This is a genomic window from Pseudomonas yamanorum (genome assembly GCF_013386765.1).
Classification (GTDB): Bacteria; Pseudomonadota; Gammaproteobacteria; order Pseudomonadales; family Pseudomonadaceae; genus Aquipseudomonas; species Aquipseudomonas yamanorum_A.
On record NZ_JACARE010000003.1, the window covers coordinates 188855 to 304197 of the forward strand.

Sequence of the window (115343 nt, forward strand, 5' to 3'; positions counted from 1 at the left end):
AAGCTCCCTCGCCACAGCAAGCACCCTCCCCACAGTCGGCAGCGGGCTTCTTCAGACCTTGAACTTGCCCACCCACACCTGCAAATCCGCGCCCAGGCGCGCCAGTTCGACACTGGCCGCCGCCGTCTCCTGGCTCGCGGCCGAGGTCTGTTCCGACACATCCTTGACCTTCAGCACACTGCGGTTGATCTCCTCTGCCACTGCGGTCTGCTCTTCGGCAGCGGCGGCAATCTGTGGGTTCATCTCCTGGATAACCGACACGGTCCGGGTGATACCGGCCAAGGCGTCGCCTGCGCGACGGGTCAGTTGCACGCTGTTGTCGGTGAGGCTGCGGCTGCTGTCCATGATGTCCGCAACCTGCTGCGTACCTCGGTGCAGGCCGCTGATCAGTTCCTCGATTTCCTCGGCCGATTGCTGGGTACGTTGCGCCAGGCTGCGCACTTCATCGGCGACCACGGCAAACCCTCGGCCGGCCTCGCCGGCGCGGGCCGCTTCGATCGCTGCGTTGAGGGCCAGGAGATTGGTCTGCTCCGAGACTGACTTGATCACCTCCAGTACGCTGCCGATCTTCCGGCTCTCCTGTTGCAACCCTTGCATGGCCTGGCTTGAACGGAGCATCTCCTGAGCCAGCTGCTCAATCTGGGTAATGGCCTCGGCGACCACCTGATCACCCTGGCCCGCCTGTTGGTCTGCCTCGGCAGCGGCCAGTGAAGCTTGCTCGGCATGGCGCGCGACTTCCTGGGAGGTGGCGAGCATTTCGTTCATCGCAGTGGCCACCTGTTCCGTTTCCTGTTTCTGCCCATCGACCCCGGCGCGGGTCTGTTCGGTGACGGCAGACAGTTGTTCGGCGGCACTGGCGATCTGTTGGGCGCTGTCGCCGATGCCGCTGATCAAGCCCCGCAGGTTGAGGGTCATTTGCCCGATGCTGCGCTGCAACTGCCCCAGTTCATCCTGACGTGAGGTCTGGATGTCGTGGCTCAGGTCACCTTCGGCAATCCGGTTGGCCACGTGGAGGGCCTGGCGCAGCGGCGCGACGATCTGGCGGGCGATCAGCCAGGCGGCCACGATGCCGAGCAACAGCGCCAGCGCGCTGACGTTGAGCAGCAGGGTACGGGCGAGGCCGGCCTCCGTGTCACGTTTGGTGGTTTGGTCCTGGCTCAACAGGTCGCTTTGCTTGAGTAACTGATCCACCCATTGCTCAAGCTGGTTCTGGGTGGTTTCGGTGGTCACTTGGGCCTCCTTGAGGCGTGTCAGGTGAGTCCGAAAGCCGAGCAGTGCGGTTCTAAGGGCGCTGGCATCAACCGGTAGCGCGCTTACAGCCGCTTGAGCGCCATCCAGCGCCAGCAGCGCATCATTCAGGCCGTTGGCATAGGCGTCCAGTGACGCGGCGGCCCAAGCGGGGCTTTCGGCGCGGTCCTCGGCTTGCTCCATGGCCCGGCGCAATTGTTCTACGGCGTCGAGGGACTTTTCGTCGTCCTGATTGGGCAGGTTGCTGGACAGTTCAGAGAGGGTGTCACTGCTCTGGACTGAGCTGCGCTTGAGCTGTTCGCGGGCGTTCTCGCGTTGTTTGGTCAGCCCCTCCAGGCCGCTGAGGGCCGTTTTGAAGCTGGTGACAAAGCGTCGGCTTTCCTGCAACTGCTGCTGATTGATCAGGTCGGTAAATCGTGGGGAAAGATCCACCAGAAACTGGTCGATCTTGTCCATGTGCTGCTCGATCTTGGACAGGCTGGCGGGGTCGTTGAGCGTGCGATAGACAATGCGATCAGCACGCAGCTCTTCACCGACAACGGCTAATTGCGAGAGGGTCGTGAGCTTTTGTGAGCGATTGAGTGAGGCGTTCAAGGCTTGCCAGCCCGTTGCCGCGATGATGAGGCTGAGGCTAAGCACCAGGCCAAAGCCCAGGGCAAGTTTGACGCTGATGCTGATGTTTCCAAGCAGGCGGGTCAGTGGACGAAGCATGTGGACCTCCAACGAATAAAAGGAGCGTTTCGAGCGTCCGGCTGAAGAGGTCAGGAGGAGTTGAAACGCTACTTTTATTCGGCGCCAGGTGTGTAATCCACGACCTGAAAAGCGCGTAGGAAATTTCACAAGTTGTCGTGGCGGCGGCCCTGATGGCCGCCGCGCGCGGGTCAGACCTTGAAGCGGCCTACCAGGGTTTGCAGGTAAATCCCCAGCCGTGCCAGTTCAGCGCTGGAAGCGGCGGTTTCTTCGCTGGCTGCCGAGGTCTGCTCGGAAACATCCCGCACGTTAAGCACGCTGCGGTTGATCTCTTCAGCCACGGCGCTTTGTTGCTCGGCGGCGGTGGCGATCTGCTGGTTCATCGCCTGGATGGTCGAAACGGTGCGGGTGATGTTCTCCAGGGCGTTGCCGGCCCGGCGGGTCAGCTCGACGCTGCTGTCGGTGAGGTTGCGGCTGTTGTCCATGATGGTCGCCACTTGCTGGGTGCCACTTTGCAGGCCGACGATCAGCTCTTCGATTTCCTCGGTGGACTTCTGCGTGCGCTGGGCCAGGCTGCGCACTTCATCGGCGACCACCGCAAAACCGCGCCCGGCTTCACCGGCACGGGCGGCTTCAATCGCCGCGTTGAGGGCCAGCAGGTTGGTTTGCTGGGCCACGGACTTGATCACGTCCAGCACGCTGCCAATCTTGTCGCTCTCGCGCTTGAGATGGCCCATGGCTTCGGTGGAGTTGCCCACCTCGCTGGCCAGGCGCTCGATCTGGGCGATCGCCTCACCCACCACCTTGTCGCCTTCGCGGGCCTGCTGGTCGGCGGCTACGGCGGCCTCGGAGGCTTCTTCGGCGTTACGGGCAACTTCTTGCACGGTGGCGGCCATTTCATTCATGGCGGTGGCCACCTGGTCGGTCTCGACCTTCTGGCTGTTGACCCCGGCGCTGGTCTGCTCGGTGACGGCCGACAGTTGTTCGGCGGCGCTGGCGATCTGGGTGACGCCGTCGCTGATACCGCCGATCAGTTCCCGCAGGCCTACGGTCATGCTTTGCATGGACCGCTGCAGTTGGCCCAGCTCATCGCGGCGTTCGGAGATCAAATTGTGGCTGAGGTCACCGGCCGCTACCCGCTCGGCGACTTTGAGGGTCTGGCTCAGCGGGATAACAATCTGCCGGGTGATGGCCCAGGCGGCGAGTATGCCGAAGGCCAGTGCCAGGGCGGTGGCCAGTAGCAGCAGGTTCTTGGCGTGGGCGGTGTCGGTGTCACGCACCACGGTTTGCGAGAGGGTGAGTTTATTGCTGCGGTCGAGCAGGATATCGCCTTGCTCGGCCATGATTTTCGTCGCGGCAGCGGAAGCCACCTGGGAATCGCGGTACTGGCTGACGGCAGAGCGGTAGGCCTGCAGTGATACGCTGGCCTCCTGCAGGTTGGCCTGGTATTGCTCCGGCAACTGGCCGTTGAGGTCGGTGATTTTTTTCAGGGCGTTGTCGATGGCGTCCAGGGCTGGCTGTTCGGCTTCGACCTTGCCGCTGTAGGTGTAGCCACGCACCTGGAAGCGCGCCTGCTGGATCAGTTTGCTCAGGTCGACCACGCTGTTGAACAGGGTGACGCTGTCGCCTTGCAGCAGGGATTTTTCCACTTCGTTGGTTTTTGCCACGGCGTTGTCGGCGGTATCGCCCAGCTTGCTGCGGGCGCCTTCACGCTTGAGGCCGGCCTGGACCATGGTGCCAAAGGCTTTTTTGTATTGGCCCAGGGCGTCCTGTTGTTGCTCCACGAGGAGCTTGTCGTCGGGTTGCTCGATCAGCTCTGCGGCGGTTTTCAGGCCCGTGTCCAGTTGTGTGATCAAGTCGTTGACCGCGCCGGTGCCTTGTTCGCCACGGCGCATTTCGAAGTCCAGGCGCGCCAGGCGCAGGTCCTTGGTCAGCCCGTTGAGGCTGGAAATATAGCCCAGCTTGTCGCCGCGGCTGATCACGCCACTCAGGCCGGTCCAGCCGGTAAAGGTGATCAGCAGGGTCAGGATCAATACCAGGCCGAAGCCTATGCCCAGCTTACGGTTGACGCTTACATTCCCCAGTTTCTCGGCTAACCAACGATACATGCTGCGAACTCCCCTGGAACAAGGCTTGGACTTATTCAGAGGCTATCGGCAGGGACATTGGATTCTGTAGGCGGGATGGCGTTTGTGGTGAGGGAGCTTGTTGTGGTGAGGGGGCTTTAGTGGCGAGGGAGCTTGCTGTGGCGAGGGAGCTTGCTCCCGCTGGGCTGCGTAGCGGCCCCAAAATCCTGGGAGCGCTGCGCACTCCAGCGGGAGCAAGCTCCCTCGCCACAGCAAGCTCCCCCACCACAGCAAGCTCCCTCGCCACATTGGGATTTAGAAGAGTCTTGAGAGCAGCGCGGTAACAGCGGTTTCGACCCTCAGGATGCGAGCCCCCAGTTGCACTGGCTGCAACCCGGCCTTGGCCAGCAGATCCACTTCATAGGGAATCCAGCCGCCTTCCGGGCCGATCGCCAGCGTGACCGGCTCAGCCAGACCGCGAGGGCAGGGTGGATAGTCACCTGGGTGGCCGATCAGGCCGAGGGTGCCTTGCGCCAGGGCAGGCAGGCGGTCTTCGACGAACGGTTTGAAGCGCTTTTCGATCACGATCTCGGGCAGCACGGTGTCCCGGGATTGTTCCAGGCCAAGGATCAGTTGTTCGCGAATCGCTTCCGGCTCCAGGAAGGGCGTCTGCCAGAAGCTCTTTTCCACGCGGTAGCTGTTCACCAGCACCACCCGAGGCACACCCATGGAGGCCACGGTTTGCAGCACCCGGCGCAGCATCTTCGGGCGGGGCAGGGCCAGTAGCAGGGTCAGGGGCAGTTTGGCCGGCGGCGGCTGGTCGAAGGTCACTGCCAGTTCGGCTTCCTGAGACTCCAGGCGCAGCAACTGAGCATTGCCCATCAGCCCGCCAATGCGCCCGACCCGCAGGCTGTCGCCTACCGCGGCACGGTGGACTTCCTGCATATGCACCAGGCGCCGATCACGCAGCACCACCCGGTCGGCCGCGATAAAGTCGGCCTCCTCAAGCAGCAGCAGGTTCACGGCTGGGTCGCTGGCGGCTGGTCGTCGTCGGCGGGTTGGTCATCCGGGTGATCGCCGCGCTTGCTCACCAGGCTGCCAAACAGGATGCCAATCTCGAACAGCATCCACATCGGCACGGCCAGCAACGTCTGGGAAAAGATGTCTGGCGGCGTCAGGATCATGCCGACCACGAAGCAGCCGATGATCACGTACGGGCGGATCTTCTTCAGGTATTTGACGTCGACCACGCCGATCCACACCAGCAGCACCACGGCCACCGGGATTTCGAACGCTACGCCAAAGGCGAAGAACAGCGTCATCACGAAGTCGAGGTAGCTGGTGATGTCGGTCATCATCTCCACACCGGCCGGGGTGGCGGCGGCGAAGAACTTGAAGATCAGCGGGAACACCAGGAAGTACGCGAAGGCCATCCCGGTGTAGAACAGCAGGATGCTCGACACCAGCAGTGGCACGGCGATGCGTTTTTCATGCTTGTACAGGCCCGGCGCAATAAAGCCCCAGATCTGATGCAGGATCACCGGGATCGCCAGGAACAGCGAGACCATCATCGTCAGCTTCAACGGCGTGAGGAACGGCGACGACACGTCGGTGGCGATCATCGTCGCGCCGGCCGGCAAGTAATTGCGCAGCGGCGTGGAGACGAAAGTGTAGATCTGCTGGGTGAAGGCAAACAGTCCGGCAAAGATGATGAAGATCGCCGCGACACAGCGCAGCAGGCGGGTGCGCAACTCGGTGAGGTGCGAGACCAGTGGCATGTGCTGGTCGGTTTCCGGTTTATCAGCGCTCATGGGGCTCGCGGCGGCAATGTAGGGTCGTGGGGCGCGGGCGACACGGCAGGCGTCGGCGCGGGTTCGGTCGGGGTCACGGGCGCTGCGGGCGCAGGCTCGGCGGCGTGCACGGGGTCAGCGACCGGTGCAGGCGCGGGCGCGGCAGCCGGTGCAATCGAGTGCTCGGCCACAGGTTCAACCGGCTTGGGCGTTTCCTGTACCGGCGAGAGAATCTTCCGTGCCTCTTGCTCCAACGACAGAATGTGTTCGTTGTGCAGTTGCCGGCGAATCTCGTCGGCGCCGATTTCCCGTTCAACTTCCTGTTTGATGGCGTTGAAACTGCGTTTCAGGCGCCCGATCCACAGGCCGGCCGTGCGCGCGGCACCGGGCAGGCGTTCCGGCCCCAGTACCAGCAGGGCCACGAGGCCGACGAGCAGCAGTTCAGAGAAGCTGATACCAAACATTATTCAGTACTCACGAGTCTTTTTGGTTCTGCTCTTTGACGTGCTCGGCCTGTACGTCGAAGGTGCGACGTTCAGTGATCGGCTGAGTGGCCTGCGGGTGCACAGGCTGCGCCGGTGGCACCGGGTTGACGACCGGGTCGGCAGGCTTTTCGTCGTCGTTCATGGCCTTGCGAAAGCCCTTGATCGATTCACCGACGTCGGTGCCGAGGTTTTTCAGTTTCTTGGTGCCGAACACCAGCACAACGACCACAAGAATGACGATCCAGTGTTTCCAGTCAAAAATGCCCATGCTGCAATTCCTCTGTAAAAGTTGGTCAGGCGGACGGGCGCGAGGCCTTTTCGGCATGCCCGGACAAGCCGAAGCGACGGTCCAGTTCATCAAGCACTGCCTGTGGATGCTGCCCCAGTTGGGCGAGCATGACCAGACTGTGGAACCACAAGTCGGCAGTTTCGTAGATCACGTCGCTGCAGTCGCCGCTGATTTGCGCGTCCTTGGCAGCAATAATTGTCTCGACGGATTCTTCGCCGAGTTTTTCCAGAATCTTGTTCAGACCCTTGTGGTACAGGCTGGCGACATAAGAGCTGTCAGCGTCCGCGCCTTTGCGGTCTTCCAGCACCTGGGCCACACGGTTGAGGGTATCGCTCATGGTCAGTGTCCTGCCGAATAGATAGCGTGCGGATCTTTGAGTACGGGCTCGACGGTCTTCCACTCGCCGTTTTCAAACACGCGGTAGAAGCAGCTGTGACGGCCGGTGTGACAGGCGATGTCGCCAATCTGTTCGACCTTGAGGATCACCACATCGGCGTCGCAGTCGATGCGCATCTCATGCAGGGTTTGCACGTGCCCGGACTCTTCGCCCTTGCGCCACAGTTTGCCACGGGAACGTGACCAGTAAATGGCGCGGTTCTCGGCGGCGGTCAGGCTCAGGGCCTCGCGGTTCATCCAGGCCATCATCAGTACGCGCCCGGTCTTGTAGTCCTGGGCAATGGCCGGCACCAGGCCGTCACTGTCCCACTTGATCTCGTCCAGCCAGTCTTTCATTTTCGGCTCCGGCAATTTGCGACAGTGTATAACCGGATTGGCTATCGACGCACGATCAGATACACGCCCACGGCGACCATAATGCCAGCCGGCCAATGGCCCAGTTCATTCAGCGGACCGCCGGCGGCCAGTATCGTACCGCCCACCAGGTGCGCGGCGCCCAGCAGGCGCAGGAACCAGTCGTCCTTGCGCTTGTGCCACGGCGGCGCCGGGTCCTTGGCGTGGGGCTGGGACATGCGCTCCAGCAGGTCGCGGGTCATGTTGGCCAGGTGCGGCAGTTGCTCGACCTGGCTTTGCAGGTTGCCCAGCAGGGTTTTCGGGCTGACACGGTCACGCATCCAGCGCTCGAGGAATGGCTGGGCGGTGTTCCACAGGTCGAGGTCCGGGTAGAGCTGGCGGCCCAGGCCTTCGATGTTCAGCAGGGTCTTTTGCAACAGCACCAACTGCGGCTGCACTTCCATATTGAAGCGCCGCGCGGTCTGGAACAGGCGCATCAGCACCTGGCCGAAGGAAATATCTTTTAACGGTTTTTCAAAGATCGGCTCGCACACGGTGCGGATCGCCGCTTCGAATTCGTTGAGTTTGGTTTCTGCCGGCACCCAGCCCGAATCGATGTGCAACTGCGCCACGCGGCGGTAGTCACGCTTGAAGAAAGCGAACAGGTTGCGCGCCAGGTAATCCTGGTCTTCCGGGGTCAGGCTGCCGACGATGCCGCAGTCGATCGCAATGTACTGCGGGCTCCACGGGTTTACGGTGCTGACGAAGATGTTGCCGGGGTGCATGTCGGCGTGGAAGAAGCTGTCGCGGAACACCTGGGTGAAGAAGATTTCCACGCCGCGCTCGGCGAGCATCTTCATGTCGGTGCGCTGGTCGGCCAGGGTCGCGAGGTCGGTGACCTGCACGCCATAGATGCGCTCCATCACCAGTACTTTCGGGCGGCACCAGTCCCAGTAGACTTGCGGCACATACAGCAACGGCGAGCCTTCGAAGTTGCGCTTGAGCTGGCTGGCGTTGGCCGCTTCACGCAACAGGTCGAGTTCGTCGTAGATGGTTTTTTCGTAGTCCAGCACCACGTCCACCGGGTGCAGCAGGCGTGCATCGGCCGAGAAACGCTCGGCAGCGCGGGCGAGGATGAACAGCCACGCCAGGTCCTGGCCGATGATCGGCTTGAGGCCCGGACGGATGACCTTCACCACCACTTCTTCGCCGCTTTTGAGCTGCGCGGCATGCACCTGGGCCACCGAGGCCGAGGCCAGCGGGGCGATGTCGAAGCGGCTGAACACTTCGCTGATTTTCTTGCCGAGCTGCTCTTCGATCAGCGTGACCGCCAGTTGCGAGTCGAACGGCGGGACGCGGTCCTGCAACAGCATCAGCTCGTCGGCGATGTCTTCGGGCAACAGGTCGCGGCGGGTGGAGAGGATCTGCCCGAACTTGATGAAGATCGGTCCCAGGTCCTGCAACGCCAGGCGCAGGCGGGCGCCACGGCTCAGGTCGAGGGTTTTGCGCGGGAACCAGCGCCACGGCAGCACATAGCGCACCGCCAGCAGAAACCACGGCAGCGGCAAGGCGAACAGCAGGTCATCGAGGCGGTAGCGGATTACGACGCGCTGGATACGAAACAAACGGCGGACGGCGAGCAGCTTCATGCGTTATCGCTTGAATCAAGGGAGCGGCTCAGGCGCTCGAAGCGCGCCTCAAGTCGTTCCAGGTCGAGTTTGGCCTGGTCGAGTTCGCGAAAGCGCGCTTCGGCTTCCCGTTGTCCGACCAAGGTGCGCGATTCTTCGCTCAGGTATTCGGCGAGGTTCTGGTTCAGGCTGGCGAAACCTTGCTGGTACCAGCGGGTGCGGCTGCGCAGGTGACCGCTGATCAGTTGCGTGGCCACCGGGCCGAGCCAGCGTGACAGCTCGTATTCCCAGTCCAGTTCCAGGTCTTGCAGCACGGCGGCCAGGTCCATCAGCACCGCGCTGTCGCCTGTGAGCGTAACGTCGGGGCCGTGGAGGATCGCCGTCTTGTCCCGGCTCATGGCCAGGCGCAGCAGGCTTGAGCCGGACGCACGCAGGGTGCAGTCGGCATCGGCGGCCCAGTGGGACGCCAGCAACAGGCCTTCATCGCTGGGCAGGATAAACAGCTGCAAGGCGGGGCTGGTGCAATCGACGGCGATGATCTTGCCGTTCAGGTGCGCCAGCCGCGCCAGGGCGGTGCTGTCCAGGCGCAAGACACGGTTGAGGCCGTGTTCAACGCTGGCGAGAAGGCCCGCGAACAACATCAGGGCTTGATGCCGCGGTGCAGGGCGACGATACCCGAGGTCATGTTGTGGTAGGTCACGCGGTCGAAACCGGCCTCTACCATCATCGACTTCAGGGTTTCCTGGTTGGGGTGCATGCGGATCGATTCGGCCAGGTAACGGTAGCTTTCGGCGTCATTGGTGATCAGCTTGCCCATCAACGGCATGAAGGCGAACGAGTAGGTGTCGTAGACCTTGGACATCAACGCGTTGGTCGGCTTGGAGAACTCCAGCACCAGCAGGCGACCGCCGGGCTTGAGTACGCGCAACATGGAGCGCAGCGCGTCTTCCTTGTGGGTCACGTTACGCAGGCCGAAGGCGATGGTCACGCAGTCGAAATGGTTGTCCGGGAACGGCAGCTTTTCAGCGTCGGCCTGGACGAACTCGATATTGCCCGCCACGCCTTTATCCAGCAGGCGATCACGACCGACCTTGAGCATCGAGCCGTTGATGTCGGCCAATACCACCTGGCCGGTGGGGCCCACCAGCTTGGAGAACTTGGCGGCCAGGTCGCCCGTACCGCCGGCGATATCCAGCACGCGGTTGCCGGTGCGTACGCCCGACAACTCGATGGTGAAGCGCTTCCACAGGCGGTGCATGCCGCCGGACAGCACGTCGTTCATCAAGTCGTACTTGGCGGCTACCGAGTGGAACACCTCGGCGACTTTTTCCGCTTTCTGGCTTTCCGGGACGTTCTTGAAGCCGAAGTGAGTGGTGGGTTCGGCATCGCTGCCTTTGCGCTGATCAGTCATATCGCTGTCACCAAAAGAGAATGGGGGCATTCTAATCCCCAAGGCATGCTTTGTCTTGGCAAGGCTGAAGGTAAGATAGGTGGCCACCGAGACCTTTTGCCGCATGGCGGGTCGACAAGTCTCTATAACGAGGAGTCATTCAAATGGCCCGTATACAGGTTGAACGTGCCCACACACTGGGCAAAGACGCTGCCCGAGAAAAAGCCGACAAGTTGGCGAGCAAACTCAAGGAGCAATATGGCCTGGAGTCTTCGTGGGCCGGCGACACACTGAACCTCAAGCGCTCGGGAGTTAAAGGTACCGTTAAAGTGGCTGAAGATTCCCTGCGCATCGAAGTGGAACTGGGCCTGTTGATGTCGGCCATGAGTGGCACCATCAAGTCCGAAATCGAGAAGGCACTGGATAAAGCCCTGGCCTGATTTTCGACCTTCTTAGGGTGCCGATTCTAATTTTTCTGCCTACTTTGTGCCCAAGCCCTCAACTTCTGTGGGCAGTTCCTCCCCCCTTTATGCGTGAGGTGCACCATGGCCAAAGTTATTTTGAAGAAAAAAATTGCTACCGGAACTAACACCCTGAGCGAGGTTAAAACCTATGCCCGCAAGATCTGGCTGGCCGGTTTGGGGGCTTACGCCAAGGTCGGCAGCGAGGGCGCCGAGTACTTCAAGGAACTCGTTAAGACTGGTCAACATGTTGAAAGTAAAGGCAAAAAAGTTGTGATTGAACAACTTGATGCTGCCAACAGTCAGATTGATCAAGTCAAGAGCGAAGTCTTCGGCGTCAAAGGTCGAGTCGAAGTGCAACTGGATAAAGTTGAAAGAGCTTTTGATAGTCGTGTTGGAAGTGCCTTGAATCGGATCGGCATTCCGTCTAAACATGACGTGGAGACACTCTCTGCTAAGCTCGATGAGCTGACGGCATTGCTCGAACGTGTCGCGCGTAAACACTAAGGAGACAACGGGATGGCTGTTAAAAAGACTACTGATAAAGAAGGCAGCTCGTGGATCGGGGAAGTTGAAAAATACTCCCGCAAGATCTGGCTGGCTGGTTTAGGCGTGTACTCGAAGGTGAGCAGTGACGGCGGCAAATACTTCGAGACTTTGGTTAAAGACGGCGAGAAGGCCGAGAAGTTGACCAAGAGCACAGTGGGTAAACAAGTCGATGCGGCAAAGGCTTCCGCCGGTTCTGCCAAATCACGTATCAGCGACAAGTGGGGCGAACTGGAAGGGGCTTTTGACAAGCGCCTGAACAGTGCCATTTCGCGACTGGGCGTGCCTAGCCGTACTGAAGTGAAAGCGCTGCACAGCAAGGTCGATACCTTGACCAAGCAAATCGAAAAACTCACCGGCCTTAAAGCTGCGCCAGTTGCGGCTAAAACGGCAGCGGCTAAACCGGCTGCCAAGCCTGCGGCTAAAACTGCAGCGGCCAAACCTGCTGCAAAAACCGCCGCCAAACCTCTGGTCAAGGCCGCCGCCAAACCGGCAGCCAAGCCAGCGGCCAAGGCGCCTGCCAAAGCTGCTGCAAAACCGGCAGCCAAGCCTGCGGCTAAAACCGCGGCGGCTAAACCGGCCGCCAAGCCTGCCGCTAAACCAGTGGCCGCTAAAGCAGCTGCAAAACCTGCGGCTAAACCCGCAGCCAAGCCGGCAGCAAAAGCAGCAGCCAAGCCAGCGGCTAAAACCGCTGCCGCCAAACCTGCTGCAGCGAAGCCTGCTGCCAAGCCAGCCGCTGCGAAACCTGCAGCCAAGCCGGTTGCTGCAAAGCCAGCTGCCAAGCCTGCTGCGGCAAAACCTGCAGCGGCCAAGCCAGCTGCAAAACCGGCCGCGGCCAAGAAGCCTGCCGTAGCCAAAAAACCAGCAGCGCCAAAGCCAGCGGTAGTGGCCAAGCCTGCAACTCCAGCGCCGGCGACCAACTCGGTCACTCCACCGACGCCTGCTGCTACCTCGACTGCAACGCCGGCAACCCCGGCGCCTACCAGTCAGTCCTGATTTTACGGGACACAAAAAAGCCCGGCCTGCGAAGGTCGGGCTTTTTTGTTTGTGATCCACTGTGGGAGCTGGCCTGCCTGCGATAGCGCAGGCTCAGTGAATACATTTGTAGCTGAGCCACCGCCATCGCAGGCAAGCCAGCTCCCACATTGATTGGGGTGTTTGTTAGTCCGAGTCGTCCAGGTAACGCAGCGCCAAACGCTCCGTCGCCAGCCTCGCCGGCATCAGCAAATGCGGGGCCACCAGCATCATGATCTGGTACACCACCACCCGTACCTCGCCCTCCCGGTCGATAATCCGCTGGTAGTCCAGGGAAAACAGCAGGGTCATGGTGATCTGCTCCACCAATTGCCCCAGCGCCTGGGTGTCACTGACCAATTGCCCGTCGGTCTTGAGCCGGGCCAGCAATGAGGCCAGCGTGCGCTTGAGCGCCGTCAGCAGGTTGCGAATACCCTTGGCCAGTTTCGGCAAGCGTCCCGCCAGGTTCGACAAGTCCTGGAACAGAAACCGATAGTGCGCCATGCGCTCCACGATCAGGTGCAAAAACAGCCAGTAATCCTCGGCCGCCAGCTGCGCGTCCTCGGGTGGGTCGAGCAACGGCGCCAACTCGGCCTGGAAGCGCTCGAACAGCCCGAGCACCAGCGGCTCCTTGCCATGGAAGTGGTAATAGAGATTGCCGGGGCTGATTCCCATTTCATTGGCCACCTCCATGGTCGACACGTTCGGCTCGCCCTTGTGGTTGAACAACTGCAAGGCACATTCAAGGATACGGTCGCGGGTCTTCATCCAGTCTTCTTAAAATCGTCGTTGGGCTCAGCGGACTCGCACATAGGTGCCTGGGGCCGCTTCCATCGGTGGGTAATTCTGGTTGCCCAGGGCGGTCAGGGTTTCGCGCTGCACGCCGGAGCGCTGCTGGATCCATGCCAGCCAGTTGGGCCACCAACTGCCTTCGACGTGATCGGCGTCGTAGTACCAGGCGCGGGGGTCGCTGCTCAGCTTGAGGTTCTCGACGTAGTTGGCCTTGGGGTTGCCCGGCGGGTTGAGGATGCTCTGGATATGCCCGCTGTTGGACAGGATGAAGCGCTTGTCGCCGCCCAACAGCTGGGTGGAGCGGTACACCGCATCCCACGGTGTGATGTGGTCGTTGATCCCGCCCACGCTGAAGCTGTCCACCGTGACCTTCTGCAAGTCGACGGGTGTGCCGCAGACTTCCAGGCCACCGGGATGGCTCAGCGGGTTGTGCTTGAAGAAGTCCAGCAGGTCGCCATGCAGCGCGGCGGGCAGGCGGGTGTTGTCGTTGTTCCAGTACAGGATGTCGAACGCCGGCGGCTCCTTGCCCAGCAGATAGTTGTTGATCCAGTAATTCCAGATCAGGTCATTGGGGCGCATCCAGGCGAACACCTTGGCCATGTCCCGGCCGTCGAGCACGCCTTGTTGGTAAGAGCGGCGCTTGGCGGCTTCCAGGGTCTGCTCGTCGGCGAACAGGGTGGCCGGGCTGTCTATCTGGCTGTCCAGCAGGCTCACCAGGTAGCTGGCGCTGGAAATGCGGCGTAACTGGCGCTTGGCCTGCAGATGGCCTTGCAGTGCGGCGATGGTCAAGCCTCCGGCACAGGCGCCCATCAGGTTGACCTCGCGAGCGCCGGTGATTGCCCGGCACACGTTCAGCGCTTCTTCCAGGGCGGCGACGTAGGTGGACAGGCCCCATTCCCGGTGGCGTACGTCCGGGTTGCGCCAGCTGACCATAAACACCTGCAGGCCGTTTTTCAGGGCGAACTGGACGAAGCTGTTGTTCGGGCTCAGGTCGAAAATGTAGTACTTGTTGATTTGCGGCGGCACCACCAGCAGCGGCTTGGCGTACTGTTTTTCGCTCATGGGCTTGTACTGGATCAGCTCCAGCAGCTCATTGCGAAACACCACCGAGCCGGGGGTGGTGGCGACGGTTTTGCCGACTTCGAAGGCCTGTTTGGTGACCTGGCGCGGCAGGCCGTTATTGTGCAGCAGGTCGTCGAACAGGTTGCTGACGCCACGCACCACACTGTTGCCGCCAGAGTTGAGCAGCTCCTTGATTGCCAGCGGATTGAGCAACGTGTTGGACGGCGACACTGCATCGTTGAGCAGGGCAAAGGCAAAGTGCGCCCTCGCCCGGTCGTCGGCGCTGAGGTTGCTGTCGTCGATCCAGTGACGGGTTTGTTTTTGCCAGCTCAAGTAGGCTTGCAGGCTGCGCCGGTAAAACGGGTTGAGCTGCCAGGTGGGGTCGGCGAAGCGGCTGTCCGCCGGGTTCGGCTCGTGCACCGTTTCCCCCAGCAACACGCGGCCCAATTGCCCGCCCAGCTTCAGGGCGTGACGGGCGGTGTGCACCGGGTTGCGCAGGCCGTGTGCGGCGACGCTGCGCAGGGTCGACAGCAGATCCCGGCCGCGCAGGCCGGTGATCGCACTTTCAATATTGATGAACGCGGCGGGTGTGGGCACCGGGTTCGATACGGGTCTTTCTCGCATGCGCCAACACTCCTTCGTCAAGCCATCAACAAGCACGCCAATTCAGAACCATAGTCGGTTCTGGCCAAGTTGCGCGGTGCGGTCGTCCTGACCGCCACCGTCTAAAGCGCGGGTTGCGGGTGAATCACCGCCCGCAGGCGTTCCTCCTGGAGAAACTTCATGATGATCGGCGCCACCGCCTCGGCCCGGGTAATCAGGAACAGATGACCGTCGTCGATGATGTGCAGTTGGGCGTTGGGAATGCGCCAGGCCAGCATGCGCATGTTGATCAGCGGGATCAGCGGGTCGTCATCGCCGGCCAGTACCAGGGTCGGCTGCTTGATCTTGTGCAGCCAGTGGATGCTGGTCCAGCCAAGCCCGGCGAACAGTTGCCAGTAGTAACCGAGCTTGCCCGCCGAACGCACTTTGCTGGCGTGTTCGGCGGCCAGTTTCGAATCCCGACGGAATGAGCCGCCGTAGATCATCGGCGCAATGCGCACCACGTGGGATGGCTGGATATAACGCCGGGGGCTGGCCATCAGCCACAAGACTTTGGGTTTGCCCGGCACCATGAAGGCACCGGCGGCGGTGGCGGCGAGGATCAGTTTCTTGCAGCGTTCCGGGTAGTCATAGGCAAACTGCTGCGCCAGTGCCCCGCCCCAGGAAACCCCCACGGCGTTGACCTGGCCATAGTCCAGGTAATCGAGCATGCGTGCGGTGAGTTTGGCCAGGCCAGGGAAGCGGTAAGGCCGGCTGGGGGTCGACGAGCCGCCGACTCCCGGCACATCAAAGGCAATCACTTCCAGGTCCGGGTCCAGGGCCTGGACGAACGGAAACACCAGCTCAAGGTTGGCGCCGATGCCGTTGAAAATCAGCAGCGGCGTCAAGTGAGGCTTGCCCGGGCGTACCGCCGTGCGGATGGCTTGGCCATCCAGGTCGATGGTACGGAAGATGAACGGTTGCGGCATGCTCGTACCCTGTGAAATGGCGCTATTTCCCTGCCGGAAAACGGTCAGTGTGGGAGCTGGCTTGCCTGCAATGCAGGCGCCGCGGTGTATCTGGCACACCGAGTTGATGCCATCGCAGGCAAGCCAGCTCCCACAGTTGATCCCGTTCCAGCCTACCTTTCGTGTACGTAAGTGCCCGGCGCCGCTTCAGCCGCTGCGTACGCTTTATTGCCCAGTGCTGTCGGCGCTTTCTTCAGCTTGCCCGACCGCTCCGCCTGCCACGCCTGCCAGTGCAGCCACCACGAATCGGTGTGCTTGGTGGCGTTCTCCTGCCAGTCGAGGGCCTTGCCCGGCATTGTGTCGCTGGTCTGGTAGCGCGACTTGGGGTTGCCCGGCGGGTTCAAAATGCTCTGGATATGCCCGCTGCTGGACAGCACAAACTCCACTTTGCCACCAAACAGCTGCGCCGATTTGTAGCAGGACTGCCACGGTGTGATGTGGTCGTTGGTGCCGGCCAGGGAATAGATATCGGCGGTGACCTGTTTCAGGTCGATCGGCGTGCCGCATACCTCCAGGGCATTGGCGCGCACCAGCGGGTTGTTCTTGAACAGTTCGATCAGGTCGCCATGGAATGCGGCCGGCAAGCGGGTGGTGTCGTTGTTCCAGAACAGGATGTCGAACACCGGCGGCTCGTTGCCCAGCAGGTAATTGTTGACCCAGTAATTCCAGATCAGGTCATTGGGGCGCATCCAGGCAAATACCTTGGCCATGTCGCGGCCTTCCAGCACGCCGGCCTGGTAGGAATGGCGCTTGGCCGCTTCCAGGGTCTGCTCGTCGACGAACAGCGCTACCTGGGTGTCCAGGGTGGTGTCCAGTACGCTCACCAGCAGAGTCAGGGCGTTGACCTTCTTCTCCCCCAGCGCCGCGTAGTGGCCCAGCAGTGCGGTGCAGGTAATACCGCCGGAGCAGGCGCCGAGCATGTTGATGTCTTTGCTGCCGGTGATTGCGCTCACCACATCGACCGCTTCTTTCAGCGCCTCGATGTAAGTCGACAGGCCCCATTCACGCTGGGCCTTGGTGGGATTGCGCCAGCTGACGATAAACGTCTGCTGGTGATTGCGCAGGCAGAAGCGCGCCAGGCTCTTGTCCGGGCACAGGTCGAACACATAGAACTTGTTGATCTGCGGCGGCACCACCAGCAGCGGGCGCTCATGCACCTGTTCGGTGATCGGCTTGTACTGGATCAGCTCCAGCACATCGTTGCGAAACACCACCGAGCCTTCGGTGGTGCCCAGGCTCTTGCCCACTTCAAAGGCGCCCATATTGACCTGGCTCGGCATGCCGCCGTTATGCACCATGTCTTTGGCGAGATGCGACAGGCCATCCAGCAGGCTCTTGCCGCCGGTTTCGAAGAAGCGTTTGACTGCCGCCGGGTTGGCCGCGCTGTTGGTGGGCGCCATGGCTTCGGTCATCAGGTTGATGACGAAGTGGCCGCGGCTGATGTCGTGTTCCGACAGGTTGCTGTCACCGATCCAGTCGTGCAGCTCCTTGCGCCACGCCAGATAAGTTTGCAGGTACCGTTTATAGAGCGGGTTCTGGGTCCACGCCGGGTCGTTGAAACGGCGGTCGTCGGCCTCGGGTGTCAGCTGTGATTTGCCGAACACCACGTTCTTCAATTCGACGCCAAAATGCGCGACGTGCTTGACGCTGTGCAACGGTTGTTTGATGGCCTGGGTCAGCACCATCCGAGCGGATGCCAGTAAATCCTTTTTCCGTAACGCGATGATCGGGTTCAGCCCCAGGGTGTTTTCCGAGGCCTGGCGTTTCAAGTCATCGTTGTTCTTGTTACTCATCTACGACGCTCCATTGTCCGACAGACGAGTACCGGGTACCGCTGTGTACCACTACTTGCCACACAGCACAGCCTGGTACTACTGCTCGGGTGACCGTTAATACCGCATCGTCAAATGCAGGGAACTTGCCAGTTCCATTGGTTACCCGAGTTTAATTTTTTTCGCAAGCGGGCCAATCGTTGGCCACGACAGAGGGGCATTCAAGCAGATGGAATTAGAAAATGCCCACTAATGAGCAAAAGGCCTGAGCTAGAGCATCAGCCGCACGACCGACTGGCTCGGGTCGCGGGTTTTTCCGGCGGCTTTCAGCTCGGCAAGATAATCCGCCCACAGCGCGTCCTGACGCACGGCAAGTTGATAGAGGTAGTCCCAGGTGAACAATCCGCTGTCATGACCGTCATCGAAGGTCAATTTCAGTGCGTATTGGCCGGCGGGTTCGATCTTGGTCAAGCCGACATTGAGCTTGCCGAATTGCAGGATCGGTTTGCCGTGGCCCTGGACTTCGGCGGAGGGGGAGTGCACCCGCAGGAATTCGGCGGGCAACTGATAGACCTCTTCGGGGCCGTAGGTGAGGCCCAGGGTCTTGGAGGCTTTGTGCAGGTTGATGGCGGTAGGCAGTTTGGTCATGACGGGATCCGAGCAGATCATGTAGGAGCCCGGCTTGCCGGCGATGGCGACCTTGAAATCGCCATCGCCGGCAAGCCGGGCTCCTACAGGGGGTTCACATGACCTACAGGATATAACGAGACAGATCTTCGTTCTGCGCCAATTCGCCCAGGTGGCTGTTGACGTAGTCGGCGTCGATCTTGATCGCCACACCATTCTGCGCGCCCGCCATGTCGCCGGCACTGAAGGACACTTCCTCCAGCAGGCGCTCAAGCAGGGTGTGCAGGCGGCGGGCGCCGATGTTCTCGGTCTTCTCGTTGACCTGCCAGGCAATCTCCGCCAGACGCTTGATACCATCCGGCAGGAACTCAATCCCCAGGCCTTCGGTTTTCAACAGCTCGCGGTATTGCTCGGTCAGCGACGCATGCGGCTCGCTGAGGATGCGTTCGAAATCGCCCGGCGTCAGCGCTTTCAGCTCCACCCGAATCGGCAGACGGCCTTGCAGTTCCGGCACCAGGTCGCTTGGCTTGCTCAGGTGGAACGCACCGGAAGCGATAAACAGGATGTGGTCAGTCTTGACCATGCCCAGCTTGGTGTTGACGGTGCAGCCTTCGATCAGCGGCAGCAGGTCGCGCTGCACACCTTCGCGAGACACGTCCACGCCGCCGGAATTGCCGCGTTTGGCGACCTTGTCGATCTCGTCGATAAACACGATGCCGTGCTGCTCGACCGCTTCCAGGGCCTTGGCCTTGAGTTCTTCCTCATTGACCAGGCGCCCGGCCTCTTCGTCGCGCACCAGTTTCAGCGCGTCCTTGACCTTGAGCTTGCGGCTTTTCTTCTTGCCCTTGCCCATGTTGGCGAACAGGTTCTGCAACTGGCTGGTCATTTCTTCCATGCCAGGCGGTGCGGAGATGTCGACGCCGGACACTTCGGCGACTTCGATCTCAATTTCCTTGTCGTCCAGCTGGCCTTCACGCAGGCGCTTGCGGAACAGCTGACGGGTATTGGAATCCGAGCTCGGCGCGGCGTCTTCGTTGAAGCCCATGCGTGCCGGTGGCAGCAGGGCGTCGAGGATGCGTTCTTCAGCGGCATCTTCGGCGCGATGGCTGACCTTGGTCATTTCCTGTTCGCGCAGCAGTTTCAGCGCCGCGTCGGCCAGGTCACGAATGATCGACTCGACGTCACGGCCTACGTAGCCCACTTCGGTGAACTTGGTGGCTTCGACCTTGATGAACGGCGCGTTGGCCAGCTTGGCCAGGCGTCGGGCGATCTCGGTTTTACCGACACCGGTCGGGCCGATCATCAGGATGTTCTTGGGGGTTACTTCAACGCGCAATTCTTCGGGCAGTTGCATCCGGCGCCAGCGGTTACGCAGGGCGATGGCAACGGCGCGCTTGGCATCGTCCTGGCCGATGATATGGCGATTGAGTTCATGGACGATTTCGCGGGGAGTCATGGACATAGTAATTGGCGGTCCTCAAGCGGGAATAAGCCTGGGGCTTATTCGGCGAGGTCCTGCTCCTCAATGGTGAAGTTGTGGTTGGTGAAGACACAGATGTCGCCGGCGATACCCAGGGCAGTCTCGACGATTTCCTTGGCCGACAGGTCGGTTTTCTTCAGCAGTGCGCTGGCTGCGGCCTGGGCATAGCCGCCGCCGGAACCCATGGCGATCAAGCCTTCTTCGGGTTCAACCACGTCGCCGTTGCCGGTGATGATCAGGGAGGCGTCTTTGTTGGCGACGGCCAGCATGGCTTCCAGGCGGCTGAGGGAGCGGTCGGTACGCCATTCTTTGGCGAGCTCGACGGCGGCACGGACCAAGTGGCCCTGGTGCTTCTCAAGTTGGCCTTCAAAGCGCTCGAACAGGGTAAAGGCGTCAGCGGTGGCGCCAGCGAAACCGGCGAGTACCTGGCCGTGGTACAGGCGACGGACTTTTTTCGCGTTGCCTTTCATCACGGTATTGCCAAGTGAAACCTGGCCGTCGCCGCCCATGACGACTTTGCCGTGGCGGCGAACTGAAACGATGGTGGTCAAGGGGAGAGTCTCCACGCTGCGGGGCGAAAATGCCCTGATGGAACTCATATGGGGGTGGCGGGGGGGATTTCAACTGTAGGACGGGAGGGCGGACGAGTGGTGCGAGTCCTGTAGGAGCTGGCTTGCGAGCGATGGCGGCCTCAAGAATCACACACAATTCAGAGGCCTCATCGCCGGCAAGCCGGCTCCTGCAGGGTTTCGGCGAGGCGCAATCAGCGGCTTTGGCGTTGTTGTAACAACAGGTTGCTAAACCCTGCGCCCGCCAGTTGCTTCTGCGCCACGGTCAGCTGTTCACGGTTGCTGAACGGCCCTACCAGCACGCGATACCAGGTCGCATCCTTAACCGTCCCGGACTCCACCGTCACCGCCTGCCCCAGCAGAATAATCTGCGCCCGCACGCGGTCCGCATCCGCCTGTTTCGGGAACGAGCCCGCCTGCAGGAAGAACTTGGTCACCGGCGCTGCCTTGGTGGTGGCAACCGGCGGCGGTGGCGGCGGGGTAATCCCGGCCAGTGCAGCCTGGGCCCGTGCGGTGTCGATTTTCGCCGCTTCCGCCGGGGTAACCGGTGTGGTCGGCACAGGCTGCGGCGTCGGCAAGGTTTTCTCCGGCACGGCGTCCGGCGGCACGATCACTTCCGATTCCGGCAGCAGCGTGTAGAAGTCGTACTTCGGCTTCACGGGCGCAGTCGGGCTAGGTGGCGTTTTGTTCGCCTCGGCCATTTTCGTAGCCTTCTGCTGCTCTTGCTTGACCCGTTTGACGTCATCGCCCTTGCCCGGGTCCAGTTTCATCAGGAACACCACAAAGGCGCCGACCGTCAGGCCGATCGCCAGCCACATCCAGCCCGGGATAGGTTTCTTCGCCGGTGCCTGGTAGCGGCTGGCGCCGCGCTTGGGTGCAGGTTTTTTCTTGGCAGCCAACTTACATACGCTCCAGAGTTTCCAGGCCCAACAGCTCCAGGCCTTGCTTGAGGGTCCGTCCTGCCAGTGCGGCGAGGCGCAGGCGGCTCTGCTTTTGGGCTTCGTCGTCTGCGGTCAGGATCGGGCAGTTCTCGTAGAAGCTGGAGAACAAACCGGCGACTTCGTACAAATAGGTGCAGAGGATATGCGGCGTGCCTTTTTCACCGACGCTGTTCAGCACTTCGCCGAATTGCGCCAGCTTGGCGGCCAGTTCCTGCTCGTGCGGTGCTTCAAGGTTGATCTGGCCTTCGACTTCGCTGAAGTCCTTGCCCAGCTTGCGGAACACGCCGGCGACCCGGGTGTAGGCATACAGCAGGTACGGGGCGGTGTTGCCTTCGAAGTTGAGCATCAGCTCGAAGTTGAAGCTGTAGTCGCTGGTGCGGTGCTTGGACAGGTCGGCGTATTTCACCGCGCCAATCCCCACCACGCGGGCGATGTTGCGCAGGTCAGCTTCGGCCAGCTCCGGGTTCTTTTCCTTAACCAGGTTGTAGGCGCGGTCCTGGGCTTCGTTCAGCAGGTCGATCAGCTTCACGGTGCCGCCGTCACGGGTCTTGAACGGGCGGCCATCGGCGCCGTTCATGGTGCCGAAGCCCATGTGCTCCATCTGCATCGGGTGGGTCACGAAACCGGCGCGGCGCGCCACTTCGAACACTTGCTGGAAGTGCAGGGCCTGGCGCTGGTCAACGAAGTACAGGGCGCGGTCGGCTTTCAGCACGCCGCTGCGGTAGCGCACGGCGGCCAGGTCGGTGGTGGCGTAGAGATAGCCGCCATCGGCCTTGACGATGATCACCGGCAGCGGGTCGCCGTCGGCGGTCTTGAATTCTTCGAGGAACACGCACTGGGCGCCGTTGCTCTCAACCAGCAGGCCCTTGGTCTTGAGGTCGTTGACCACGTTGATCAGGTCGTCGTTGTAGGCGCTTTCGCCCATCACGTCGGCCATCGTCAGTTTGACGTTGAGCAGCTCGTAGATTTCCTGGCAGTGGGACAGCGAGATCTCGCGGAAGCGGCCCCACAACTCCAGGCATTCGGCATCGCCGGCTTGCAGCTTGACCACCAGGCCACGGGCGCGGTCGGCGAATTCTTCGGATTCGTCGAAACGCTTCTTGGCGGCGCGGTAGAAGTTCTCCAGGTCCGACAGCTCATTGCTGGTAATCGGGTTTTCCTGCAGATAGGCCATCAACATGCCGAACTGGGTGCCCCAGTCGCCCACGTGGTTCTGGCGGATCACGTCGTCGCCGAGGAACTCCAGGACCCGCGCCACGCCGTCGCCGATGATGGTGGAGCGCAGGTGGCCCACGTGCATCTCTTTGGCCAGGTTCGGTGCCGACAGGTCGATTGCCACGCGCTGTGCCGGGCCGGCCTTGCGCACGCCGATTTTGGCGTCGGCCAGGGCCGCGTCCAGGCGCGAAGCCAGGGCCTGGGTGTTCTGGAAGAAGTTGATAAAGCCGGGGCCGGCGATTTCCGCCTTGGTGACCTGCGGGTCGGCCGGCAGCGCGGCGATGATTTTTTCCGCCAGGTCGCGCGGCTTCAGGCCGGCGGGCTTGGCCAGCATCATCGCGATGTTGCTGGCGAAGTCGCCGTGGGTCTTGTCGCGGGTATTTTCCACCTGGATCGCCGGCGTCAGGCCTTCAGGCAACACACCTTCGTTGACGAGTTGGGTGAGGGCTTGTTGGATCAGCTGGCGAATGGTGTCTTTCATCGTGTTCTCTTTCGACCGCAAGCGGTGGCGCGCGATGCGCAGGTGGAAAAACTGGGCATTATCCGTGGCGAGGGCGGGCTTGCCAACCTTCGCTGGACCTTGACGGACGATTAACCTGTGGCGAGGGAGCTTGCTGTGGCGAGGGAGCTTGCTCCCGCTGGAGTGCGTAGCGCTCCCGGCTTTTTTGGGGCTGCTACGCAGCCCAGCGGGAGCAAGCTCCCTCGCCACAGGGGTTTAGTACAAATCTACCGGGTCTACGTCCAGCGACCATCTCACCTGGCGACCGCTGGGCATTTGCTCCAGGGCAAGTAACCAGCTGCTTAATAAACGATGCAGCGGGGCGCGGGCGCTGGCTTGCAAGAGTAGCTGGGCGCGGTAACGCCCGGCGCGGCGCTCCATTGGTGCGGGTACCGGGCCGAGCAATTCGATGCCGGTCAGACCCAGTTCCCCCAGCAAACGTTCAGCCTCGCTGCACGCTTCATCCAGGAAACCTTCGGCCTGGCCCGGCTTGTGCGCCTCGGCCCGCAGCAGCGCCAGGTGCGCAAACGGCGGCAAACCGGCGGAGCGGCGTTCGCTCAGGGCTTGTTCGGCGAAGGCAAAGTAGCCTTGTTCTGTCAGTTGAATCAGCAACGGATGGTCGGCCAGGTGCGTCTGGATGATCACCTTGCCCGGCTCTTCGGCCCGCCCGGCACGGCCTGCGACCTGCACGATCAGCTGCGCCATGCGCTCGCTGGCGCGGAAATCCCCGGAGAACAACCCGCCGTCGGCATCCAGGATCGACACCAGGGTCACCCGTGGGAAGTGATGCCCTTTGGCAAGCATCTGCGTGCCCACCAGAATGCACGGCTGGCCTTTTTGGATGGTGGCAAACAGCTGATTCATCGCGTCCTTGCGCGAGGTACTGTCACGGTCGACCCGCAGCACCGGGTAATCCGGAAACAGAATGCCCAGCCGCTCTTCGGCGCGCTCGGTGCCGGCGCCCACTGGCCGCAAGTCGACTTTGCCGCACTGCGGGCAGTGACGCGGCACCCGTTCCACATGCCCACAGTGATGGCAGCGCAGCTCGCCGGAGCGCTGGTGCACGGTCATTCGGGCATCGCAGCGCTTGCACTCGGACATCCAGCCACAGTCATGGCACAGCAGCGTCGGCGCAAAACCCCGGCGGTTGAGGAACACCAGCACTTGCTGGCCTGCGGCGAGGGTCTGGCCGATGGCTTGTTGCATCGGACCGGAAATGCCGCTGTCCAGTGGACGACTTTTCACATCCAGGCGCAGGAAGCGTGGCTGCTTGGCACCGCCGGCACGCTCATTGAGGCGCAACAGGCCGTAGCGCCCGGTGTAGGCGTTGTGCAGGCTTTCCAGGGACGGCGTGGCCGAACCCAGCACAATCGGGATGTTTTCCTGGCGGGCGCGCACCAGCGCGAGGTCGCGGGCGTGGTAACGCAGGCCTTCCTGCTGTTTATAGGAGCCGTCGTGTTCTTCGTCGATGATGATCAGCCCGGGATTTTTCATCGGGGTGAACAGCGCCGAGCGCGTTCCAATAATAATGTCGGCCTCGCCATCCCGGGCGGCGAGCCAGGATTCCAGGCGCTCGCGGTCGTTGACCGCCGAGTGCACCAGGGCGATGCGCGCGTTGAAACGCTGTTCGAAACGCGCCAGGGTTTGCGGGCCGAGGTTGATCTCGGGGATCAGCACCAGTGCCTGTTTGCCGGCTTCGAGGGTTTCGCGGATCAACTGCAAATAGACTTCGGTCTTGCCGCTGCCGGTGACGCCCGCCAGCAGGAACGCGTGGAAGCTGTCGAAACCAGCGCGAATCGCCTCGTAGGCGGCGCGTTGTTCGGGGTTGAGCGGCAGTTCCGGTTGGGCCAGCCAGTGTTCGTGGCGCTCGCCGGGTGCGTGCTTGCGGATTTCTACCTGCACCAAGCCTTTGGCCAGCAGCAAGTCCAGGCTGTCCTTGCTCAGCATCAGCTTGCTTAGCAGTTGATGGGCGACGCCGTGGGGGTGCTGGGCGAGTGTGGCCAGAGCTTCACGCTGGCGCGGGGCGCGGGCGATGCGCGGGTCGTCCATGCGCGCGCCCGGCACCATCGACCAGAAACGCTCCTGGCGCGCCTCGGCCAGTTCGCCCTGGCGCAACAGCACCGGCAGCGCCCAGCTCAACGTATCGCCGAGGCTGTGCTGGTAATACTGCGAAGTCCACAGGCACAGCTTGAACAGCGCGGGCGGCAGCGGTGGCGTGCTGTCGAGGATCGCTACCGCGGGCTTGAGCTTCTCGGCGGGCACTTCGCTGTGGTCGGCGACTTCCACCAGGATGCCGATCATCTCCCGCCGGCCGAACGGCACCCGTACGCGCATGCCCGGCTGCAACTGCGACCGCAATACGCCGGCAGGTGCCCGGTAATCGAACAGGCGGCGCAGGGGCGAGGGCAGGGCGAGGCGCAAAATGGCGTCGGGCACGCGGGGGTTCTCATATGACGGGCGGCGAAGAAGGGCGCGAGCCTAGCAGACCAGCGGTGGATGTGGGAGCCGGGCTTGCCCGCGATAGTATCGACACGGTGCACCTGAGAGATCGCAGCGCCTGCATCGCGGGCAAGCCCGGCTCTCACAGGGCCTTGGTATGCCGCGCTTTTCTGATGAAAGGGGCCGTAGTGCTTCTTGCGCGTTTAAAAAGGTCTGGTAGAATCCGCGGCCTAATTACGTGCGGTATTCAACAATAGTGTTGATTGGCGGCACGCTAGCCTGAGGAATACACCATGAAAGCCGATATCCATCCAAACTATGTTGCCATCGACGTTACCTGCAGCTGCGGTAACAAGTTCGAAACCCGTTCGACTTTCGGCAAAGCTCTGCCAATCGACGTGTGCAACGAGTGCCACCCGTTCTACACCGGCAAGCAGAAGACTCTGGATGTTGGCGGCCGTGTTGATCGCTTCAAGACCCGCTTCGGTGCTTTCGGCGCTAAAGCTGCTCCTAAAGCCGAGTAAGGCTGGTCCGCTTGGATGGCCTGTATGGCTTGTCCTCGCTGATGAAAAAGGCGTCCCTTGCGGGCGCCTTTTTTGTGTCTGCGATTTGGCTGGCGCCCGCCCAGGCCGACGTGTTCTGCCCTGCGCTGTCGTCTCTTGCCACGTTCGAGGTGCAGCGGGTGGTGGATGGCGACACCGTGCGCCTGAAGGACGGCCGCAGCGTGCGCATGATCGGCGTCAATGCCCCGGAAACCGGCAAGCAGGGCCGCACTGACGAACCCTTCGCCGTGGCCGCCCGCGAGCGCCTGCAAAGCCTGGTGGATGCGAGCGGTGGGCGAGTGGGCGTGGTGCCGGGCCGGGAGAGCAAGGACCGTTACGGGCGCACCCTGGCGCATCTCTACGGCGCCAACGGCGCGAATCTGGAGGCGCAGTTGCTGGCCGAAGGCCTCGGCTTCCAGGTGGCGGTCGCACCGAATGTGGAGTTGGTTGCCTGTCAGCAGGCCGCCGAACGCAGCGCGCGTCAGGCCCGGCTGGGCTTGTGGCGCCAGTCACCGGTGGTAGAAGCGGCGAAAATCCAGCGCTCGGGCTTTGCCGTAATCGGCGGCCGGGTCAGCAAAATCGAGCGCAATCGGGGTGGAATCTGGATTGAGTTGCAGGATTCACTGGTATTACGCATTGCACCCAATCTGGTGGACCGGTTCGACAGTTCGCTGTTAAAGGGTTTGCAGGGCCAGTCCATCGAAGCCCGCGGCTGGGTGCTGGACCGCTCGCGACGCGGCGGCCTGAAAAATGGCCAGGCACGCTGGCTGTTGCCACTGACCGATCCCGGCATGCTTCAACCGGCACCATAAGAAAAAAATTGTAGACATTTTTTCGTACGATTGTGAACAGTTAAGCCCTTGTATCCCGTGGCTCTTGGCCAAAAGTCGTAGGGCAGGGCCCTTGACACCTGTGACTGCCCAGTCTTGTAGGGGCTTTGCGACACGAGTATCCTCGGCGGTCCGTCGACCAACAGTAAAAGCGGAATGCCGATATGTCTGATTTGAAAACTGCCGCTCTCGAATATCATGCCCATCCTCGTCCAGGAAAGCTGAGTGTAGAGCTCACCAAAGCCACTGCCACCGCCCGCGACCTGTCGCTGGCCTACAGCCCTGGCGTTGCCGAGCCCGTACGTGAAATCGCCCGCGATCCTGAACTGGCTTACAAGTACACCGGCAAAGGCAACCTGGTTGCAGTGATCTCTGATGGCACCGCGATCCTGGGCCTGGGTAACCTCGGCCCATTGGCTTCCAAGCCAGTCATGGAAGGTAAAGGCGTGCTGTTCAAGCGCTTCGCCGGCATTGACGTATTCGACATCGAAGTCGATTCCGAAAGCCCACAGGCTTTCATCGACATCGTAAAGCGCATCTCCATCACCTTCGGTGGCATCAACCTGGAAGACATCAAGGCACCTGAGTGCTTCGAGATCGAAAAGGCCCTGATCGAACAGTGCGACATCCCGGTTTTCCACGATGACCAGCACGGCACCGCAATCGTTACTGCGGCCGGCATGATCAACGCCCTGGAAATCGCTGGCAAAACCCTCGGCGAAGCCAAGATCGTTTGCCTGGGCGCCGGCGCTGCGGCCATCTCCTGCATGAAGTTGCTGGTGAGCATGGGTGCCAAGCTGGAAAACATCTACATGGTCGACAGCAAGGGCGTTGTGCAGTCCGAGCGTACCGACCTGAACCAGTACAAGGCGATGTTCGCGCATCCGTCCTCCAAGCGTACCCTGGCTGACGCCCTCGACGGTGCAGACGTGTTCGTTGGCCTGTCCGGCCCGAACCTGCTGAGCGCCGAAGGCCTCAAGTCCATGGCGGCCAACCCGATCGTGTTCGCATGCTCCAACCCGGACCCGGAGATCTCCCCGGAACTGGCCCACGCCACCCGTAACGACGTGATCATGGCCACCGGCCGTTCGGACTACCCGAACCAGGTCAACAACGTACTGGGCTTCCCGTTCATCTTCCGTGGTGCCCTGGACGTTCGCGCCAAGCGCATCAACGAAGAAATGAAAGTGGCTGCCGCCAACGCCCTGCGCGAACTGGCCAAGCTGCCGGTGCCTCAGGAAGTGTGCGACGCCTACGGCGGCATCAAGCTGGAATTCGGTCGTGAGTACATCATCCCGAAACCAATGGACAAGCGCCTGATCACCCTGATCTCCGATGCCGTGGCCAAAGCCGCCATCGAGACCGGTGTGGCCACCCTGCCGTATCCGAAGCACTACCCGCTGCAAAGCGTGGATGATGTGTTCAACGGCTAAGCCGTTGTAGCGCACCAACAAAAAGCCCCGGCTCTTGCGAGCCGGGGCTTTTTTGTGGCTGGTTAAAACATTGTTCCGAGTGTTGCATCGTCCCTGTGGGAGCCGGGCTTGCCCGCGATGGGGGCAGGACAGTCAATACACCTGTCATTGACCCGCCGCTATCGCGAGCAAGCCCGCTCCCACAGGGGATTTGCGTTAGAACAAGTCGATCGGTGCCGCCTCATCCGCTGGCAGCGGGCTGCCCGGTGCAACACCGTTGCCCAGCTCGTTGACCGATGGCGGCGTGTCTTCGCTCTTGAACAGTTCGAAGTACGCATTCGGCGTGCTCGGCGCTGCCGCACGACCGCTGACCGGGTCGATCCGCAGGCTGAGGATGCCTTCCGGCTCAGGCTGGGTATGCAGCGGCATATCCTTGAGCGCGGCACCCATGTAGCTCATCCAGATCGGCAGCGCGACGGTGCCGCCGAACTCCCGGCGCCCAAGGCTTTCCGGCTGGTCGTAACCGGTCCATACGGTGGTCACGTAGTCGGCGTTGTAGCCCGAGAACCACGCATCCTTGGATTCGTTGGTGGTACCGGTTTTACCGGCGATGTCAGCGCGGCCCAGGGCCAGCGCGCGGCGGCCGGTACCCTTCTTGATCACGTCTTCCAGGATGCTGTTGAGGATGTAGGTGGTACGGCCATCCACCACTCGCTCGGCCACGGCCGGTGCTTGTGGCGCGGCAGGTGCGCCGGCTGCCGGGGCTTCGCCTGGTGTCGGCTCGATGGTAATGCCGCCGTTGGTCGGTGCTGCCTGACCGTCAGTGGCTGCAACGCCATTGACCACATCGCCCGGTACCCGCGGCGGGTTGGCGGTGAACAGGGTTTCGCCGCTGCGGCTTTCGATCTTGTCGATCAGGTACGGCGTGATCTTGTAGCCGCCGTTGGCAAAGGTGCTCCAGCCGGTGGCGATTTCCATCGGCGTCAGCGTGGCGGTACCCAGGGCCAGGGACAGGTTGGGCGGCAGGTCCGATTTATTGAAGCCGAAGCGGGTTATGTAGTCGATGGTCTTGCCTACGCCCATCGCCTGCAGCAGGCGGATCGACACCAGGTTGCGCGACTTGTACAGCGCCTCACGCACGCGGATCGGGCCGAGGAAGGTGTTGGTGTCGTTCTTCGGACGCCAGACCTTGTCCAGGTACTCGTCGACAAACACGATCGGTGCATCGTTGACCAGGCTGGCGGCGGTGTAGCCGTTATCCAGGGCGGCGCTGTAGATGAACGGCTTGAAGCTTGAGCCCGGCTGGCGCTTGGCCTGGGTGGCGCGGTTGTAGTTGCTCTGCTCGAAGGCGAAGCCGCCGACCAAGGCGCGGATCGCGCCGTTCTGCGGGTCAAGCGACACCAGTGCGCCTTGGGCCACGGGCACCTGGCTGAATTTCAGGCTGTCGTCTTTCTGGCGTTGTACGCGGATCAGGTCACCGACCTGCGCCACGTCCGACGGCTGCTTGGGCATCGGGCCCATGCTGTTGGTGTTCAGGAATGGGCGAGCCCATTTCATGCTGTCCCACGACACATGTTCTTCGCCGGTGCGGGTCAGCACCTGCACGCCATCTTTCTTCACCTGGGTGACGATGGCGGGCTCAAGGCCGCTGATCGGGCGCTGTTTGCCCAGCTCGACGGTCCAGGCGCTGAGAGTCTTGCCCGGCAGGCGCGATTCAGGGCCGCGGTAGCCGTGGCGCTGGTCATAGGCGACGAGGCCGTCGTGCACCGACTTGTTGGCGATTTCCTGCAGGTTGCTCGGAATAGTCGTAGTTACGCGGAAACCTTCGGTGTACGCCTCACTGCCATAACGGCCGACCATCTCGGCCCGGGCCATTTCGGCGATGTACGGGGCATTCACTTCCGGCGTCGGCACGTGATAGCTGGCGTTCAACGGCTCGGCCACGGCACTTTCGTACGCCGCCTGGTCGATCTTGCCCAGCTTGTACATGCGGCCCAGGATCCAGTCGCGACGCTCTTTACTGCGCGCCGGGTTGGCCAGCGGGTTGAAGCGCGAAGGGGCTTTCGGCAGGCCGGCAATCATCGCCATCTGCGCCAGGCTGGCGTCACGAATCGACTTGCCATAGTAGACCTGGGAGGCCGCCTCGATGCCGTAGGCACGGTTGCCGAGGTAGATCTTGTTGACGTACAGCTCAAGGATTTCGTCCTTGGTCAGCTGACGTTCGATCTGCAGCGCCAGGAGGATTTCCGTGGCCTTGCGGGAAAAGCTGCGTTCGCTGGTGAGGAAGAAGTTCTTCGCCACCTGCATGGTGATGGTGCTGCCACCGGACTGAATGTGTCCGCTTTTTACCAACTGCGTGGCTGCCCGCACCAGGCTGCTTGGGTCGACGCCGTAGTGATTGGCGAAATTATCGTCTTCAGCCGACAGCAGTGCGTTGATGAAGTTGGGTGGAATGTCGGCGAAACGGATCGGGGTGCGGCGCATTTCGCCGAACTCCGCGATCAGTTTTTCATCGCTGCTGTAGACCCGCAAAGGAATCTGCAACTGGATACTTCTCAGGGCCTCTACGGAGGGCAAACCCGGACTAAGGTAGAGATAAGCCCCGCTGAGCACGAGCATCAGCCCGCAGACGATCGCGACAATGGAGTACCCGAAAAACTTCAGCAGACGAATCAAGGCTTTTGGATTTCCAAGGAAAAGAATGGGTTAGGCGTCGGGGCATGCACGGCAAGCGGTGGATCGACCCGGCCAGCAGATAAACGCGGGAAAAAACGCTGGGCATTAAAGCATTTTTCGGCTTCGGGCGTCATTCGCACCGCTCATACAAGCCGACCGAATGCATGAAGCCTGGCAACAATCAGTCCGTAAGACAGGGAAAGTTTTGGGGAGTTTTATGAGAAAGGGATTTTTCAGGCGAAAAGCCGATGCTGTCCTGGGCGTGGATATCAATGACGCCAGCGTCAGGGTAGTGCAGCTGGAGGCTTCAGTCAGCGGCTACAGCGTCCGGGCCTATGGCATGCAGCAGCTGCCGGCCCACGCGGTGGTCGACAGCAGCGTGGTGGACTTTGATGTTGTCGCGCAGGCGCTTTCCCGGGCGCTGGCACAGGCGCGTACATCACTCAGGCATGCGGCGGTGGCGGTGGCCGGGCCTTCGGTGATCACACGTGTACTTGAGATGGAGGCCGGGCTCGCCGAGGCTGAAATGGTGCGTCGAATCCATGAGGAGGCGGACCAGTACATTCCGTATCCGTTGCAGGATGTGGCTATCGACTTTCAGGTACAGGCTCCGTCCGCCCGAGACCCTAAACGAATCGACGTGCTGCTTGTCGCCTGCCTGAAGGAGCAGGTGGAGGCCCGTGAGGCGGTTTTGGCCCTGGCCGGGCTGGCGACGCGGATCGTGGATGTCGAAGCATTTGCATTGGACCGCGCGGGCAGGCAGGCTTCGGGCAGCATCACGCCGGGCCGTCGTGTCGATGGCGCGCAATGGGCCGTGGATGCCCAGGGGATGGGAGTGGCCTGCGGGTTGGCCCTGAGGAGTTTCGACTGATGACACGAATCAACCTGCTGCCGTGGCGCGCAGAACGGAATGAGCGGCGGCGCAAGTATTTCCTGGTGTTCTTGCTGGCGGCTGCGGCGGTGGCGCTGGCCGCCGTATGGCTGGCTGACCAGGTGATCGACCGCGCGATTGATCGGCAATTGGCCCGCAACAGCCAGATGAGCCAGGCTGTTACCGGGCTGGACTCCAGGATCAAGGCCATTGACGGGTTGCATGAGCAGCGCCAGCAGTTGATGGAGCGGATGAAGGTTGTGCAGGGTTTGCAGGACGACCGTTCGGCGAGCGCCCAGTTGCTGGACCAGTTGGCCCGAGCGGTGCCGGACGGTGTGCAGTTGCGTGAAGTGAGCGTTGACGGTGGTTCTGTTTCGATCAGCGGCACCGCCGAATCGAATCAGGACATTGCTCGGTTCATGCGGGATCTCGAGGCTGCCGACGACTTGCAGGCGCCCCGGCTTCAGCGGGTTCGAGGCGCGCAGGATGGCGACGATAATGGCTTTCAGCTGACGGTTCGCCATGGTGATTCGCCTGAGGTGCGCCAATGAGAGGGGCGTCAGGCCTGGCCAGGCTGACGGAACTCGACATCGCCCAACTCTACCGAAACGCCGCCAACTGGCCACTGCCTGGCAAGGCATTGCTGGGTGGCGCGCTTGTCTGCGTGCTGTGGGTTTTAGGCAATACCTTCTACCTGAGCGGAGCGCGGGAACAATTGCGCCGGCTGGAAGCGCAGGAAGTGGCGCTTGAGCGGCAGGTTGCGCTGAAAACCAGCCAGGCGTCTGGCCTGGAGTCTCAGGCTCGCGAACTCGAAACCATGCGAGGCAACTTCGCCAACCTGTTGCGGCAACTGTCTGCAGAGGCCGAAGTGCCTGGCCTGCTTGAGGACATCAGCCACCTGAGTGCCGCCAATGGCCTGGTGCTGGAGGCCATCGAACTTCTGGATGACCAACCTCAACACCTGTTTATCGAATCGCCCATGCAAATAGGCGTTACCGGGACCTTTCACGATCTGGCGGCGTTGATCAATGGCTTGGCCGGCCTGCCCAGGATAGTCACGGTGCATGACTTGGCGCTCAGTCATGTCGACCCTTCCGTGTTGCGCCTCAACCTGGTGGCCAAGACTTATCGCTACAACCCCCAGGCGGGTGATGATCTGCGGGAGTCATCGCAGGCGCCCACCGGAACCAGGCCGCAACAGCCAGTTGCCTACGATTTTGCCTCCCTGCGTGATCCGTTTCAGCCGCCCTCTGGCCAGTTTGTGAGGCCCGTCGGGCGACCGGCTGCCGGACCTGATCTCACCAGGCCCCGAGGCGTTCTCGAAGGCTTCGCCGTAGAGCAATTCGAGATGGTTGGGACCTTGTCCCTTGGTACCCAGACCTACGCCCTGTTGCGCGGGGCGTCGTCTATCCATCGCCTGGCAGTCGGCGATTACCTCGGCCCGGACCACGGGCGCATCACGGCGATTCATGACTCCCATGTCGAACTCGCCGAGCTTTTCCCTGATGGCCAGGGCGCCTGGCTGGAACGCTCGCAAACCCTGGCCCTGAACGTAAACTCATAACGGAAACAAACAATGAAAAGGACTTTTTCGTCCTTCGGTGTGGCGCTATGGATAGCGTTCACGGCACCGATGGTCATGGCTGTGCCCAATCGAATCGACCTGATCCACCTGCCGCCACCTGGCAATGTGCCCCTGAGCACTGAACGTTTGGTGTTTAGCGGCGAAAAGCTATCCCTCAACTTCCAGAACATCGAACTGCGTGCGGTGCTGCAGCAGATTGCCGACGTGGCGGGCCTTAACTTGGTGGCCAGCGATGAGGTGCAGGGTTCGATCACCCTGCGGCTCAAGGATGTGCCGTGGGATCAAGCCCTGGACCTGGTGTTGCAAACCAAGGGGCTGGGCAAGCGTATAACGGCCAACGTGTTGCTGGTCGCGCCGGCCGAAGAGTTGGCCGCTCGCGAGTTGCTGGTGCTGGAGTCGCGCAAGCAAATGACGGAGTTGGCGCCGCTGCGTCGCGAGCTGCTGCAAGTCAATTACGCCAAGGCGGCGGACCTGGCCAAGCTGTTCCAGTCTGCCGTGGGCCTGGAGGGCGCAACCGACGAGCGCGGCTCAGTGGCGGTGGATGACCGCACCAACAACATCATCGCCTACCAGACCCAGGAGCGCCTGGAGGAACTGCGCAGGATCGTGGCGCAACTGGATATTCCGGTGCGCCAGGTGATGATCGAGGCGCGGATTGTCGAGGCCAATGTGGATTACGACAAAAGCCTTGGCGTGCGCTGGGGCGGGCAGGCCAACCGCGGCAACTGGAGCGCTGGCGGGATCAGGAAGCCGCTGGCAGAGGGTGCTGAACTGCCCGAGACTGCGCCCAGCTCGCCGTTTGTCGATCTGGGTTCGATCAACGGCAGTGCCGGCCTGGGTGTCGCCTTTATCACCGATAACCTGCTGCTGGACCTGGAACTCACCGCCATGGAAAAAACCGGCAACGGGGAAATTGTCTCGCAGCCCAAGGTGGTCACCTCCGACAAGGAAACTGCGCGAATCCTCAAGGGCACCGAGATTCCCTACCAGGAGTCCAGTTCTACTGGCGCCACCTCGGTGTCATTCAAGGAGGCCTCGCTATCCCTGGAGGTGACCCCGCAAATCACCCCGGATGGCTGGGTGATCATGGAGGTCAAGGTCACCAAGGATGAGCCCGACTACCTCAACAAGCTCAACGACGTGCCGCCGATCAAGAAAAACGAGGTCAACGCCAAGGTGCTGGTCAAGGACGGCGAGACCATCGTGATTGGCGGGGTTTTCTCCAATACCCAAAGCAAAGTGGTAGATAAAGTGCCATTTTTGGGCGATGTGCCGTATCTTGGCCGCCTTTTCCGGCGGGATGTGGTTTCGGAGAAAAAATCCGAGCTGCTGGTATTCCTGACTCCGCGTATTATGAATAACCAGGCGATTGCTGTGAGTCGTTGATTCTGTGCGAAATTTGATTCTTGTTGGACCGATGGGGGCTGGAAAAAGCACCATCGGCCGTTTGCTGGCCAAAGAGCTGCGCCTGCCATTCAAAGATTCCGACAAGGAAATTGAATTGCGCACGGGCGCCAATATCCCGTGGATCTTCGATAAGGAAGGCGAACTGGGCTTTCGCGACCGCGAGCAGGCGATGATTGCCGAGCTGTGCGGCTGCGATGGCGTGGTATTGGCCACCGGCGGCGGCGCGGTGATGCGCGATGAGAACCGCCGGGCGCTGCATGCTGGCGGTCGCGTGGTTTATCTGCATGCCTCTGTCGAGCAGCAGGTGGGCCGCACCGCTCGCGATCGCAATCGCCCGTTGCTGCGCACCGCCGACCCGGCAAAAACCCTGCGGGACCTGCTGACGCTGCGCGACCCGCTTTATCGGGAAATCGCCGATCTGGTGGTGGAAACCGATGAGCGGCCGCCACGAATGGTCGTTCTCGACATTCTTGAGCGCCTGGCGCAGTTGCCACCCCGTTAAAGCCAGAGCCGAAATGCGCTATTCTCGGCGGCGCGTCATGACCGTCCGAGTTGTGGCGTAGAGCCATCAGGCGGCGTCAGATCCCGACGTTGCCGACAACGTTAATGTAGGGCGATACGCCTGCTTTCATCTTCAACGCGGGGACACATGCAGACACTTAAGGTCGATCTTGGCGAGCGCAGCTACCCGATCCACATTGGCGAAGGTTTGTTGGACCAGCCCGAGTTGCTCGCACCGCATATTGCCGGGCGGCAAGTGGCGATCATCTCCAACGAAACGGTCGCGCCGCTGTATCTTGAGCGTCTGAGCCGCAGCCTGGCGGCGTACTCGGTGATCTCGGTGGTGTTGCCCGACGGCGAGGCCTTCAAGACCTGGGAAACCCTGCAACTGATCTTTGATGGCCTGCTGACTGCCCGTCATGACCGACGTACCACTGTGGTGGCGCTGGGCGGCGGTGTGATCGGCGACATGGCCGGTTTTGCGGCCGCCTGTTACCAGCGCGGCGTCGACTTTATCCAGGTGCCGACCACGTTGCTGTCCCAGGTCGATTCGTCTGTGGGCGGCAAGACCGGCATCAACCATCCGCTGGGCAAGAACATGGTTGGCGCGTTCTATCAGCCGAATGTGGTGCTGATCGATACCGCGACCCTCAATACCCTGCCGCCTCGCGAGTTGTCCGCAGGCCTGGCGGAAGTCATCAAATACGGGCTGATCTGCGACGAGCCGTTCCTGACCTGGCTTGAAGAACACGTTGACGCCCTGCGCGCCCTGGACCAAGTGGCGCTGACCGAAGCGATTTCCCGCTCCTGCGCCGCCAAGGCGCTGGTGGTGAATGCCGACGAACGTGAGTCTGGTGTACGTGCCACCTTGAACCTCGGCCACACCTTCGGCCATGCGATCGAGACCCACATGGGCTATGGTGTGTGGTTGCATGGAGAGGCCGTAGCGGCTGGCACGGTGATGGCACTTGAGATGTCGCAACGCCTGGGCTGGATCAGCGCCCAGGAGCGTGATCGCGGGATCCGCCTGTTCCAGCGCGCCGGGTTGCCGGTCATTCCTCCTGAGGAGATGACCGAGGCAGATTTTCTCGAACACATGGCAATAGACAAGAAAGTGATCGACGGTCGACTGCGACTGGTGCTGTTGCGCCGAATGGGCGAAGCGGTAGTGACCGACGATTATCCGAAAGAGATTTTACAGGCCACGCTGGGAGCGGATTACCGCGCCCTGGCCCAGCTTAAAGGTTAATAAGATCCCGATGACTAGTTTGCATGCCGACGAGGCGTTCCTCGGCCATTACCAGTTAAGCCACGACCCTTTTGCTCCACGGGTGCCTGGTTTCAAATTTTTCCCTGCGCAACGCAAGCCGGTGCTGGGGCAATTGCACCACCTGGCGCGCTACAGCCAGCTGTTGCTGGTGGTCACCGGCCCCTTGGGCAGTGGCAAGACCTTGCTGCGCCAGGCGCTGGTTGCCAGCACCAACAAGCAATCGGTACAGAGCGTGGTGGTTTCCGCCCGTGGTGCCGGTGATGCGGCAGGCGTGTTGCGCCAAGTCGCCCAGGCCCTGGACGTGTCCACTGCCGAGCCAAACGCAATCCTCAAGCAGGTGGTGCAACTGGGCCTCACCGGCCAGGAAGTCTACCTGCTGGTGGACGACGCCGAGCAGCTCGACGAATCCGCCCTGGAGGCCTTGCTGGCCCTGGCGGCCGGTACGCCTGAAGGCCGCCCGCATGTGTTCCTGTTTGGTGAGTCTTCGCTGATTGCCGAACTTGAGCAGATCAGCGGCGAGCAGGAGCTGTTCCACGTCATCGAACTGCAGCCATACGAAGAAGAAGAAACCCGCGAATACCTGGCCCAACGGCTGGAAGGCGCAGGGCAGGGCATCGAACTTTTCTCTGCTTCGCAGATCTCTGATATTCACGAAAGCTCCGACGGCTGGCCTGGCACCATCAACCAGGTTGCCCGGGATGCAATGATCGAAGCCATGATTGCCAGCCGCTCAGCGGTAAAGCGTCCAAAGATGGGGTTTACTATGCCTAAGAAGCACGTATTGGCAATTTCTGCCGTTGTCGTGGTCGCTGTCGCCGCCGCCTGGTTGATTCCAGGTCGCAGCAAGGCCCCGACCACCGCTGGCGCGCCAACCGAACAGGCGCAGTTGCCACTGGGCAAGCCAACACCGAACGTTGAATTTGCCAACTCCGGCCAGCCCACCAACTTGCCGATGGTCGGCCAGCCTGTGATGCGTGGTCCGTTGGCTGAAGCCGCTGGCGGTATCAGCGAAGGTGACGACGGCGTGCCGGTTGAAGGCTCCAGCGCCACGCCACCGACCGTCACCACTACTGCACCACCGGCTGGCGTGCCTGCGGGCCAGCCTGCTGCCAAGCCGGCACCTGCTCCGGCCCAGGTTGCAACCGCCAAGCCAGCTCCTGCTGCCAAGCCGGCAGCCCCGGCACCTGCGGCCAAACCGGCTCCAGCGGCCAAGCCTGCTGAAAAACCGGTGACCGTAGCCAAGGCCGGCGCTACCGGCAGCAGTTGGTACAGCAGCCAGCCTACCGGTAACTTCGTGGTACAGATCCTCGGCACCAGCTCTGAAGCCAACGCCCAGGCGTTCGTGAAAGAGCAGGGCGGCGAGTACCGTTATTTCAAGAAAGTACTCAACGGCAAGCCTCTCTACGTGATCACGTACGGCAACTTCTCCAGCCGTACCGCAGCGGAATCCGCTATCAAGGCCTTGCCAGCGAAGGTTCAGGCTGGTAAACCTTGGCCTCGCACTGTCGCCAGCGTTCAACAAGAACTGGCAACAACTCGCTGAAGATTCGGCGGCCTTACCCAGGCCGCCCTCTCGGCACCTCAAAAAAACAACACAGCGTGCAGCCCTGAAGGCCGCGCGCTTTGTGGTGTCTGCGTCACGTAGCTTTTGAGTCGTAGCGGTCAGAATTAAAAAAGTTTTGACTAGCACAGCATATCGCTTTAAACCTTTCATAAATGCGACATAGATTTGCGACATTTCGTCGCTAAATTTGTGAGCGTCTGTGTCGGTGTGTACAATGACCTCCCTTTTGCCCCCGCTAAGCCGGCGTACGTTCGGCGTGGAAGGTAACCGGTTGAATTGAAAAGAAATTTGCCTCGAAATAAGAGGCAGCCTGGTGAGAAAGTGTCTATGAAAGCAGGTCTGTACCAACCCGATGAATTCAAGGATAACTGCGGTTTCGGCCTGATAGCCCATATGCAGGGCGAGCCCAGTCATACCCTTTTGCAAACGGCCATCGAGGCCCTGACCTGCATGACCCACCGCGGTGGGATCAACGCCGACGGCAAGACCGGTGACGGTTGCGGCTTGCTGATTCAAAAGCCCGACCAGTTCCTGCGCGCTGTCGCCAAGGAGCATTTCGGCGCCGAGTTGCCCAAGCAATACGCCGTGGGCATGGTGTTCTTCAACCAGGACCCGGTAAAAGCCGAAGCCGCTCGCGAGAACATGAACCGCGAGATCCTGGCCGCCGGCCTGCAGCTCGTCGGCTGGCGCAAAGTGCCGATCGACACCAGCGTACTCGGCCGCCTGGCCCTGGAGCGCCTGCCGCAGATCGAACAAGTGTTCATCGCAGGCGACGGCCTGAGCGACCAGGACATGGCGATCAAGCTGTTTACGTCCCGTCGTCGCTCGTCCGTGGCCAACGCCGCCGACACCGACCACTACATCTGCAGCTTTTCCCACAAGACCATCATTTATAAAGGCCTGATGATGCCGGCGGACTTGACCGCCTTCTATCCAGACCTGAGCGATGAGCGCCTGCAAACCGCAATCTGCGTGTTCCACCAGCGCTTCTCCACCAACACCCTGCCGAAATGGCCGCTGGCCCAGCCATTCCGCTTCCTCGCCCACAACGGCGAGATCAACACCATCACCGGCAACCGCAACTGGGCCGTGGCCCGTCGCACCAAGTTCGCCAACGATCTGATGGACCTAGAAGAGCTCGGCCCACTGGTCAACCGCGTGGGTTCCGACTCCTCCAGCATGGACAACATGCTCGAGCTGATGGTCACCGGCGGCATCGACCTGTTCCGTGGCGTGCGCATGATCATTCCGCCAGCGTGGCAGAACGTCGAAACCATGGACCCGGATCTGCGTGCATTCTACGAGTACAACTCGATGCACATGGAACCGTGGGACGGCCCGGCCGGCGTGGTAATGACCGACGGTCGCTACGCGGTGTGCCTGCTCGACCGTAACGGCCTGCGCCCGGCGCGTTGGGTGACCACCACCAATGGCTTCATCACCCTGGCGTCGGAAATCGGCGTGTGGAACTACCAGCCGGAAGACGTGATCGCCAAGGGCCGCGTTGGCCCGGGCCAGATCCTCGCCGTGGACACCGAAACCGGCCAGATCCTCGACACCGATGCCATCGACAACCGCTTGAAGTCCCGTCACCCGTACAAGCAATGGCTGCGCAAGAACGCCCTGCGCATCCAGGCGACCATGGAAGACAACGACCACGGTTCGGCTTTCTACGACGTCGATCAGCTCAAGCAGTACATGAAGATGTACCAGGTCACCTTCGAAGAGCGTGACCAGGTGCTGCGTCCACTGGGCGAGCAAGGCTACGAGGCCGTCGGTTCCATGGGCGATGACACGCCAATGGCCGTGCTGTCCCAGCGCGTGCGTACGCCATACGACTATTTCCGCCAGCAGTTCGCCCAGGTGACCAACCCGCCGATCGACCCGCTGCGCGAAGCCATCGTGATGTCGCTGGAAGTGTGCCTCGGTGCCGAGCGCAACATCTTCCAGGAATCGCCAGAGCACGCTTCCCGCGTGATCCTCAGCTCGCCGGTCATTTCCCCGGCCAAGTGGCGTTCGTTGATGACCCTGGACCGCCCGGGCTTCGACCGGCAGATCATCGACCTGAACTACGACGAAAGCCTCGGCCTGGAAGCCGCTGTGCGTAACGTTGCCGATCAGGCTGAAGAAGCCGTGCGTGCCGGTCGTACCCAGATCGTCCTGACCGACCGCCATATCGCGCCGGGCAAGCTGCCGATCCACGCTTCCCTGGCCACCGGCGCGGTGCACCACCGCCTGACCGAAAAAGGCCTGCGTTGCGACTCCAACATCCTGGTTGAAACCGCCACCGCCCGCGACCCGCATCACTTTGCGGTGTTGATCGGCTTCGGTGCTTCGGCGGTGTATCCGTTCCTCGCGTACGAAGTACTCGGCGACCTGATCCGTACCGGTGAAGTGCTGGGCGACCTCTACGAGGTGTTCAAGAACTACCGTAAAGGCATCACCAAGGGCCTGCTGAAGATCCTGTCGAAGATGGGCATCTCCACCGTCACGTCCTACCGTGGTGCGCAGCTGTTCGAAGCCATCGGCCTGTCGGAAGAAGTCTGCGAGATGAGCTTCCGTGGTGTGCCGAGCCGCATCAAGGGCGCGCGTTTCGTCGACATCGAAGCCGAGCAGAAAGCCCTGGCAGCCGAAGCCTGGAGCGCGCGCAAGCCGATCCAGCAAGGTGGCCTGCTGAAGTTCGTCCACGGCGGCGAATACCACGCCTACAACCCGGACGTGGTCAGCACCCTGCAAGCCGCTGTGCAGCAGGGCGACTACGCCAAGTTCAAGGAATACACCGCGCTGGTGGATAACCGCCCGGTGTCGATGATCCGCGATTTGTTCAAGGTGAAAACCCTGGACACGCCGCTGGCCATCAGCGAGATCGAACCACTGGAATCGATCCTCAAGCGCTTCGACTCCGCCGGTATTTCCCTGGGCGCCTTGTCGCCTGAGGCTCACGAAGCCCTGGCCGAAGCCATGAACCGCCTGGGTGCGCGTTCCAACTCCGGCGAAGGCGGTGAAGACCCGGCGCGCTACGGCACCATCAAGAGCTCGAAAATCAAGCAGGTCGCCACTGGCCGCTTTGGTGTGACCCCGGAATACCTGGTCAACGCCGAAGTGCTGCAGATCAAGGTGGCCCAGGGCGCCAAGCCGGGTGAAGGCGGGCAACTGCCAGGCGGCAAGGTCAATGGCCTGATCGCCAAGCTGCGTTACGCAGTGCCGGGTGTGACCCTGATTTCGCCACCGCCGCACCACGACATCTACTCCATCGAGGATTTGTCGCAGCTGATTTTCGACCTCAAACAAGTCAACCCGCAGGCCCTGGTCTCGGTGAAACTGGTAGCAGAAGCCGGCGTGGGCACCATCGCCGCCGGTGTGGCCAAGGCCTATGCCGACCTGATCACCATCTCCGGCTACGACGGCGGCACCGGCGCTTCGCCGCTGACCTCCATCAAGTATGCCGGCGCACCGTGGGAACTGGGCCTGGCTGAAACTCACCAGACCCTGCGCGGCAACGACCTGCGCGGCAAGGTCCGGGTACAGACCGACGGCGGCCTGAAAACCGGCCTCGACGTGATCAAGGCTGCAATCCTCGGCGCTGAAAGCTTCGGCTTCGGCACCGCGCCAATGATCGCCCTGGGCTGCAAATACCTGCGCATCTGCCACCTGAACAACTGCGCCACCGGCGTGGCGACTCAGAACGAGAAGCTGCGCAAGGACCACTACATCGGTACCGTCGACATGGTGGTGAATTTCTTCACCTACGTCGCCGAAGAAACCCGTGAGTGGCTGGCCAAGCTGGGCGTGCGCTCCCTGGAAGAGCTGATCGGTCGTACCGACCTGCTGGACATCCTCGAAGGCCAGACCGCCAAGCAACAGCACCTGGACCTGACGCCGCTGTTGGGCAGCGATCACATCCCGGCCGACAAGCCACAGTTCTGCCAGGTTGACCGCAACCCGCCGTTCGACAAGGGCCTGCTGGCCGAGAAGATGGTCGACATGGCCAGCTCCTCGATCAACGACGCAAGTGGCGGCGAATTCGCCCTGGATATCTGCAACTGCGACCGTTCCATCGGCGCACGCATCTCCGGCGAAATCGCGCGCAAGCACGGCAACCAGGGCATGGCCAAGGCGCCGATCACCTTCCGCTTCAAGGGTACCGCTGGCCAGAGCTTCGGCGTGTGGAACGCCGGTGGCCTGAACATGTACCTCGAAGGTGATGCCAACGACTACGTGGGCAAGGGCATGACCGGCGGCAAGCTGGTGATCGTTCCGCCGGTAGGCAGCGTCTACAAGACTCAAGACAGTGCCATCATCGGCAACACCTGCCTGTACGGCGCAACCGGCGGCAAGCTGTTTGCAGCGGGCACGGCGGGTGAGCGTTTCGCAGTGCGTAACTCCGGTGCCCACACCGTGGTGGAAGGCACCGGCGATCACTGCTGCGAGTACATGACCGGTGGTTTTGTCGCGGTGCTGGGCAAGACCGGCTACAACTTCGGTTCGGGCATGACCGGCGGTTTCGCCTACGTGCTCGACCAGGACAACACCTTCGTCGACAAGGTGAACCACGAGTTGGTGGAGATCCAGCGGATCAGCGGCGAAGCGATGGAATCCTATCGCAACCACTTGCAGCATGTGCTGGACGAATATGTCGAGGAAACCAACAGCGAATGGGGTCGTAACCTCGCTGAAAACCTCGATGACTACCTGCGCCGTTTCTGGCTGGTCAAGCCCAAGGCTGCCAACCTGAAATCGTTGCTTTCCAGCATCCGTGCCAACCCGCAGTGATATGCGCCTGAAGAGTTTGATGAGGTTTTAACATGGCTGAACGTCTGAATAACGACTTCCAGTTCATCGATGTCGGGCGCAAAGATCCGAAGAAGAAACTGTTGCGTCAACGCAAGAAAGAGTTCGTGGAAATCTACGAACCCTTCAAACCCCAGCACTCGGCCGATCAGGCTCACCGCTGCCTGGGTTGCGGTAACCCGTATTGCGAATGGAAGTGCCCGGTGCACAACTTCATTCCCAACTGGCTCAAATTGGTGGCCGAGGGCAACATCCTCGCCGCCGCCGAGCTGTCGCACCAGACCAACACCTTGCCGGAAGTCTGCGGCCGGGTGTGCCCACAGGATCGTCTGTGCGAGGGTGCCTGCACCCTCAACGACGGCTTCGGCGCGGTGACCATCGGTTCGGTGGAGAAGTACATCACCGACACCGCGTTCGCCATGGGCTGGCGTCCGGACATGTCCAAGGTCAAGCCGACCGGCAAGCGCGTCGCGATCATCGGCGCGGGCCCGGCGGGCCTGGGCTGTGCCGATGTACTGGTGCGTGGTGGCGTGACCCCGGTGGTGTTCGACAAGAACCCGGAGATCGGTGGCCTGCTGACCTTCGGCATCCCCGAGTTCAAGCTGGAAAAAACCGTACTGAGCCATCGTCGCGAAGTCTTCACCGGCATGGGGATCGAGTTCCGTCTCAATACCGAAATCGGCAAGGACGTGACCATGGAGCAACTGCTCGAAGAATACGATGCCGTGTTCATGGGCATGGGCACCTACACCTACATGAAGGGCGGCTTTGCCGGTGAGGACCTGCCGGGCGTGTATGACGCGCTCGACTTCCTGATCGCCAACGTCAACCGCAACCTGGGCTTTGAAAAGTCGCCGGAAGACTTCGTCGACATGAAAGGCAAGAAGGTCGTGGTGCTGGGCGGTGGTGACACCGCGATGGACTGCAACCGCACGTCGATCCGCCAGGGTGCCAAATCGGTGACCTGTGCTTACCGTCGTGACGAAGCCAACATGCCGGGCTCGCGCAAAGAGGTGAAGAACGCCAAGGAAGAAGGCGTGAAGTTCCTCTACAACCGCCAGCCGATTGCCATTGTGGGCGAGGACCGTGTTGAAGGCGTGAAAGTGGTCGAGACCCGTCTCGGCGAACCGGACGCCCGTGGCCGTCGCAGCCCTGAGCCGATCCCGGGTTCCGAAGAGATCATCCCGGCAGACGCCGTGGTCATCGCCTTCGGCTTCCGCCCAAGCCCGGCATCGTGGTTCGAGCAGTTCGAAATCCAGACCGACAGCCAGGGCCGCGTTGTCGCCCCGGAACAAGGCCAGTACAAGCACCAGACCAGCAACCCGAAAATCTTCGCCGGTGGCGACATGGTTCGCGGTTCTGACCTGGTGGTAACCGCGATCTTCGAAGGGCGCAATGCTGCTGAAGGGATCCTGGATTACCTGCAAGTCTGACCCCAATCCCGGGTTGAAATGGGATCAAAATGTGGGAGCTGGCTTGCCTGCGATAGCGATGTTGAATTCACCACCGCCATCGCAGGCAAGCCAGCTCCCACACAAACCCCATTCCACATTGGGGTTTGTGATGCCAGTCATTGCGACAAATTGACCCGATAGACAAAAGGCACGGCTCTTGCCGTGCCTTTTGCGTCGCGCTCTGAGAAAATGCCCGCACTTTTTTTGCGGATGCCGACATGACTGCCCTCAAGAACGACCGTTTCCTTCGTGCCCTGCTCAAGCAACCCGTGGACGTCACCCCTGTGTGGATGATGCGCCAGGCCGGTCGCTACCTGCCGGAATACCGCGCCAGTCGCGCCCACGCCGGCGACTTCATGAGCCTGTGCATGAACCCGGAGTTCGCCTGCGAAGTCACGATGCAACCGCTGGACCGCTATCCACAGCTGGATGCGGCCATCCTCTTCTCCGATATCCTGACCATCCCCGACGCCATGGGCCAAGGCCTGTACTTCGAAACCGGCGAAGGCCCGCGCTTCAAGAAAGTCGTCAGCACCCTGGCCGACATCGAAGCCCTGCCGATCCCCGATCCTCACAAGGACCTGGGCTATGTGATGGACGCCGTCAGCACCATCCGCCGCGAGCTGAACGGCCGCGTGCCGCTGATCGGCTTCTCCGGCAGCCCGTGGACCCTGGCCACCTACATGGTCGAAGGCGGCTCGTCGAAAGACTTCCGCAAGACCAAGGCCATGCTCTACGACAACCCGCAAGCCATGCACCTGCTGCTGGACAAGCTGGCGCAGTCGGTCACCTCCTACCTCAACGGCCAGATCATGGCCGGCGCCCAGGCGGTGCAGATCTTCGACACCTGGGGCGGCAACCTGTCGGCGGCGGCGTACCAGGAATTCTCCCTGGCCTACATGCGCAAAATCGTCAGCGGCCTGATCCGCGAGCACGAGGGCCGCAAAGTGCCGGTCATCATGTTCACCAAGGGCGGTGGCCTGTGGCTGGAAAGCATCGCCGACGCCGGCGCTGACGCGCTGGGCCTGGACTGGACCTGCGACCTCGGCGAAGCCCGTCGCCGCGTAGGCAACAAGGTCGCGCTGCAAGGCAACATGGACCCGACCGTGCTGTACGCCAAGCCGGAAGCCATCCGCGCTGAAGTCGGGCGCATCCTCGCCAGCTACGGCAAAGGCAGCGGTCACGTGTTCAACCTTGGCCACGGCATCACCCCGGAAGTTGATCCGGAGCACGCAGGCGCGTTCCTGCGGGCAGTGCATGAGTTGTCGGCGCAGTATCACGAGTGATAACGCGGCAATGAAAAAGCCCGGCAGATGCCGGGCTTTTTTGTGGGTGATATTTTTTGCGAGAGCACCGGCAGTCGTATGGTGGTTGAAATGTCCGTAATGAAGGACATAATCGACGTATCAGTTAAAAATGTCCGTTATAGGTAACATTATGCTCATCGCGAATCCAACCGCTCTAGGCGAAAGAATACGCCAGTTGCGTCGCGCCAAGGACTATAGCCAGGAACAGCTTGCGACCAAGGCCAAGTGCAATCGCAAGACCATCATTGGCCTTGAGGCGGGCGAAAATGTAGCAATGTATTCGGTATTCCGGGTTATCGCGGCATTGGGAATGGCTTTGGAAGTGGTGGATAAACGCATCGACCTCAAATCCCTTGCCGACCTGGTAGAACATGATGAGTAGGGTCAAGTTGCTCAACGTGACGGCCCCACAAGGGCATTGCGGCGAATTGTCGAAAGGCTCGCAGTTCGCTTTTTCTTACGATTCTGCCGAGGCCGCGCGGGAAGTGTCATTGGTCATGCCCTATGACCCGACGCCGTCGGTCAGTAACGTGCTGCATCCGATTTTCGATATGAACGTGCCGGAAGGGTTTCTGGCCGATCAGATAAAACGGCGGATGGCCAAGCATATGCAGGTGGATGAAATGCGCCTGTTATCGGTCATCGGTGGTAATCAGATTGGGCGGCTCACCTACCAGAATCTCGCTGAGCCATCGGTAGCCGTTCGTGCACAGGTCGGACTCCATGAAATTCTCTCGGCAGATACTTCCCGAGGTATTTTTGAATTTCTGGTCGATACCTATTTCGAGTCAGGAATTTCGGGCGTGCAGCCCAAGGTGCTGGTGCCGGATCTGGACAAGCTGACCGGCAGCCGCAAAACCATGCTCAGCTCCGACCTTATCGTAAAGTCCGGTGCTGGCGAGTATGCCCACTTGGCACAGAATGAGTTCCTTTGCCTGGAGGCGGCCCGGATGGCAGGTCTGGAGACGCCTCCTTTCTGGCTTTCCGAAAGGGGTGATCTATTTGTCATGGAGCGTTTCGACCTGACCCCCAGCGGCAGGTTGGGCTTCGAAGACATGGCCGTTCTGCTGAGCCTCAACAAAGACCCGCATGACAATTACAAGTACTCCCAGAGCTATGAAACCCTTGCGGCGGTGATCAATGAAGTCTGCCGATATGGGGACCCGTTGCGCGAGCTTGAACGGTTTTTCTCTTCCGTCTGCCTGTCGGTCATGGTGCGTAACGGTGATGCTCACCTGAAAAATTTCGGGGTGACTTACACCCATCCAGAGGCTCGCGAAACGGTGCAACTGGCGCCGGTGTTCGATGTCACCACGACTACGGTGTATGAGAATTACAACCCGAAGTCAGGCCGCTCACTGGTTGACCGAACATTGGCAATCAAGATGAACAAGGTGAAGACCTATCCCGATCGCCAGCAACTGATTGAATTCGGGCGTAAGCACTGTGCTGTAGAAAAACCGGCGTTGATCATTGAGCAAGTTGCGCAGGCGATGTCGCAGGCGTTGGTCACGCATCAATCACGAATCGATGCGCAGCTTTTTTCAGCGATGCAGGCGGAATGGGATGCAGGGCGTGCCATGGCGCTTCATGATTCGGTGAGGCCTGGGATGAAACGAAAGCCTGTTGTGAAAAAGCCGCAGTGATGCGGCTCTTTTATGGGGCACGGCTTAACTAAGCCCTGGCTTCCTGCAACGGCGGCAACTTCGCCAGTTTCAACGCCACCAGCAACGCGACGATCAACAGCGCGACGATAAACCCGCCAATCCCGTTCCAGCCGGCGTAGTGCCAGAAGAAACCACCCGCGGTGCCCGCAATGCTCGATCCCACGTAATAGCTGAACAGGTACAGCGACGACGCCTGCCCCTTGGCTTTCAGTGCGCGGCGGCCGATCCAGCTGCTGGCCACGGAGTGGGCGCCGAAGAAGCCGAAGGTGAAGATCAGCATGCCGGGCACCACCAGCCACAGCGGGGTGAACAGTGTCAGGGCGATGCCGCCGAGCATCAGCACGATGGTGCCCCACAGCACGCGACGGCGGCCCAGGCGGTCGGCCAGGGAGCCGATTTTCGCCGAGCTGTAGATGCCCGAGAGGTACACCAGCGACAGCAAACCCACCACGGCCTGGCTCAAATCGTATGGGTCGGCCAGCAGGCGATAGCCGATGTAGTTGAACATCGTCACAAAGGCGCCCATCAGCAAGAAGGCTTCGAGGAACAGCCACGGCAGGCCGGCATCCTTGAAGTGCATGGTGAAGCCGTCGATCAGGCTGCGCGGGCGCAGGGTGCTGGCGCGGAAGTTGCGCGATTCGGGGAGGATTTTCCAGAACACCGTGGCCGCGATCAGCGCCAGGGCGCCGATGATCAGCATTGCGGTGTGCCAGCTGACGAAGTCGATCAAGACACCGATGATCAAGCGCCCGCTCATCCCCCCAATGGCGTTGCCGCCGATGTACAGGCCCATGGCCAGGCCGATGTGTTGCGGGTGGATCTCTTCGCTCAGGTAGGTCATGGCCACCGCTGCCAGGCCGCTGAGGGACAGGCCCACCAGTGCGCGCATCAGCAGGATGCCTTCCCAGCTCGGCATCAGGCCGCTGGCAATGGTGCACAGCGCGGCACAGAACAGCGCGGCCACCATCACCGGCTTTCGTCCCAGGGTGTCGGAAATCGGCCCGGTGATCAGCAGGCCAATGGCGAGCATGCCGGTAGCCACCGAGAGAATCAGGCTGCTTTGCGCGGCATTGATGGAAAATTCGTGGGACAGCGCCGGCATCATCGGCTGCACGCAGTAGAGCAGGGCGAAGGTGGCGAAACCACCGGAAAACAGCGCCAGCACCGTGCGCATGAACATCGGGGTGCCTTTTTCGATGAACTGCTCGTTGAGCTGTGCCACCACCTCATCGAGGGCGGTGGGCGGTACTTCTTGAGCGAGCGGAGCGACAGCAGATTTCACGCGGGACCTCGGGGAGGAAAAGGCTGCCAGGGCGGCAATGCAAAAAAGAATATAGCTCGCTAATGATTCTTTCCAATATATTGTTCGACCTGTTTAAGAGCTTTTACGACCTAATGAGGTTTTCATGGAATTGCGCCACCTGCGTTACTTCATCGCCGTGGCTGAAGAGCTGCACTTTGGCCGCGCCGCGCAGGTGCTGGGAATCTCCCAGCCGCCCCTGAGCCAGCAGATCCAGGCGCTGGAGCAGGAGATTGGCGCACGGCTGTTTGAGCGTACCAATCGTCGGGTCGAGCTGAGCGAAGCGGGCAGGCTGTTCCTGCAAGAGGCGCGTCTGGTGCTGGCGCAGGTGGACAAAGCGGCGGACGTGGCGCGTCGGGCGCAGTTGGGGGAATTGGGTGAGCTGAAGATTGGCTTCACGTCTTCCGCGCCGTTCAACTCCAGCATCCCACAGGCGATCTTCGCGTTTCGCCAGGCATTTGCGGCGGTGCATCTGAATCTGCAGGAGATGAGCAGTACGGAAGTCGCCGAGTCGCTGGTGGATGAGTCGATACAGGTGGGATTGATGCGGCCGTTGCCGTTGCCGGATTCCCTGAGCGTCGTGGAACTGATGCGCGAACCCTTGGTGGCGGTGCTGAATGCCGGGCATCCGTTGGTGGAAGGGAGCGAGCGCGGGCTGCACCTGGCGCAATTGGCCGAAGAGCCGTTTGTATTTTTCCCGCGCACTTATGGCAGCGGCTTGTATGCCCAGTTGCTGAACCTGGCACGGGATGCCGGCTTCAGCCCGCACTTTGCCCAGGAGGCAGGCGAGGCGATGACCATCATCGGCCTGGTGGCGGCGGGGTTGGGTGTTTCGGTGCTGCCGGCGTCGTATCAGCGGATCCGCATTGATGGCGTGGTTTACCGCACCTTGCTGGATCAGGAGGCGGTGACGGCGGTGTGGCTGGTGCAGCGCAAGGGCCAGCAAACGCCGATGGCGAAAGCGTTTGTTGAGCTGCTTGTGGCGAGTGGGCAGTAGGTCAAGCCATGGACGATGTAAATCCAGTGTGGGAGCTGTCGAGCTTTAGCGAGGCTGCGATAGCGGTAGGTCAGGCAACATCAATGTTGATAGTGCCGACGCCATCGCAGCCTCGCTAAAGCTCGACAGCTCCCACCTTTGATCTTCGCAAGGCAAGGCGCTTTGCCACCGATTGCCGGGTGCAGGTTTTCAGGCATACTGGCCGAGTTCCCGAAAGGGGCTTGTGAGACTCTGAGGATCCTGGGCAACCAGCCATCGCAGAGCCAGGCAGGAACCGGCGATGACAAGCCAACCTGTTTGTGAAGAGGGCGCCGAAAGGCGCCCTTTGTCGTTTCTGGTATTTCAGTTCTACTTCGAAGTCCCTGTCTGCTGGAACAACTGCGCCGCCGACCCGTTGTCACTCACACCATTGGTGCGCAGCGCCGCCAGAATGTCCCGGTCCAGCATGCTCACCCAACGGTTGTAGTTGCGGTGAATCTTGCCGTCCTTGTAGCCCAGGTCGCGGCTGTCGCGGTAGGTGATGGCGTAGCTGGTGGCCGTGTAGCGGATGTCGATTTCAGCGTGGTACTGGTTACGCACGTTGATCTCGGCCTGCACCAGTTGCGGGCTCAGGCGCTGCACCACCCATTCGCGTTTGTTCAGGGCAGCCACGATGGTCTGCTTCATTTTTTCTTCGTTGACCTGCGGGTTCGCCGGCAAGTCGTGCTGGGTGTTGAGCACCGGTTTGTTGGTGCAGCCAGCGGTGGTGAGCAGGGCCAAAGCAACCAGTGTTGCGCGTAGCAGGGAAGACATTCCATTTCTCCAGTCAGTAAAAAAACTTACGCCCAGCGGCGGAAAATCAGCGAAGTGTTGACGCCGCCAAAGGCAAAATTGTTGTTCATCACGTAGTCGCTGTGCAGCTCGCGGAATTCGCCTTGCAGGTAGTCCAGCTCGCCGCAGCGCGGGTCGATGTGGTCGAGGTTGAAGGTGTGCACGTATTGGTCGCGGTTCATCATTTCGATGCTGAACCATGACTCCAGCGCGCCGCACGCGCCCAGGGTATGCCCGAGGAAACTCTTCTGGGAGCTGATGGGCATGCGGCTGCCGAACAGGCTGCTGGTGGCCAGGGTTTCGGCGATGTCGCCCTGGTCGGTGGCAGTGCCATGCCCGTTCACATAGCCGATGGCGTCGGGCGCGAGCCCCGCGTCTTCCAGGGCCAGCTCCATGGCGCGGCGCATGGTTTTCTGTTCGGGGCGGGTGGTGTGCTGGCCGTCGGCGTTGCTGCCGAAGCCGACGATTTCGGCATGGATATACGCGCCACGGGCCAGTGCGTGTTCCAGCTCTTCGAGTACCAGCATGCCGCCACCTTCGCCGATCACCAGGCCGTCACGGCCACTGTCGTAGGGGCGCGGGCTGGTTTGCGGGGCGTCGTTTTTCAGGCTGGTGGCGTACAAGGCATCGAAGACCATGGCTTCGGTGGGGCATAGCTCCTCGGCGCCACCCGCCAGCATCAGCGGCAAGCGGCCAAACTTGATGGCTTCATAGGCGTAGCCGATGCCCTGGCTGCCACTGGTGCAGGCGCTGGACGTGGGGATCAGCCGGCCGGTGAGGCCAAAGAAGATGCTGATATTCGCCGCCGTGGTGTGGGGCATCATCCGCACGTAGGAGTTGGCGTTCAGCCCCTCGGCCACCGAGTTCAGCAGCATATTGCCGAAGGCCTTGATCTCGTCGGTGCTGCCGGTGGACGAGCCACAGGCCACGCCCATGCGCCCGTCCTTGATCGACTCGTCGCCCAGCAGACCGGCGTCTTTCAGCGCCTGTTCTGCTGCCCACACCGCCAGGCGGGAAACCCGGCCCATGCTGCGCAGTTGCTTGCGGGTCCAGTGGGCGGGTACCACGAAATCATCAATCGGCCCGGCCAGCCGCGTATTCAGTTCGGTGAAGCGATCCCACTCGTCCATGCGCCGGATACCGCTGCGGTTGGCGCGGAAGTTGGCGGCGATGGTTGCCCAATCGCTGCCCAGGGACGTAACGCCGGCCATGCCGGTGACCACCACGCGCTTCATCAGCACAGGCCTCCATTCACGGCCAGTACCTGGCGGGTGATGTAGCCGGCTTCCGCCGACATCAGGAAATTCACCGCCCCGGCGACTTCTTCGGGGGTGCCCATGCGCTGGGCCGGGATCATTTTCATCAGTTCTTCCACGGGCACGTTTTCATCCAGCATCGCGGTGTCGATCAGCCCGGGAGCCACGCAGTTGACGGTGATCTTGCGCTTGCCCAGCTCGATGGCCAGGGCCTTGGCGGCGCCGATCAAACCGGCCTTGGACGCGCTGTAGTTGACCTGGCCCCGGTTGCCGATCAGCCCGGACACCGACGTGATGCACACGATGCGTCCGGCGGCGCGACGACGAATCATCGGCATCATCACCGGGTGCAGCACGTTGTAGAACCCGTCGAGGTTGGTGCGCATCACCACGTCCCAGTCGTCTTCCGACAGCGCCGGGAACGCCCCGTCGCGGGTCAGCCCGGCGTTGAGCACCACGCCGTAATACGCGCCGTGTGCTTCCACATCCGCTTCAAGAATTTCCTTGCAACTGGCGCGATCCGCCACATCGAATTGCAACACTCGGGCCTTGCGACCCAGCGCTTCGATTTCGACCTGCACTGCATCCGCCTCGGCACGCCCGCTGCGGCAATGCAGCACGATGTCGTGCCCGGCCTGGGCCAGGCGCAACGCGATAGCGCGGCCGATGCCACGGCTGGAGCCGGTCACCAATACGGATTCAGTCATGGCGTGGTGTCCTTCGATTCATCTAAATAGTTGGCCGCCTGGGGCGGTCGAAATACGTTCAGGCGTGCACTCGCCTGGATACCGTCGCCGGTGAGGTGGCATTCGAACACACCCATGCCGTTGTCGTCTTCCAGGGAGCGCAGGCCGTGGATGGTCAGCTCGCTGCCGGCGGGAAAGTGCTCGACGTTGCACTCGAATTTGCGCGTGCCCAGCAGGAAGCCCAATTCCACGGCTTCGCCTTTCTGGCGTGCGCGGCAACCGGCGTAGGCGGCGACGCTTTGCGCCATCAGCTCAATCCCGACCCACGCGGGCAGGCTGCCGTCGGTGCGGTTGAAAAGACCGTCGGGCTTGACCGTCAGACGGGTGTGAATCTGTTCTTCATCAAAGCTCAGGACCTGATCGATCAGGATCATGTCACCGGCGTGGGGCAGCAGTTCGGCGAGCGGCCAGTCAATCATGGGGCGTCTCCGATAATCAGGCTGACGTTGTTGCCGCCGAAGGCAAACGAGTTGCTCATCAGGCAGCGTTTTTCCAGAGCATCGCCGGGCGACGCCCACTTCAATACGGGCAGTGCCGGGTCGGCCTGGCCATCCCAGACATGGGGCGGCACTCCACCTTCGGCGAGGCTCAGCCAGCAGAACGCCGCTTCCAGCGCACCGGCGGCACCCAGGGTGTGGCCGGTCATGGGTTTGGTCGATGAGCAGGCTACGCCGTCCGGGAACAGGGCCGCGACCGCCAGGGCTTCCATGGCGTCGTTGTGCTGTGTGGCGGTGCCGTGCAGGTTCAGGTAGCCGATCTGAGCAGGTGTCAATTTTGCGCTGGCCAGAGCCTTGCGCATCGCCTGCAACGCGCCCTTGCCGGTGGGTTCGGGGGCCGAAATATGGTGGGCGTCGCAACTGGCGCCACTGCCCAGCAGTGCGACCGGCGCCGGGGTTTTGCTCATCAGGAACAGCACGGCGGCTTCGCCGATATTGATGCCGTTGCGGTTCACCGAAAACGGGTTGCAGCGCTCTGCCGAGACCGCTTCCAGCGACGAAAAGCCATTGAGGGTCAGCTTGCACAGCGTGTCGACGCCACCGCAGATCACCGCATCGCACACCCCAAGGTCCAGCAGGCGCTGGGCACTCATCAGCGCCCGTGCGCTGGAGGTGCAGGCGGTGGAAATCACATAGGCCGGACCGCTCAGCTGCAGCCAGTCGGCGAGGAAATCGGCCGGGGCGCCGAGTTCCTGTTGCTGGTAGTCGTAGTCGCCGGGGAACTGCTTCTCCCGCAGGTAATGGGCGATACCGCGGCTGGCTTCATCGATGCCCGAGGTGCTGGTGCCGAGCACGATGCCGATACGCGATGCACCGAAGGTCTGGATCGCTTGGCGGATCTCGTCGTCAATCTGCAACGCTGCTTCCAGCAACAGCTGGTTATTGCGGCTGTGATGGGATTCCAGCCCGGCCGGGAGGGCCGCCAGTTCACCCTTCACGCCCGCCACCGGCAGCACCCGCTCCGGCACCCAGCCGCTTTCGGCGCGCATGCCGGAGCAGTCGCCGGCAAACAGGCTGCGGCTGACTTCGCGCTTGTCGCGGCCCAGGGCGCAGATCACGCCGAGGGCATTGAGGTAGGCGGTCATCGGGCGGCCTCAAGGGGCGAGATGCGGTAGCTCAGGTGTTGCCCCATCACGTCCACGCGAAACACCAGGGAGGAGTGATAGGTGATCTTCCAGTGGGACGGCAGGGTACGGGTCAGGTCCATTTCCTGGGTGCCGGGGTACAGCGCCGACACTTCATCCGCCGAAGTCAGGGCAAACAGCAGCGCGGCAAACAGCTCCCGGGCCTGGGGATTGGGCGGCAGCAGGCCGTCGGCCTGCCAGGCACCATTGACCAGCTTCTGGCGGGCCTGGGGAATGCCCAGCGGGTCCATCATTGACCAGCGAATCCCGCCGCCTTCGCGCTGCATCACCAGCAACCAGTCCTGGCGCTGGCCGCCCTGTTCACGCTGCACGTGCAGTTGCAGCGGCAGGCTCAGCACCGGGTTTTTCGACGGCAACGGCGGCTGGCTGGCGCAGGCGCTCAGCAGCAACAGGCAGCCGATCAACAGCATTCGGATCATGTTTCAGGGCTCGCTAAAGGTTTGCGGGCGACCACGTTGACCAGGGTTTCTTCGCGCTGGCCGGCCGGCGGCGGCTGGCGCAGGCCCCAGCGTTCAAGCAGGCCGAAATCGGTGGCGCGGCTCCACCACAGGTACGGGTACGAGACGTTCTGCGGGCCGAACTCGAAGCCCTGCTCGCGGATCATCTCAAGGTACTCTTCTGCGCTTTTCTGCACATGCATCGGGTGACGGAACAGCCAGCGGATTACCCACGTGTCGATATAGGCTTCGGTGGATTCGGCGAACAGCAAATAGCCGCCCGGCTTGAGCACCCGGTAGAACTCCTTCAGGGCGCGATGTTGTTCCACCAGGTGATGGAAGGTCTGGTGACAGAACAGCACATCGACACTGGCGTCGGGCACATCGAGGGTCGCGCAATCGCTGCCGATCAACTCGATGGATAATCCCTGGCGCGCGGCTTCTGCTCGGCTCAGGTCGAGGCTGTGGGGGTCAGCGTCCAGGCCGATCAGGCGCTCGGGGGCGAACACCTGCTGCAGGTACTGGAACGATTTACCCTGTCCGCAGCCGGCGTCCAGCAGCACCGGGGCGACCGGCAGCGGGTCGCTGAACAGGCTGCGCAGGTCGTTGATTGCCACGCGCAGCACATGGTGCTGCCAGGTGTGGCTGCGCAGGAACCAGAAGCCGAATTTGGTTTCTTCGACGTAGTTCTTACTTAAATACTGGCTGCTCATATTTTCTTCCTTGTCCCTGACGGGGCGGCCCACGGTGCCAGCATGAAGCTGAATGCCAGCCCCAAACTCACCGATAGCCCAAAATTACTCACCGCCGGCGTGCTGGAAATGGCCAGCAGGCCGAACGATAGCCAAGTAGTCACGGCGGCCAGCAGTGTGCCCAACAGGCTCACGGCGGCGCCGCCAATTTGTTCACGCATCAGGATCGCGTAGTCGACGCTGATGGCGGTCACCAGCAGCAGGCCGAACAGGCTGAACAACGTCAGTGGCTGCCCCAGCCAACCGAGGCTGGCCAGGCTGCACAGCGCTGCCAGCAGCGGCAGGGCGACGATGCGCAAGGCACCGCCGAAGCCGAACGGCAGGATCAGCAACAGCACGATCAACACGCACGACATCAATTTCAATTCGGCCGCGCTGATCTGCGTGGCGGCAAACACCTGGTTCAAGTCGCCGAGGCGGTCCACCAACTGCACGCCGGGCAGATCCAGGGCCTGCACCCGTAGCAAGGCCGGGTTGTTCAAGCCTTGCAGGCTCACCATTGCGGCCACGCCGCCGTCGACATTCCCCAGCCACAGCGTGCGCCACGGCTCGGCCAGCGGGCCGACCAGTGCTGCATCGATGTCTTCGGTGGGGAGGGCCTGCAACTGGGCCAGCTCGGCTTGCAGTGCGGTGGCGGGCACGCCGAGGTCGAACAATGGCTGCCAGTACTGCGGCAGCTGGTTCAGGGCTTCGCGCAGTTGCTGTTGCTCGGCGGGCGCATTGACCAACTGGTTGAGCGCCAGGTAACCCTGGAGCTTATCCATGTTCACCAACTGATCCAGGCGCTGGCCCAGCGCGGCCTGGCGTTCCAGCAACTGTTGTTGATTGTCTGCCCGCACCAGGAAGAACTGGCTGGTGGGCTGAAACCCGGTAATCCGCGCAACCGCCTGGGCTTCCTGCAGCAACTGCGGCGGTGCACCGATCCATTGGCGGATATCGTTCTTGCTGTTCAGGTGCCACAGGCCGCCGGCGCAAAACACCAGTACCAGTACCAACAGCACCGGACTCGGCAGGCGCTTGAGCAGCGACTCACGCACGCTCAGCAGGACCTCGGCAATGCGCAGCGGCCATTGCGCCGGACGCAGGTCGACGCCCTTGAGCAAGGCCGGCAACAGGCACACGGCCGACAGGTAAGCACCCACCAGGCCCGCCGCCGAGAACACCGCGATTTGCGTCAGCGCCGGGAAGGGCGTCCACGCCAGGGCCAGGTAACCGATGCAACTGGTGGCCAGGCTCAGGCTCAGGCCCGGCAAGGTCAGGCGCAAGGCCGGCCAGCTGCGCCACGGGCTCATGCTCCAGCTCTTGGACAGGTAATGCAGCGGGTAATCCACCGCCACGCCGATCAGGCTCGAACCCAGCACCAGGGTGATCACATGCATATGCCCGAACAGCGCCACACACGCCACCGCGCCAAACAGCATGCCCACCAGCACCGGCACGAACGCCAGCAACACCCGCCAGCGCCGGAACGCCAGCAGCAACAGCAACAGAATCCCGACCGTCGCACCGCCGCCAACCCAGGTGATCTCCCGCGTGGCCTGCTGCTGCCCATTGGCCGCGTACAACAGGCCGCTGGCAGCGAGCAATTGCGCGCCTTGCTGGTCGGCCTGCTCGCGGCTGGCCTTGAGTAATTCGGCCACTTGCAGCGGCAGTTTCATGTCGAACGCATTGCCGGTGGTGCGCGCCCGCAGCAGCACCCAGCTTTTGCCGTCGGCATCGGCAATCAATGCGCCGCTGCCGATATCCAGTTGCACCGAGCCGTGTTGCGGTTGGCTGTTCTGGATGCGCCCGGTGAGGCCCAGCCAATCGTCCTGGCTTGGCACCAGGCTAAAGCCGGTGAACGGGTCGAACAGCGCCTGGACCCGCTGCTGGATAAACGCCTGGGGCTCGTCGATCAACTGCTCGCGGTCCTTGGCCGAGAGCATCGCCAGCCGGCCTTGCAGCAACTGCTGACGCAGGGCCGGGAGGTCGGCTTGGAGGTTCCACTGGACCTTTTCAAACAGGCCGCTGGCTTGCCAGCGCTCGCCCAATTGCTGGGCCATGGCCACGGCTTTTTGCCGGTCGGCATGCCCCACCAGCACCAGCATTTCGCGGTTCAGCGGTTCCTGCATGCGCTGTTCGGCGCGCAGCTCCAGCGCGTCCGGCGCGGTGCCGGGCACCAGTTCCATCAGGTTCGCCGACAGCGGCGCGCCATGGCGCCATTGCCAACCCGCCAGGGCCAACACGGCCACCAGCAGGATAAGAAACAGGCGCGGCAACCAGCGTTCACTCGGCAAAGTCGTGTTGCTCCGCGTCGCTCAATGGCTGGTTGCTGGTGCTGTCCTGCATCCGCAATACAGTGCTGTCGCCCTGGGTTTCCAGCAGCTCGATCTTCTGCACCAGTTCGCCGCCGTCGATATTGATCTGGGTGAAGACCTGTTTGAGCAGCAGCGAACGCGGGATCAACGTGAGTTTCCACTGGCTGGCTTCGCCTTGCAGCTGCAGTTCGAAGTCACGCTGCAAACCACTGCTGTCGCCCTGCAACACTGCGAGGAACAAACGGTTCTGCTCGGCACCGGCGCTCTTGTTCGGCAGCAGTTGCCAGCCGCTGGCGTCACGCCGGGCGATGCCGGTGGCGCTGATGCGGTAGTCCTGTTGCAGCGGGGTTTTCAGCAGCCACAGCAGGCCGTGGTCCTTGGCCAGGACGAAAGTGCCTTTGCTGACCAGCGGTTGCGGCAGGGCGCGCAGGTGTTTTTCCTGGATGAAGTTGCCGTGGATTACTGACGGTTTTGCCAGCTGATCGCTGAGTTGTTGCAGGTCGAAGGCGTGGGCCAGACTTGGAATACTCAACAACAGCATTAACGCGGTCCTTGTAGGAGCGAGCTTGCTCGCGAAGAACCTGAGGGCGCCGAGAAGTGTCAGGCGTCTCGCGTTATCGTTGACGACCATCGCGGGCAAGCCCGCTCCCACAGGGTGGTGTGTCATGACAGTGCCCTCTCGACTGCGTCGACAAATACTTTCGGCGAGGCCAGCTGCATCTCGCGGCTGGCAATTTCCACCGCCACTTGCACGGTGCTGGCGCGGGTCAGGCGCTCGCCGGTGGCCTTGTCGCTGATCAGGTAATTGACCTTCAAGCGGTTTTCCCACTCCACCAGGCTGGCGCGCACGTTGATGGTCTGGCCGAAGGTCGCGCCGCGCACATACCGCAGTTGCATATCGATCACCGGCCAGGCGTAGCCCGACTCCAGCATCGTGGTGTAGTTGTGGCCGAGCTTGTCCAGCAAGGCGCAGCGGGCGACTTCCAGGTACTTCACGTAGTGCCCGTGCCACACCACGTTCATGGTGTCGATATCGAAAAACGGCACGAGGATTTCAGTGTCGCAATGCAACACGCCCTGGCTACGCATGCAGCCTCCAGTGTTGCTCGGCGATGCGCTTGAGGCACAGGCGCAGTTCGCCTTCCAGTGCGCGGTCTTCGATCACCGGCGGGAAGTCCTTTGCGAGCTCAATGTGCATGGCGGCCAGCGCCGGCGGCAGCGGGCGGGCGTCTTGCGCCTGGGCCCGCAGCCACACGCCCTGGTTGGCGGCCAGCAAGGTGGCGGCGGCGACTTGTTCGGTCAGCTCCAGCACGCGAATCGCGTCGCGGGCGGCGATGGTGCCCATGCTCACCTTGTCCTGGTTGTGGCACTCGGTGGAGCGCGAGAACACGCTGGCCGGCATGGTGTTTTTCAGCGCTTCGGCGGTCCAGGCGCTGGTGCCGATCTGCACGGCCTTGAAGCCGTGGTTGATCATCGCCCGCTCGGCCGGCGCACCGGACAGATTGCTCGGCAGGCCGTGGTTGTAGCGCACGTCCACCAGCAGGGCGAGTTGGCGGTCCAGCAGGTCGGCGACGTTGGCCACCAGGGTCTTGAGGCTGTCCATGGCGAACGCGATGTGGCCGCCGTAGAAGTGGCCGCCGTGCAGCACACGCTCTTCTTCGGCGTCGATGATCGGGTTGTCGTTGGCGCTGTTGAGTTCGATCTCGATGAACGAGCGCAGCCAGTTCAGGCTGTCGGCCAACACGCCCAAAACGTGGGGCGCGCAACGCAGCGAGTAACGGTCTTGCAGGCGGTGCAGCGGCGCGGTCGGGGCATCAATCGCGAGGTCCTTGCGCAGCCAGGCGGCGACTTGCATCTGCCCCGGGTGTGGCTTGGCGGCGAACAGGCGCTCGTCGAAGTGCTCCGGGTTGCCTTGCAGCGCCACCACGTTCAGCGCGGTGATGCGCGTGGCCAGTTGCAGCAGGTAATCGGCGCGGGCGAAGGCCAGGCAGGCGAGGCCGGTCATCACGGCGGTGCCGTTCATCAGCGCCAGGGCTTCTTTCGGGCGCAGCACCAGCGGGTCCCAACCCAGTTCGCGGTGCACGTCGGCGGCCTGGCGGCGTTCGCCTCGGAACATCACTTCGCGTTCACCGGACAAGGTCGCAGCCACGTAGGACAGCGGCGTCAAATCACCGCTGGCGCCCACCGAGCCTTCTTCAGGAATCAGCGGCAGCACGTCGAACTCAAGGAATGCATGCAGGCGCTCCAGCAACTCCACGCGCACCCCGGAAACGCCGTGGCACAGCGACTGCAACCGCGCCGCCAGCACGGCGCGGGTGGCTTGCTCGTCCAGCAACTTGCCCAGGCCACAGCCGTGGAAGGTGTAGAGGTGGCGAGGCAACGCTTCGACGTGCTCCAGCGGCACCGCCACCACGCATGAGTCGCCGTAGCCGGTGGTCACGCCGTAGATCACGCCTTCCTTGTCCAGCAACGAATCGAGGAACTGCGCGCCCTTGGCGATACGCTGGAGATACGCGGCATCGGCTTGCAATTGAGTCGGCGCCTGACGGTTGGCCAGGGCCAGCACGTCTTCGATGCGCAAAGGGAGTTCGCCGAAGGTTACCGGCTCAAGATGCGTCGTCATCGGTCTTCCAGAAAGGGTAAAAGTTGAACCATTGTCGGGGCGCTTCCAGGCAGAACTGGCCCAGGCGCTCGGCGTAGCGGGCGGTCCATTGGGCGATCACCTGCTGGCGGTCGCTGCGTTTCCATTCGATCAGTTGGGCGAACGGCTCGATGATCAGGCGGTAGCGGCCTTGATGCTTCAAGCACATCAGCAGGTTGACCGGGCATTTCAGCAGGCCGGCCAGCAGCCACGGGCCTTGGGGAAAGGCGGCGTCATGGCCGAGGAAGTCCACCCGCACCGTGCGCCCGCCATGCAGCGGCACGCGGTCGCCGGCAATCGCCAGCCACTCGCCGGCGTCCAGGCGCTGGCTGAGCATCATCATTACCGCAGGGTCGAGTTCGCTGACCTGGATCAGGCGCAGATTGGTTGCCCCGGCTTCGCCCAGGATGCGGTTGAAACGTTCGGCATGCTTGGTGTGCACCAGCACGTTCATCGTGACCTTTTCCCCCAGTTCGGCGAGGGCGCGGCACACTTCAAGATTGCCCAGGTGCGCGCCCACCAGCATCTGCCCGCGTTCGCTACGCAGCTGGCCGCGCAGTTGGGCCGGGTCGATGATTTCGATCTGTTCCAGGCGCAGCTTGCCGTTCCATACGTCGAGCTTGTCCAGCAAGGCGTCGGCGAACGCCATGAACTGGCCGAAGACCCGCCGGTGGGTGGGGCGCAGGTCATCGCGCTGGCCCCAGTCGGCCAGGCGTTGCTGGTATTGCCAGGCGCTTTGGCGGGCCGTGCGGCCGAACAGGAAGAAGTACAAAACGATGCCGTACAGCAGCGGGCTCAGCAACCGGCGCCCGAGGACTTTGGCGGCGAAGGCGGTGAATTTCATCAGCCAGAAGCTGCCGCGCTCTTCGCGGTCGGCCCAGTGCCGGGTGTCCTGGGTCATGCCTGCCACCGGCGCCAGAGGATCATTGGCGCGCGCACCAACATGCCGAAGAACAGCCGGGTGTGCATCGAGGAAATCAGCGCGTTGTCGTGCACCAGGCGAAAGTGCGACAGGCCATCGGCGGGGTAATGCACCTGGGTCGGCAGCCAGCGCATTGGCTGGTTGCGCCACGACAGGCGCACCAGAATGTCGGAGTCGAAATCCATGCGCTTGCCGATGTTGGCCGAGTCCATCAGTGCCAATACCGGCGGCAAGGGATACACGCGAAAGCCACACATGGAATCGCGGATTTGCAGCGACAAGGTGTTGATCCACACCCACACGTGGGTCAGGTAGCGCGCGTAAAGGCGGCCCTTGGGCACGCTGTCGTCGTATTCCGGGTAGCCGCAGATCACCGCATTGGGGTGAGTGCGCGAGGCGTCGAGGAAGGTCCCGACTTCCCGCAGGTCGTGCTGGCCGTCGGCGTCCACTTGCAGGGCGTGGGTGAAGCCCAGGCGCGCGGCTTCGCGAAAGCCGGCCATCACGGCGGCGCCCTTGCCCTGATTGGCGGGCAGGGTCAGCAGCGAGACGTTGTCGAGGGTTGCCAGTTGCGCCAGCACGGCGGCGCAGGCGGGGCTGCTGCCGTCGTCCACCAGCAGGCACGGCAGGCCGCCGTCGAGCACGGTGCGCACCACGGCGGGCACGGCGGCTTCGTGGTTGTAGACCGGGATCAGGGCGCAGGGGTTATGCATAACAGATACCCTGTTGGCAGAAACGCTTTTTGTGGCGAGGGAGCTTGCTCCCGCTGGGCTGCGAAGCGGCCCCAATACAGGCGACCGAGATTTGCCTGATAAACCACAGTGGCTGGGTTGGGAGTGCTGCGCACTCCAGCGGGAGCAAGCTCCCTCGCCACAGGGAGCGGATTTGCCACAGAAGGTTATTCACTCGCCAGCTCCAAAAGAATGCGCCCACTGGAGCAGGCCGCCGTCTCATTGCGGTAGGCGAAGTACAGCTTGCCGCGCTCCTGATCAAAGCGCAGGTGCAGTTCGATCCGGTCATCCGGACGCACCAGTTGCTGGAACTTGAGCACTTCCATCCCGGCGAATTGGCCCGGCAGCTTGAGCAGTTGCTGGCCCAGGCTCAGCGCCCAATCCACTTGCACCACACCCGGCAGCACCGGGGTTTGCGGGAAGTGGCCGCTGAAGTAGGCGAGGTCCGGCGGGATCGCCAGTTGCAGGGTCCATTCACCGTTGGCTTCGACTTGCTCCAGCACTTCCGGCGCTTTCGGGCGGGGTGCCAGCAGCAGGGCTTCGACCTCGGCCTGGGGCAGCTTGCCTTGGCTGTTCAACGGCAATTGGCGCAACAGGCGCCAGCGGCGGGGCAGGGCCAGGGCTTCGCAGTGTTGGCTCAAGTGCTGGCGCAGGGCTTGGGTGACGGTGCGCCGGCCCTGGTTGCGCAGGGCATGCAAACCGTCGCTGCTGAGCACCACGAGGGCACCGAGGGACGCGCGGTTTTCCTGCACCACGCCAAGGCGGGTTTCGGCGACCCAGGCGTGGTCTGCCAGCGCTTGTTCGAGCATTGGCAGGGAGATGCGTTTTTCTTCCAGCTTGACGATGCGGTCCAGGCGGCCCAGCAATTCGAAGCGGCCGTCGGCGTGGATGTTCGCGGCGTCGGCGGTGTGTTCGATATGCCCGGCAGGCAGGTACGGCGAGGCAATGCGCAAGGCGCCGTCGGCGTCCTGGCTCAGGTGCACATCGGCAAACGGCTGCCACGGTTGTTCGCCCTGGCGCCAGGCGATGCCGCCGGTTTCCGAGCTGCCGAGGATTTCCGTCGGCCATTGCTGCAAGCGTTGATGCAGGCTGGTGGCGGCTTCAAGGGGCAGCGCGCCGCCGGAGGAGAACACCCGTTTGACCGGTATAAGCGCCGGCCAGTCGAGGTTGTCGCCCATGCGCTTGAGCAGCGCCGGGCTGGCAACCCAGGCGAACTGCGCATGCTCGCGGCTGGCGCGCTGCAGGTCCTCGGGGAATGCCAGTTGGCGGCGCACAAAGGTGCGCCCGGCACACAACGGCCACAGCACCCGGAACAGCAAGCCATAGATATGTTGGGTGGCGACGCTGCCGATGATGCAGGCCTCGCCCAGGTCGGCGCCCCACAGGGTTTCCAGGGCCTGGACCTCATTGGCGATCTGGCGCAGGGTTTTGTCGATGCGCTTGGGTTCGCCGCTGGAGCCGGAGGTGCACAGGCTCAGGCAGGTGGCGTCGAGGTCCAGGGCAGCGGCGCTCAATGGCGCTTGATAGAGCGCGTCCAGGTCGCCGGCCTCGGTCAGCCAGGCGTCGACGGCGTCGTCCCAGCGCTGGCGGGTCTGGGGTTGCAGGTCGGCGGGCAACAACACGCTGACTCCGGCGCGCCACGCACCCAGCAGGGCGATCGCCAGCAAGCCGGCATCTTCCAGGTGCACGGCCAGGCGCTGGATGCCCCGGGCTTGCAAGCCGGCGGCCAGGCTCAGGCACTTCTCCCACAGTTGTGGGTGATCCAGGGCAGGTTCGGTGGTGACCCAACGCTGACCTACAGGCTCAAGCAGCAAGTGCTCAAGATTCAACCAATTCATACGCGGCCTCGAACCCTTTGTCGTACCAGCCATTCCACGGCAAACAACAGCCCCATCAGCCCGTAGGCGATCATGCCGTTGTACAACGTCCACCAGCTCAGCGGCGCCCACAAGGTGAGGGCGGCGGCGAGCAGGCCGTTACACAGAAAAAACACACTCCACACCACGGTGACCTGGCGCGTGTACACCACCGCTTTCTCGGGCAATTGCGGCTCGGTCATGCGGGCCAGGCGCTCGACCATCGGCGGCCCGTATTTCAGGCTCAGGCCGAACAGCGCCAACATGAACGCGCTGACCAGGCTCGGGTACCAGCGCAGCATCTGCGGGTTGTCGAACCAGGCGAGCATCAGGCAAAAGACGATGATCGCTGCGGCCATCCAGCGACTGCCCGGGCGCCTGGCGCCGGTCAGGGCGCGCAACAGCCACAGGCTGCCCAGCAGCAGGCCGAATTGCCACGGTGCAAAATGCTCCGTGCCGTAATACACCGCAAAAGGGTACAGCAGCCCCGCCAGCAACAGGCCAAGGCCGATCAGCCGGCTCATGCGGCCGGTTGAACCAGACGGTAGACCGCCTCGACCACGTCGTTGACCGTACGCACGGCCTTGAACTCTTCGGCGGCGATTTTCTTGCCGGTCTGGCGCTTGATGTGGTCGATCAGGTCCACTGCGTCAATGCTGTCGATTTCCAGGTCCTGGTACAGGTTGGCGTCGAGCGTGACGCGTTCAGGTTCCAGTTCAAACAGTTCCACCAGGGCGTCGCGCAAGGTGTTGAAAATATCGTCACGAGTTTGCATGGTACGGTCTCAAGCTGCCTGTCGGGCCGTGACGAACGCCGCGAGGCTGGCCACGTTGGTGAAGTGATTGCGGGTGTCCTTGGCGTCGGCATCGATCTTGATGCCGTACTTTTTCTGGATTGCCAGGCCCAATTCCAGGGCGTCGACTGAATCCAGGCCAAGGCCTTCGCCGAACAGGGTTTGCTCGTTGCCGATGTCGCTCTCGCTGATGTCTTCCAGGCCCAGGGCCTCGATGATCAGCGTTTTTATGTCGTGCTCAAGGCGGTGTTGGTCGCTCATCTTCGGCGAGCTCCTTAATAAAATACTGGTGCAGGTAATCGTTGAGCTTGCGTGATGCCTGGGGCGCAGGGCCCTGTGCGGCAAACGCCTGTGGTTCTATATCGGCACCCACGCGCAAACTGAAGTGAAAACGGCGATTGGGGATGCGATACCAGGGTTCGGCCTTGGTCAGGGTGGTGGGGCTGACCCTGATCACCACCGGAGTAATGATGCTCGCACCTCGCAAGGCAATGGCGGCGGCGCCGCGATGAAAGGTCGGTGCCTGGCCCGGCGAAGTGCGGGTGCCCTCCGGGAAAATGATCAGGGTCTGGCCGTCCCGCAGGGCGTCGGCGGCCGCGTCGAGCATGTCGGCGCTGCCGTCGTTGCTGATGTAGCCGGCGTCGCGCACCGGCCCACGGGTGAACGGGTTCTGCCACAGGCTCTGTTTGACCACGCAGTTGGTCTGGCGCATCAGGGCGATCAGGAACACCACGTCCACCAGCGACGGGTGGTTGGCGATGATCATCTGGCCGGGACGGCCGAGCTTTTCGGCGCCTTCGACGCTGTAGGTCAGAATGCCCAGGCGCGTCATCATGCGGATAAACAGCCAGAACAGACAACTGATGGTGTGGCGGGCGCGCCGCTGATGCCGTTTGGCATCTCCCGGCAGGCAACTGAGCAGCGGAAACACCAGCACGCGCAAGCACAGGCCGCCGATGCCAAACAGGGCGAAGGCGGCAGCGGTGGCGAACAGGCGCCAGTAGTAGGCCTGCCGAGGCTTTTCGGTCAGGGCTTGCGTTGCCAGTTCCATACTCGGTTCTTCCAGGCATGTTGGCAGGCGCCCTGTTCGTTCAGCAGGGTGCGCAGCAGGTTCAGGGCGTGGGGCCACTGGGCTTTGGTGGTGGGTTGGACAGCGGCCGTATTCAGTTCCAGCTGCCACTCGTCGCCCGGCGTCAGCAACAGGCCGAGGGCGTAAGGGAAGGGCACGTCGTCGATCCAGCGGGCGTAGGTTTCGGGCGGCTGCTCCTCGGTAATGATCAGCAACACAGCCGGTGCGCCTTCATTGAGTAGGGCGGCAGCTTCGAGCATGCCGTGCTCCAGGCCATCACCGGCGGCGGCGAGGGCGGTCATTTCGCTGGTTTCATTGCGCAGGATCGACCACAGGCCAATCACCGCGTTGTGCACCGACAGGCTGAACTGGGTCGGCGACAGCGGCTCGTCGTTGGCTAGGTCGCTGAGAATATCGAGGGTGCGCGGGGTTTCGCCGTGACGGGAAACGAACACCAATGGCAGCTGTTGCAGGCCTTCGGCCAGTGGCCAGCCCACGCTGAAGGCCATGCGCGCCAGGCGGCTCAGGCGCCGGCGCTGCATGGCCGGCAGGAACGACACATCGGGGGCAGCGTCGCTGCTGGCGAGCAACGTCGGCTGCCGGCACCAGGCGCGCCAGTCGTCCGCGCTTTCGAGCCCTGGGGCCCAGGCGCGCCATTGGGCGATGTTGAAATTGATCACTGAGAAGTTATCCCGCCCCTGCGGGCATCCTTGTGCGGCTGTTGGCCCCGGATACGGGGACAGGGAGCAATGGCCGAGTGGGGCGCATTATCCCGGTGCCGTGGGGTTCTAGCAAACTTTGGTAAAGAATTGTTCACGAGTGATTACAAATTGGTTGTAAAGAATTACAGATTGTCCGTCATGCAGGTGGGGCAGCAGGTGTCAGGCAATTCCTGCTTTGTCGGACGGACGGGAAATTGTTGTGCGAGATAGAGCCTCTGATGCTGTAGTACAGGAACAAACGAGGTAGCTAACCAGCGCTTTTGCCCTCTACACTCGGTCATTCATTGATACACGGAGGTTTTTCCATGCGGCGCGTGGTGTTCAACCAAAAAGGCGGAGTTGGCAAGTCCAGCATCGCCTGCAACCTGGCGGCGGTCAGCGCCAGCGAAGGCTATCGAACCCTGTTGGTGGACCTCGATGCCCAAGCCAACTCAACCCAGTACCTCACCGGCCTGACCGGCGATGATATCCCTATGGGCATCGCCGATTTCTTCAAGCAAACCCTGTCTTCAGGGCCGTTTTCGAAGAAAAACCAGGTGGATATCTACGAAACCCCGTTCGACAACCTGCACGTCATCACCGCCACGGCGGAACTGGCGGACCTGCAGCCCAAGCTCGAGGCCAAGCACAAGATCAACAAGCTGCGAAAGCTGCTGGATGAATTGAGCGAGGACTACGACCGGATTTACCTGGATACGCCGCCGGCGTTGAATTTTTATGCGGTTTCGGCGCTGATTGCCGCTGATCGCGTGTTGATCCCGTTCGATTGCGACAGCTTCTCCCGCCAGGCGCTGTATGGCCTGCTGGCAGAGATTGAAGAATTGAAGGAAGACCACAACGAAGGGCTGGAAGTGGAAGGGATTGTGGTCAACCAGTTCCAGGCCCGGGCGAGCCTGCCGCAGCAGATGCTGGATGAATTGATTGCCGAAGGCTTGCCGGTGTTGCCGGTGTACCTGACCAGCTCGGTGCGCATGCGTGAATCGCACCAGGCCAACATGCCGCTGATCCACCTGGACCCACGGCACAAGCTGACACAGCAGTTTGTGGAGTTGCATAACCTGCTGGAAAACGCGTGATTTAGCAGGCAACACAAAACCCGTGTGGGAGCCTGCTTGTGTGGGAGCCGGGCTTGCCCGCGATGCAGTCAACTCGGTTTGTCAGTTACACCGAGGTGATGCTATCGCAGGCAAGCCAGCTCCCACATTGGGTCTTTGTTCCTACAGGAAAATCGTCGTCTTGCGCCGTTGCCTACAGTTACGCCAGAATCCGCCGGCTTGTGCGTCTGGATGGGCGTCTCTAAGGTTGCCCGGTCGCTGAATTCTCAGTGATCGGGTTTAGTAGCCCGAGTGTTTGTCGTTAAGTGCATGAGCTACATCTTTCAGACGTTTAGTCTGTGCTTGATGGTGGCTGTGCGTAGGGCGTCTTCGGGCGCGCCGGCTTCGACATTTCCCGGTCTACTAACCTGCGTACAGCTGCCACCCTAATTCGTTTAGTAGCGATCAGATGGCGGCTCCAATCAGGAATGTCGACCATGTTTAAAGCTACTCCAAATCCCCCGTCGTACCTTTTTACAGTCAGCCCCGGCCAAACCACCGAAACCCTGATCCTCAACACCTACGAAACCTTCTCCTCAGTCACCACCCTCTTGCTCGACCTTTCCGACGATCTCACCGGCAAGCAGCGCGATGTCGCGTTGGCCATTCATCAATTGAGCGAATTGGGCGTATTGCTGATGGGGCAAGTGATGGACCGGGGCGTCCCGCTACCTCAAACGCCCTGACTGCGCAGCCAGCTCATCAACTGCGGCAACGGAAACGCCCCGCTCTGACGCGCCACTTCCCGGCCATTCTTGAACAGGATCAGGCTGGGAATCGAGCGAATGCCCAACTGAGCGGATAACTGCTGATTGGCCTCGCTATCGAGCTTGGCCAACCGGCATTTCCCGGCCAACTGCCCGGCGGCCTGCTCAAACACCGGCGCAAACGACTTGCACGGCCCGCACCATTCGGCCCACACATCCACCAGCAACGGCAGGTCGCCCTTGATCTGGCTGGCGTAGTCGCTCTGTTTCAGCTCAAAGGGTTTGCTCAGCAGCACTGGCTGCTTGCAGCGCCCGCATTTAGGCGCATCGCCCAGGCGTTCGTTGGGGATGCGGTTAAGACCGTTGCAGTGGGGGCAGGGGATGACGAGAGAGTCGGACATGGTGGGCTCCGTGAAAGTGGCCAATGGATTCTATTTGGAGCCGGCGGCGTGGTTTATCAAGCAATAACTGAAAGAGGATTAAATATGAGCGAAGTTGTCAGACAAGCGATTGAGCATTGGCCATACGTCTCACCACTCTTGCGTAAACCCCAAACCGAGGTCGACTACGACGCCTTGGTTCTGGCGCTCGATGAATTGCTCGATGTTGTTGGAGAAGACGAGGCTCATCCGTTAATGAGCCTGCTCAACATCATTGCTGAGTGGATTGAAGCCTATGACCTTGGGCGCTGGCCAAGGCCCGGCAGTATCGTGCAATAGATTTCAGGACGAACAACTAATCTCCAAATGCTTCCCCCAGTCCGGCGGCCGCTGGGCGTATTGTTCCATCCCCGGCTGCTCTTCAAACGGCTTGGTCAGCACTTCATGCAGCCGGCGCACTTCGCTGTAATCCCCAAGCTCAGCCGCCTGGATAGCGTTCTGCGCCAGGTAATTGCGCAGGATATAAAGCGGGTTCACCCCATGCATCCGCTCACGCCGCTGCTCTTCTGTGCCGCTGGCTTCGCGCTCCACACGGGCCTTGTACAGATCCGCCCACTCATCAAATCCCTTGAGGTCGACAAAGTCGTCGCGCAGTCGCGCCACAGCCAGCGCGGCTGATTCATCCCCCAGTCGGCGGAAGAACAGGGTGTAGTCGACGCCGCTGTTCTGCATCAGTTGCAGCAGGCGCTCCACCAGTTTTTGATCATCATCTTCAGCGGTGGTGAGACCCAATCGGCGGCGCATCAGGTCCAGGTAGTGCGCCTGGAACAACGGCAGATACAACCCGAGCGTTTCTCGCAACGCTTCAACGCTGATAAATGGCGTCAACGCCTGCGCCAACGCGCTCAAATTCCACTGCCCGATCGGCACCTGATTACTGAAGGAATAACGCCCTTCATGATCCGAGTGGTTGCAGATGAACTGCGCGTCAAAGTCATCCAGGAACGCAAACGGCCCAAAGTCGAAGGTGATGCCGAGGATCGACATGTTGTCGGTATTCATCACGCCGTGGCAGAACCCATAGGCCTGCCATTTGGCGATCAGCTCGGCATTGCGCTCGACGATTTCGCGGAACATCGCCAGGTACGGCTCGGGCTGTTCCATGCACTCCGGGAAGTGCAACGACAACACGTGCTCCGCCAGCTCCTTCTGCAGCTCGGGTTTCTTGGTGTAGTAGAAATATTCGAAATGCCCAAAGCGCACATGGCTGTGGGCCAGGCGCAGCACCATGGCGGCCCGCTCCTGTTTCTCGCGCCACACCGGGGTGTCAGAGCCGATCACGCACAGCGCCCGACTGCTGGGAATACCCAGCGCATGCAACGCTTCCGACGCCAGAAACTCCCGAATCGACGAGCGCAGCACCGCGCGCCCATCGCCCATGCGCGAGTACGGGGTTTGCCCGGCACCCTTGAGGTGCAGGTCCCAATGCTCGCCTGCCTGGTTATATACCTCGCCCAGCAACAGCCCGCGGCCGTCGCCCAGTTGCGGGTTGTAGGAACCAAACTGATGCCCGGAATAGATCATCGCCCGCGGCTCGGCCTCGGCCCACAGCTTGTGCCCGCCAAACAGCTCGGCGAATACCGGCGTTTCGGCCACGGCAGGGTCGAGATCCAGCAACGCCATGGCCGCCTCGCTCGCCACCACCAGACGCGGTTCGTCGATGGGCTCGGGCAGCACATGGGTTGAGAAGCCGTCGCCCAGGCGGGCGAAGCGGTTGTCGAAGGTCAGTTCGTCGAGGGCTTTCAACGGCCATCTCCTGAGCAGAATGTCCGACCATTCTGCTGGGGATAACGCGTTTAGTCGAGTTTGGCGGGCGGCGGCTCGGGCAGGTCCTGGTCCTGGGCGGGCGGCAGGATGGTCCGGTTTTCTTCCTCTACCGGCACCAGCTTGTATTCCTGGCCATGCAGGTTTTTCAGGTAAACCTCCATCTGCCGGAACGAGATGTTGATGTGGTGGTTCTTGAACTCGCGGTTGATGAAGCGGTTGACCTCATCGATCACCGGGTTGCGGTCGCCAAGATCCCGCACATGCATGCGCAGTTCGTGGTCGAGGGTGCTTTCACCGAAGTTGAGGAAGTACACGTGGGGCGCCGGGTCCTTCAACACGCGCGGGTTTTCGGCGGCGGCCTTGAGCAGTAATTCCTTCACCAGGTCCAGGTCCGAGCCGTAGTCCACGCCCAGTTTCAGGGTGACCCGGGTGATTGTGTCGGTCAGCGACCAGTTGATCAGTTGCCCGGTGATGAACGTTTTGTTCGGGACAATGATGTCTTTGCGGTCGAAGTCGGTGATGGTGGTGGCGCGGATGCGGATCTTGCTCACCGTGCCCGACAGGTTGCCGATGGTGATGGTGTCGCCGATTCGTACCGGACGCTCGAACAGGATCATGATGCCGGAGATGAAGTTGGCGAAGATCTCCTGCATACCAAAGCCCAGCCCCACCGACAGCGCGGCCACCAGCCATTGCAACTTGTCCCAGCTCACGCCGAGGGTCGACAGGGTGGAGACAAAGCCCACGCCGGCAATCACGTAGGACAGCAACGTGGTGGTGGCGTAGGCGCTGCCCTGGGCCAGGTCGAGCTTGGACAGCACCAACACTTCCAGCAGGCCGGGCAGGTTGCGCGCCAGGGCGAAGGTGATGCCGACGATGATCAAGGCGCCGAGCAAGTCGCCGATGCTGATGGGCACCATGCTGATATTGGCGCCGGTGCCGCTGGTGTATTCGTAGAGGGTGACGTTGTCCAGGTAGGAAAACACCGAGATCAAGTCAGACCACACCCAGTACAGCGCGGCGATAAAGCCACCGAGCAAGGCCAGGCGAATCAGTCGCATCGACTGCTCGTTGACCTGTTCGATGTCCAGGGTCGGCTCTTCGATCACCGCTTCGCCATCACCCGCTTCCTTGGCCGCCTGGCGTTTGGCCAGGGCCCGCGCGTAGGCCAGGCGCCGTGCGGCAACCCCCAGGCCTCGCACGAAGGTGGCTTCGATCACCAGCCAGAACATCAGCAGGTACAGGGTGTTGATCAACCGGTCGCTGAGTTTCAGGGCGGTGTAGTAGTAGCCAAAACACACGGCAATAAACAGCGCGACCGGCAGTGCGGTAAACACCAGGCCGACGGCTTTGCGGAACAGCGAGGCTTTTTCGTGGGTCGGGCTATTGAGCAGCAGGCGCCCGAGCAACCAGGCCATCAAGGCGTAGCAGGTCAGTACCACGCCAATACCCAGCACGTCGTCTGCCAGTGCTGCCGGCTGGTGCTCGGCGATGGCTACCACGGCCACCAATGCCAGCACCACCAGCCCGAGCTTGCGCACCCAGCCCTGGAGGAATTCGACCTGGGGCTTTTCCCAGCGGAAATGCAGCTCTGCCACGCCGCCGGGCGCAAGGATTCGGTAGGCGGTGTAGAACACCAGCCACGCTTGGGCAATCTGTAGCAGGGCCGCGCCGAGGTTGGCATTTTGCCCGCGGGCATCGATCTGCAGCGCATAGCCGCACAGCGCCAGGCCCAGCGCCACCGGCATCGCCAGCGCGATATTCACCAGGATCGCCACCGGCGTATGCCACTGGCTGTCGCGCTTGAAGTGGCCAATGTCCATGTGGATTTTTTTCAGCCGGGCATACAGGGCGCTGCGGCGCCACAGCAGTGCACCAATCAACAGCAGCAGGGGCAGGAACAGCAGCGGGCGCTGGGTCAGGCCGTCATACAGTTCGCTGACGCTGGACGCCCACGGCAGGGTGGTGACCTGTTTGCTCAGGTGCGCCGGTACGGTTTCCAGCCATTCGGTGTCCAGCGGCTTGTTGCTGGGAATCCAGAACATCTGCTCGTCGAGGGTCGCCCGCAGGGTGGTGGCGGTGCTCAGCAGTTGCTTCTGGTTCAGTTGCAGGGTGATGGATTCGTTGAGCAGTGCGCTCAGTTCCCGGCTCAGGCGCTCCAGCAGGTCGCTGCGGGTGATCGCCAGTTCCAGCAGGGTGCGCCGCAGTTGTGGCGTCACCTGGTCGGCCGGCTGGTTGGCCAGCAGGCTGTCGACGTAGGTACTCGGGGTGCTGATCAGTTCGCGCTGTTGGTTGACCTCGAACTGGTACAGGCGAATGTTGGCGATGTCGTCCGCCAGGTCGCGGTCGACGGTCAGGCGCGGCAAGGCCTGCTTCTGTTTGTAGAGGATCTTGGACAGCAACAGGCTGCCCTTGAGTACGTTGATCTGCTCGTCCAGGGCCGAGTCGCTTTGGGTCACGCTGTCCAGTTGCTGCTTGGTCTGCAGGTTTTTCTGGGTCAGTTCGTTGAGCCGGTCGGTGCTTTTGAGCAGGTAGTCGGACAGTTTCAGGTTGGCCGCGCTTTCCGTGGCCAGCAGGCTGCTGCCACCGGCCTTTTGGGCTTCGATGGATTGCTGGGTCACGGTTTCCTGGGATTGGGCCAGGCGCTTCTGGTTGATCAGGGTTTGCAGGTCCTGGATTTCCTGCTCAAGGCGGGCGGTTTTTTCCAGCACCAGGTCGTGCTGGCTGTTGCCAAGGTCTTGCAGCTGGCTGTTGCCGGCCAGTTCCTGGCGACGCAAGGGAATCAGCGCGTTGAGGGCGGCCAACTCGGCGTTCAGCTGGTTGCGCTGGTCACCGCTGAGGGTCTTGCCGTTGTCTTTGCCGGCCTTGAGGGTCGCGCTGATCTGCTGGATACGCGTCTGGCTGCTGCTGATTTCGGTTTGGGCGCGCTCGGGGCGGGTCTGCGCCGCGATGGTCAGGCTGTTGGCGTCGGCCAGTTCCTTTTGCAGGTCGCCTTGCTGGGTGGTGCGCTGCACCAGCAGTTGCTCAAGTTGCGGCACCGGTAACGTAGCGTAGCGCTGGGCGACCGGAATTACCTTGGTGGCCTTGAGCCGGACCAGTTCGCGCTGGTTGTCGACGGTCTGGCGCGGCGCGTCTTCGAGCTGGCGCTTGAGGTCCACCAGACGCTGCTGATAGTCCTGCTGGTTGCCGAGGAAGGTGAGGGTCTGCTGCAGGATGGATTGCAGCGCCTTCATGTCGGCGTCGGGCAGCTTGCGGTCCGGCAGCTTGTCCAGGGTTTGCTGGACGGAGTCGATGCTGGGCGGGTCGGCCGCGTGTACGGTGCCGACGCAGAGGGTCAGGCCTAGCAGGGCAGTGGCTAAAAAGGTGCGCAGGATTGTCATAGAGACCGGTCAAGCAAGGTGATAAATAGGGGGCGTCCTGACATCGACTGGCGCGCCGTCGCCCCGCAGTTTAGAGGAAGAGTCCGGGACCCGGGCGACTTCCTTCGGGGAATCTGACGCCGACTTTGCCGATCTTGTTCCCGTCCATGACCGCGACGGTCCAGATGGTGTTGTTCCATTCCACCTGGTCGCCGACCACGGGCGCACCGCCGACTTTCTGGGTGATGAAGCGGCTCAGCGGCATGTCGGGGTCGATGCCCTCGAGCTTGAGCCCGTACAGCGCCGAAACCGCGCCCAGCTGGGCGTCGCCTTCCAGTACGAAGTCGCCGAAGAAGCGCAGGTCGAGGCCCCGTTGCGGTGCCTGGCTGAACAGTTTGCCGAGGGCCGGCAGGTTGTGTTCATGGCCGATCACGCACAGCAGATCGTCGACTTCCAGCACCGTACTGCCCGACGGATGGAGCAATTGCTGGCCACGAAACAGCGCAGCGATCCGCGTGCCTTCGGGCATTTTCAGTTCGCGAAGGGCCGCACCGATGCACCATTTTTCGGCACCCAGGCGATAGACGAACAGCTCCCACTCGCTGGTGACGTGCACTTCCAGGGCCGCCCGGGAAATCGGCGCAGGCTCGGGCGGTACCGTCACTTTCAACAATTTGGCGACCCACGGCAGGCTCGTGCCCTGTACCAGCAACGACACCAGCACGATAAAGAACGCCAGGTTGAAGTACAGCTGGGCGTGGGGCAGGCCGGCCATCAGCGGGAACACCGCCAGGATGATCGGTACCGCGCCGCGCAGGCCGACCCAGGCGATAAAGGCTTTCTCTCGACCATGGAAGGCCTTGAACGGCAGCAGGCCGACGATCACCGACAGCGGCCGTGCGAAGAGAATCATCCACAGCGCCAGGCCCAGGGCCGGCAGCGCAATGGGCAGCAGGTCATGGGGCGTGACCAGCAGGCCCAGCACCAGGAACATGCCGATCTGTGCCAGCCAGGCCATGCCGTCGAGCATATGCAAGATGCCATGACGGCTGCGCACCGGGCGGTTGCCGATCACCAGGCCGCACAGGTACACGGCGAGGAAGCCGCTGCCGTGCAAGGCGTTGGTCAGGGCAAACACGAACAGGCCGCCGGAAATCACCAGGATCGGGTACAGGCCGTTGGCCAGGTTGATCCGGTTGACCATTTGCAGCATCAACCAGCCACCACCCAGGCCGATGATGCCGCCGATACCGAATTCGCGGATCAGGTGCGTCAGCAGGCTCCAGTGCAGGCCGGTCTGGCCGCTGGCGAGCATGTCGATCAGGGTGACGGTGAGGAACACCGCCATCGGGTCGTTACTGCCGGATTCGATTTCCAGGCTGGCGGTGACCCGTTCGTTCAGGCCTTTGCCGCCCAGCAGCGAGAACACGGCGGCGGCGTCCGTGGAGCCGACGATGGCGCCGATCAGCAGGCCTTGAATGATGTTGAGGTTGAACAGCCAGGCGGCTGCCATGCCGGTGAGACCGGTGGTGATCAGCACCCCGACCGTCGCCAGGGACAACGCGGGCCAGAGCGCCACGCGGAAACTGGCTACCCGTGTTCGCAGGCCGCCATCGAGCAGGATCACGGCCAGGGCGAGGTTGCCCACGAGGTAGGCGGTAGGGTAGTTATCGAAGATGATGCCGCCGCCGTCGACGCCGGCGATCATGCCCACGGCCAGGATGATCACCAGGATCGGGATCCCCAGGCGGGACGAAAGAGAACTCACCAGAATGCTCGCACCTACCAGCAACGCGCCGATCAAGAACAGGCTGTTGATGGTCGTCGCATTCAAAGGCAGTACTCCATGAGCAGGAAAGACGAGGCGCAAACTGACCATGCAGTCTGCGTGCCAGCGATTCTAACCTGTTGAATTGCTGTGCTGTCAAAAAAGGTGTTGGGGATGTACGCAGGTCAAATGTGGGAGCTGGCTTGCCTGCGATCGCGGTGTGTCAGTCACTGGAGATCGTGACTGTCAGATTGCTATCGCAGGCAAGCCAGCTCCCACAAGGGATCACCGGTGTCAGTTAAAGCCTGAACCGCCCCACCATCCCGTTCAAATCCACCGCCAGGCGCGACAGCTCACTGCTCGCCGCGCTCGTCTGGCTGGCCCCGGTCGCCGATTGCACCGACAAATCGCGGATATTCACCAGGTTGCGATCCACTTCCCGCGCCACCTGCGCCTGCTCTTCAGCGGCGCTGGCGATCACCAGGTTGCGCTCGTTGATTTCAACGATGGCGGTATTGATGGTATCCAGCGACATCCCCGCGCCCTTGGCGATGTTCAGCGTCGATTCTGCACGCTCGGTGCTGTTGCGCATCGAATCCACCGCATGCTCGGTACCGGCCTGAATGCTGCCGATCATCCGTTCGATCTCGCTGGTGGACTGCTGGGTGCGATGGGCCAGGGCCCGCACTTCATCCGCCACCACCGCAAAACCACGCCCGGCTTCACCGGCGCGCGCCGCTTCAATCGCCGCGTTCAGGGCCAGCAGGTTGGTCTGGTCGGCCAGGCCGCGAATCACATCCAGCACCTTGCCGATGTCCCGGGATTCTTCCGCCAGGTTGCCGATCAGGGTGGCAGTGGCTTGCACGTCGCTGCTCATGCGTTCGATGGCGCTGACGGTTTCCTGCACCAGATCACGGCCATCGCCCGCAGACGAAGTGGCGTTTTTCGAGGCTTCGGAGGTGCTGACCGCGTTGCGGGCCACTTCTTCAACCGCGCTGGTCATCTCGTTCACCGCCGTGGCGGCCTGTTCGATTTCGTTGTTTTGCTGGGTCAGGCCGCGGGCGCTTTCGTCGGTCACGGCGTTCAGCTCTTCCGCAGCGGAAGCCAGTTGGGTGGCCGAGCCGGAAATGCGCTGCAAGGTGTCCTTCAGCTTGTCCTGCATCTTGGCCATTGCCAGCAGCAGCCGGCCGGCTTCGTCGTTGCCTTCCACCTTGATCGGGCGGGTGAGGTTGCCTTCGGCGATTTCCTCGGCGGCGTCCAGGGCCTGGGCGATCGGCTGGGTGATGCTGCGGGTCAGCAGCCAGGCGAACAGCATGGTCAGCGCAGTGGCCAGGATCAGCAGGATCACCACCAGCTCAAAGGCCATGTCGTACTGGTCGGCGGCTTGCTGGTTGGTGGCCAGGGCCATCTTGTTGTTGATGTCCAGCAGGCGGTTCAAGACGGCGTTGACCTGATCCGAGTTGCTCAGCAACTCGGTGTTCAGCAGCGTGCGCAGTTCTTCCACCTGATTGGCCCGGGACAGGCTCTTCATGCGCTCTTCGATCTGATGGTACTGGGCCAGCAGGCGCACATATTCATCGTAGGCAGCACGTTCTTCGCTGCTATCGATGAGTTTTTCGTAGATGCCCTGCGCGGTGCGGATCTGCTGGTTGCGCACGTCAAACGACTCAAGGGTCTTTTGCTGGACGTCGGGCTCGCGGTTGGTCAGCAAGCGATAGGACAGCACCCGCAGGCGCAGGGTCAGCTGGGTGAACTCATCCAGGGCACGAATGCTCGGCACGCTGCTCAGGGTGATGTCTTGCGTCGCCGCGCGAATCTTGCTCATCTGGTTCAACGCGAACACGCCGAGAAACAACATCAGCGCGCCAATCAACGCGAAGCCGAGGAAGGCTCGCGGCGCGATATTCATATTACGAAGAGACATGCTGTGATCCTGGGGAGAAGCGCGATCCATGCGGGGTTTGGGCGGGGTGTCCATGACCTATCGGTCATACGACTAAAGTCTTGAGGAGGTGCGCGCTTTTGTCGCAGATTTGGACGGGCCGACGGGATTCAGGAACCAGATGCCATAAATGCAGTCACTAAGGCTCGAAAGCGTGGCCTGCCCTGTAAAATCAAGGCCCCGCGCCGGGGATAACCCTGGCATCCGAGGTGAATTTTCTTTATCGTCACCGCCCTTTGAAAAAGCCCGAGAAATCAAAATGTTAGAAGCATCCCTCAGCCAACTGGAACAACTGGTCAGCGACCTGGTACAGCAGAACCAGGATCTGCTGGGCACCAACGAATCCCTCAAGGCCGAACTGGCTCGCGCCAAGGATGAAAACGACAGTTTGCAGCTGAACCTGATGGAACAGGAAGAAAAGCAGGGCGCCACCGCTGCCCGTATCCAGGCGTTGGTTGAGCGTGTGAGCGCAGGTCCTGTCAGCGCATGAATGAAGGGATAAAGGTCGTTTCGATTCTCGGTGAGGATTACTCGATCAAGGCGCCGGAGGGGGAAGACAACACCCTGATGAGCGCCGTGACGATGCTCAAGGCATCCCTGGCCACCACCAAGAAAAAGTACCCGACGCTGATCGGTGACAAGCTATTGGTGCTGGCGGCGCTGAACCTGTGCGCCGAGCAGATCGAAATGCAAAAGCACCACCAGCAGGAACTCGACCGTTACCAAGAGCAAGTCAGCGCCACGGTCGAGGTGATTTCCAAGGCGATTGGAACGCCTTAGAACCACTCATCCTGCATCCCCAGGCACGTGTCATCGCGTGCCTCGAGAATCGCCAGTTCATGATGGCAGCCCGGTATTTCCCACGTCAGGAAGTACCGGGCGGCCTGGAGCTTGCCCTTATAGAAGGCGACATCGGCAGCATTGCCTTTGGCCAGCCCTTCCTCGGCGCGAATCGCCTGTTCCAGCCAGCGCCAGCCAATCACCGTATGCCCGAACACTTTCAGGTACAGCGCCGAATTCGCCAGGCTGCTGTTTACCTTGCCCTGGGCGAGATCCGTCAGCAGGCCGAGGGTGACGCTTTGCAGGCGTGCCACCAACTGTTCCAGCGGTTCCCGCAAGGCGGTCAGCGACGGGTAGGCCTGTGCCCGCGCGCCGGTCTCGGCGATCAGGCGAATCAGTTGCTTCAAGCCCGCGCCGCCGTTCTGCGCCAGCTTGCGTCCCAATAGATCCAGCGACTGAATGCCGTGGGTGCCTTCATGGATCGGGTTCAGGCGGTTGTCGCGGTAATACTGTTCCACCGGGTATTCGCGGGTGTAGCCGTGGCCGCCGAGTATCTGGATCGCCAGTTCGTTGGCCTTCAGGCAAAATTCCGACGGCCAGGATTTGACGATGGGCGTCAGCAGATCCAGCAGTTCGTGGGCCTGTTTGCGCTCGGTTTCGGTGGTGAGCGTCGTGGTGTCATCGAACAGTCGCGCGGCATACAGACCGAGGTCGAAGGCGCCTTCCACGTAGGCTTTTTGCGTCAACAGCATGCGCTTGATATCGGCGTGCTGGATGATCGCCACCGGTGCGGTGTTTGGGTCCTTGCTGTCGGGCAGGCGGCCTTGGGGGCGTTCGCGGGCGTACTCCAGGGAATACAGGTAGCCAGCGTAACCGAGCATCACCGCGCCCATGCCGACGCCGATCCGCGCCTCGTTCATCATCTGGAACATACAGCTCAGGCCCTGGTGCGGCTTGCCCACCAGATAGCCGACGCAGTCGCCGTTATCGCCGAAGTTCAGCGCAGTCGACGTGGTACCGCGCCAGCCCATCTTGTGAAACAGCCCGGCCAGCAGCACATCGTTGCGTTTGCCCAGGCTGCCGTCGTCGTTGACCAGGAATTTGGGCACGATAAACAGCGAAATGCCCTTCACCCCGGCGGGCGCGTCCGGCAGCTTGGCCAGCACCATGTGCACGATGTTCTCCGACAGCGGGTGATCGCCGCCGGAGATGAAGATCTTGTTGCCCTTGAGGCGATAGCTGCCGTCAGCTGCCGGCTCTGCGCGGGTGCGAATATCCGACAGCGATGAACCGGCATGGGGCTCGGTCAGCGCCATGGTGCCGAAGAAGCGGCCTTCGATCATCGGTTGCAGGAAGCGTTGCTTCTGCTCCTCGGTGCCGAAGCTCTCGATCAGGTTGGCGGCGCCCATGGTCAGGAACGGGTAGGAGGTGGACGCAGCGTTGGCCGACTGGAAGTGCGCGAAACAGGCCTGGGAGAGCAGGGTCGGCAGTTGCATGCCACCGGCTTCGAAGCTGCGGGCGGCGTTGAGGAAGCCGGCTTCGAGGAAGGCATCCACGGCCGGTTTCACTTCAGGAATCAGAATCGCCTGACCGTTCTCGTAGCGTGGTTCGTTCTCGTCACCCTTGCGGTTATGCGGGGCGAAAAATTTCTCGGCAATGCTGCGGGCGGTGCCGATGGCGGCGTCGAAGGTTTCGCGGTTGTGTTCGGCAAACCGCTCGCGCTGGGTCAGGCCCTCGGCATCGAGGACTTCGTACAGCTCGAAAGCCAGATTGCGGGAACTGAGCAGCGTCTCGGACATGGCGGCTTACCTGTTTGGGAATGGGCCTGAGTCTAAGTGCGCAAATAGAGGCTGGATAGCAAGATTGATCTGGGTGATGGAGGGGCAAAACAACAGCGGTGAGTTGCAAACACGGTCAGTGTGGGAGCTTTTGTGGGAGCCGGGCTTGCCCGCGATGCAGGCACCTCGATGTGTCAGATACACCGAGGTGATGCCATCGCAGGCAAGCCAGCTCCCACATAAGCCAGCTCCCACATTTCGACCGCGTTTTGTCAGTTAGCCGATGGTCATCAGGCTGGCGTTACCGCCCGCCGCCGCAGTGTTGACGCTCAGCGCGCGCTCGATCACCAGGCGCTCCAGGGCAATCCCGGTTTCGCCCGAAGACAAGCCGTGAACCCCGACGATCGCCCCGCCACGCTTGGCCACTTGCTGGCAAACCCCGCGCAGTTGGTCGGAATCGCCGTGATGCAGTACGGCATCAAACACGGTTTCATCCTTGGTCCAGTCAGCCACTCGCGTGATCTTCGCCTGAATATCCTTCGGCAGGCGTGCGAACACGGCCTTGGTCAATTCAGTTTCCGGCCATACCGCCGAGCTGCCGACTGCCAGCACGGCGGCCAGTTGCGTCAGCAGGTCGCCTTCCACTTCCGCCAGGCACAACACGTGCTCGCGGGGCAGGATGGCGTAGCTGTTGCGCTCGCCGGTCGGGCCGGCCAGTTGGCGGGTGATACCGCTTTGGGATTGCGCGGCGAACTGTACGCACAGGGCGCTCAAGTCGCTGAGCTTGTTGCTGTCGGCCCAGGTTTGCAGGGCGGTCAGCGGCTTGCTCATGGCATCCCGCAGGCGTACATCCGGTGCGGCCAGAGCATCACCGCGAACGAAGGATTGCTCGATGGCATCCGTAGGACGTGTCGACAGCAGGCGGTACAGGTACAGCGGGCCGCCCGCTTTAGGGCCGGTACCCGACAGGCCTTCGCCGCCGAACGGCTGCACGCCGACCACGGCACCCACGATGTTGCGGTTCACGTAGACGTTACCGGCATGGACGTTGTCGATCACCTTGGCGATGGTCTCGTCGATACGGGTGTGCACGCCCAGGGTCAGGCCATAGCCGGAGGCATTGATCTGGCCGATAAGCTGGTCGATCTCTTTACGCTTGTAGCGCACCACGTGCAGCACCGGGCCGAAGATCTCCCGCTGCAACTCGTCGAAGCTTTCCAGTTCGATCAGGGTTGGCATCACGAATGTGCCGCGCTTGACCTCTTCGCTGTCGGCAATGGCCACCTGGTAAACGTTGCGGCCTTTGTCGCGCATGGCCTGGATGTGTTTCTCGATGCCAGCCTTGGCTTCGGCGTCGATCACCGGGCCGATATCCACCGACAGGCGTTCCGGGTTACCGAGGCGGCACTCAGCCATGGCCCCTTTCAGCATTTCGATCACGCGATCAGCGGAATCTTCCTGCAAGCACAGTACGCGCAGGGCCGAGCAGCGTTGGCCGGCGCTGTCGAAGGCCGAGGACACCACGTCGATGACCACTTGTTCGGTCAGCGCCGAGGAGTCGACGATCATCGCGTTCTGGCCACCGGTTTCGGCGATCAGCGGGATCGGACGACCCTGTGCATCCAGGCGACCGGCGACGTTGCGTTGCAGCAGGCGCGCCACTTCGGTGGAGCCGGTGAACATCACGCCCTTGACGCGATCATCGCCCACCAGGCGGGCACCGACGGTTTCGCCCTGGCCCGGCAGCAGTTGCAGCACGCCTTCCGGAATCCCGGCTTCCAGCAGCAGGCGCACGGCTTGTGCGGCCACCAATGGGGTTTGCTCGGCCGGCTTGGCCAGTACCGGGTTACCGGCGGCCAGTGCAGCGGCAACCTGGCCACTGAAGATCGCCAGCGGGAAGTTCCACGGGCTGATGCACACCACCGGGCCCAATGGGCGGTGGGCGTCGTTGGTGAAGTCGTTGCGGGCCTGCACTGCGTAGTAACGCAGGAAGTCCACGGCTTCACGCACTTCGGCGATGGCGTTGGCGAAGGTCTTTCCGGCTTCGCGGGCCAGCAGGCCCATCAGTGGCTGGATCTCGCCTTCCATCAAATCAGCGGCACGTTCCAGGATCGCGGCGCGCTCGGCGGGCGGGGTGGCCTGCCAGATGGGCGCGGCGTTCAAGGCGCACTGGATAGCGTTGTCGACGTCTTCGACGGTGGCTTCCTGTACGTGGCCGACCACGTCACGCAGGTCGGACGGGTTCAGCACCGGCACCGCGGCTTCATTGCTGGAAGCGCAACCGAGCATCGGCGCGGCTTTCCAGCTGTTGTGGGCGGTAGCCAGCAGGGCGCAGGACAGCGACGCCAAACGGTGTTCGTTGGCCAGGTCGATACCGGCGGAGTTGGCGCGCTCGGCACCATACAGGTCACGGGGCAGCGGGATACGCGGGTGCGGCAGGCCGAAGCCGCCTTCCAGCGTCGCCATCTGCTCGATGCTGGCCACTGGATCGGCCACCAGCTCCTGGATCGAGATGGATTGGTCGGCGATACGGTTGACGAACGAGGTGTTGGCGCCGTTTTCCAGCAGGCGACGCACCAGGTAGGCCAGCAATGTTTCGTGGGTACCGACCGGTGCGTACACGCGGCACGGACGGTTCAACTTGCCTTCGGAGACCTTGCCTACAACCTGCTCGTAGAGTGGTTCACCCATGCCGTGCAGGCATTGGAACTCGTACTGGCCGGGGTAATAGTTCTGACCGGCAATATGGTAGATCGCCGACAGCGTATGGGCGTTGTGGGTGGCGAACTGCGGGTAAATAACTTCCGGTACCGAGAGCAGCTTGCGTGCGCAGGCAATGTAGGAAACGTCGGTGTACACCTTGCGGGTGTACACCGGGTAGCCTTCCAGGCCTTCGACCTGGGCGCGCTTGATTTCGCTGTCCCAGTACGCGCCTTTCACCAGGCGGATCATCAGGCGATGGCGGCTGCGGCGCGCCAGGTCGATCACGTAGTCGATCACATACGGGCAACGCTTCTGGTAAGCCTGGATCACGAAGCCGATGCCGTTCCAGCCGGTCAGTTGCGGCTCGAAGCACAGGCGTTCCAGCAGGTCGAGGGACAGCTCCAGGCGGTCGGCTTCTTCGGCGTCGATGTTCAGACCGATGTCGTATTGCTTGGCCAGCAGCGTCAGGGACAGCAGGCGCGGGTACAGCTCGTCCATCACGCGCTCGTACTGCGCACGGCTGTAACGCGGGTGCAGGGCCGAAAGCTTGATGGAGATGCCCGGGCCTTCATAAATCCCACGGCCGTGGGACGCTTTGCCGATCGAGTGGATGGCTTGTTCGTACGAGGCTAGGTACTTCTGGGCATCGTGTTCGGTGAGTGCGGCTTCACCGAGCATGTCGTAGGAATAGCGGAAGCCCTTGGCTTCGAACTTGCTCGCGTTGGCCAGGGCTTCGGCGATGGTTTCACCGGTGACGAACTGCTCGCCCATCAGGCGCATGGCCATGTCGACGCCCTTGCGGATCATCGGCTCGCCGCTCTTGCCGATGATGCGGCTCAGGGACGAGGTCAGGCCGGCTTCGTTGTGGGTGGCGACCAGTTTGCCGGTCAGCAGCAGGCCCCAGGTGGCGGCGTTGACGAACAGCGACGGGCTGTTGCCCAAGTGTGGGTGCCAGTTGCCGGTGCTGATCTTGTCGCGGATCAGCGCGTCGCGGGTACCCTTGTCCGGGATGCGCAGCAGCGCTTCGGCGAGGCACATCAGCGCTACGCCTTCCTGGGACGAAAGAGAGAATTCTTGCAGCAAGCCCTGGACGATGCCTGCACGGCCGCCGGCGCTTTTCTGATTGCGCAGTTTTTCGGCGATCGAAGACGCGAGCTTGTTGGTGGCTTCGGCCATTGCCGCCGGCAGGCGAGCCTGCTCGATCAGCATCGGTACCACTTCCGGCTCCGGGCGGCGGTAAGCGGCGGTGATCGAGGCACGCAGCACGGATTGCGGCAGGATGCTCTCGGCAAACTCCAGGAAGCACTGGTGGGCGTGGTCGGTCTGGACCTCACCGGCTTCTTCTGCGTCCTTGCTGGCCAAGCCGTTGAGCTCGGCCAGGGTTGCACCACCCTCGAGTTTCTCCAGGTAATTGAAAATCGCCTGCTTGATCAGCCAGTGCGGCGTGCGATCAATGGAGGTCGCGGCCGCCTTCAGGCGCTCGCGGGTCGGGTCGTCAAGTTTGACCCCAAGGGTGGTCGTAGCCATCTTTTTATCCTCATGGGTGCCACTACCGCGTGGCATCAGCTGGCGGCAAGATTAGCTTTGCGCCGAGAGAGGTGCAACCGGGTGCAACCCTTTTTATCCATGATTTTTTTGATGCTGATCGGGAAAAATTATCACCGCAGCCGAATCGGCTGCGCCTTGGTGCAATTGGTTCTGACTTTGGCTGTGCTTGCTCCGAAAAGGAGCAAAAACACGGTGTTTTCTTAAAAAAACATCAAGGTGCAACTTATTCTCAAGAAACTGGTTGCACCTTATTTACTTTGTTGAATAGCATTCGCGCCCAAGGTGCAACCTCTTACGGACGGTTCATCGGCTGATGGCTTTCCTGGGGAAACGTCAGTCATAAATGCGCGGCGCCAGGCTTCGTCTATCCACTTGCGAGTGGGTGGCCTTCCTGACAGACCGCCGCTACATAAAAACAAAGCCAGGGCGTAACTCAATGAGCGTAAGTAATCCTACCTTGATCACATTTGTGATCTATATCGCTGCCATGGTGCTGATCGGCTTCATGGCCTATCGCTCCACCAATAACCTTTCCGACTACATTCTGGGCGGTCGCAGCCTCGGCAGCGTGGTCACCGCGCTCTCGGCCGGCGCCTCGGACATGAGCGGCTGGTTGCTGATGGGCTTGCCCGGCGCGATCTACATGTCTGGCCTGTCGGAAAGCTGGATCGCCATCGGCCTGATCGTTGGTGCCTACCTGAACTGGCTGTTTGTAGCCGGTCGCCTGCGGGTGCAGACCGAGCACAACGGCGACGCCCTGACGCTGCCGGATTACTTCTCCAGCCGTTTCGAAGATAAAAGCGGCCTGCTGCGGATCATCTCTGCAGTGGTGATCCTGGTGTTCTTCACCATTTACTGCGCTTCCGGCATCGTGGCCGGCGCCCGCCTGTTTGAAAGCACCTTCGGCATGTCCTACGAGACCGCGCTGTGGGCCGGTGCTGCCGCGACGATTGCCTACACCTTTGTCGGTGGTTTCCTGGCGGTGAGCTGGACAGACACCGTACAAGCCACGCTGATGATCTTCGCCCTGCTGCTGACTCCGATCATCGTGCTGCTGGCCACCGGTGGCGTCGATACCACCTTCCTGGCGATCGAAGCGCAGAACCCTGACAACTTCAACATGCTGAAAAACACCACCTTCATCGGCATCATTTCGCTGATGGGCTGGGGCCTGGGTTACTTCGGCCAGCCGCACATCCTCGCGCGTTTCATGGCGGCGGATTCGGTGAAGTCGATCGCCAATGCGCGTCGTATCTCCATGACCTGGATGATCCTGTGCCTGGGCGGCACCGTGGCGGTGGGCTTCTTCGGTATTGCCTACTTCTCGGCGCACCCGGAAGTCGCCGGCCCCGTGACCGAGAACCACGAGCGTGTGTTCATCGAACTGGCCAAGCTGCTGTTCAACCCGTGGATTGCCGGTGTGCTGCTGTCGGCCATCCTGGCGGCGGTAATGAGCACCCTGAGCTGCCAGTTGCTGGTGTGCTCCAGCGCCCTGACCGAAGACTTCTACAAAACCTTCCTGCGCAAAAACGCCTCCCAGGTTGAACTGGTATGGGTCGGTCGTGCCATGGTGCTGCTGGTGGCGCTGATCGCCATCGCCATGGCCGCCAACCCGGAAAACCGCGTACTGGGCCTGGTGAGCTACGCGTGGGCCGGTTTTGGTGCTGCGTTCGGTCCTGTAGTGCTGATCTCCGTCCTGTGGAAAGGCATGACGCGCAATGGCGCGCTGGCCGGCATCCTGGTGGGCGCGATCACGGTGATTGTGTGGAAGCACTTCAGCCTGCTGGGTCTGTACGAAATCATCCCGGGCTTTATCTTCGCGAGCCTGGCGATCTACTTCGTGAGCAAGCTGGGCGCGCCGACGGCTGGCATGGTTCAGCGGTTTGATGCCGCCGAGGCGGATTACAACCTCAACAAGTAATCGGCGGGGGCTTGAATGCCCGCTGAACTGAAAACGGCCCGCATCTTTTGGATGACGGGCCGTTTTTTTTGAAAGGCTTAAAGGCCGCAGTTTTTTACAGCGTAAGGTAATAGCAAAAGTAGAAGATTGCCGCAGCTGTTATCCACATCAGTCCGAAAATAGCAGTGCAGTGCAGTAGGTATTTCAGGCCTTTCGGAAAGTCTTGTACCTGCTGTAAATCGATGATGCCGCGTCTTGCATTTCGTTTGGTAAACACGAGTGCCGCATAGACTGCACCTAGTCTTAGCATTCTGCCTCGCGGCGAGCTTCCCCAAAAGCCACTATGGAACTCGACAAGGCGACACTTGTTGAGATGGCTTTCCATTACCTCAAGCTTTCGGTAAGCCAGGTACATTCCGAACATGCCGTAAGCAATCATGAGAAATGAGGAGCCTATAAGCACCAGATCTTTCAAGGGGTACTGGAGGGCGTGGTCAATGTTCATACAATAGATCCCCGATTTTTTCGCCGGCAATCCCAAGCAGATTTCCTCCGGCAGCGCCCCCAACACCACCCGCTATCAATAGGCAGCCTAATGACCCAGGGCCAGTTGTGGGCGCCAATACGAGAAAGCACAACCCGGAACCCGCGGCACCACCTAGAAAACCACCTGCTACCCCGCCCGCCAACTTCTCCACCTCCACATATCTCGCTTTCCTGCATTGCTCTTCTCTCCCTGTAGAGCAAGCCTCCTTGATTTCCAGCTCCGACGCCGTAGTGCTCAGCGCAATCCCCAGCGGTGTTCCATTTTTCAGCAGCTTGGCCGTCTTCGACACCCGCGCAAGCGTTTCGGAATACCTGTTGATTTCCCCGGTGTGCAGATAACTTCGGGTGGATATCCCGAGCATTTTCTTGATCGAACCCTCATTGCGCAACCGGGTGCCGTAACGCGCAAAGCCTTGCATTTGCGCCTCCAGCTTGGCGAACAGGGTTCGGCGCCGCGCCAGGAAATCGTCCCGCACGGCACCGCCGCCCTGGCGCAGGGACTGTTTGTACAGTGCATCAATTTCTTCGAGCGTTTTGCCAATGTCCTGCAAATTATGCGGTCCTTTCCGATGGAGATGGCACCGCAATTTAAGGGCTCACCTGGGGGATGTGAGCGTTGAATGTGAGGCGTTTTTTATACTTTGGGAAAAGGGCTACAAACTACCGTCTGCTATCTGACAGTAGTTTGTGAAAGAGCATCCACCGGCGTCGATTTCGTAGTCTTTCAGCCGTGATCAGCATCCGGCTGATTAAGAAAAATCAGCACACCCAGGATCGCCATATAAAACTTGAACGCGGCTTCCTGGCCGTTCCACTGATGGGATTGCCACATCAGGAACCATTCGCCGCCGATCACCATGAAGCCGAAAAACCACACCACAAACCCGAGGGTCAGACCCGTGACTGCGCCTTTCTTGGCGCGGTTGAACTCGGCGCCGGTGGCACGGCGAGCCCGCCACAAGGCCAGCGCGCCTCGTGCCAGCAACACTGCCGTCAGTGCCTCACCCGCAATGATCAGCCAATACGCAGCGTGCCACAGCCACGGGGTGGTGATGGACCGATACATCGCGGCGTTGCCCGGGAAGGTGGTGTCCATGCTCAGCACATGTTTGACGAAGGCGAAGTTGGAGCCGTAGTCGGTGATGTTGCTGAAGGCGACGAGTGTGGCGAAGGCTGCCAGGGCCAGGGTCAGGACGATTTTTGCGTAACGGGTGGCCATGTTTTTTCCATTGTCATGGGGCGATGGGGATGAATACGCTAGCACGCTGGTGGTAGGGCTTCGACGCCTGATACATGAAGATTAAAGCGCCTGGGATGTAGGGATTTACTGATTTGCCTGCGGCGCGCTCAGCTTGGCAAAAAGCTGGTGCAGAATCGCTCGCCCACTACTCGCAGAGAAACACCGGATGTTCGCTCCTGCCAATCAAAGTGCTTTCACCCTGACCCTCGACGGTATGCCCAGTGATCTCAAGGTTTATGAGTTCAAGGGCAACGAAGCCATCAGCCAGCCTTTTCGCTTTGACCTGGACCTGGTCAGCGAGCAGCCAGACCTTGACCTTGAGAGCCTCCTGCATCGGCAGGCCTTCCTGGGCTTTGATGCCCAGGGGCACGGCGTTCACGGCCAGGTCTACCGCGTTGCCCAAGGCGATTCCGGCCGGCGCCTGACGCGCTACCAGATCAGCCTGGTGCCACGCCTGGCCTACCTGCAACACAGCAGTCATCAACGTATTTTCCAGCACCAGAGCGTGCCGCAGATCATCAGGCAGGTGCTGGAGGGGCAGGGTATCCAGGGCGATGCATTCGAATTCAGGCTGGGCGCTGAGTATCCCGAGCGCGAGTACTGCGTGCAGTTCGGCGAAAGCGATCTGGGGTTTATCCAGCGGCTGTGTGCCGAATTGGGGATTCACTACCATTTCCAGCACAGCCCCGACGGGCACCTGTTGGTGTTTGGCGATGACCAGGCGGTGTTCAGCCAGGGCGAGCAGCCGACGGAGTATGCGCCTGGCTCAGGGATGGTCGCCGATACCCCCGTGATCAAGCGCTTTTCAGTGCGCCTGGAAACCCGGACAACGGGTGTGAACCTGCGGGATTATGACTTTCGCAAACCGCGCTTGCAGCTGGAAAGCGAAGTGCTCGGTGAACAGCTCCCGTCCCTGGAAAATCACGATTACCCCGGGCATTTCACTGACCGTCCCCATGGCAAACACCTGGCGCAACGGGCCCTTGAGCGGCACCGCGGCGACTATCGCCAGGCCCATGGCAGTGGTGATCAGCCGGCGTTGGTCAGTGGTCAGTTCTTCAAGCTGGCAGCGCATCCACGGGAGGAGTGGAATGATCTGTGGCTGGTGACGCAGATCACTCATACCGGCAGCCAGCCGCAGGTGCTCGAAGAGTCTGTGGGCGATGGAGCCGCCCAGGGCTACAGCAACACCTTCGTCGCCACGCCGTGGGACACGGTGTTTCGCCCCGGGCTACCGCCGCCACGCACGCCGATATCCGGTTACCAGAATGCGCTGGTCACCGGGCCCGTCGACAGTGAAATTCATTGTGATGAGTACGGCCGGGTCAAGGTGCAACTGGCCTGGGATCGCGCTGGCGCAAACAACGAACACTCCAGCTGCTGGCTGCGGGTGGCCAGTGGCTGGGCCCATGAGCATTACGGCGCGGTGTTGATCCCGAGGGTGGGCATGGAAGTGCTGGTGGGCTTCGTCGACGGCGACGCCGACACGCCGCTGGTGGTCGGTTGCCTCGCCAACGCGGCGACGCCGGTGCCGCTGGACCTGCCGGCGGACAAGACCCGCAGCATCTTCCGTAGCCAGACCAGTCCCGGCGGCGGTGGCTATAACGAGTTGCGCATCGAGGACCGCAAGGGCGCCGAGGAAATCTACCTGCGGGCCCAGCGCAACTGGACCCAACACGTACTCCACGACCAGCACGTGCAGGTCGACAATCAACGCAGTGTGATCATCAAAGGTCTCGACCGTCACGAGCTTCAGGGCGAAGAGCAGCGCACCGTTCACGGTAACCGCCTGACTGAACTCAAGCAGGACGATCACCTGATGATCGCCGGCTCGCAGCAGGTGCGTGCCGGGCTGACCATTCAAATCGGCGCGGGGCAAAGCATTGTTATCGATGCGGGCGCCAGCGCGACCCTCCAGGCTGGTGGGCAGTGGATCAATGTGTCGGCGGGCGGGATTTTCAGCAGCGTTCCGATCCAGCTGGGCGGGGCGCCAGCACCGGCGGGAGCACCGCTGATGCCAGGGTTACAGGAACAACTGCTGGCGGTAATTCCTGCACCACTGAGTGCCGTGCAGGTGTTCAGCCTGAAACGCGGTGCGCCCTTTTGTGAGGAGTGCGAGCGCTGCCGGAATGGCGCGTGCAATACGTCTCTGCATCGCAGTGCATCGTTGGCTGGAGGTGCACCATGAATTCTCCCGGGCTCTGGCTTGAGTCTGCGCCGTTGCAGGCGGGTGAGCAGTTGTTTGCGGTGTTGGGCAATGCCAGTGACTGCAAGCCGCTCGAGGCCTGGCGTCGTACCGATGGGCGGGCACTCAGTCCAATCTGGGCGGGTACCGAGTATGCAGCGTGGGATGAGGTGATGCCCTGCGTTGCAGTAGTTGCCGTTGATAGTGCTTTTCTGGAATGGGCCGCTGAATGCGAAGGTACCGACTGGGGTTGGCTGGCCGTGTCGTCCTGTTCTCTGCAAACCGTTGCCGAGCATTTGCGCAGCCTGACCAAGGTGCTGTTGCCGGATGGGCAGACGGTGTTTTTTCGCTTTTGGGATGGAGCCTACACGCTGCCTGTTTTGCAGGCGCTAGGGCCTGGGGCGCGGGAGTTGCTCCCTGTATTCAGTCGCTACTGGATCAATGGTCACCCGCATGAGGTCGCGATCTCGACGGCGGGAGCGGCAAAGCCCAGCCCGTGGTGGAAAGTGCCGCCGCAGGTTCTCCAACACCTGAGTGACCAATCGAGCGTCACGCTGGTAGACAACCTGCTGCAATGGCTGGAAGAACAGCGCCCGGACCTGCACAGCGCCTTTGCGCCGGCGACCTTGAAACACAAGGTCGCTCACTTTGCGCGCGGGCCGGATGTCAGCCATCAGGCGTTGGCTGCGTGGCTGGCCTCAGAGTTGGGTTGAAGCCAGGGACTGCTGCAGGTCCTCGATCAGGTCTTCAATGGCTTCGATGCCCACCGACAGGCGAATCATTTCCGGCTTCACTCCGGCCTTTGCCTGTTCCTGTTCATTCATCTGGCGATGGGTGGTAGATGCCGGATGGCAGGCCAGGGATTTGGCATCGCCGATGTTCACCAGGCGCTTGAAGATTTGCAGTGAGTCGTAGAACCGCACGCCGGCCTCGTAACCGCCCTTCAGGCCGAACGAAAGAATCGCCGACGGTTTGCCCTGCATGTATTTCTGCGCCAGATGATGGTGCGGGTGATCCGGCAGGCCGGCATAGCTGACCCATTCCACCTGTTCGTGGTCTTGCAGGAAATGCGCGATCTTCAGCGCGTTCTCGGTATGGCGCTCCATGCGCAAGGCCAGGGTTTCCAAACCTTGCAGCAGCAGGAATGCATTCATCGGCGCCAGGGCCGCGCCGGTGTTGCGCAGGGGTACAGTGCGGGCTCGGGCGATAAACGCGGCGGGGCCGAATTTCTCGGTGTAGACCACGCCGTGATAGGCCGGCTCGGGCTGGTTGAGACTGGGGAATTTCTCCGGGTACTGCGTCCAGGGAAAGGTGCCGCTGTCGACGATTACGCCACCCAGCGAGTTGCCATGCCCGCCCACGTATTTGGTCACCGAGTGCACGACGATGTCGGCGCCGAACTGGATCGGTTTGCACAGGATCGGCGTGGCCACCGTGTTATCCACCATCAGCGGCACGCCGCGGGCGTGGGCGACATCGGCCAGGGCTTCGATGTCGATGATATTGCCCGCCGGGTTGCCGATACTTTCGCAGTACACCAGCTTGGTGTTGTCATCGATCAGTTCGGCGATGGCTTCGGCGCAGTCGTCACGGGCGAAACGCACGTCGACGCCAAAGCTCGGCAGCAAGTGGGCGAACAGGGTGTAGGTGCCGCCGTACAGCTGCGGCGTGGTCACGATGTTGTCGCCGGCGCGGGTCAGGGTCTGGATCGCATAGTGGATCGCCGCGCTGCCGGCCGACACGGCCAGGGCCGCGATGCCGCCTTCCAGCGCCGCGATGCGTTGCTCCAGCACGTCGTTGGTGGGGTTCATGATGCGGGTGTAGATATTGCCGGGCACGTCCAGGTTGAACAGATCGGCACCGTGCTGGGCGTTATCGAATTCGAAGGCGACGTTCTGGTAGATCGGCACGGCGACGGCCTTGGTGGTGGGGTCCGACTTGAAGCCGTGGTGCAGGGCGATGGTGGCGTCTTTCATGAGTTTTTATGACCTCCATGGATAATTGCTGGCCACAATAAATCCGCTTCTGTGCCGGCAATTAGACTATTTTTGGCACAGCTCCTGCGTTTGCGGCATAAGCACCACCTGACGCGCAGCCCTGCACCTTTGCCTGCGTAAAAGGTAAACTTCGCCCCCTGCGCAGGAGCAACCATGAATTATCGTCACGCCTTTCACGCCGGCAACCACGCCGATGTCTTCAAACACCTGACCTTGACCCGCCTCATCGCCCTGATGTCGCGCAAGGAACAGCCGTTTGCCTATCTCGATACCCACGCCGGCATTGGTCTGTACGACCTGCAGGGCGACCAGGCGAACCGCACCGGTGAGTACCTGGAAGGCATCGCACGCCTGTGGGGCCAGGCTGACCTGCCACCGCTGACCGCCGATTACATGCGTGTGCTGCACGAGATGAACCCGGATGGCGAGTTGCGCTACTACCCCGGCTCACCAGAGCTGGCGCGGCGCCTGACACGACCTCAGGACCGTGTGCTGCTCAACGAGAAACACCCGGAAGACGGCCTGCTGCTCAAGGACAACATGAAGGGCGACCGTCGGGTGAAAGTCCACCTCGGCGAAGGCTGGCATGTGCCACGGGCGCTGCTGCCGGTGCCGGAAAAACGCGCGCTGATGCTGATTGATCCGCCGTTCGAAAAGCTTGATGAGATGCAGCGCTGCGCCGCTTCCCTCAAGGAAGCCGTGAGCCGGATGCGCCAGACAGTGGCCGCGATCTGGTACCCGGTGAAAGACCAGCGCATGCTGCGCCGCTTCTACCAGGACCTGGCTGGCACCGGTGCGCCGAAGCTGCTGCGGGTGGAATTGCTGGTGCATCCGCTGGACACGCCCAACACCCTGACCGGCTCGGGCCTGGCGATTGCCAATCCGCCGTGGGGGTTGGAGGAGGAGTTGCGTGAGCTGTTGCCGTGGTTGTCCAAGCAGCTTGGGCAAACCCAGGGTGGGTGGCAGATGGATTGGCTGATCGCTGAATAGTTGTATCGTTTGCTGGATCGCTATCGCGGGCAAGCCCGGCTCCCACATTGGAACGCATTCCAATGTGGGAGCCGGGCTTGCCCGCGATGCTTTTGGCGTCAGATCGGACAGGTCACGCCTGTGCCGCCGATCCCGCAATAACCCTGGGGATTCTTCGCCAGGTACTGCTGGTGGTACGCCTCGGCGAAGTACACCGTCGGCGCTTCTTCGATTTCCGTGGTGATGGTGCCCAGGCCCGCCTTGGTCAGTTCATTCTGATACGCCTGTGCACTGGCCTTCGCCGCCTCCAGGTGCTCCGGCTTGACCGCGTAGATCACCGAGCGGTACTGGCTGCCGATGTCATTGCCCTGGCGCATGCCCTGGGTCGGGTTGTGCAGTTCCCAGAACATTTTCAGCAGCTCTTCGTAGCTGATCTTGTCCTGGTCAAACACCACCAACACCACTTCGCTGTGGCCGGTCAGGCCCGAGCACACTTCTTCGTACGTCGGGTTCGGCGTGTAGCCGCCGGCATAACCCACTACCGTGCTGACCACGCCGTCACGCTGCCAGAAACGACGCTCTGCGCCCCAGAAGCAACCCAGGCCAAAGATCGCAAACTCTACGTTGTCGACAAACGGGCCCAGCAGCGGGTTGCCATTGACGAAGTGCGTCTCGGGCAGCGACATCGGGGTTTCACGGCCAGGCAAAGCTTGTTCTTGAGTAGGAAGCACGTTTTTGTTCACCAGAATTTCCGAGCGCAAGACCATCATCAGTCCTCTCAGTCAGATTGAGTTACAGATAAGAATTCAGACTGCCAGTGTGCCCGAGTGTTACCGCGCTGTCAGGCGATTGGCCCGCGAGGATAACGTTTAAGCATCTTCAACAACTCGGAGCCCGGGATTGGCCGGTCGAACAGGTAGCCCTGGCCGACGTCGCAACGGTGGCGGCGCAGGAACGCCAGCTGCTCGGCGGTCTCGATGCCTTCGGCCACGACCTTGAGCTTGAGGTTGTGGGCCATCGCGATCACCGCCGAGGTGATTTCCATGTCGTCCTGGTTGTCCGGGATTTCATGAATGAAGCTGCGATCGATCTTGATGATGTCGATCGGGAATTTCTTCAGGTAGCTCAGCGACGAGTAACCGGTGCCGAAGTCGTCCATGGCCAGGGTCAGGCCAAAACTCTTCAACTGGTCCAGTTGCAGGCGTGTGTCTTCGGTGGCTTCCAGCAGCAGGCCTTCGGTCAGCTCCAGTTCCAGCAGGTTGGCCGGCAACCGTTCTTCCTTGAGGATTGCGGCAATCGAGGCCACCAGGTCCGGGTCGGAAAACTGCTTGGGCGACAGGTTGATCGCCACCTGCAGGTTGCCCATGCCGGCAGACGTTAGCTGTCGGCTCATGCGGCAGGCCTGGCGGGCGATCCATTTGCCGATGGGGATGATCAGCCCGGTCTCTTCAGCCACGCTGATGAATTGATCGGGGCGGATCATGCCCTTTTCCGGATGGTTCCAGCGCAACAGCGCTTCCATGCCCAGCAGGCGGCCGCTGCGCAGGCACAGCTTGGGCTGGTAGAACACGTCCAGCTCGTTCTGGGTCAGGGCGCGGCGCAGGTTGTTTTCCACGAACAGCTTGTAGCTGGCTTCGGCGTTCAGTGCTTCGGTAAACACCTGAACCTGGTGTTTGCCGTTGGCCTTGGCCTTGTGCAGCGCCAGGCCTGCGTTGCGCATCAGGGTTTGCGGGTCGCGGCCATGCAGCGGCGCGCAGGCCAGGCCCACGGAGCCGGTGACGCTGATCAACTGGTTGTCGACGAACATCGGCTTGTCGAGGGTGGCCAGCAACTGGCTGGCGACCTGCTGGCCGCTCTCAAGGTCGGTATCGTCCAGCAGCACGGCAAATTCGTTACTGGCAAACCGCGCCAGGCTGCCGCTGGCAGTCAGGCTGTTGCGCAGGCGCCGTGCCAGGCTGATCAGCAGCTTGTCACCGGTCTGGTGGCCAAGGCTGTCGTTGATCCGCTTGAAGTTGTCGATGTCTACCAGCAGCAGGCTGATGGGGCTGTCGCTGTCCCGGGCAAAGCGTTCGTCGAGGTTGCGGATGAACGCCGGGCGGTTGCCCAGGTTGGTCAGGTTGTCGGTGTAGGCCAGGCGCTCGATGCGCTGCTGGGCCAGCTTGGTCTGGGTGATGTCTTCGTAGATGCCGATGTAGTGCGTCAGCTCGCGGTTATCGCCATACACCTTGGAGATCGACAACTGGCCCCAGTAGGGTTCGAGGTTCTTGCGCCGGCTCTTGAACTCGCCTTGCCAGCTGTTGCTCTTGGCCAGGCTTGAAGGTGCATCGAACAGCAACTCGCTGAGGTTCTCCAGCGCCGGCAGTTCCGACAGCAGGTGGCCGTGGACTTCTTCGGTGCTGTACTGGGTGATCGCGGTAAAGCTGGGGTTGACGTACTCCACCACGCCGTCGCAATTGACCAGCAGGAATGCGTTGGCACTTTGCTCCACCGCCCGCTGGAACAAATGCAGGGCGCTGGTGGCGGTGCGGCGGTTGTGGTTGTTGATCACCTGGGCGAACTGGTCGGCCAGTTCTCCGGCAAAGGCGATCTCGTCGGACTGCCAGGCGCGGGTGCTGCCGCTTTGCTCCAGGCACAGGACGCCGACCACATTGCCGTCGACGCGGATACTGGCGTCGAGCATGGCGTGGACGTCCCGCGGGCGCAGGCTCTCGGCCATCTCGCGGGTGCGCGGGTCGCGCATGGCGTTGGTGGCGTCGATGGCACGGCTGGTTTGCAGGGCCTCCAGATAGTCCGGGAAGCTGCTCGCATCGATCGGTTCAGGCAAGTGGTGTTGCTGATCGTCGCGGTGGTAGGCGGAAATCGGTACCAGATGCTGGTTTTCGAGGTTCCAGATGCTGGCGCAGTCGATCTGGTAGATATCGCAGGCACTGCGGGTTATCAGCTCGGCGGCTTCGCGCAGTGAGTTATTGGTGCTGTAGCGCTGGCGGGCCAGCAGCAGGATCAGCTCCTGCTGGGCGCGCACCCGCTCAAGGTGTTGCAGTTGTTCCTGCTGGGCACGCTGGTTGAGCTCAAGGGCGATCTGCAGGCGGCTGTTCTGGCTTTCGAGATCCGCCGCCGGGGCCAGCGGCATATCACTGAACAGGCCGTCGACCACCATCAGGTAGCCGCGCAGCAGGTGGCGATTGTGTTGCTTGTAGGCCTCGCCCAGTTCCAGCAGGCTCAAGGGGCCGTCATTGGTGTGCAGGGTGTAGCGCACCAGGTAATGCGGGCTGATGGTCAGCTGTTCCTGGATCGCGTCATGCAACTGATAGCGCGCCTGGGGCTCCATCAGGCTGGCGTAGGGCGAGCCGATCAGGGCGCACAATTCCACGGCGGGCAGGCCGAATTGGCGTTCGCAGTTGGGGTCGAGGTACAGCAGGGCCCAGCTTGCCTCATTAAGCCGCTCGAAACGCAGCATACCGAGGCGCGAAGGCACCGGTAATTGCGTCACTACCTCGGCCGCCGTACGGGCGACATCGGGTTGGCTTTTCATGGGGAAACTCGCTTGGAAAAATGCGCATCGCGCCGGGCTCACGCCCTCTTTACTGTTGCCTGCGGCAAGGTTGCATCATGCAGCACGGGCTGACAAGAGAGGATGAAGGCTAAGTGCTATAAGTAGGTTATCGGCCAGCGGGCGGTTTTCTGCAACCGGGGTGATGGGCGGTGTACAAGCTCAATTTCCGTGTCCAACTTTTGTGCGAAAAGCAGGCAAAAAAAGCCCCGCCAATTGGCGGGGTTGAGGTACGAGCGTGGCGCTCGGAAATCGGTAAAACCAGGTCTTCTGCACGGGCAGAAGACCTGTTGAGGCTTAAAGCAGGATGGTGCGGATGTCGTTCAGCAACTGGCTCAGGCGCTGAGTGAAGCGTGCAGCCGCGGCGCCATTGATCACACGGTGATCGTAGGACAACGACAGTGGCAGCATCAGCTTCGGCTGGAACGCTTTACCGTCCCACACAGGCTGGATGGTGGCCTTGGAAACACCGAGGATCGCCACTTCCGGCGCGTTGACGATTGGCGTGAAGCCAGTGCCGCCAATGTGCCCGAGGCTGGAGATGGTGAAGCACGCGCCCTGCATGTCGTCCGGGGTGAGCTTCTTGTCACGGGCCTTGGCAGCCAGTGCGGCAGCCTCAGCGGCAAGCTGCAGCAGGCTCTTCTGGTCGACGTTCTTGATGACCGGTACCAGCAGGCCATCCGGCGTGTCGACGGCAAAGCCGATGTGCACGTACTTCTTGCGAATGATCGCCTTGCCGCTAGGCGCCAGCGAGCTGTTGAAGTCCGGCAGTTCCTTGAGCAAGTGCGCGCAAGCCTTGAGCAGCAGTGGCAGCACGGTCAGCTTCACGCCAGCCTTCTCGGCCACGGCTTTCTGCGCAACGCGGAAAGCTTCCAGGTCGGTAATGTCGGCCTGGTCGAACTGAGTCACGTGCGGGATGTTCAGCCAGCTGGCGTGCAGGCCGGCCGCGCCGATTTGCATCAGGCGGGTCATCGGCACTTCTTCGATTTCGCCGAAGCGGCTGAAGTCGACGGTGCGGATCGGCGGAATGCCCGAGCCACCGGTAGCAGCGCCGGCAGCCGGAGCTTCCTTGGCCTTCTGCATCATGGATTTGACGTAAACCTGCACGTCTTCCTTCAGCACGCGACCGTGAGGACCGCTGGCAGTGACCGCGCTCAGCTCGACGCCGAATTCACGTGCCAGTTGGCGCACGGCAGGGCCGGCATGAACCTTGGCACCGCTTGGCGCAGGTGCAGCCGCCGGAGCCGGTGCGGCCTCGGCTTTTGCAGCAGGTGCAGGCGCAGCGGCAGGTGCAGCTTCAGCCTTGGCGGCCGGAGCAGCGGCGGCTGGAGCGGCAGCAGCAGGAGCCGCAGCGCCCGCTACTTTCAGCTTGAGGATGAAGTCACCAGTACCGACTTCGTCTTCCAGCTTCACGGCAATGCTTTCCACCACACCGGCAGCCGGCGAAGGGATTTCCATGGAGGCCTTGTCGGACTCCAGGGTGATCAGCGACTGGTCGGCTTCGACGGTGTCGCCGACCTTAACCAGCAGCTCGATGATCTTGGCCTTGCCCGACGAACCGATGTCCGGAACATGAATGTCCTGGACGGTAGCGGCAGCAGCAGGTGCAGCAGCCGGGGCCGCAGGGGCCTCGGCAGCAGCGGCAGGCTTTTCAGCGGCAGCCGGGGCAGCAGCAGGAGCGGCCGCCGCAGGGGCCGCATCAGCGGCACCTTCGATTTCCAGCTCAAGCAGTTCGTCGCCTTCTTTCAGGCGGTCGCCCAGCTTCACTTTCAGGCTTTTGACCACGCCGGCCTTGGGAGCAGGGATTTCCATGCTCGCCTTGTCCGATTCCAGGGTCAGGATGCTCTGGTCGGCTTCGACGGTGTCGCCGACCTTCACAAACAGTTCAATTACTTCACCTTCACCGCTGCCGATGTCAGGTACGCGAATGAGTTCGCTCACAGAAAGTCTCCTCAGCAGTCCAGTGGGTTGCGTTTTTCCGGGTTGATCCCGAACTTGACGATAGCGTCTGCTACCACCTTAGGTTCGATTTCACCACGGTCAGCCAAGGCTTCCAGGGCTGCCAACACCACGAAGTGACGGTCGACTTCGAAGAAGTGACGCAGCTTCTTGCGGCTGTCACTACGGCCGAAACCGTCGGTGCCCAGGACTTTGAATTCCTTGGACGGTACCCACTGACGAATTTGTTCAGCAAACAGTTTCATGTAGTCGGTAGAGGCGATCACCGGACCTTTACGGCCAGCCAGGCACTCTTCAACGTAGGTGCGCGCAGGCTTCTGGCCCGGGTGCAGGCGGTTGCTGCGCTCTACGGCCAGGCCGTCGCGACGCAGTTCGTTGAAGCTGGTAACGCTCCATACGTCAGCGCCGACGTTGAACTCTTCACGCAGGATTTTCGCAGCTTCACGCACTTCGCGCAGGATGGTGCCGGAGCCCATCAGTTGCACGTGGTGAGCGGCTTCCTTGGTGTCTTCTTCGAGCAGGTACATGCCCTTGATGATGCCTTCCTCGACACCGGCCGGCATGGCTGGCTGCTGGTAGGACTCGTTCATCACGGTGATGTAGTAGAAAACGTCCTGCTGCTCTTCGGTCATCTTCTTCATGCCGTCCTGGATGATCACCGCCAGCTCATAGCCGTAGGTTGGATCAAAGGTGCGGCAGTTCGGGATGGTGCCGGCCAGGATGTGGCTGTGACCATCTTCGTGTTGCAGGCCTTCGCCGTTCAGCGTGGTCCGGCCGGCGGTGCCGCCGATCAGGAAGCCACGGGTACGGCTGTCGCCAGCGGCCCAGGCGAGGTCGCCGATACGCTGGAAGCCGAACATCGAGTAGAAGATGTAGAACGGCAGCATTGGCTGGTTGTGGCTGGAGTACGAAGTACCGGCAGCGATGAAGGAGCTCATGGCGCCCGCTTCGTTGATGCCTTCTTCGAGGATCTGGCCCTTCTTGTCTTCCTTGTAGAACATCACCTGGTCTTTATCGACTGGCTCGTAGAGCTGGCCGACGGAGGAGTAGATGCCCAACTGACGGAACATGCCTTCCATACCGAAGGTACGGGCTTCGTCCGGGATGATCGGCACGATACGCGAGCCGATTTCCTTGTCCTTGACCAGCTGCGCGAGGATCCGCACGAAGGCCATGGTGGTGGAGATTTCACGGTCGCCCGAGCCGTCCAGGATAGCCTTGAGGGTATCCAGTGGCGGTGTAGGAATGTCGAAAGACTTGGCGCGGCGCTGTGGCACGAAACCGCCCAGTGCAGTGCGACGCTCGCTGAGGTAGCGGGCTTCGGCGCTGTTTGGCTCCGGCTTGAAGAACGGCAGGTTCTCCAGCTCTTCGTCCTTGACCGGGATGTCGAAGCGGTCGCGGAACAACTTCAGGCTGTCGACATCGACTTTCTTGGTGTTGTGCGCCGTGTTTTTCGCTTCGCCGGCACCGGTGCCATAACCCTTGATGGTCTTGGCCAGGATGACGGTAGGTTGTTCTTTGTGGTTGACCGCTTCGTGGTACGCCGCGTAGACCTTGTACGGGTCGTGGCCGCCACGGTTGAGTTTCCAGATCTCGTCGTCGGACAGGTCTGCAACCATTGCCTTGAGTTCAGGCGTGTTGAAGAAGTGTTCACGTACGAACGCGCCGTCTTTGGCTTTGTAGTTCTGGTACTCGCCGTCGATGACTTCGTCCATGCGACGTTGCAGGATACCGTCGACGTCCTTGGCCAGCAGTGGGTCCCAGAAACGGCCCCAGATGACTTTGGTCACGTTCCACTGAGCACCGCGGAACACACCTTCGAGTTCCTGGATGATCTTGCCGTTGCCGCGAACCGGGCCGTCGAGGCGCTGCAGGTTGCAGTTGATGACGAAGATCAGGTTGTCCAGCTTCTCGCGGCCAGCCAGGGAGATGGCGCCCAGGGATTCCGGCTCGTCGCACTCGCCGTCGCCCAGGAAGCACCAGACTTTCTGCTTGCCTTCAGGGATGAAGCCACGGGCTTCCAGGTACTTCATGAAGCGTGCCTGGTAGATCGCCTGGATCGGGCCAAGGCCCATGGATACCGTCGGGAACTGCCAGAAATCAGGCATCAGCCAAGGGTGCGGATAGGACGAGAGGCCCTGGCCGTCGACTTCCTGGCGGAAGTTGTTCATTTGTTCTTCGGTGATGCGGCCTTCCATGAACGCACGGGCGTAGACGCCTGGCGAGGTGTGGCCCTGGAAGTAGATCAGGTCGCCGCCGTGTTCTTCGGTCGGGGCCTGGAAGAAGTAGTTGAAGCCGATGTCATACAGGGTTGCGCTGGAAGCGAAGCTGGAGATGTGACCGCCCAGGTCAGAATCTTTCAAGTTCGTGCGCATTACCATCGCCATGGCGTTCCAGCGTACCAGCGAGCGAATGCGGCGTTCCATGAACAGGTCGCCAGGCATGCGTGCTTCGTGGGTAACGGGGATGGTGTTGCGGTACGGCGTGGTGATGGCGTAGGGCAATTGCGAACCGCTGCGGGTTGCGAGTTCGCCCATACGGGTCATCAGGTAGTGCGCACGGTCTTCGCCTTCTTTGTCGAGAACCGATTCCAGGGCGTCCAGCCATTCCTGGGTTTCGACGGGATCGAGGTCTTGCATGGCTTGCTCCAGGGCGGAAAGGCTACCAGAATCGGTTGCCTGAAGTTTGCGACTGGCCTTGTGGGCAGACGACATAAATTCTTGGATGGCCGAAGGTTGCTTCGGCGTCCTGTAGTTTTACTACAAATCGTCGGCCATTTCAGCCTTTCGAATGTATATACGAGTAGTAAAACTACACAAGACTGAGCGGATTGCTCGGTCTAGCTGGCGAGCATAATCGTTATTGTTGGTCATTTGCGAACAAGAAAAGGTGAAATCTTGATGTTGCCTGCCAAAATAAATTTAATTTCAGCTATTTATAACCTTTGTTCGACAGTCCTTCACCGAGTGTGGTTCTTGCGTTCACAGCAACAAGCCATTTACGCGCCGATCAAGGATAGACCATGAGCCTTCCAGTGCAGGCCGAATTGCCGGCCATCCTGCTTCCATTTGCCAAGCGGGCCGAGCAGTCATTTCGTGACGCCGTGGCCGGATTGGACGGCGATAATGGCCTTTCTGCGTGGACGCCGCAACGTTGGGCTGACTTTGCCCGTGTGTGCGCCGCCAGTGATTTCGTCATTGAACAGAGTGTTCGTGACCCTTTGATGTTGTTGGAGCTGGTGGCCTGGGGCGAACTGGACCGCAGCTTTGCCCCTGGTGAGCTGTGCGGCCAGATTGCGGCTGCCGTGCAACAAGCCGAAACAGAAGACGAACTGGGCCGCGTTCTGCGCCGCCAGCGCACCCGCCAGCAAGTGCGGATCATCTGGCGCGACCTGACCCGACAGGCGGACCTGGTGCAAACCTGCCGCGACCTCTCGGACATGGCCGACGCCAGCATCGACCAGGCATACCAGTGGCTGTACCAGCGCCACTGCGTCCTGTTCGGCACGCCCACCGGCCGTCGCAGCGGCGAGCCGCAGCACATGGTCATCCTCGGCATGGGCAAGCTCGGCGCCGTGGAGTTGAACCTGTCGTCCGATATCGACCTGATCTTCGCCTACCCCGAAGGTGGCGACACCGTGGGCGTCAAGCGCTCGCTGGATAACCAGGAGTTTTTCATCCGCCTTGGTCAAAAACTGATCAAGGCCCTGGACCCGATGACCGTCGACGGCTTTGTATTTCGCGTCGACATGCGCCTGCGGCCCTACGGTTCAGCCGGGGCGCTGGTGCTCAGCTTCAACGCGCTGGAGCAGTACTACCAGGATCAGGGCCGCGACTGGGAACGCTACGCGATGATCAAGGCGCGGGTGGTGGCCGGTGACCAGGTGGCCGGCGCGCAATTGCTCGACATGCTCCGACCATTTGTCTACCGGCGTTACCTGGATTTCTCCGCCATCGAAGCGCTGCGCACCATGAAGCAGCTGATCCAGCAGGAAGTGCGGCGCAAGGGCATGGCCGAGAACATCAAGCTGGGCTCGGGCGGCATCCGCGAAGTCGAATTTATCGCCCAGGCGTTCCAGCTGATCCACGGTGGCCGCGACCTGAGCCTGCAACAGCGGCCGCTGCTAAAAGTGCTGGGCACGCTGGAAGGCCAGGGCTACCTGCCGCCGGCGGTGATCGCCGAGCTGCGCGATGGCTATGAATTCCTGCGCTACACCGAGCACGCGATCCAGGCGATTGCCGATCGCCAGACCCAAATGCTCCCGGACGGCACCGAAGACCAGGCGCGGATTGCCTTCATGATGGGCTTCCCGGACTGGACCGCGTTCCATGAGCGCCTGATGTACTGGCGTGGCCGGGTGGACTGGCATTTCCGTCAGGTGATCGCCGACCCGGACGAAGAAGAGGGCGAAGAAAGCGAGTTGGTGGTGGGCGGTGAGTGGTTGCCCCTGTGGGAAGAGTCCCAGGACGAAGAGGCCGCTTGCCGGCAGTTGCAGGAAGGTGGTTTTACCGAAGCGCCCAAAGCCTTGAAAGCCTTGGCTGGCCTGCGCAGCAGCCCGCAATTGCGCGCCATGCAGAGATTGGGGCGCGAGCGTCTGGATGCGTTTATTCCGCGCCTGCTGGCCCAGGCCGTCGAGCACGCCAATCCGGACCTGGTGCTTGAACGGGTATTGCCGCTGGTAGAGGCCGTGGCCCGACGTTCTGCGTATCTGGTACTGCTGACGGAAAACCCGGACGCCTTGCGTCGCCTGCTGACCCTGTGCGCCGCCAGTCCGTGGATTGCCGAGCAGATCACCCGCTTCCCGCTGCTGCTGGACGAATTGCTCAACGAAGGTCGCCTGTTCAAGCCGCCATTGGCACCGGAACTGGCCGCCGAGTTGCGCGAGCGCCTGACACGCATCCCCGAGGATGACCTTGAGCAGCAGATGGAAGCCCTGCGTCACTTCAAGCTGGCCCACCGCCTGCGGGTGGCCGCCTCGGAAATCGCCGGCAGCCTGCCGCTGATGAAAGTCAGCGACTACCTGACCTGGCTCGCCGAAGCCATCCTCGAGCAAGTGCTGGCCCTGGCCTGGCGCCAGACCGTCGCGCGCCACGGATCGCCACAGCGGGTGGACGGCACCTTGTGCGATCCTGGCTTCATCATTGTCGGTTATGGGAAAGTCGGCGGCATCGAATTGGGGCATGGTTCGGACCTGGACCTGGTGTTCATCCACGACGGTGACCCGCAAGCCGAAACCGATGGCGCCAAGCCGATCGACGGTGCGCAGTTCTTTACCCGGTTGGGCCAGCGGATCATTCACTTGCTGACCACCCAGACCAACTCCGGGCAGCTGTATGAAGTGGACATGCGCCTGCGGCCGTCGGGCGCCTCCGGTTTGCTGGTGAGTTCCCTGGGGGCGTTTGCGCGCTACCAGGAAAACGAAGCCTGGACCTGGGAACACCAGGCGCTGGTGCGTGCGCGGGTGCTGGTGGGCAGCCAGGATGTCGGTCGTGCATTTGAGCAAGTGCGGGCCCAAGTACTGGGCCGCCCACAGGACCTGGACAAGCTGCGCCAGGAGGTCAGCGAGATGCGCGCGAAGATGCGCGACAACCTCGGCACCAAGTCCACCGCGGCGGGAACGGCGGCGAATGCCTTCGAACCCACGGTGGCGTTCGACCTCAAGCAGGACGCCGGAGGTATCGTCGATATTGAATTTATGGTGCAATACGCGGCTTTGGCGTGGTCTGCGCAACATCCATCGTTGCTGCGCTACACCGACAATATCCGCATTCTGGAAGGCCTGGAGCAGGTCGGGTTGATGCCCGCCGCCGATGCCCATTTGTTGCGCGAGGTGTATAAAGCCTACCGTTCCGCCGCTCACCGCCAAGCCTTGCAGAACGAGGCCGGTACGGTGGCCGGGGACCAGTTCGCTGACGAGCGGCGTCAGGTGCAGCGAATCTGGCATGAACTGGGGTTAAGCTGAAACACTATATATAAGGCGGGGAGGCATGAGCCTCCCCGTATCGTTTGTGGAAACTACATGAATATTCTGATCGTTGGGCCCAGCTGGGTCGGTGACATGGTGATGGCGCAGACACTGTTCCAGTGCCTCAAACAACGCCATCCCGACTGCCAAATCGACGTGCTCGCCCCCGAGTGGAGCCGGCCGATTCTTGAGCGCATGCCCCAAGTGCGCCAGGCCTTGAGCTTTCCGCTCGGCCACGGCGCACTGGAGCTGGCGACCCGCCGACGCATCGGCAAGTCCCTGGCCGGCCAGTACGATCAGGCGATCCTGCTGCCTAACTCGATGAAGTCGGCACTGGTGCCGTTTTTCGCCGGTATCCCCAAGCGCACCGGCTGGCGTGGCGAGTTTCGCTATGGCCTGCTCAACGACGTGCGCAAGCTCGACAAGGCCCGCTACCCGCTGATGATCGAGCGCTTCATGGCCCTGGCGTACGCGCCGGGTGCCGAGTTGCCGACGCCTTATCCGCGCCCGAGCCTGCAAATCGACCCGGTTACCCGCGACGCTGCCCTGGCCAAGTTCGGCCTGGAGCTGGACCGTCCGGTGTTGGCGCTGTGCCCTGGCGCCGAGTTTGGCGAGTCCAAGCGCTGGCCGTCGGAGCATTACGCTAAAGTCGCTGAGATGAAGATCCGCGAGGGCTGGCAAGTCTGGCTGTTCGGCTCGAAAAACGATCATTCGGTGGGCGAGGATATTCGCCAGCGCCTGATCCCGGGCCTGCGCGAAGAGGCGGTCAATCTGAGTGGCGACACGTCCCTGGCCGAGGCCATCGACCTGCTGTCCTGCGCCGACTCGGTGGTGTCCAACGACTCCGGCCTGATGCACGTGGCCGCGGCGCTGAACCGCCCGCTGGTGGCGGTGTACGGCTCCACGTCGCCAGGGTTTACCCCGCCGTTGGCCGACCAGGTGGAAGTGGTGCGCCTGGGCCTGGATTGCAGCCCGTGTTTCGACCGCACCTGCCGCTTCGGCCACTACAACTGCCTGCGCCAGTTGCTGCCGCAACCCGTCAGCGATGCGTTGCAGCGGTTGCAGGGCACTGTGGTCGAGGTCCGTTAAGTTGCGGGTACTGGTAATCAAGACCTCATCCCTGGGCGATGTGATTCATGCCTTGCCGGCCTTGACCGACGCGGCGCGGGCGATCCCGGGCATCCGGTTTGACTGGGTGGTGGAAGAAGGCTTCGCCGAGATTCCCACCTGGCATCCGGCGGTGGACAAGGTGATCCCGGTGGCGATCCGCCGCTGGCGCAAGAACCTCTGGCAGACCTTCAAGAGTGGCGAATGGCGGCGCTTCAAAAAGAGCGTGCAGTCGACCAAATACGACTTGGTGATCGACGCCCAGGGCCTGCTGAAAAGTGCCTGGCTGACCCGCTACGTGCGTGCTCCGGTGGCCGGCTTCGACAAACAGTCGGCTCGTGAGCCATTGGCGGCGCATTTCTATTCCCGGCGATTGGCCGTGGCCCGCGGGCAGCATGCAGTGGAGCGCTTGCGCCAACTGTTTGCCGTGGCCCTCGGTTACGACTTGCCAAAAGGCCTGGGCGACTACGGCCTCAGCGTCGAAAAACTGCTGGGCCTGCCGCCGAAAAAACCGTTTGTACTGCTGCTGCACGGCACCACCTGGGACACCAAGCACTGGCCGGAAGCCTACTGGCGCGATCTGGCCGAGCGCATGGACCGCTTTGGCGTGGATGTGAAGTTGCCGTGGGGCAACGCTGCCGAAAAGGCCCGGGCCGAACGCCTGGCCCAAGGCCTGAAAAACGCCGAAGTGCTACCCAAGCTGAACCTGGCGGGCGTCGCCCGTGTACTGGCGAGTGCCAAGGCGTGTGTCGCGGTGGACACCGGCCTCGGCCACCTCGCCGCCGCGCTGGATGTGCCGACGATTTCCCTGTTCGGCCCCACCAATCCCGGCCTGACCGGCGCCTACGGCAAGGCGCAGATTCACCTGGCCAGCGACTTCCCGTGTGCGCCGTGCCTGCAAAAGAAATGCACCTATCAACCGACCGCTGAAGACCAGCGCCGGTTTGATCTCAAGCGCGAGTGGCCACTGTGCTTCACTCGCCTGAACCCTGAGCGTGTCGCAACGCGATTAAGCACGTTGTTATTGGCTGAGGAACACTGATGCAACTGGCTTTTGTCCTCTACAAATACTTCCCCTTTGGCGGCCTGCAGCGCGACTTCATGCGTATTGCCCTGGAGTGTCAGCAGCGCGGCCACCAGATTCGCGTCTACACGCTGATCTGGGAGGGCGATGTTCCGCCAGGCTTTGAAGTGCTGGTGGCGCCGGTCAAGGCGCTGGTCAACCATCGGCGCAATGAAAAGCTCTACGCCTGGATCCAGGCCGACCTGGCCAAGCGGCCGGTTGACCGCGTGGTGGGTTTCAACAAGATGCCGGGGCTGGACGTGTACTTCGCCGCCGACGGTGTGTTCGAAGACAAGGCACAGACCCTGCGCAACCCGATGTATCGCTGGTTCGGCCGGTACAAGCACTTCGCCGAATACGAGCGTGCAGTGTTCGACAAAGACGCCAGGACGCAAATCATGGTGCTTTCCGAGCACCAGCAGCGGCTGTTCACCCAGTATTACGGCACCCAGGCCGAGCGTTTTCATTTGCTGCCGCCAGGTATCGCCCGCGACCGCCGCGCGCCGCCCAACGCTGCCGAGATCCGTGCCGAGTTTCGTCGCGAATTCGGCCTGGCCGACGATGATTTGCTGCTGGTCCAGATCGGCTCGGGCTTTAAGACCAAGGGCGTCGATCGCAGCCTCAAGGCCGTGGCCGCGCTGCCGTCGAATCTGAAGAAACGCGCCCGGCTATTTGTAATCGGGCAGGACGACCCCAAAGTATTCCAGTTGCAGAGTGCTGCGTTGGGCCTGGGCGACCAGGTGCAGTTCTTCAAGGGCCGCAGCGATATCCCGCGTTTTCTGCTGGGCGCCGACCTGTTGATCCACCCCGCATACAATGAGGCGGCCGGCATGGTGCTGATCGAAGCGGTGGTCGCCGGCCTCCCGGTGCTGGTGAGCAAGGTCTGCGGCTACGCGTTTTACATCGACAAGGCCCAAAGTGGCCGGGTGTTGGACGAACCGTTCGAGCAGGCCCAGCTCAACCAGTACCTGGTGGAGATGCTCGACGATCCACAAGCGCGCGCGGCCTGGAGCCGCAATGGTCTGGCCTTCGCTGAGACGGCCGACCTCTATAGCATGCCGCAGTACGCTGCGGACCTGATTCTGGCGGAGCCAAACCGATGAAGTTGATTCTTGCCGAACCGTTCAAGACCCTGTGGGCCGGACGCGATGCGTTCGCCGAAGTCGAGAAGCTGGACGGCCAGGTGTTTCGTGAGCTGGCCGCGCGCCGTACCCTGCGTACGGAAGTGGACGGCCGCCATTATTTTGTGAAGATCCACCGGGGAATCGGCTGGGGTGAAATCCTCAAGAACCTGATCACGGCCAAGTTGCCCGTATTGGGCGCGGGCCAGGAGTGGGATGCGATCCAGCGTCTGCAGGAGCTCGGCGTGCCCACCATGACCGGCGTGGCCTTCGGTGAAAAAGGCAGCAACCCGGCCGATCAGCACTCGTTCATCGTCACGCAAGAGTTGGCGCCCATTGTCAGCCTTGAAGACCTGACCATGGACTGGGTCAAGCAGCCGCCCGTGCCGGCGATTCGGCACGCCCTTACCGTTGAACTTGCGCGCACCCTGGGCACGATGCATCGGGGTGGCGTGAACCATCGTGATTGCTACCTGTGCCACTTCCTGTTGCACACCGACCAACCGGTCACCGTGCACAACATCAAGCTTTCGGTGATCGACCTGCACCGTGCCCAGGTGCGTTCGAAGATTCCACGGCGCTGGCGTGACAAGGACCTGGCGGGGCTTTACTACTCCGCCCTGGAGATTGGTTTGACCCGGCGCGACAAACTGCGGTTTCTCAAGGCCTACTTCCAGCAACCTTTGCGCCAGATCCTGGGTGAGCAAAGCGCGCTGCTGGCGGCGCTGGAACGCATGGCTGCCAAGCTTTACGCACGCAAGCAACGATACGGGGATGCGCTCTGATGGCGGGTTGGAACCTGGAACCTGCCTACGCCGCCCTGGCGGATGACTTTGGTAGCCTGGAGGCGGTGTTCGCCTTGCAAGGCGAGCGGCTGACCCGTGATCCGTTGTCCGAAGTGATTCGCGTGGAGCGCGGCGGGGTCAATTATTACGTCAAGCGTTACGTCGGGGCGGGCAAGGGTTTGCGCCGCTACCTGGGCAAGCCACGGGTCAAGTCCGAATGGCAGAACCTCAAGCGTTTCGCCAAGTGGGGCATTCCCACCGCCGACGTGATTGCCTGGGGCCTGGAGCGTAAAGGCCTGGCTTATCACCGTGGCGCGATGATCACCCGCGAACTGCCGAAGACCGAAGACCTGTCGGCATTGGCCGAGCGCAAAGACCCGCGACTCTCTGACCCGGTGTGGGTCAACAACATCAGTCGCCAGCTCGCGGAATACACGCGGACCATGCACGACCACCGGTTTACCCACAACGATTTGAAGTGGCGCAACTTGTTGGTGGACGACCAGCAAACCCTGTACCTGATCGATTGCCCCAATGGCGATTTCTGGCGCGGGTTCTGGCTCAAATACCGCATCACCAAGGACCTGGCCTGCCTGGACAAGGTGGCCAAGTATCACCTGTCGGCCACCCAGCGCCTGCGTTTCTACATGCAGTACCGTCAGCGCAAACACCTGGGCGCGTCGGACAAACAGCGAATTCGCCACGTGGTGAAGTTTTTCGAGGGGCGAGAATGAGTGATTTCCTGGCGGCCGAAGATCGGGCATTGCTTGAGCGCAACGGCCTCGACACGTTTGACGCGCTGTGGGCCAAGCAACTGGATGCAGTGGACGAGCCCAACACCAGTCGCGGCGGCTGGAGCAGCGTGTTTCGCCTCGAACTCGAAGGCCAGGGTTACTACCTCAAGCGTCAGAGCAACTACCTGACGCGCACCCTGCACCGGCCGTTTGGCGAGCCAAGTTTTGCCCGTGAGTTTCGTAACATCAGCCGCTATCGGCAGTTGGGCATTCCGGCGTTGCAGGCGGCGTTTTTCGGCGAGCGCAAAGTGGCGGGCGAGCATCGGGCGATGTTGCTGACCCGGGCGCTGGATGGCTGGAATGATCTGGATTCGTTGCTGGAGCAATGGCCTGAATTGAGCGAGGCGCAGCAGCGGGCGATCCTGCTGGCCTGCGGTCAATTGGCGCGCCGTCTGCACAGCGTGGGCCAGGTGCATGGCTGTTTTTATCCCAAGCATATTTTCCTGCAGGCCAGCGGCGATGGTTATGCGGCGCAGTTGATCGACCTGGAGAAAACCCGCCCGCTGTTGTTCGGCTGGCGTGACCGGGTCAAGGACCTGGAGCCGCTGTTGCGCCGTGCGCCGCAGTGGTCGCACGATCAGGTTCGCCAGTTATTGGCGGCGTATCTGGCTCAGCCTGAGGACAGTGCGCTGGTTGCAACGTGGCACCAACGGCTGGCGGCCCGGCGCAGTCACAAGGAGAACCGCTGATGCGTTTGTCCGAGCTGAAAAAAGCCGGCCGCACACCCAGCCTGCCCTTGAGCATCGAGCTGGCGGATGCCGCCGGGCCTGGGCAGTTGCAACTGCTCAACCTGCTGCGGGTATTGCCGGGCCAGCGCTATGTCGGCGCAGCCGTATGGCGCGGCCGCCCGGTGCTGGCCAAACTGCTGGTGGGCAGCAAGGCAGCGCGGCATTTTCAGCGTGAACTCAAGGGCGTGCGGTTGTTGGCCGAGCAAGGCCTGACCACACCGCTATTGCTGGCCGATGGTCTGCAGGAAGGCGAGGGCGGTTGGCTGCTGTTCGAGTTTCTGGAGGGCGCCGACAGCCTGGCCGATGCCTGGCACGCCGTTGAAGGCTTGCCGCCGTTGGCCGACGAGCAACAGGCGGTGCTCGCCGAGGCGCTGGGTGCGATTGCGCAAATGCACGCCAAGGGCCTGTGGCAGGAAGACCTGCACCTGGACAACCTGCTGCGCCAGGATGGAAAACTGTATTTGATCGACGGTGCCGGGATCTGCGTCGAAGAGGCGGGCAAGCCGCTGTCCCGCAACCGGGTGCTGGAAAACCTCGGGGTGTTTTTCGCGCAGTTGCCGAAAAATATCGAGCCGTTTACCGAGGAGTTGCTGGTGTATTACCTGCTGAGCAATGGCGAACACGCGCTGCCGCTGGAAGCGTTGCAGAAGCAGGTGCGCAAAGTCAGCACCTGGCGCTTGAAAGACTACCTGAACAAGGTTGGCCGCGAGTGCACGCTGTTCAGCGTGGTGCGCGGGCCGTTTGCCCTGCGCGCGATTCGCCGCGAGGAAGAAGCGGCGATGCTGCCAGTGCTGGACCGGGCCGATGCGCTGCTCGACCAGGGCCACCTGTATAAGACCGGCGGGGCGGCCAGCGTTGCCAAGGTCGACATTGCCGGTCGGCCGCTGGTGATCAAACGCTACAACATCAAGGGTTTCGCCCATTGGCTCAAGCGCTTCTGGCGGCCGAGCCGGGCCTGGCATTCCTGGCGCGAAGGCAATCGCCTGGCGTTCCTCGGTATCGCCACGCCCAAGCCGCTGGCGTTGCTGGAAAAGCGTTTCCTGTGGCTGCGCAGCCGGGCTTACTTGGTGACCGAGTACCTGCCGGGGCCGGACATCATTGAGCGGTTTGCGCCGTATGTTGAAAGTGGCGAGGCGCCTGAGGCTGAGTTGGTTGCCCTTGATTACCTGTTCGCCGAGCTGATCCGCGAGCGCATCAGTCATGGGGATTTCAAGGGGCATAACCTGTTCTGGCATGAGGATCGCTGGGCGCTGATTGACCTGGATTCGATGTGTCAGCATGGCTCCCTGGGCAGCTTCGCCCCGGCCTATGCCAGGGATCGGGCGCGGTTTATGCGTAACTGGCCCGAGAGCAGCGCGTTGTATCGGGTGATTGATCAGCGGTTGCCGAAAGAAGTGGGTTAGAGGTTTTAGGGCCGCTGCGCGGCCCAGCGGGAGCAAGCTCCCTCGCCACAAGTCCGGTGTCGGTTGCTAAAAGGTGTACTCGGCGCCTGCGCCTGCGTACCACGAGCGTCCTGGCGCCGCTTCGTAATAGCGGCCGTTGCCGTCCCCGACAATCACCGATCCTACGTACTGGCGATCCAGCAGGTTGTCCAGGCGCAGGGTTTGGTGGAACGTCCAGTGCTCCACCTTCTGTTCAAACCGTGCGCGCCAGTTGAAGACGCTGTAGCCCGGCGCGGCGTGTTGCTGGTTGGTGTCTTCGACGTAGACCTTGCTGCGGTACATGCCTTCCACGGCGGTGCTGACCCAGTCCCGGGGTTTCCAGTTGAGTTCGGCAAACAACGTGGTTTGCGGCACCCCGGGGAGGTAGTTGCCTTTGTCCACGGGTTTGCCGCCGCCCACGAAATCGCTGTCGTAGGTGGCTTGCAGGCGGGTGTAGGCGATGTTGGTGCTCCACTGTTCGCTGAGCTGGCTTTCGATGCCCAACTCGAAGCCACGGCGCAGGGTGCGGCCGGCGTTCTGGTAAGTGGTACGGCCGCCGCTGGATTGTTGCACCACTAACTCATCGTCCGTGGTGATTTGGAACAGTGCGGCATTGACGCGAGTGTCTTGGCCAATCCGTGCTTTCAGGCCAATCTCATATTGCTTGCTGATCGACGGCTTGAGCGCGAAGTTGAAGCCATTCGCGGTGCTGGAGTAGGCCGACTCTGCCTGGGTAGGTGTCTCGAAACCTTTGCCAGCGCTGACATAGCCATGCAGGTCGGGGGTGAAGGCGTACATTACGCTGACCGACGGCGTGTTCTTCTGGTAAGTCTTGCTACCGCTGTCGTTGCCATCGCTCAGGAAGTGGTCGTCCACGTCCATTTTCATGGTGCTGTGGCGTAGCCCTGCTTGCAGCGTCCAGTCGCCCAGCAGCCAGTTGGCCTGGACGAACGGATCTAGGCTGGTGGCTGTATCGATTTCGTCACGTCCCAAGGCACCTTTCACGCCGTGTTCGCCGTTTAGGGTGTTGGAATAGCCTTGGCGATCATCCTGGCTTCGGTCGTAATCCAGGCCGGTGATCAACGTCAGGTCGCCGGGTGCGCTGGTTATGGGCTGAAGCCAGTGGGCCGAGCCGCCATAAAACTTGCGATCAAACGCTACAACCCCTCCGCGGGCGTTGGCCGGGTTGGGGTTGCCGTTGGCAAACTTGTCAGGAATCGACAGATACTGAATCACGCTGCGGCGTCCGGTATAGGCATTCACCTGCAGCGTCGCATCACCAAAATACCGCTCGTAGTTCATCCCCAGTTGCTGGTGGTCGATGCTTTTCCGAGTGTTGTACAGCTCGGCGGCGCTGCTCACCGAGCGCGGATCCGCCTTGTATGCATCCCACGCCTGCCCGAGCGGATCCTGCGTGCCGTTCTGCTCCAGGCTGCTGTAGATCAGCGCGAGCTTGCTGTCGTCATCCGGCTCGAAATTCAGCTTGGCGAAGGTCTGGTCGCGGCGCGCACTGCTATGGTCGCGATAGCCGTCGGTGTCCATGCGCGAGGCGTCGAGCACGAAGCCTGCGCCGTTTGCCGCACCTTCGGCGGTCAGGTGGTTTTTGCTCAGGCCGTCACTGCCCACCAGCGTCTCGGCGCCGATGCGCGGCGGGCCTTCGCCGTTGCGGGAAAACATCTGGATCACGCCGCCCGCATTGCTGCCATACAGCGTGGCGGCCGGGCCGCGCAGGACTTCGATGCGCTCGGCGGTGTCGAGGTTGAACGTGGCGGCCTGGCCCTGGCCATCCGGGGTGCTGGCGGGGATGCCGTCGGCGATGAGCTTGATGCCGCGTACCCCAAACGCCGAGCGGGCGCCGAAGCCGCGGGATGAAATCTGCAAGTCCTGGGCGTAGTTCTGGCGATTTTGCACCACCAGGCCAGGAACGCGAGACAGGGCTTCCGAGGCGTTGATGCCCAGCTGGCCGTCGCTGATCTGCTCACGGCTGATGCTGTCCACCGAGTAAGGCAGGTCAAACGACGGGCTGGCGCTGCGCGAGCCGGTGACCACGCTCGGGTCGAGGACCAGCGGCGCTTCGTCGGCCTGGGCGCTATGACACAGCCCCAAAAGACCGGGAAGCAGCAGCGCGAAACGAGTAGGGGCAACAGCTTTCATGAGTAAACCAACATCCATAGAGCACGCAAAAGCGCGCGAGTTTAACGATTCAGCCGCTCTTTGCCGAATACTCTTCCTGCCGTCTGCCGCTGCCACGTCATACGCAACCCTGGGTTAAGCTGTCTGGCTGCTGCCAAAAGGAATTGCTCATGAATCCTACAAAGAATCTTCTACTCGCCGCTATGGTCCTTTCGATCACCGGGTGCGGCACCATCAATACGGTGTTTCGCCCGGACGCTGTCGCCAGCCAGAACCTCAAGGAATCGCGCAGTTATTGTGAAAATGTGCCGCGTATCTACAGCGGGGTGATCTACGGTTTTTGCACATTGAACGGCGCCCCCGACACCACCAAAGAGCACACGCGCGATGCCTCCGGCTCCTTGCCGATCTTCGCCGCCGAGCTCCTGGCCTCCGGCTTGCTGGACACCCTCGTGCTGCCCTACACCGTCTACCGCCAGAACAAGGACGGCAGCATCGAGATTTTCCGCTAGGCCTGCAGTGACAACCGGTCGCCACAATCCCTAGATCATCCCGCGCCGTGTTTACGCTATAATCCCGCCCTTTAGCTGTTTCTCGCCCAGGCGGGGAGCACACTTTTTTCAGGCGTGACGCGCCTGCATGCAGACTAAAAGAGGCTAGACCCCTGTGGCATTGACGATTCTTGGCCTGTCCGGCGCCCTTAGCCATGATCCTTCCGCAGCCTTGTATATCGACGGCAAGCTGATTGCGGCCGCCGAAGAAGAGCGCTTCGTACGCGACAAACATGCAAAGAACCGCATGCCCTACGAGTCGGCGAAGTTCTGCCTGGAACAAGCCGGTATCAAGCCTTCCGACGTTGATGTGGTGGCGATCCCGTTCGCCCCCATCAGCCTGTTCGGTGAAGCCCGCTGGCACTATGCCAAGCGATACTGGTACGCCCCGGACCGCGCCCTCGACGCGATCCTGATGGGCAACCGTCGCTACAAGCGCTATCGCAACAAGATCGTCTGGTGCCTGGAGCAACTGGGCTTCGATCCAAAGAAAATCAAGATCGAACCGGTTGAACACCACTTGGCCCACGCCTCCAGTGCCTATCACTGCTCGGGCTTCCAGGAGAAGACCGCGATCCTTGGGATCGACGGCAAGGGCGAGTACGCCACCACCTTCTTCGGCTACGGCGAAAACGGCAAGATCCACAAGATCAAGGAATTCTACGATCCGGACTCCCTGGGCGGCCTGTATGGCGCGATCACCGAGTTCCTCGGTTTCGAGATGCTCGACGGTGAGTTCAAGGTCATGGGCATGGCGCCGTATGGCGATGCCAGCAAGTACGATTTCTCGCGCCTGGCCTCCTTTGAGAACGGCGAGCTCGTGATCAACACCGACTACGCCAACGTCATCGGCCTGCGCCGCTACAAAGAGAAGGGCAAGGGCTTTTACTTCTCGCCGAAACTGATCGAGTGGCTGGGGCCCAAGCGCGAAGGCGACATCGCCGACGAGCCTTACATCCACTACGCGGCCAGCATGCAGGCGCTGTTCGAGAAGCTGGCGTTGCAGATGATCGACCACTACCTGGGCGACATCCTCAAAGACACCGGCAAGCTGGCCTTCGCCGGCGGCTGTGCGCTGAACGTCAAGCTGAACCAGAAGATCATTGCCCGTGACGACGTCAAGGAGCTGTTCGTGCAGCCGGCGTCCGGCGATGCCGGCACCGCGGTCGGTGCGGCAGCCTATGTGTCCCACGCCCGTGGTGTACCGGTAGAGAAGATGGAACACGTCTATCTCGGCCCGTCCTACAGCAACGAAG

Annotated in this window: 96 protein-coding genes and 3 pseudogenes (1 of these 99 cut by a window edge); 39 read left to right on the forward strand and 60 right to left on the reverse strand. The window is 61.7% G+C overall.

Features of this window, described 5'->3' with window-relative positions; all coding sequences use genetic code 11:
* Positions 1 to 51: 51 nt before the first annotated feature.
* The 12 genes and pseudogenes from HX875_RS01510 to ubiE all read right to left on the reverse strand — a co-directional run bounded on the left by HX875_RS01510 (position 52) and on the right by ubiE (position 10336).
* A complete protein-coding gene (locus tag HX875_RS01510; protein WP_177041083.1) occupies positions 52 to 1959 on the reverse strand; it encodes a HAMP domain-containing methyl-accepting chemotaxis protein in 1908 nt (635 codons plus the stop codon).
* Between the two features lie 170 nt (positions 1960 to 2129).
* Positions 2130 to 3002, reverse strand: coding sequence for a methyl-accepting chemotaxis protein (locus HX875_RS33035; RefSeq protein ID WP_371317246.1), 873 nt, complete (start codon positions 3000 to 3002; stop codon positions 2130 to 2132).
* A pseudogene (locus HX875_RS33040) lies at positions 2988 to 4046 on the reverse strand (methyl-accepting chemotaxis protein); the annotation flags it as partial. The gene HX875_RS33035 and the pseudogene HX875_RS33040, both read right to left, overlap by 15 nt.
* A 273-nt stretch (positions 4047 to 4319) precedes the next feature.
* Complete coding sequence (locus tag HX875_RS01520; RefSeq protein WP_177041087.1) at positions 4320 to 5027, reverse strand: 16S rRNA (uracil(1498)-N(3))-methyltransferase; 708 nt, start codon at positions 5025 to 5027, stop codon at positions 4320 to 4322.
* Entirely contained in the window at positions 5024 to 5815 is a 792-nt protein-coding gene (gene tatC, locus HX875_RS01525; RefSeq protein WP_003209295.1) for a twin-arginine translocase subunit TatC, read from the reverse strand. Before tatC ends, HX875_RS01520 begins: the two co-directional genes overlap by 4 nt.
* Positions 5812 to 6258 (reverse strand): Sec-independent protein translocase protein TatB, encoded by a 447-nt coding sequence (gene tatB, locus HX875_RS01530; protein ID WP_177041089.1) that lies wholly within the window; start codon positions 6256 to 6258, stop codon positions 5812 to 5814. Before tatB ends, tatC begins: the two co-directional genes overlap by 4 nt.
* Before the next feature lie 10 nt (positions 6259 to 6268).
* Complete coding sequence (locus HX875_RS01535) at positions 6269 to 6547, reverse strand: twin-arginine translocase TatA/TatE family subunit (protein ID WP_017478213.1); 279 nt, start codon at positions 6545 to 6547, stop codon at positions 6269 to 6271.
* 25 nt (positions 6548 to 6572) lie between these two features.
* The gene (locus HX875_RS01540) at positions 6573 to 6905 is read right to left on the reverse strand and encodes a phosphoribosyl-ATP diphosphatase (protein ID WP_003209299.1); all 333 of its coding nucleotides are present in this window, start codon (positions 6903 to 6905) and stop codon (positions 6573 to 6575) included.
* A gap of 2 nt (positions 6906 to 6907) precedes the next feature.
* Complete coding sequence (gene hisI / locus HX875_RS01545; protein WP_010169173.1) at positions 6908 to 7300, reverse strand: phosphoribosyl-AMP cyclohydrolase; 393 nt, start codon at positions 7298 to 7300, stop codon at positions 6908 to 6910.
* Positions 7301 to 7341: 41 nt separating this feature from the next.
* Positions 7342 to 8946, reverse strand: coding sequence for a ubiquinone biosynthesis regulatory protein kinase UbiB (gene ubiB, locus HX875_RS01550; RefSeq protein ID WP_177041091.1), 1605 nt, complete (start codon positions 8944 to 8946; stop codon positions 7342 to 7344).
* Positions 8943 to 9566, reverse strand: coding sequence for a ubiquinone biosynthesis accessory factor UbiJ (locus HX875_RS01555; protein WP_177041093.1), 624 nt, complete (start codon positions 9564 to 9566; stop codon positions 8943 to 8945). Before HX875_RS01555 ends, ubiB begins: the two co-directional genes overlap by 4 nt.
* The gene (gene ubiE / locus HX875_RS01560; protein WP_003209306.1) at positions 9566 to 10336 is read right to left on the reverse strand and encodes a bifunctional demethylmenaquinone methyltransferase/2-methoxy-6-polyprenyl-1,4-benzoquinol methylase UbiE; all 771 of its coding nucleotides are present in this window, start codon (positions 10334 to 10336) and stop codon (positions 9566 to 9568) included. The genes HX875_RS01555 and ubiE overlap by 1 nt, the downstream gene beginning before the upstream one ends.
* Positions 10337 to 10479: 143 nt before the next feature.
* On the opposite strand from ubiE, the gene HX875_RS01565 reads away from it, so the two are divergent.
* From HX875_RS01565 to HX875_RS01575, 3 genes are all read left to right on the forward strand, one after another.
* A complete protein-coding gene (locus HX875_RS01565) occupies positions 10480 to 10755 on the forward strand; it encodes a polyhydroxyalkanoic acid system family protein (protein WP_008439272.1) in 276 nt (91 codons plus the stop codon).
* A 105-nt stretch (positions 10756 to 10860) separates the two neighbouring features.
* A complete protein-coding gene (locus HX875_RS01570) occupies positions 10861 to 11283 on the forward strand; it encodes a phasin family protein (protein WP_177041095.1) in 423 nt (140 codons plus the stop codon).
* A gap of 12 nt (positions 11284 to 11295) precedes the next feature.
* Positions 11296 to 12318 carry a phasin family protein gene (locus tag HX875_RS01575; protein ID WP_177041097.1) on the forward strand — a complete coding sequence of 341 codons (1023 nt, stop codon included), beginning with the start codon at positions 11296 to 11298 and terminating at the stop codon, positions 12316 to 12318.
* A gap of 165 nt (positions 12319 to 12483) precedes the next feature.
* Here HX875_RS01575 and HX875_RS01580 read toward each other — a convergent pair whose 3' ends face one another.
* The 10 genes from HX875_RS01580 to HX875_RS01625 form a co-directional block, all read right to left on the reverse strand.
* The gene (locus tag HX875_RS01580; RefSeq protein ID WP_177041099.1) at positions 12484 to 13104 is read right to left on the reverse strand and encodes a TetR/AcrR family transcriptional regulator; all 621 of its coding nucleotides are present in this window, start codon (positions 13102 to 13104) and stop codon (positions 12484 to 12486) included.
* 27 nt (positions 13105 to 13131) lie between these two features.
* The gene (gene phaC / locus HX875_RS01585; RefSeq protein WP_177041100.1) at positions 13132 to 14814 is read right to left on the reverse strand and encodes a class II poly(R)-hydroxyalkanoic acid synthase; all 1683 of its coding nucleotides are present in this window, start codon (positions 14812 to 14814) and stop codon (positions 13132 to 13134) included.
* A 101-nt stretch (positions 14815 to 14915) separates the two neighbouring features.
* Positions 14916 to 15761 carry a poly(3-hydroxyalkanoate) depolymerase gene (gene phaZ, locus HX875_RS01590; protein ID WP_003209316.1) on the reverse strand — a complete coding sequence of 282 codons (846 nt, stop codon included), beginning with the start codon at positions 15759 to 15761 and terminating at the stop codon, positions 14916 to 14918.
* 152 nt (positions 15762 to 15913) lie between these two features.
* Positions 15914 to 17593: a class II poly(R)-hydroxyalkanoic acid synthase gene (phaC, locus tag HX875_RS01595; RefSeq protein ID WP_177041103.1), complete on the reverse strand. Its 1680-nt coding sequence runs from the start codon at positions 17591 to 17593 to the stop codon at positions 15914 to 15916.
* Positions 17594 to 17842: 249 nt separating this feature from the next.
* A complete protein-coding gene (locus HX875_RS01600; protein ID WP_177041105.1) occupies positions 17843 to 18220 on the reverse strand; it encodes a gamma-butyrobetaine hydroxylase-like domain-containing protein in 378 nt (125 codons plus the stop codon).
* Between the two features lie 103 nt (positions 18221 to 18323).
* A complete protein-coding gene (gene hslU / locus HX875_RS01605) occupies positions 18324 to 19661 on the reverse strand; it encodes an ATP-dependent protease ATPase subunit HslU (RefSeq protein WP_177041107.1) in 1338 nt (445 codons plus the stop codon).
* Positions 19662 to 19699: 38 nt separating this feature from the next.
* On the reverse strand, positions 19700 to 20230 hold the full coding sequence (gene hslV / locus HX875_RS01610) for an ATP-dependent protease subunit HslV (protein ID WP_177041108.1): 531 nt from the start codon (positions 20228 to 20230) through the stop codon (positions 19700 to 19702).
* 212 nt (positions 20231 to 20442) lie between these two features.
* Positions 20443 to 21147, reverse strand: a complete 705-nt coding sequence (locus HX875_RS01615; RefSeq protein ID WP_177041109.1) for an SPOR domain-containing protein — start codon at positions 21145 to 21147, stop codon at positions 20443 to 20445.
* Between the two features lies 1 nt (position 21148).
* Complete coding sequence (gene argS, locus HX875_RS01620; RefSeq protein ID WP_177041110.1) at positions 21149 to 22885, reverse strand: arginine--tRNA ligase; 1737 nt, start codon at positions 22883 to 22885, stop codon at positions 21149 to 21151.
* A 234-nt stretch (positions 22886 to 23119) separates the two neighbouring features.
* The gene (locus HX875_RS01625; RefSeq protein ID WP_177041111.1) at positions 23120 to 25339 is read right to left on the reverse strand and encodes a primosomal protein N'; all 2220 of its coding nucleotides are present in this window, start codon (positions 25337 to 25339) and stop codon (positions 23120 to 23122) included.
* A 296-nt stretch (positions 25340 to 25635) separates the two neighbouring features.
* Between HX875_RS01625 and rpmE the strand changes: the two genes are divergently transcribed.
* The 3 genes from rpmE (at position 25636) to HX875_RS01640 (ending at position 28147) form a co-directional block, all read left to right on the forward strand.
* The gene (gene rpmE, locus HX875_RS01630; protein ID WP_003209330.1) at positions 25636 to 25866 is read left to right on the forward strand and encodes a 50S ribosomal protein L31; all 231 of its coding nucleotides are present in this window, start codon (positions 25636 to 25638) and stop codon (positions 25864 to 25866) included.
* A 41-nt stretch (positions 25867 to 25907) separates the two neighbouring features.
* Positions 25908 to 26696 (forward strand): thermonuclease family protein, encoded by a 789-nt coding sequence (locus HX875_RS01635; protein ID WP_177041519.1) that lies wholly within the window; start codon positions 25908 to 25910, stop codon positions 26694 to 26696.
* A 182-nt stretch (positions 26697 to 26878) separates the two neighbouring features.
* Positions 26879 to 28147: a malic enzyme-like NAD(P)-binding protein gene (locus tag HX875_RS01640; protein ID WP_177041112.1), complete on the forward strand. Its 1269-nt coding sequence runs from the start codon at positions 26879 to 26881 to the stop codon at positions 28145 to 28147.
* Between the two features lie 195 nt (positions 28148 to 28342).
* Here HX875_RS01640 and HX875_RS01645 read toward each other — a convergent pair whose 3' ends face one another.
* Positions 28343 to 30799 (reverse strand): penicillin-binding protein 1A, encoded by a 2457-nt coding sequence (locus tag HX875_RS01645; RefSeq protein ID WP_371317248.1) that lies wholly within the window; start codon positions 30797 to 30799, stop codon positions 28343 to 28345.
* 220 nt (positions 30800 to 31019) lie between these two features.
* On the opposite strand from HX875_RS01645, the gene pilM reads away from it, so the two are divergent.
* The 12 genes from pilM (at position 31020) to HX875_RS01705 (ending at position 47198) form a co-directional block, all read left to right on the forward strand.
* Positions 31020 to 31673, forward strand: a complete 654-nt coding sequence (pilM, locus tag HX875_RS01650; protein ID WP_177041114.1) for a type IV pilus biogenesis protein PilM — start codon at positions 31020 to 31022, stop codon at positions 31671 to 31673.
* A complete protein-coding gene (locus tag HX875_RS01655) occupies positions 31673 to 32224 on the forward strand; it encodes a PilN domain-containing protein (RefSeq protein ID WP_177041116.1) in 552 nt (183 codons plus the stop codon). Before pilM ends, HX875_RS01655 begins: the two co-directional genes overlap by 1 nt.
* Positions 32221 to 33237 (forward strand): pilus assembly protein PilP, encoded by a 1017-nt coding sequence (locus HX875_RS01660; protein ID WP_177041118.1) that lies wholly within the window; start codon positions 32221 to 32223, stop codon positions 33235 to 33237. The genes HX875_RS01655 and HX875_RS01660 overlap by 4 nt, the downstream gene beginning before the upstream one ends.
* Before the next feature lie 69 nt (positions 33238 to 33306).
* Positions 33307 to 34644: a type IV pilus secretin PilQ gene (locus HX875_RS01665; RefSeq protein WP_177041521.1), complete on the forward strand. Its 1338-nt coding sequence runs from the start codon at positions 33307 to 33309 to the stop codon at positions 34642 to 34644.
* Positions 34645 to 34648: 4 nt separating this feature from the next.
* Positions 34649 to 35167, forward strand: coding sequence for a shikimate kinase AroK (gene aroK, locus HX875_RS01670; RefSeq protein WP_003209345.1), 519 nt, complete (start codon positions 34649 to 34651; stop codon positions 35165 to 35167).
* 147 nt (positions 35168 to 35314) lie between these two features.
* Complete coding sequence (aroB, locus tag HX875_RS01675) at positions 35315 to 36415, forward strand: 3-dehydroquinate synthase (RefSeq protein WP_003209346.1); 1101 nt, start codon at positions 35315 to 35317, stop codon at positions 36413 to 36415.
* A gap of 10 nt (positions 36416 to 36425) precedes the next feature.
* On the forward strand, positions 36426 to 37979 hold the full coding sequence (locus HX875_RS01680) for an SPOR domain-containing protein (RefSeq protein WP_177041119.1): 1554 nt from the start codon (positions 36426 to 36428) through the stop codon (positions 37977 to 37979).
* A 348-nt stretch (positions 37980 to 38327) separates the two neighbouring features.
* On the forward strand, positions 38328 to 42773 hold the full coding sequence (gltB, locus tag HX875_RS01685; RefSeq protein WP_177041121.1) for a glutamate synthase large subunit: 4446 nt from the start codon (positions 38328 to 38330) through the stop codon (positions 42771 to 42773).
* 32 nt (positions 42774 to 42805) lie between these two features.
* Positions 42806 to 44224 carry an FAD-dependent oxidoreductase gene (locus tag HX875_RS01690; RefSeq protein ID WP_177041123.1) on the forward strand — a complete coding sequence of 473 codons (1419 nt, stop codon included), beginning with the start codon at positions 42806 to 42808 and terminating at the stop codon, positions 44222 to 44224.
* Positions 44225 to 44463: 239 nt separating this feature from the next.
* On the forward strand, positions 44464 to 45531 hold the full coding sequence (gene hemE, locus HX875_RS01695; protein WP_003209355.1) for a uroporphyrinogen decarboxylase: 1068 nt from the start codon (positions 44464 to 44466) through the stop codon (positions 45529 to 45531).
* Positions 45532 to 45682: 151 nt separating this feature from the next.
* Entirely contained in the window at positions 45683 to 45934 is a 252-nt protein-coding gene (locus HX875_RS01700) for a helix-turn-helix transcriptional regulator (RefSeq protein WP_177041125.1), read from the forward strand.
* 16 nt (positions 45935 to 45950) lie between these two features.
* Complete coding sequence (locus HX875_RS01705; protein ID WP_371321466.1) at positions 45951 to 47198, forward strand: type II toxin-antitoxin system HipA family toxin; 1248 nt, start codon at positions 45951 to 45953, stop codon at positions 47196 to 47198.
* Between the two features lie 28 nt (positions 47199 to 47226).
* Here HX875_RS01705 and HX875_RS01710 read toward each other — a convergent pair whose 3' ends face one another.
* On the reverse strand, positions 47227 to 48501 hold the full coding sequence (locus HX875_RS01710) for an MFS transporter (protein ID WP_177041130.1): 1275 nt from the start codon (positions 48499 to 48501) through the stop codon (positions 47227 to 47229).
* A 124-nt stretch (positions 48502 to 48625) separates the two neighbouring features.
* On the opposite strand from HX875_RS01710, the gene HX875_RS01715 reads away from it, so the two are divergent.
* Complete coding sequence (locus tag HX875_RS01715; RefSeq protein ID WP_177041132.1) at positions 48626 to 49516, forward strand: LysR family transcriptional regulator; 891 nt, start codon at positions 48626 to 48628, stop codon at positions 49514 to 49516.
* A gap of 348 nt (positions 49517 to 49864) precedes the next feature.
* On the opposite strand, the gene HX875_RS01720 is transcribed toward HX875_RS01715, so the two are convergent.
* The 19 genes from HX875_RS01720 to HX875_RS01810 all read right to left on the reverse strand — a co-directional run bounded on the left by HX875_RS01720 (position 49865) and on the right by HX875_RS01810 (position 66145).
* Positions 49865 to 50308: a hypothetical protein gene (locus HX875_RS01720; protein WP_177041135.1), complete on the reverse strand. Its 444-nt coding sequence runs from the start codon at positions 50306 to 50308 to the stop codon at positions 49865 to 49867.
* 26 nt (positions 50309 to 50334) lie between these two features.
* On the reverse strand, positions 50335 to 51561 hold the full coding sequence (locus HX875_RS01725; RefSeq protein ID WP_177041137.1) for a beta-ketoacyl-ACP synthase: 1227 nt from the start codon (positions 51559 to 51561) through the stop codon (positions 50335 to 50337).
* Complete coding sequence (gene fabG / locus HX875_RS01730) at positions 51561 to 52289, reverse strand: 3-oxoacyl-ACP reductase FabG (RefSeq protein ID WP_076015466.1); 729 nt, start codon at positions 52287 to 52289, stop codon at positions 51561 to 51563. The genes HX875_RS01725 and fabG overlap by 1 nt, the downstream gene beginning before the upstream one ends.
* Positions 52286 to 52747 carry a hotdog family protein gene (locus tag HX875_RS01735; protein ID WP_177041139.1) on the reverse strand — a complete coding sequence of 154 codons (462 nt, stop codon included), beginning with the start codon at positions 52745 to 52747 and terminating at the stop codon, positions 52286 to 52288. The genes fabG and HX875_RS01735 overlap by 4 nt, the downstream gene beginning before the upstream one ends.
* Entirely contained in the window at positions 52744 to 53910 is a 1167-nt protein-coding gene (locus HX875_RS01740; RefSeq protein ID WP_177041140.1) for a beta-ketoacyl-[acyl-carrier-protein] synthase family protein, read from the reverse strand. The genes HX875_RS01735 and HX875_RS01740 overlap by 4 nt, the downstream gene beginning before the upstream one ends.
* Positions 53907 to 54389 (reverse strand): hypothetical protein, encoded by a 483-nt coding sequence (locus HX875_RS01745; protein WP_177041142.1) that lies wholly within the window; start codon positions 54387 to 54389, stop codon positions 53907 to 53909. Before HX875_RS01745 ends, HX875_RS01740 begins: the two co-directional genes overlap by 4 nt.
* Positions 54386 to 55120: a class I SAM-dependent methyltransferase gene (locus HX875_RS01750; protein WP_169386550.1), complete on the reverse strand. Its 735-nt coding sequence runs from the start codon at positions 55118 to 55120 to the stop codon at positions 54386 to 54388. The genes HX875_RS01745 and HX875_RS01750 overlap by 4 nt, the downstream gene beginning before the upstream one ends.
* Complete coding sequence (locus tag HX875_RS01755) at positions 55117 to 57435, reverse strand: MMPL family transporter (protein WP_177041144.1); 2319 nt, start codon at positions 57433 to 57435, stop codon at positions 55117 to 55119. Before HX875_RS01755 ends, HX875_RS01750 begins: the two co-directional genes overlap by 4 nt.
* Positions 57425 to 58087, reverse strand: coding sequence for an outer membrane lipoprotein carrier protein LolA (locus HX875_RS01760; RefSeq protein WP_177041522.1), 663 nt, complete (start codon positions 58085 to 58087; stop codon positions 57425 to 57427). Before HX875_RS01760 ends, HX875_RS01755 begins: the two co-directional genes overlap by 11 nt.
* A 32-nt stretch (positions 58088 to 58119) precedes the next feature.
* Positions 58120 to 58545, reverse strand: a complete 426-nt coding sequence (locus tag HX875_RS01765) for an acyl-CoA thioesterase (RefSeq protein WP_177041146.1) — start codon at positions 58543 to 58545, stop codon at positions 58120 to 58122.
* On the reverse strand, positions 58538 to 60079 hold the full coding sequence (locus HX875_RS01770) for an HAL/PAL/TAL family ammonia-lyase (protein ID WP_177041148.1): 1542 nt from the start codon (positions 60077 to 60079) through the stop codon (positions 58538 to 58540). Before HX875_RS01770 ends, HX875_RS01765 begins: the two co-directional genes overlap by 8 nt.
* Positions 60063 to 60998: an LpxL/LpxP family acyltransferase gene (locus tag HX875_RS01775; protein WP_177041150.1), complete on the reverse strand. Its 936-nt coding sequence runs from the start codon at positions 60996 to 60998 to the stop codon at positions 60063 to 60065. The genes HX875_RS01770 and HX875_RS01775 overlap by 17 nt, the downstream gene beginning before the upstream one ends.
* Complete coding sequence (locus HX875_RS01780) at positions 60995 to 61729, reverse strand: glycosyltransferase family 2 protein (RefSeq protein WP_177041152.1); 735 nt, start codon at positions 61727 to 61729, stop codon at positions 60995 to 60997. Before HX875_RS01780 ends, HX875_RS01775 begins: the two co-directional genes overlap by 4 nt.
* 185 nt (positions 61730 to 61914) lie before the next feature.
* The gene (locus HX875_RS01785; protein WP_177041154.1) at positions 61915 to 63585 is read right to left on the reverse strand and encodes an acyl-CoA synthetase family protein; all 1671 of its coding nucleotides are present in this window, start codon (positions 63583 to 63585) and stop codon (positions 61915 to 61917) included.
* Positions 63582 to 64127 (reverse strand): hypothetical protein, encoded by a 546-nt coding sequence (locus HX875_RS01790; RefSeq protein WP_177041156.1) that lies wholly within the window; start codon positions 64125 to 64127, stop codon positions 63582 to 63584. The genes HX875_RS01785 and HX875_RS01790 overlap by 4 nt, the downstream gene beginning before the upstream one ends.
* A complete protein-coding gene (locus HX875_RS01795) occupies positions 64124 to 64378 on the reverse strand; it encodes an acyl carrier protein (protein ID WP_003209389.1) in 255 nt (84 codons plus the stop codon). Before HX875_RS01795 ends, HX875_RS01790 begins: the two co-directional genes overlap by 4 nt.
* 9 nt (positions 64379 to 64387) lie before the next feature.
* Positions 64388 to 64657 (reverse strand): phosphopantetheine-binding protein, encoded by a 270-nt coding sequence (locus HX875_RS01800; RefSeq protein WP_008439197.1) that lies wholly within the window; start codon positions 64655 to 64657, stop codon positions 64388 to 64390.
* A complete protein-coding gene (locus tag HX875_RS01805; RefSeq protein WP_177041158.1) occupies positions 64635 to 65447 on the reverse strand; it encodes a lysophospholipid acyltransferase family protein in 813 nt (270 codons plus the stop codon). The genes HX875_RS01800 and HX875_RS01805 overlap by 23 nt, the downstream gene beginning before the upstream one ends.
* Positions 65423 to 66145 carry a beta-ketoacyl synthase chain length factor gene (locus tag HX875_RS01810; protein WP_177041160.1) on the reverse strand — a complete coding sequence of 241 codons (723 nt, stop codon included), beginning with the start codon at positions 66143 to 66145 and terminating at the stop codon, positions 65423 to 65425. Before HX875_RS01810 ends, HX875_RS01805 begins: the two co-directional genes overlap by 25 nt.
* 347 nt (positions 66146 to 66492) lie before the next feature.
* Between HX875_RS01810 and HX875_RS01815 the strand changes: the two genes are divergently transcribed.
* Complete coding sequence (locus HX875_RS01815; RefSeq protein WP_003209397.1) at positions 66493 to 67263, forward strand: ParA family protein; 771 nt, start codon at positions 66493 to 66495, stop codon at positions 67261 to 67263.
* A gap of 455 nt (positions 67264 to 67718) precedes the next feature.
* A complete protein-coding gene (locus HX875_RS01820) occupies positions 67719 to 67967 on the forward strand; it encodes a DUF6124 family protein (protein ID WP_177041162.1) in 249 nt (82 codons plus the stop codon).
* Here the strand turns inward: HX875_RS01820 and trxC are convergent.
* The gene (trxC, locus tag HX875_RS01825; protein WP_177041164.1) at positions 67955 to 68389 is read right to left on the reverse strand and encodes a thioredoxin TrxC; all 435 of its coding nucleotides are present in this window, start codon (positions 68387 to 68389) and stop codon (positions 67955 to 67957) included. The two genes, HX875_RS01820 and trxC, sit on opposite strands and share 13 nt — an antisense overlap.
* An 84-nt stretch (positions 68390 to 68473) precedes the next feature.
* Between trxC and HX875_RS01830 the strand changes: the two are divergent.
* Positions 68474 to 68689: pseudogene (locus HX875_RS01830) on the forward strand (transcriptional regulator); the annotation flags it as partial.
* Positions 68690 to 68710: 21 nt separating this feature from the next.
* Here HX875_RS01830 and selO read toward each other — a convergent pair.
* From selO to HX875_RS33315, 5 genes and pseudogenes are all read right to left on the reverse strand, one after another.
* Positions 68711 to 70174, reverse strand: coding sequence for a protein adenylyltransferase SelO (gene selO, locus HX875_RS01835; protein ID WP_177041166.1), 1464 nt, complete (start codon positions 70172 to 70174; stop codon positions 68711 to 68713).
* 50 nt (positions 70175 to 70224) lie between these two features.
* Positions 70225 to 73575, reverse strand: a complete 3351-nt coding sequence (gene mscK / locus HX875_RS01840) for a mechanosensitive channel MscK (RefSeq protein ID WP_177041168.1) — start codon at positions 73573 to 73575, stop codon at positions 70225 to 70227.
* Positions 73576 to 73645: 70 nt separating this feature from the next.
* Positions 73646 to 75388, reverse strand: coding sequence for a potassium/proton antiporter (locus HX875_RS01845; protein WP_177041170.1), 1743 nt, complete (start codon positions 75386 to 75388; stop codon positions 73646 to 73648).
* 232 nt (positions 75389 to 75620) lie between these two features.
* Positions 75621 to 76493: a methyl-accepting chemotaxis protein gene (locus tag HX875_RS33310; protein WP_405046157.1), complete on the reverse strand. Its 873-nt coding sequence runs from the start codon at positions 76491 to 76493 to the stop codon at positions 75621 to 75623.
* 33 nt (positions 76494 to 76526) lie between these two features.
* Positions 76527 to 77300, reverse strand: a pseudogene (locus tag HX875_RS33315) (MCP four helix bundle domain-containing protein); the annotation flags it as partial.
* Between the two features lie 223 nt (positions 77301 to 77523).
* Between HX875_RS33315 and HX875_RS01855 the strand changes: the two are divergent.
* Positions 77524 to 77754, forward strand: coding sequence for a hypothetical protein (locus HX875_RS01855; RefSeq protein ID WP_003209413.1), 231 nt, complete (start codon positions 77524 to 77526; stop codon positions 77752 to 77754).
* Complete coding sequence (locus HX875_RS01860) at positions 77751 to 78044, forward strand: cell division protein ZapA (RefSeq protein WP_003209415.1); 294 nt, start codon at positions 77751 to 77753, stop codon at positions 78042 to 78044. The genes HX875_RS01855 and HX875_RS01860 overlap by 4 nt, the downstream gene beginning before the upstream one ends.
* On the opposite strand, the gene HX875_RS01865 is transcribed toward HX875_RS01860, so the two are convergent.
* Positions 78041 to 79843 carry an acyl-CoA dehydrogenase gene (locus tag HX875_RS01865; RefSeq protein WP_177041174.1) on the reverse strand — a complete coding sequence of 601 codons (1803 nt, stop codon included), beginning with the start codon at positions 79841 to 79843 and terminating at the stop codon, positions 78041 to 78043. The two genes, HX875_RS01860 and HX875_RS01865, sit on opposite strands and share 4 nt — an antisense overlap.
* Before the next feature lie 255 nt (positions 79844 to 80098).
* Positions 80099 to 84052 carry a trifunctional transcriptional regulator/proline dehydrogenase/L-glutamate gamma-semialdehyde dehydrogenase gene (putA, locus tag HX875_RS01870; protein WP_177041176.1) on the reverse strand — a complete coding sequence of 1318 codons (3954 nt, stop codon included), beginning with the start codon at positions 84050 to 84052 and terminating at the stop codon, positions 80099 to 80101.
* A 29-nt stretch (positions 84053 to 84081) separates the two neighbouring features.
* Here putA and HX875_RS01875 point away from each other — a divergent pair, with 29 nt between their 5' ends.
* Positions 84082 to 84387 (forward strand): hypothetical protein, encoded by a 306-nt coding sequence (locus tag HX875_RS01875; protein WP_177041178.1) that lies wholly within the window; start codon positions 84082 to 84084, stop codon positions 84385 to 84387.
* Positions 84388 to 84509: 122 nt separating this feature from the next.
* Positions 84510 to 85994: a sodium/proline symporter PutP gene (gene putP / locus HX875_RS01880; RefSeq protein ID WP_010169263.1), complete on the forward strand. Its 1485-nt coding sequence runs from the start codon at positions 84510 to 84512 to the stop codon at positions 85992 to 85994.
* 94 nt (positions 85995 to 86088) lie between these two features.
* On the opposite strand, the gene HX875_RS01885 is transcribed toward putP, so the two are convergent.
* The 3 genes from HX875_RS01885 to HX875_RS01895 form a co-directional block, all read right to left on the reverse strand.
* The gene (locus tag HX875_RS01885) at positions 86089 to 86478 is read right to left on the reverse strand and encodes a hypothetical protein (RefSeq protein WP_177041181.1); all 390 of its coding nucleotides are present in this window, start codon (positions 86476 to 86478) and stop codon (positions 86089 to 86091) included.
* The gene (locus HX875_RS01890; protein ID WP_256348015.1) at positions 86468 to 87070 is read right to left on the reverse strand and encodes a hypothetical protein; all 603 of its coding nucleotides are present in this window, start codon (positions 87068 to 87070) and stop codon (positions 86468 to 86470) included. Before HX875_RS01890 ends, HX875_RS01885 begins: the two co-directional genes overlap by 11 nt.
* Positions 87071 to 87243: 173 nt before the next feature.
* Positions 87244 to 87738, reverse strand: a complete 495-nt coding sequence (locus HX875_RS01895) for a DUF2165 family protein (protein WP_177041182.1) — start codon at positions 87736 to 87738, stop codon at positions 87244 to 87246.
* Positions 87739 to 87925: 187 nt separating this feature from the next.
* Here HX875_RS01895 and HX875_RS01900 point away from each other — a divergent pair, with 187 nt between their 5' ends.
* Positions 87926 to 89947 (forward strand): type VI secretion system Vgr family protein, encoded by a 2022-nt coding sequence (locus tag HX875_RS01900; RefSeq protein ID WP_177041184.1) that lies wholly within the window; start codon positions 87926 to 87928, stop codon positions 89945 to 89947.
* The gene (locus HX875_RS01905; RefSeq protein WP_177041186.1) at positions 89944 to 90657 is read left to right on the forward strand and encodes a DUF4123 domain-containing protein; all 714 of its coding nucleotides are present in this window, start codon (positions 89944 to 89946) and stop codon (positions 90655 to 90657) included. The genes HX875_RS01900 and HX875_RS01905 overlap by 4 nt, the downstream gene beginning before the upstream one ends.
* Here the strand turns inward: HX875_RS01905 and HX875_RS01910 are convergent.
* Positions 90643 to 91920: an O-acetylhomoserine aminocarboxypropyltransferase/cysteine synthase family protein gene (locus HX875_RS01910; protein ID WP_177041188.1), complete on the reverse strand. Its 1278-nt coding sequence runs from the start codon at positions 91918 to 91920 to the stop codon at positions 90643 to 90645. The genes HX875_RS01905 and HX875_RS01910 overlap by 15 nt on opposite strands.
* Positions 91921 to 92094: 174 nt before the next feature.
* Here HX875_RS01910 and HX875_RS01915 point away from each other — a divergent pair, with 174 nt between their 5' ends.
* Positions 92095 to 92931: a 23S rRNA (adenine(2030)-N(6))-methyltransferase RlmJ gene (locus tag HX875_RS01915; protein WP_076015494.1), complete on the forward strand. Its 837-nt coding sequence runs from the start codon at positions 92095 to 92097 to the stop codon at positions 92929 to 92931.
* Between the two features lie 98 nt (positions 92932 to 93029).
* Here HX875_RS01915 and msrA read toward each other — a convergent pair whose 3' ends face one another.
* The 4 genes from msrA to aceE form a co-directional block, all read right to left on the reverse strand.
* On the reverse strand, positions 93030 to 93677 hold the full coding sequence (msrA, locus tag HX875_RS01920) for a peptide-methionine (S)-S-oxide reductase MsrA (protein WP_177041524.1): 648 nt from the start codon (positions 93675 to 93677) through the stop codon (positions 93030 to 93032).
* A gap of 74 nt (positions 93678 to 93751) precedes the next feature.
* Complete coding sequence (locus tag HX875_RS01925; protein WP_177041190.1) at positions 93752 to 96442, reverse strand: putative bifunctional diguanylate cyclase/phosphodiesterase; 2691 nt, start codon at positions 96440 to 96442, stop codon at positions 93752 to 93754.
* A gap of 315 nt (positions 96443 to 96757) precedes the next feature.
* Positions 96758 to 98401, reverse strand: a complete 1644-nt coding sequence (gene aceF / locus HX875_RS01930; RefSeq protein ID WP_177041192.1) for a dihydrolipoyllysine-residue acetyltransferase — start codon at positions 98399 to 98401, stop codon at positions 96758 to 96760.
* 11 nt (positions 98402 to 98412) lie between these two features.
* On the reverse strand, positions 98413 to 101058 hold the full coding sequence (aceE, locus tag HX875_RS01935; protein ID WP_177041194.1) for a pyruvate dehydrogenase (acetyl-transferring), homodimeric type: 2646 nt from the start codon (positions 101056 to 101058) through the stop codon (positions 98413 to 98415).
* Positions 101059 to 101441: 383 nt separating this feature from the next.
* Here aceE and glnE point away from each other — a divergent pair, with 383 nt between their 5' ends.
* The 8 genes from glnE to HX875_RS01975 are packed head-to-tail and all read left to right on the forward strand — an operon-like array spanning position 101442 to position 111385.
* Positions 101442 to 104381, forward strand: coding sequence for a bifunctional [glutamate--ammonia ligase]-adenylyl-L-tyrosine phosphorylase/[glutamate--ammonia-ligase] adenylyltransferase (glnE, locus tag HX875_RS01940; protein WP_177041196.1), 2940 nt, complete (start codon positions 101442 to 101444; stop codon positions 104379 to 104381).
* Positions 104382 to 104438: 57 nt separating this feature from the next.
* Positions 104439 to 105473 (forward strand): lipopolysaccharide heptosyltransferase II, encoded by a 1035-nt coding sequence (waaF, locus tag HX875_RS01945; protein WP_177041197.1) that lies wholly within the window; start codon positions 104439 to 104441, stop codon positions 105471 to 105473.
* Position 105474: 1 nt separating this feature from the next.
* Entirely contained in the window at positions 105475 to 106533 is a 1059-nt protein-coding gene (gene waaC, locus HX875_RS01950; RefSeq protein WP_177041199.1) for a lipopolysaccharide heptosyltransferase I, read from the forward strand.
* Positions 106533 to 107657 (forward strand): glycosyltransferase family 4 protein, encoded by a 1125-nt coding sequence (locus tag HX875_RS01955; RefSeq protein WP_177041201.1) that lies wholly within the window; start codon positions 106533 to 106535, stop codon positions 107655 to 107657. Before waaC ends, HX875_RS01955 begins: the two co-directional genes overlap by 1 nt.
* Positions 107654 to 108460 (forward strand): lipopolysaccharide core heptose(I) kinase RfaP, encoded by an 807-nt coding sequence (gene rfaP, locus HX875_RS01960; protein WP_177041203.1) that lies wholly within the window; start codon positions 107654 to 107656, stop codon positions 108458 to 108460. Before HX875_RS01955 ends, rfaP begins: the two co-directional genes overlap by 4 nt.
* Positions 108460 to 109194 (forward strand): lipopolysaccharide kinase InaA family protein, encoded by a 735-nt coding sequence (locus HX875_RS01965; protein WP_177041204.1) that lies wholly within the window; start codon positions 108460 to 108462, stop codon positions 109192 to 109194. The genes rfaP and HX875_RS01965 overlap by 1 nt, the downstream gene beginning before the upstream one ends.
* On the forward strand, positions 109191 to 109943 hold the full coding sequence (locus tag HX875_RS01970; RefSeq protein WP_177041206.1) for a lipopolysaccharide kinase InaA family protein: 753 nt from the start codon (positions 109191 to 109193) through the stop codon (positions 109941 to 109943). The genes HX875_RS01965 and HX875_RS01970 overlap by 4 nt, the downstream gene beginning before the upstream one ends.
* Complete coding sequence (locus tag HX875_RS01975) at positions 109943 to 111385, forward strand: lipopolysaccharide kinase InaA family protein (protein ID WP_177041209.1); 1443 nt, start codon at positions 109943 to 109945, stop codon at positions 111383 to 111385. The genes HX875_RS01970 and HX875_RS01975 overlap by 1 nt, the downstream gene beginning before the upstream one ends.
* Positions 111386 to 111451: 66 nt before the next feature.
* On the opposite strand, the gene HX875_RS01980 is transcribed toward HX875_RS01975, so the two are convergent.
* On the reverse strand, positions 111452 to 113557 hold the full coding sequence (locus HX875_RS01980; protein ID WP_177041211.1) for a TonB-dependent receptor family protein: 2106 nt from the start codon (positions 113555 to 113557) through the stop codon (positions 111452 to 111454).
* Between the two features lie 149 nt (positions 113558 to 113706).
* On the opposite strand from HX875_RS01980, the gene HX875_RS01985 reads away from it, so the two are divergent.
* Positions 113707 to 114048, forward strand: coding sequence for a YceK/YidQ family lipoprotein (locus HX875_RS01985; RefSeq protein ID WP_177041212.1), 342 nt, complete (start codon positions 113707 to 113709; stop codon positions 114046 to 114048).
* Positions 114049 to 114202: 154 nt separating this feature from the next.
* Positions 114203 to 115343: the 5' portion of a carbamoyltransferase family protein gene (locus HX875_RS01990; protein ID WP_076015509.1), read on the forward strand. It continues 617 nt past the right edge of the window; 1141 of the gene's 1758 nt are visible here — the first part of the coding sequence; its start codon is at positions 114203 to 114205; its stop codon lies off the right edge, out of view.

Excerpts from the sequence above, each read along its gene's own strand:
- HX875_RS01510 (WP_177041083.1), bottom strand. The coding sequence starts at position 1,959 with ATGCTTCGTCCACTGACCCGCCTGCTTGGAAACATCAGCATCAGCGTC.
- HX875_RS33035 (WP_371317246.1), bottom strand. The coding sequence starts at position 3,002 with ATGCAAAGCATGACCGTAGGCCTGCGGGAACTGATCGGCGGTATCAGC.
- tatC (WP_003209295.1), bottom strand. The coding sequence starts at position 5,815 with ATGAGCGCTGATAAACCGGAAACCGACCAGCACATGCCACTGGTCTCG.
- tatB (WP_177041089.1), bottom strand. The coding sequence starts at position 6,258 with ATGTTTGGTATCAGCTTCTCTGAACTGCTGCTCGTCGGCCTCGTGGCC.
- HX875_RS01535 (WP_017478213.1), bottom strand. The coding sequence starts at position 6,547 with ATGGGCATTTTTGACTGGAAACACTGGATCGTCATTCTTGTGGTCGTT.
- HX875_RS01540 (WP_003209299.1), bottom strand. The coding sequence starts at position 6,905 with ATGAGCGATACCCTCAACCGTGTGGCCCAGGTGCTGGAAGACCGCAAA.
- hisI (WP_010169173.1), bottom strand. The coding sequence starts at position 7,300 with ATGAAAGACTGGCTGGACGAGATCAAGTGGGACAGTGACGGCCTGGTG.
- ubiB (WP_177041091.1), bottom strand. The coding sequence starts at position 8,946 with ATGAAGCTGCTCGCCGTCCGCCGTTTGTTTCGTATCCAGCGCGTCGTA.
- HX875_RS01555 (WP_177041093.1), bottom strand. The coding sequence starts at position 9,566 with ATGTTGTTCGCGGGCCTTCTCGCCAGCGTTGAACACGGCCTCAACCGT.
- ubiE (WP_003209306.1), bottom strand. The coding sequence starts at position 10,336 with ATGACTGATCAGCGCAAAGGCAGCGATGCCGAACCCACCACTCACTTC.
- HX875_RS01565 (WP_008439272.1), top strand. The coding sequence starts at position 10,480 with ATGGCCCGTATACAGGTTGAACGTGCCCACACACTGGGCAAAGACGCT.
- HX875_RS01570 (WP_177041095.1), top strand. The coding sequence starts at position 10,861 with ATGGCCAAAGTTATTTTGAAGAAAAAAATTGCTACCGGAACTAACACC.
- HX875_RS01575 (WP_177041097.1), top strand. The coding sequence starts at position 11,296 with ATGGCTGTTAAAAAGACTACTGATAAAGAAGGCAGCTCGTGGATCGGG.
- HX875_RS01580 (WP_177041099.1), bottom strand. The coding sequence starts at position 13,104 with ATGAAGACCCGCGACCGTATCCTTGAATGTGCCTTGCAGTTGTTCAAC.
- phaC (WP_177041100.1), bottom strand. The coding sequence starts at position 14,814 with ATGCGAGAAAGACCCGTATCGAACCCGGTGCCCACACCCGCCGCGTTC.
- phaZ (WP_003209316.1), bottom strand. The coding sequence starts at position 15,761 with ATGCCGCAACCGTTCATCTTCCGTACCATCGACCTGGATGGCCAAGCC.
- phaC (WP_177041103.1), bottom strand. The coding sequence starts at position 17,593 with ATGAGTAACAAGAACAACGATGACTTGAAACGCCAGGCCTCGGAAAAC.
- HX875_RS01600 (WP_177041105.1), bottom strand. The coding sequence starts at position 18,220 with ATGACCAAACTGCCTACCGCCATCAACCTGCACAAAGCCTCCAAGACC.
- hslU (WP_177041107.1), bottom strand. The coding sequence starts at position 19,661 with ATGTCCATGACTCCCCGCGAAATCGTCCATGAACTCAATCGCCATATC.
- argS (WP_177041110.1), bottom strand. The coding sequence starts at position 22,885 with ATGAAAGACACCATTCGCCAGCTGATCCAACAAGCCCTCACCCAACTC.
- rpmE (WP_003209330.1), top strand. The coding sequence starts at position 25,636 with ATGAAAGCCGATATCCATCCAAACTATGTTGCCATCGACGTTACCTGC.
- HX875_RS01635 (WP_177041519.1), top strand. The coding sequence starts at position 25,908 with ATGAAAAAGGCGTCCCTTGCGGGCGCCTTTTTTGTGTCTGCGATTTGG.
- HX875_RS01640 (WP_177041112.1), top strand. The coding sequence starts at position 26,879 with ATGTCTGATTTGAAAACTGCCGCTCTCGAATATCATGCCCATCCTCGT.
- pilM (WP_177041114.1), top strand. The coding sequence starts at position 31,020 with ATGAGAAAGGGATTTTTCAGGCGAAAAGCCGATGCTGTCCTGGGCGTG.
- HX875_RS01655 (WP_177041116.1), top strand. The coding sequence starts at position 31,673 with ATGACACGAATCAACCTGCTGCCGTGGCGCGCAGAACGGAATGAGCGG.
- HX875_RS01660 (WP_177041118.1), top strand. The coding sequence starts at position 32,221 with ATGAGAGGGGCGTCAGGCCTGGCCAGGCTGACGGAACTCGACATCGCC.
- HX875_RS01665 (WP_177041521.1), top strand. The coding sequence starts at position 33,307 with ATGGTCATGGCTGTGCCCAATCGAATCGACCTGATCCACCTGCCGCCA.
- aroB (WP_003209346.1), top strand. The coding sequence starts at position 35,315 with ATGCAGACACTTAAGGTCGATCTTGGCGAGCGCAGCTACCCGATCCAC.
- HX875_RS01680 (WP_177041119.1), top strand. The coding sequence starts at position 36,426 with ATGACTAGTTTGCATGCCGACGAGGCGTTCCTCGGCCATTACCAGTTA.
- gltB (WP_177041121.1), top strand. The coding sequence starts at position 38,328 with ATGAAAGCAGGTCTGTACCAACCCGATGAATTCAAGGATAACTGCGGT.
- HX875_RS01690 (WP_177041123.1), top strand. The coding sequence starts at position 42,806 with ATGGCTGAACGTCTGAATAACGACTTCCAGTTCATCGATGTCGGGCGC.
- hemE (WP_003209355.1), top strand. The coding sequence starts at position 44,464 with ATGACTGCCCTCAAGAACGACCGTTTCCTTCGTGCCCTGCTCAAGCAA.
- HX875_RS01700 (WP_177041125.1), top strand. The coding sequence starts at position 45,683 with ATGCTCATCGCGAATCCAACCGCTCTAGGCGAAAGAATACGCCAGTTG.
- HX875_RS01715 (WP_177041132.1), top strand. The coding sequence starts at position 48,626 with ATGGAATTGCGCCACCTGCGTTACTTCATCGCCGTGGCTGAAGAGCTG.
- HX875_RS01720 (WP_177041135.1), bottom strand. The coding sequence starts at position 50,308 with ATGTCTTCCCTGCTACGCGCAACACTGGTTGCTTTGGCCCTGCTCACC.
- HX875_RS01725 (WP_177041137.1), bottom strand. The coding sequence starts at position 51,561 with ATGAAGCGCGTGGTGGTCACCGGCATGGCCGGCGTTACGTCCCTGGGC.
- fabG (WP_076015466.1), bottom strand. The coding sequence starts at position 52,289 with ATGACTGAATCCGTATTGGTGACCGGCTCCAGCCGTGGCATCGGCCGC.
- HX875_RS01735 (WP_177041139.1), bottom strand. The coding sequence starts at position 52,747 with ATGATTGACTGGCCGCTCGCCGAACTGCTGCCCCACGCCGGTGACATG.
- HX875_RS01740 (WP_177041140.1), bottom strand. The coding sequence starts at position 53,910 with ATGACCGCCTACCTCAATGCCCTCGGCGTGATCTGCGCCCTGGGCCGC.
- HX875_RS01745 (WP_177041142.1), bottom strand. The coding sequence starts at position 54,389 with ATGATCCGAATGCTGTTGATCGGCTGCCTGTTGCTGCTGAGCGCCTGC.
- HX875_RS01750 (WP_169386550.1), bottom strand. The coding sequence starts at position 55,120 with ATGAGCAGCCAGTATTTAAGTAAGAACTACGTCGAAGAAACCAAATTC.
- HX875_RS01760 (WP_177041522.1), bottom strand. The coding sequence starts at position 58,087 with ATGGTCGTCAACGATAACGCGAGACGCCTGACACTTCTCGGCGCCCTC.
- HX875_RS01765 (WP_177041146.1), bottom strand. The coding sequence starts at position 58,545 with ATGCGTAGCCAGGGCGTGTTGCATTGCGACACTGAAATCCTCGTGCCG.
- HX875_RS01770 (WP_177041148.1), bottom strand. The coding sequence starts at position 60,079 with ATGACGACGCATCTTGAGCCGGTAACCTTCGGCGAACTCCCTTTGCGC.
- HX875_RS01775 (WP_177041150.1), bottom strand. The coding sequence starts at position 60,998 with ATGACCCAGGACACCCGGCACTGGGCCGACCGCGAAGAGCGCGGCAGC.
- HX875_RS01780 (WP_177041152.1), bottom strand. The coding sequence starts at position 61,729 with ATGCATAACCCCTGCGCCCTGATCCCGGTCTACAACCACGAAGCCGCC.
- HX875_RS01785 (WP_177041154.1), bottom strand. The coding sequence starts at position 63,585 with ATGAATTGGTTGAATCTTGAGCACTTGCTGCTTGAGCCTGTAGGTCAG.
- HX875_RS01790 (WP_177041156.1), bottom strand. The coding sequence starts at position 64,127 with ATGAGCCGGCTGATCGGCCTTGGCCTGTTGCTGGCGGGGCTGCTGTAC.
- HX875_RS01795 (WP_003209389.1), bottom strand. The coding sequence starts at position 64,378 with ATGCAAACTCGTGACGATATTTTCAACACCTTGCGCGACGCCCTGGTG.
- HX875_RS01800 (WP_008439197.1), bottom strand. The coding sequence starts at position 64,657 with ATGAGCGACCAACACCGCCTTGAGCACGACATAAAAACGCTGATCATC.
- HX875_RS01805 (WP_177041158.1), bottom strand. The coding sequence starts at position 65,447 with ATGGAACTGGCAACGCAAGCCCTGACCGAAAAGCCTCGGCAGGCCTAC.
- HX875_RS01815 (WP_003209397.1), top strand. The coding sequence starts at position 66,493 with ATGCGGCGCGTGGTGTTCAACCAAAAAGGCGGAGTTGGCAAGTCCAGC.
- HX875_RS01820 (WP_177041162.1), top strand. The coding sequence starts at position 67,719 with ATGTTTAAAGCTACTCCAAATCCCCCGTCGTACCTTTTTACAGTCAGC.
- trxC (WP_177041164.1), bottom strand. The coding sequence starts at position 68,389 with ATGTCCGACTCTCTCGTCATCCCCTGCCCCCACTGCAACGGTCTTAAC.
- mscK (WP_177041168.1), bottom strand. The coding sequence starts at position 73,575 with ATGACAATCCTGCGCACCTTTTTAGCCACTGCCCTGCTAGGCCTGACC.
- HX875_RS33310 (WP_405046157.1), bottom strand. The coding sequence starts at position 76,493 with ATGGCCAAGATGCAGGACAAGCTGAAGGACACCTTGCAGCGCATTTCC.
- HX875_RS01855 (WP_003209413.1), top strand. The coding sequence starts at position 77,524 with ATGTTAGAAGCATCCCTCAGCCAACTGGAACAACTGGTCAGCGACCTG.
- HX875_RS01860 (WP_003209415.1), top strand. The coding sequence starts at position 77,751 with ATGAATGAAGGGATAAAGGTCGTTTCGATTCTCGGTGAGGATTACTCG.
- HX875_RS01865 (WP_177041174.1), bottom strand. The coding sequence starts at position 79,843 with ATGTCCGAGACGCTGCTCAGTTCCCGCAATCTGGCTTTCGAGCTGTAC.
- putA (WP_177041176.1), bottom strand. The coding sequence starts at position 84,052 with ATGGCTACGACCACCCTTGGGGTCAAACTTGACGACCCGACCCGCGAG.
- putP (WP_010169263.1), top strand. The coding sequence starts at position 84,510 with ATGAGCGTAAGTAATCCTACCTTGATCACATTTGTGATCTATATCGCT.
- HX875_RS01885 (WP_177041181.1), bottom strand. The coding sequence starts at position 86,478 with ATGAACATTGACCACGCCCTCCAGTACCCCTTGAAAGATCTGGTGCTT.
- HX875_RS01895 (WP_177041182.1), bottom strand. The coding sequence starts at position 87,738 with ATGGCCACCCGTTACGCAAAAATCGTCCTGACCCTGGCCCTGGCAGCC.
- HX875_RS01900 (WP_177041184.1), top strand. The coding sequence starts at position 87,926 with ATGTTCGCTCCTGCCAATCAAAGTGCTTTCACCCTGACCCTCGACGGT.
- HX875_RS01905 (WP_177041186.1), top strand. The coding sequence starts at position 89,944 with ATGAATTCTCCCGGGCTCTGGCTTGAGTCTGCGCCGTTGCAGGCGGGT.
- HX875_RS01910 (WP_177041188.1), bottom strand. The coding sequence starts at position 91,920 with ATGAAAGACGCCACCATCGCCCTGCACCACGGCTTCAAGTCGGACCCC.
- HX875_RS01915 (WP_076015494.1), top strand. The coding sequence starts at position 92,095 with ATGAATTATCGTCACGCCTTTCACGCCGGCAACCACGCCGATGTCTTC.
- msrA (WP_177041524.1), bottom strand. The coding sequence starts at position 93,677 with ATGGTCTTGCGCTCGGAAATTCTGGTGAACAAAAACGTGCTTCCTACT.
- HX875_RS01925 (WP_177041190.1), bottom strand. The coding sequence starts at position 96,442 with ATGAAAAGCCAACCCGATGTCGCCCGTACGGCGGCCGAGGTAGTGACG.
- aceE (WP_177041194.1), bottom strand. The coding sequence starts at position 101,058 with ATGCAAGACCTCGATCCCGTCGAAACCCAGGAATGGCTGGACGCCCTG.
- glnE (WP_177041196.1), top strand. The coding sequence starts at position 101,442 with ATGAGCCTTCCAGTGCAGGCCGAATTGCCGGCCATCCTGCTTCCATTT.
- waaF (WP_177041197.1), top strand. The coding sequence starts at position 104,439 with ATGAATATTCTGATCGTTGGGCCCAGCTGGGTCGGTGACATGGTGATG.
- HX875_RS01955 (WP_177041201.1), top strand. The coding sequence starts at position 106,533 with ATGCAACTGGCTTTTGTCCTCTACAAATACTTCCCCTTTGGCGGCCTG.
- rfaP (WP_177041203.1), top strand. The coding sequence starts at position 107,654 with ATGAAGTTGATTCTTGCCGAACCGTTCAAGACCCTGTGGGCCGGACGC.
- HX875_RS01965 (WP_177041204.1), top strand. The coding sequence starts at position 108,460 with ATGGCGGGTTGGAACCTGGAACCTGCCTACGCCGCCCTGGCGGATGAC.
- HX875_RS01970 (WP_177041206.1), top strand. The coding sequence starts at position 109,191 with ATGAGTGATTTCCTGGCGGCCGAAGATCGGGCATTGCTTGAGCGCAAC.
- HX875_RS01975 (WP_177041209.1), top strand. The coding sequence starts at position 109,943 with ATGCGTTTGTCCGAGCTGAAAAAAGCCGGCCGCACACCCAGCCTGCCC.
- HX875_RS01980 (WP_177041211.1), bottom strand. The coding sequence starts at position 113,557 with ATGAAAGCTGTTGCCCCTACTCGTTTCGCGCTGCTGCTTCCCGGTCTT.
- HX875_RS01985 (WP_177041212.1), top strand. The coding sequence starts at position 113,707 with ATGAATCCTACAAAGAATCTTCTACTCGCCGCTATGGTCCTTTCGATC.